General features: G+C 65.7%; 101 protein-coding genes, 1 other RNA gene and 6 pseudogenes (2 of these 108 cut by a window edge). 44 read left to right on the plus strand and 64 right to left on the minus strand.

The features are described from left to right. A protein-coding gene (locus tag HG421_RS20330; protein ID WP_169707924.1) for a putative peptide modification system cyclase crosses the window boundary here: on the plus strand, positions 1–493 show its end. Its footprint begins 2,033 nt before the window's first position; only the last 493 of its 2,526 coding nucleotides appear in the window; its start codon lies off the left edge, out of view; its stop codon occupies positions 491–493. A 252-nt stretch (positions 494–745) separates the two neighbouring features. Here the strand turns inward: HG421_RS20330 and HG421_RS20335 are convergent, their stop codons facing one another. Continuing rightward, on the minus strand, positions 746–1,051 hold the full coding sequence (locus HG421_RS20335; protein ID WP_169707925.1) for an NHLP-related RiPP peptide: 306 nt from the start codon (positions 1,049–1,051) through the stop codon (positions 746–748). A gap of 161 nt (positions 1,052–1,212) precedes the next feature. On the opposite strand from HG421_RS20335, the gene HG421_RS20340 reads away from it, so the two are divergent. Further along, entirely contained in the window at positions 1,213–2,394 is a 1,182-nt protein-coding gene (locus HG421_RS20340; RefSeq protein ID WP_169708287.1) for a putative peptide maturation dehydrogenase, read from the plus strand. A gap of 290 nt (positions 2,395–2,684) precedes the next feature. On the opposite strand, the gene HG421_RS20345 is transcribed toward HG421_RS20340, so the two are convergent. The 4 genes from HG421_RS20345 to HG421_RS20360 all read right to left on the minus strand — a co-directional run bounded on the left by HG421_RS20345 (position 2,685) and on the right by HG421_RS20360 (position 9,913). Further along, on the minus strand, positions 2,685–4,769 hold the full coding sequence (locus tag HG421_RS20345) for a S9 family peptidase (protein ID WP_169707926.1): 2,085 nt from the start codon (positions 4,767–4,769) through the stop codon (positions 2,685–2,687). 99 nt (positions 4,770–4,868) lie between these two features. Beyond that, the gene (locus HG421_RS20350) at positions 4,869–6,896 is read right to left on the minus strand and encodes an acetyl/propionyl/methylcrotonyl-CoA carboxylase subunit alpha (RefSeq protein ID WP_169707927.1); all 2,028 of its coding nucleotides are present in this window, start codon (positions 6,894–6,896) and stop codon (positions 4,869–4,871) included. Between the two features lie 232 nt (positions 6,897–7,128). Then, positions 7,129–8,739 (minus strand): carboxyl transferase domain-containing protein, encoded by a 1,611-nt coding sequence (locus tag HG421_RS20355; protein WP_169707928.1) that lies wholly within the window; start codon positions 8,737–8,739, stop codon positions 7,129–7,131. 10 nt (positions 8,740–8,749) lie between these two features. Further along, the gene (locus HG421_RS20360) at positions 8,750–9,913 is read right to left on the minus strand and encodes an isovaleryl-CoA dehydrogenase (RefSeq protein ID WP_169707929.1); all 1,164 of its coding nucleotides are present in this window, start codon (positions 9,911–9,913) and stop codon (positions 8,750–8,752) included. A 128-nt stretch (positions 9,914–10,041) separates the two neighbouring features. Here HG421_RS20360 and HG421_RS20365 point away from each other — a divergent pair, with 128 nt between their 5' ends. From HG421_RS20365 to HG421_RS20375, 3 genes are all read left to right on the plus strand, one after another. Next, positions 10,042–10,659: a TetR/AcrR family transcriptional regulator gene (locus HG421_RS20365; protein WP_169707930.1), complete on the plus strand. Its 618-nt coding sequence runs from the start codon at positions 10,042–10,044 to the stop codon at positions 10,657–10,659. An 86-nt stretch (positions 10,660–10,745) separates the two neighbouring features. Then, entirely contained in the window at positions 10,746–11,120 is a 375-nt protein-coding gene (locus tag HG421_RS20370; RefSeq protein ID WP_055853635.1) for a hypothetical protein, read from the plus strand. Beyond that, on the plus strand, positions 11,117–11,644 hold the full coding sequence (locus tag HG421_RS20375) for an RES family NAD+ phosphorylase (RefSeq protein ID WP_169707931.1): 528 nt from the start codon (positions 11,117–11,119) through the stop codon (positions 11,642–11,644). Before HG421_RS20370 ends, HG421_RS20375 begins: the two co-directional genes overlap by 4 nt. Positions 11,645–11,847: 203 nt before the next feature. Here HG421_RS20375 and HG421_RS20380 read toward each other — a convergent pair whose 3' ends face one another. From HG421_RS20380 to HG421_RS20395, 4 genes are read right to left on the minus strand one after another with little or no spacing between them, the layout of a single operon-like run. After that, on the minus strand, positions 11,848–12,183 hold the full coding sequence (locus HG421_RS20380) for a DUF3325 domain-containing protein (RefSeq protein WP_169707932.1): 336 nt from the start codon (positions 12,181–12,183) through the stop codon (positions 11,848–11,850). Then, on the minus strand, positions 12,180–13,796 hold the full coding sequence (locus HG421_RS20385) for a PepSY-associated TM helix domain-containing protein (protein WP_169707933.1): 1,617 nt from the start codon (positions 13,794–13,796) through the stop codon (positions 12,180–12,182). Before HG421_RS20385 ends, HG421_RS20380 begins: the two co-directional genes overlap by 4 nt. Continuing rightward, positions 13,793–14,101, minus strand: coding sequence for a DUF3649 domain-containing protein (locus HG421_RS20390; protein ID WP_169707934.1), 309 nt, complete (start codon positions 14,099–14,101; stop codon positions 13,793–13,795). Before HG421_RS20390 ends, HG421_RS20385 begins: the two co-directional genes overlap by 4 nt. Positions 14,102–14,123: 22 nt before the next feature. Continuing rightward, complete coding sequence (locus HG421_RS20395; protein WP_169707935.1) at positions 14,124–14,768, minus strand: DUF4198 domain-containing protein; 645 nt, start codon at positions 14,766–14,768, stop codon at positions 14,124–14,126. Positions 14,769–15,050: 282 nt separating this feature from the next. Between HG421_RS20395 and HG421_RS20400 the strand changes: the two genes are divergently transcribed. Both HG421_RS20400 and HG421_RS20405 read left to right on the plus strand, forming a co-directional pair. Beyond that, positions 15,051–15,569, plus strand: a complete 519-nt coding sequence (locus HG421_RS20400; RefSeq protein WP_104543729.1) for a c-type cytochrome — start codon at positions 15,051–15,053, stop codon at positions 15,567–15,569. A gap of 285 nt (positions 15,570–15,854) precedes the next feature. Next, positions 15,855–17,573 (plus strand): ExeM/NucH family extracellular endonuclease, encoded by a 1,719-nt coding sequence (locus HG421_RS20405; RefSeq protein ID WP_169707936.1) that lies wholly within the window; start codon positions 15,855–15,857, stop codon positions 17,571–17,573. Positions 17,574–17,719: 146 nt separating this feature from the next. Here the strand turns inward: HG421_RS20405 and HG421_RS21400 are convergent, their stop codons facing one another. Both HG421_RS21400 and HG421_RS20415 read right to left on the minus strand, forming a co-directional pair. Continuing rightward, on the minus strand, positions 17,720–18,475 hold the full coding sequence (locus HG421_RS21400; RefSeq protein ID WP_248279435.1) for a hypothetical protein: 756 nt from the start codon (positions 18,473–18,475) through the stop codon (positions 17,720–17,722). A 497-nt stretch (positions 18,476–18,972) separates the two neighbouring features. Next, positions 18,973–19,359 (minus strand): MerC family mercury resistance protein, encoded by a 387-nt coding sequence (locus tag HG421_RS20415; protein ID WP_169707937.1) that lies wholly within the window; start codon positions 19,357–19,359, stop codon positions 18,973–18,975. 61 nt (positions 19,360–19,420) lie between these two features. Between HG421_RS20415 and HG421_RS20420 the strand changes: the two genes are divergently transcribed. Then, positions 19,421–20,746, plus strand: coding sequence for a GTP-binding protein (locus HG421_RS20420; RefSeq protein WP_169707938.1), 1,326 nt, complete (start codon positions 19,421–19,423; stop codon positions 20,744–20,746). A 174-nt stretch (positions 20,747–20,920) separates the two neighbouring features. Here the strand turns inward: HG421_RS20420 and xopR are convergent, their stop codons facing one another. Together xopR and HG421_RS20430 are read right to left on the minus strand one after the other, a co-directional pair. Next, the gene (gene xopR / locus HG421_RS21460) at positions 20,921–22,282 is read right to left on the minus strand and encodes a type III secretion system effector protein XopR (RefSeq protein WP_343204222.1); all 1,362 of its coding nucleotides are present in this window, start codon (positions 22,280–22,282) and stop codon (positions 20,921–20,923) included. Beyond that, complete coding sequence (locus tag HG421_RS20430) at positions 22,216–23,091, minus strand: EamA family transporter (protein ID WP_169707939.1); 876 nt, start codon at positions 23,089–23,091, stop codon at positions 22,216–22,218. The genes xopR and HG421_RS20430 overlap by 67 nt, the downstream gene beginning before the upstream one ends. Before the next feature lie 66 nt (positions 23,092–23,157). Between HG421_RS20430 and HG421_RS20435 the strand changes: the two genes are divergently transcribed. From HG421_RS20435 to HG421_RS20450, 4 genes are all read left to right on the plus strand, one after another. Then, on the plus strand, positions 23,158–23,820 hold the full coding sequence (locus HG421_RS20435) for an alpha/beta hydrolase (RefSeq protein ID WP_169707940.1): 663 nt from the start codon (positions 23,158–23,160) through the stop codon (positions 23,818–23,820). A gap of 78 nt (positions 23,821–23,898) precedes the next feature. Continuing rightward, positions 23,899–24,993, plus strand: coding sequence for a cell division protein ZapE (gene zapE, locus HG421_RS20440; RefSeq protein ID WP_169707941.1), 1,095 nt, complete (start codon positions 23,899–23,901; stop codon positions 24,991–24,993). Positions 24,994–25,375: 382 nt separating this feature from the next. Then, positions 25,376–25,837 carry a MarR family winged helix-turn-helix transcriptional regulator gene (locus HG421_RS20445; protein WP_169707942.1) on the plus strand — a complete coding sequence of 154 codons (462 nt, stop codon included), beginning with the start codon at positions 25,376–25,378 and terminating at the stop codon, positions 25,835–25,837. A 112-nt stretch (positions 25,838–25,949) separates the two neighbouring features. Next, positions 25,950–26,378, plus strand: coding sequence for an organic hydroperoxide resistance protein (locus tag HG421_RS20450; protein ID WP_055853607.1), 429 nt, complete (start codon positions 25,950–25,952; stop codon positions 26,376–26,378). 142 nt (positions 26,379–26,520) lie between these two features. Here the strand turns inward: HG421_RS20450 and HG421_RS20455 are convergent. Then, a pseudogene (locus tag HG421_RS20455) lies at positions 26,521–27,018 on the minus strand (DUF2884 family protein); the annotation flags it as partial. A 116-nt stretch (positions 27,019–27,134) separates the two neighbouring features. Here HG421_RS20455 and HG421_RS20460 point away from each other — a divergent pair. Next, positions 27,135–27,551, plus strand: a complete 417-nt coding sequence (locus tag HG421_RS20460; protein ID WP_169707943.1) for a hypothetical protein — start codon at positions 27,135–27,137, stop codon at positions 27,549–27,551. A gap of 380 nt (positions 27,552–27,931) precedes the next feature. Here HG421_RS20460 and dkgB read toward each other — a convergent pair whose 3' ends face one another. From dkgB to HG421_RS20475, 3 genes are all read right to left on the minus strand, one after another. Beyond that, positions 27,932–28,735 (minus strand): 2,5-didehydrogluconate reductase DkgB, encoded by an 804-nt coding sequence (gene dkgB, locus HG421_RS20465; protein ID WP_169707944.1) that lies wholly within the window; start codon positions 28,733–28,735, stop codon positions 27,932–27,934. Positions 28,736–28,824: 89 nt separating this feature from the next. Continuing rightward, positions 28,825–29,853, minus strand: coding sequence for an NADP-dependent oxidoreductase (locus tag HG421_RS20470; RefSeq protein WP_169707945.1), 1,029 nt, complete (start codon positions 29,851–29,853; stop codon positions 28,825–28,827). A gap of 91 nt (positions 29,854–29,944) precedes the next feature. Continuing rightward, entirely contained in the window at positions 29,945–30,913 is a 969-nt protein-coding gene (locus tag HG421_RS20475; RefSeq protein ID WP_169707946.1) for an aldo/keto reductase, read from the minus strand. Positions 30,914–31,145: 232 nt separating this feature from the next. Here HG421_RS20475 and HG421_RS20480 point away from each other — a divergent pair, with 232 nt between their 5' ends. Beyond that, positions 31,146–32,000, plus strand: a complete 855-nt coding sequence (locus tag HG421_RS20480; protein ID WP_169708290.1) for a class I SAM-dependent methyltransferase — start codon at positions 31,146–31,148, stop codon at positions 31,998–32,000. Between the two features lie 310 nt (positions 32,001–32,310). Next, complete coding sequence (locus HG421_RS20485; RefSeq protein WP_169707947.1) at positions 32,311–32,886, plus strand: pseudouridine synthase; 576 nt, start codon at positions 32,311–32,313, stop codon at positions 32,884–32,886. Between the two features lie 214 nt (positions 32,887–33,100). Here the strand turns inward: HG421_RS20485 and HG421_RS20490 are convergent, their stop codons facing one another. From HG421_RS20490 to HG421_RS20585, 20 genes and pseudogenes are all read right to left on the minus strand, one after another. After that, positions 33,101–33,532: a hypothetical protein gene (locus tag HG421_RS20490; protein WP_169707948.1), complete on the minus strand. Its 432-nt coding sequence runs from the start codon at positions 33,530–33,532 to the stop codon at positions 33,101–33,103. 350 nt (positions 33,533–33,882) lie between these two features. Beyond that, entirely contained in the window at positions 33,883–36,384 is a 2,502-nt protein-coding gene (gene hrpB / locus HG421_RS20495) for an ATP-dependent helicase HrpB (protein ID WP_169707949.1), read from the minus strand. Positions 36,385–36,457: 73 nt separating this feature from the next. After that, the gene (locus HG421_RS20500; RefSeq protein WP_104543123.1) at positions 36,458–36,931 is read right to left on the minus strand and encodes a DUF1456 family protein; all 474 of its coding nucleotides are present in this window, start codon (positions 36,929–36,931) and stop codon (positions 36,458–36,460) included. A gap of 115 nt (positions 36,932–37,046) precedes the next feature. Next, positions 37,047–37,406: a hydroxyisourate hydrolase gene (uraH, locus tag HG421_RS20505; protein ID WP_248279436.1), complete on the minus strand. Its 360-nt coding sequence runs from the start codon at positions 37,404–37,406 to the stop codon at positions 37,047–37,049. Beyond that, positions 37,376–38,797, minus strand: coding sequence for an FAD-dependent urate hydroxylase HpyO (hpyO, locus tag HG421_RS20510; protein WP_169707951.1), 1,422 nt, complete (start codon positions 38,795–38,797; stop codon positions 37,376–37,378). Before hpyO ends, uraH begins: the two co-directional genes overlap by 31 nt. Next, entirely contained in the window at positions 38,794–39,285 is a 492-nt protein-coding gene (gene uraD / locus HG421_RS20515; RefSeq protein ID WP_169707952.1) for a 2-oxo-4-hydroxy-4-carboxy-5-ureidoimidazoline decarboxylase, read from the minus strand. Before uraD ends, hpyO begins: the two co-directional genes overlap by 4 nt. Continuing rightward, the gene (hpxZ, locus tag HG421_RS20520) at positions 39,282–39,677 is read right to left on the minus strand and encodes an oxalurate catabolism protein HpxZ (protein ID WP_169707953.1); all 396 of its coding nucleotides are present in this window, start codon (positions 39,675–39,677) and stop codon (positions 39,282–39,284) included. Before hpxZ ends, uraD begins: the two co-directional genes overlap by 4 nt. Next, a complete protein-coding gene (gene puuE / locus HG421_RS20525; protein ID WP_169707954.1) occupies positions 39,674–40,564 on the minus strand; it encodes an allantoinase PuuE in 891 nt (296 codons plus the stop codon). Before puuE ends, hpxZ begins: the two co-directional genes overlap by 4 nt. Continuing rightward, entirely contained in the window at positions 40,561–41,817 is a 1,257-nt protein-coding gene (locus tag HG421_RS20530) for a pyridoxal-phosphate-dependent aminotransferase family protein (protein WP_169707955.1), read from the minus strand. Before HG421_RS20530 ends, puuE begins: the two co-directional genes overlap by 4 nt. Then, positions 41,807–43,027: an allantoate amidohydrolase gene (locus tag HG421_RS20535; RefSeq protein ID WP_211161874.1), complete on the minus strand. Its 1,221-nt coding sequence runs from the start codon at positions 43,025–43,027 to the stop codon at positions 41,807–41,809. The genes HG421_RS20530 and HG421_RS20535 overlap by 11 nt, the downstream gene beginning before the upstream one ends. Positions 43,028–43,398: 371 nt before the next feature. Continuing rightward, a pseudogene (locus HG421_RS20540) lies at positions 43,399–43,503 on the minus strand (LysR family transcriptional regulator); the annotation flags it as partial. A 260-nt stretch (positions 43,504–43,763) separates the two neighbouring features. Then, positions 43,764–44,222 (minus strand): gas vesicle accessory protein GvpU, encoded by a 459-nt coding sequence (gene gvpU, locus HG421_RS20545; RefSeq protein ID WP_169707957.1) that lies wholly within the window; start codon positions 44,220–44,222, stop codon positions 43,764–43,766. 227 nt (positions 44,223–44,449) lie between these two features. Continuing rightward, entirely contained in the window at positions 44,450–46,030 is a 1,581-nt protein-coding gene (locus tag HG421_RS20550) for a gamma-glutamyltransferase family protein (RefSeq protein WP_169707958.1), read from the minus strand. Beyond that, positions 46,030–47,490: an AtzE family amidohydrolase gene (locus tag HG421_RS20555; protein ID WP_169707959.1), complete on the minus strand. Its 1,461-nt coding sequence runs from the start codon at positions 47,488–47,490 to the stop codon at positions 46,030–46,032. The genes HG421_RS20550 and HG421_RS20555 overlap by 1 nt, the downstream gene beginning before the upstream one ends. Positions 47,491–47,605: 115 nt before the next feature. Then, complete coding sequence (locus HG421_RS20560) at positions 47,606–48,790, minus strand: nucleoside hydrolase (protein WP_169707960.1); 1,185 nt, start codon at positions 48,788–48,790, stop codon at positions 47,606–47,608. A 151-nt stretch (positions 48,791–48,941) separates the two neighbouring features. Beyond that, positions 48,942–50,486, minus strand: coding sequence for an adenosine deaminase family protein (locus HG421_RS20565; RefSeq protein ID WP_169707961.1), 1,545 nt, complete (start codon positions 50,484–50,486; stop codon positions 48,942–48,944). Between the two features lie 118 nt (positions 50,487–50,604). Next, a complete protein-coding gene (locus HG421_RS20570; RefSeq protein ID WP_169707962.1) occupies positions 50,605–51,918 on the minus strand; it encodes an NCS2 family permease in 1,314 nt (437 codons plus the stop codon). A gap of 12 nt (positions 51,919–51,930) precedes the next feature. After that, positions 51,931–52,095, minus strand: a complete 165-nt coding sequence (locus HG421_RS20575) for a hypothetical protein (RefSeq protein ID WP_169707963.1) — start codon at positions 52,093–52,095, stop codon at positions 51,931–51,933. Between the two features lie 81 nt (positions 52,096–52,176). Continuing rightward, positions 52,177–53,136: a PDR/VanB family oxidoreductase gene (locus tag HG421_RS20580; RefSeq protein WP_169707964.1), complete on the minus strand. Its 960-nt coding sequence runs from the start codon at positions 53,134–53,136 to the stop codon at positions 52,177–52,179. Between the two features lie 17 nt (positions 53,137–53,153). Continuing rightward, the gene (locus tag HG421_RS20585) at positions 53,154–54,206 is read right to left on the minus strand and encodes an aromatic ring-hydroxylating oxygenase subunit alpha (protein ID WP_169707965.1); all 1,053 of its coding nucleotides are present in this window, start codon (positions 54,204–54,206) and stop codon (positions 53,154–53,156) included. A gap of 127 nt (positions 54,207–54,333) precedes the next feature. Here HG421_RS20585 and HG421_RS20590 point away from each other — a divergent pair, with 127 nt between their 5' ends. From HG421_RS20590 to HG421_RS20605, 4 genes and pseudogenes are all read left to right on the plus strand, one after another. Then, the gene (locus tag HG421_RS20590) at positions 54,334–55,251 is read left to right on the plus strand and encodes a LysR family transcriptional regulator (protein WP_169707966.1); all 918 of its coding nucleotides are present in this window, start codon (positions 54,334–54,336) and stop codon (positions 55,249–55,251) included. 88 nt (positions 55,252–55,339) lie between these two features. Beyond that, positions 55,340–55,438: pseudogene (locus HG421_RS20595) on the plus strand (LysR family transcriptional regulator); the annotation flags it as partial. Positions 55,439–55,516: 78 nt separating this feature from the next. Continuing rightward, positions 55,517–55,633: pseudogene (locus tag HG421_RS20600) on the plus strand (LysR family transcriptional regulator); the annotation flags it as partial. A 243-nt stretch (positions 55,634–55,876) separates the two neighbouring features. Then, positions 55,877–56,683, plus strand: a complete 807-nt coding sequence (locus HG421_RS20605; RefSeq protein WP_169707967.1) for a TatD family hydrolase — start codon at positions 55,877–55,879, stop codon at positions 56,681–56,683. Positions 56,684–56,716: 33 nt separating this feature from the next. On the opposite strand, the pseudogene HG421_RS21580 reads toward HG421_RS20605, so the two are convergent. Beyond that, positions 56,717–56,909: pseudogene (locus HG421_RS21580) on the minus strand (hypothetical protein); the annotation flags it as partial. Positions 56,910–57,138: 229 nt separating this feature from the next. On the opposite strand from HG421_RS21580, the gene HG421_RS20615 reads away from it, so the two are divergent. Further along, a complete protein-coding gene (locus HG421_RS20615; RefSeq protein ID WP_169707969.1) occupies positions 57,139–58,041 on the plus strand; it encodes a hypothetical protein in 903 nt (300 codons plus the stop codon). Between the two features lie 277 nt (positions 58,042–58,318). Here HG421_RS20615 and HG421_RS20620 read toward each other — a convergent pair whose 3' ends face one another. Continuing rightward, complete coding sequence (locus HG421_RS20620) at positions 58,319–59,212, minus strand: LysR family transcriptional regulator (protein ID WP_169707970.1); 894 nt, start codon at positions 59,210–59,212, stop codon at positions 58,319–58,321. 97 nt (positions 59,213–59,309) lie between these two features. Between HG421_RS20620 and HG421_RS20625 the strand changes: the two genes are divergently transcribed. The 8 genes from HG421_RS20625 (at position 59,310) to HG421_RS20660 (ending at position 68,610) form a co-directional block, all read left to right on the plus strand. Next, the gene (locus tag HG421_RS20625) at positions 59,310–60,575 is read left to right on the plus strand and encodes an MFS transporter (RefSeq protein WP_429001902.1); all 1,266 of its coding nucleotides are present in this window, start codon (positions 59,310–59,312) and stop codon (positions 60,573–60,575) included. A 604-nt stretch (positions 60,576–61,179) separates the two neighbouring features. Next, on the plus strand, positions 61,180–62,061 hold the full coding sequence (locus HG421_RS20630; RefSeq protein ID WP_169707972.1) for an NAD-dependent protein deacetylase: 882 nt from the start codon (positions 61,180–61,182) through the stop codon (positions 62,059–62,061). A 48-nt stretch (positions 62,062–62,109) separates the two neighbouring features. Beyond that, positions 62,110–63,240 carry an NADH:flavin oxidoreductase/NADH oxidase gene (locus tag HG421_RS20635; RefSeq protein WP_169707973.1) on the plus strand — a complete coding sequence of 377 codons (1,131 nt, stop codon included), beginning with the start codon at positions 62,110–62,112 and terminating at the stop codon, positions 63,238–63,240. Then, the gene (locus HG421_RS20640; protein ID WP_248279438.1) at positions 63,215–64,153 is read left to right on the plus strand and encodes an NAD(P)-dependent oxidoreductase; all 939 of its coding nucleotides are present in this window, start codon (positions 63,215–63,217) and stop codon (positions 64,151–64,153) included. Before HG421_RS20635 ends, HG421_RS20640 begins: the two co-directional genes overlap by 26 nt. 307 nt (positions 64,154–64,460) lie before the next feature. After that, positions 64,461–64,853 carry an XVIPCD domain-containing protein gene (locus tag HG421_RS20645; protein WP_169707975.1) on the plus strand — a complete coding sequence of 131 codons (393 nt, stop codon included), beginning with the start codon at positions 64,461–64,463 and terminating at the stop codon, positions 64,851–64,853. Between the two features lie 213 nt (positions 64,854–65,066). Next, on the plus strand, positions 65,067–65,918 hold the full coding sequence (gene purU, locus HG421_RS20650) for a formyltetrahydrofolate deformylase (RefSeq protein WP_169707976.1): 852 nt from the start codon (positions 65,067–65,069) through the stop codon (positions 65,916–65,918). Positions 65,919–66,108: 190 nt separating this feature from the next. After that, positions 66,109–66,184, plus strand: a non-coding RNA gene (locus HG421_RS20655) — sX9 sRNA. Positions 66,185–66,570: 386 nt separating this feature from the next. After that, positions 66,571–68,610, plus strand: coding sequence for a glycoside hydrolase family 3 protein (locus HG421_RS20660; protein ID WP_211161760.1), 2,040 nt, complete (start codon positions 66,571–66,573; stop codon positions 68,608–68,610). 232 nt (positions 68,611–68,842) lie between these two features. Here the strand turns inward: HG421_RS20660 and HG421_RS20665 are convergent, their stop codons facing one another. From HG421_RS20665 to HG421_RS20675, 3 genes are all read right to left on the minus strand, one after another. Further along, entirely contained in the window at positions 68,843–70,792 is a 1,950-nt protein-coding gene (locus HG421_RS20665) for a choice-of-anchor X domain-containing protein (RefSeq protein WP_169707977.1), read from the minus strand. 315 nt (positions 70,793–71,107) lie between these two features. Next, on the minus strand, positions 71,108–71,989 hold the full coding sequence (locus tag HG421_RS20670; RefSeq protein ID WP_169708292.1) for a methylenetetrahydrofolate reductase: 882 nt from the start codon (positions 71,987–71,989) through the stop codon (positions 71,108–71,110). Positions 71,990–72,154: 165 nt separating this feature from the next. After that, a complete protein-coding gene (locus tag HG421_RS20675) occupies positions 72,155–73,069 on the minus strand; it encodes a LysR family transcriptional regulator (RefSeq protein WP_169707978.1) in 915 nt (304 codons plus the stop codon). Between the two features lie 181 nt (positions 73,070–73,250). Between HG421_RS20675 and msuE the strand changes: the two genes are divergently transcribed. The 3 genes from msuE to HG421_RS20690 all read left to right on the plus strand — a co-directional run bounded on the left by msuE (position 73,251) and on the right by HG421_RS20690 (position 76,048). Continuing rightward, a complete protein-coding gene (gene msuE, locus HG421_RS20680; protein WP_169707979.1) occupies positions 73,251–73,844 on the plus strand; it encodes an FMN reductase in 594 nt (197 codons plus the stop codon). A gap of 163 nt (positions 73,845–74,007) precedes the next feature. Then, positions 74,008–74,991, plus strand: a complete 984-nt coding sequence (locus HG421_RS20685) for a DUF1852 domain-containing protein (protein ID WP_169708293.1) — start codon at positions 74,008–74,010, stop codon at positions 74,989–74,991. Positions 74,992–75,019: 28 nt separating this feature from the next. Continuing rightward, entirely contained in the window at positions 75,020–76,048 is a 1,029-nt protein-coding gene (locus tag HG421_RS20690) for a methionine synthase (protein ID WP_169707980.1), read from the plus strand. Positions 76,049–76,116: 68 nt separating this feature from the next. Here HG421_RS20690 and HG421_RS20695 read toward each other — a convergent pair whose 3' ends face one another. Together HG421_RS20695 and HG421_RS20700 are read right to left on the minus strand one after the other, a co-directional pair. Beyond that, positions 76,117–77,574 (minus strand): OprO/OprP family phosphate-selective porin, encoded by a 1,458-nt coding sequence (locus HG421_RS20695; RefSeq protein WP_169707981.1) that lies wholly within the window; start codon positions 77,572–77,574, stop codon positions 76,117–76,119. A 624-nt stretch (positions 77,575–78,198) separates the two neighbouring features. Next, positions 78,199–79,077 (minus strand): SDR family oxidoreductase, encoded by an 879-nt coding sequence (locus HG421_RS20700; RefSeq protein WP_169707982.1) that lies wholly within the window; start codon positions 79,075–79,077, stop codon positions 78,199–78,201. Between the two features lie 134 nt (positions 79,078–79,211). On the opposite strand from HG421_RS20700, the gene HG421_RS20705 reads away from it, so the two are divergent. Beyond that, positions 79,212–79,643, plus strand: coding sequence for a winged helix-turn-helix transcriptional regulator (locus HG421_RS20705; protein ID WP_169707983.1), 432 nt, complete (start codon positions 79,212–79,214; stop codon positions 79,641–79,643). 278 nt (positions 79,644–79,921) lie between these two features. Here the strand turns inward: HG421_RS20705 and HG421_RS20710 are convergent, their stop codons facing one another. From HG421_RS20710 to HG421_RS20750, 9 genes and pseudogenes are all read right to left on the minus strand, one after another. Next, positions 79,922–80,194 (minus strand): hypothetical protein, encoded by a 273-nt coding sequence (locus HG421_RS20710; RefSeq protein ID WP_169707984.1) that lies wholly within the window; start codon positions 80,192–80,194, stop codon positions 79,922–79,924. Between the two features lie 255 nt (positions 80,195–80,449). After that, on the minus strand, positions 80,450–80,953 hold the full coding sequence (locus HG421_RS21465) for a DUF5655 domain-containing protein (RefSeq protein ID WP_323134497.1): 504 nt from the start codon (positions 80,951–80,953) through the stop codon (positions 80,450–80,452). After that, positions 80,934–81,278: a VOC family protein gene (locus HG421_RS20720; protein WP_169708294.1), complete on the minus strand. Its 345-nt coding sequence runs from the start codon at positions 81,276–81,278 to the stop codon at positions 80,934–80,936. The genes HG421_RS21465 and HG421_RS20720 overlap by 20 nt, the downstream gene beginning before the upstream one ends. Positions 81,279–81,541: 263 nt before the next feature. Then, on the minus strand, positions 81,542–81,913 hold the full coding sequence (locus HG421_RS21405; protein WP_228330424.1) for a DUF3224 domain-containing protein: 372 nt from the start codon (positions 81,911–81,913) through the stop codon (positions 81,542–81,544). 670 nt (positions 81,914–82,583) lie between these two features. Beyond that, positions 82,584–82,904 (minus strand): annotated as a pseudogene (locus HG421_RS20730) (hypothetical protein). 386 nt (positions 82,905–83,290) lie between these two features. Beyond that, complete coding sequence (locus HG421_RS20735) at positions 83,291–84,001, minus strand: hypothetical protein (protein ID WP_169707987.1); 711 nt, start codon at positions 83,999–84,001, stop codon at positions 83,291–83,293. Between the two features lie 77 nt (positions 84,002–84,078). Next, positions 84,079–84,813 (minus strand): hypothetical protein, encoded by a 735-nt coding sequence (locus HG421_RS20740; protein WP_169707988.1) that lies wholly within the window; start codon positions 84,811–84,813, stop codon positions 84,079–84,081. A gap of 93 nt (positions 84,814–84,906) precedes the next feature. Continuing rightward, positions 84,907–85,266, minus strand: a complete 360-nt coding sequence (locus tag HG421_RS20745) for a hypothetical protein (RefSeq protein ID WP_169707989.1) — start codon at positions 85,264–85,266, stop codon at positions 84,907–84,909. A 472-nt stretch (positions 85,267–85,738) separates the two neighbouring features. Next, positions 85,739–86,140, minus strand: coding sequence for a hypothetical protein (locus tag HG421_RS20750; RefSeq protein ID WP_169707990.1), 402 nt, complete (start codon positions 86,138–86,140; stop codon positions 85,739–85,741). 1,324 nt (positions 86,141–87,464) lie between these two features. On the opposite strand from HG421_RS20750, the gene HG421_RS20755 reads away from it, so the two are divergent. Further along, the gene (locus HG421_RS20755) at positions 87,465–88,319 is read left to right on the plus strand and encodes an integron integrase (protein ID WP_248279439.1); all 855 of its coding nucleotides are present in this window, start codon (positions 87,465–87,467) and stop codon (positions 88,317–88,319) included. 217 nt (positions 88,320–88,536) lie between these two features. Here the strand turns inward: HG421_RS20755 and ilvD are convergent, their stop codons facing one another. Continuing rightward, positions 88,537–90,375 (minus strand): dihydroxy-acid dehydratase, encoded by a 1,839-nt coding sequence (ilvD, locus tag HG421_RS20760; protein WP_169707991.1) that lies wholly within the window; start codon positions 90,373–90,375, stop codon positions 88,537–88,539. A gap of 264 nt (positions 90,376–90,639) precedes the next feature. Here ilvD and HG421_RS20765 point away from each other — a divergent pair, with 264 nt between their 5' ends. After that, complete coding sequence (locus HG421_RS20765) at positions 90,640–90,906, plus strand: YkgJ family cysteine cluster protein (protein ID WP_169707992.1); 267 nt, start codon at positions 90,640–90,642, stop codon at positions 90,904–90,906. A 269-nt stretch (positions 90,907–91,175) separates the two neighbouring features. On the opposite strand, the gene HG421_RS20770 is transcribed toward HG421_RS20765, so the two are convergent. Beyond that, positions 91,176–92,072: a DUF2167 domain-containing protein gene (locus tag HG421_RS20770; protein ID WP_169707993.1), complete on the minus strand. Its 897-nt coding sequence runs from the start codon at positions 92,070–92,072 to the stop codon at positions 91,176–91,178. 80 nt (positions 92,073–92,152) lie between these two features. Next, a complete protein-coding gene (locus HG421_RS20775; RefSeq protein ID WP_169707994.1) occupies positions 92,153–92,698 on the minus strand; it encodes a gamma carbonic anhydrase family protein in 546 nt (181 codons plus the stop codon). Positions 92,699–93,364: 666 nt separating this feature from the next. Between HG421_RS20775 and HG421_RS20780 the strand changes: the two genes are divergently transcribed. From HG421_RS20780 to HG421_RS20805, 6 genes are all read left to right on the plus strand, one after another. Further along, complete coding sequence (locus HG421_RS20780) at positions 93,365–94,669, plus strand: MFS transporter (RefSeq protein ID WP_169707995.1); 1,305 nt, start codon at positions 93,365–93,367, stop codon at positions 94,667–94,669. 149 nt (positions 94,670–94,818) lie between these two features. Beyond that, the gene (locus tag HG421_RS20785) at positions 94,819–96,054 is read left to right on the plus strand and encodes an HD-GYP domain-containing protein (RefSeq protein WP_169708295.1); all 1,236 of its coding nucleotides are present in this window, start codon (positions 94,819–94,821) and stop codon (positions 96,052–96,054) included. Positions 96,055–96,595: 541 nt separating this feature from the next. Next, positions 96,596–97,072, plus strand: coding sequence for a MarR family winged helix-turn-helix transcriptional regulator (locus tag HG421_RS20790; RefSeq protein ID WP_169707996.1), 477 nt, complete (start codon positions 96,596–96,598; stop codon positions 97,070–97,072). 163 nt (positions 97,073–97,235) lie between these two features. Beyond that, a complete protein-coding gene (locus HG421_RS20795; protein WP_169708296.1) occupies positions 97,236–98,231 on the plus strand; it encodes a SphA family protein in 996 nt (331 codons plus the stop codon). A gap of 33 nt (positions 98,232–98,264) precedes the next feature. Continuing rightward, on the plus strand, positions 98,265–99,032 hold the full coding sequence (locus tag HG421_RS20800; RefSeq protein ID WP_169707997.1) for a coniferyl-alcohol dehydrogenase: 768 nt from the start codon (positions 98,265–98,267) through the stop codon (positions 99,030–99,032). 48 nt (positions 99,033–99,080) lie between these two features. Next, positions 99,081–100,562: a benzaldehyde dehydrogenase gene (locus tag HG421_RS20805; RefSeq protein WP_169707998.1), complete on the plus strand. Its 1,482-nt coding sequence runs from the start codon at positions 99,081–99,083 to the stop codon at positions 100,560–100,562. A gap of 127 nt (positions 100,563–100,689) precedes the next feature. On the opposite strand, the gene HG421_RS20810 is transcribed toward HG421_RS20805, so the two are convergent. Next, positions 100,690–101,586, minus strand: coding sequence for a helix-turn-helix domain-containing protein (locus HG421_RS20810; RefSeq protein WP_169707999.1), 897 nt, complete (start codon positions 101,584–101,586; stop codon positions 100,690–100,692). Positions 101,587–101,682: 96 nt separating this feature from the next. On the opposite strand from HG421_RS20810, the gene pobA reads away from it, so the two are divergent. After that, positions 101,683–102,870: a 4-hydroxybenzoate 3-monooxygenase gene (gene pobA / locus HG421_RS20815; RefSeq protein ID WP_169708000.1), complete on the plus strand. Its 1,188-nt coding sequence runs from the start codon at positions 101,683–101,685 to the stop codon at positions 102,868–102,870. 213 nt (positions 102,871–103,083) lie between these two features. Then, positions 103,084–103,599 carry a nuclear transport factor 2 family protein gene (locus tag HG421_RS20820; protein ID WP_169708001.1) on the plus strand — a complete coding sequence of 172 codons (516 nt, stop codon included), beginning with the start codon at positions 103,084–103,086 and terminating at the stop codon, positions 103,597–103,599. A 109-nt stretch (positions 103,600–103,708) separates the two neighbouring features. On the opposite strand, the gene glpK is transcribed toward HG421_RS20820, so the two are convergent. The 7 genes from glpK to HG421_RS20855 form a co-directional block, all read right to left on the minus strand. Further along, a complete protein-coding gene (gene glpK, locus HG421_RS20825; RefSeq protein ID WP_169708002.1) occupies positions 103,709–105,208 on the minus strand; it encodes a glycerol kinase GlpK in 1,500 nt (499 codons plus the stop codon). 132 nt (positions 105,209–105,340) lie between these two features. Continuing rightward, on the minus strand, positions 105,341–106,162 hold the full coding sequence (locus HG421_RS20830) for an MIP/aquaporin family protein (RefSeq protein ID WP_169708003.1): 822 nt from the start codon (positions 106,160–106,162) through the stop codon (positions 105,341–105,343). A 178-nt stretch (positions 106,163–106,340) separates the two neighbouring features. Then, positions 106,341–107,855, minus strand: a complete 1,515-nt coding sequence (gene glpD, locus HG421_RS20835; RefSeq protein WP_169708004.1) for a glycerol-3-phosphate dehydrogenase — start codon at positions 107,853–107,855, stop codon at positions 106,341–106,343. 274 nt (positions 107,856–108,129) lie between these two features. Next, a complete protein-coding gene (locus tag HG421_RS20840; RefSeq protein ID WP_169708005.1) occupies positions 108,130–108,957 on the minus strand; it encodes a DeoR/GlpR family DNA-binding transcription regulator in 828 nt (275 codons plus the stop codon). A gap of 144 nt (positions 108,958–109,101) precedes the next feature. Continuing rightward, positions 109,102–110,085: a PDR/VanB family oxidoreductase gene (locus HG421_RS20845; RefSeq protein ID WP_169708006.1), complete on the minus strand. Its 984-nt coding sequence runs from the start codon at positions 110,083–110,085 to the stop codon at positions 109,102–109,104. Further along, entirely contained in the window at positions 110,078–110,881 is an 804-nt protein-coding gene (locus HG421_RS20850; protein WP_169708007.1) for a GntR family transcriptional regulator, read from the minus strand. The genes HG421_RS20845 and HG421_RS20850 overlap by 8 nt, the downstream gene beginning before the upstream one ends. A gap of 22 nt (positions 110,882–110,903) precedes the next feature. Then, the gene (locus HG421_RS20855) at positions 110,904–111,980 is read right to left on the minus strand and encodes an aromatic ring-hydroxylating dioxygenase subunit alpha (protein ID WP_169708008.1); all 1,077 of its coding nucleotides are present in this window, start codon (positions 111,978–111,980) and stop codon (positions 110,904–110,906) included. A 257-nt stretch (positions 111,981–112,237) separates the two neighbouring features. Here HG421_RS20855 and HG421_RS20860 point away from each other — a divergent pair, with 257 nt between their 5' ends. Together HG421_RS20860 and HG421_RS20865 are read left to right on the plus strand one after the other, a co-directional pair. Continuing rightward, positions 112,238–113,101, plus strand: coding sequence for a CoA transferase subunit A (locus HG421_RS20860; RefSeq protein WP_169708009.1), 864 nt, complete (start codon positions 112,238–112,240; stop codon positions 113,099–113,101). Further along, on the plus strand, positions 113,098–113,850 hold the 5' portion of the coding sequence (locus HG421_RS20865; protein ID WP_169708010.1) for a CoA-transferase subunit beta. It continues 36 nt past the right edge of the window; 753 of the gene's 789 nt are visible here — the first part of the coding sequence; its start codon is at positions 113,098–113,100; its stop codon lies beyond the right edge, outside the window. Before HG421_RS20860 ends, HG421_RS20865 begins: the two co-directional genes overlap by 4 nt.

The following is a 113,850-nucleotide window of genomic DNA, read 5'->3' on the forward strand; positions in this document are numbered from 1 at the left end:
CCAAGGCGCGCTGGCTGCCCTGGCCGCTTTGAAGCAGGAAAGTGGTGCCGATGCGATGGACGACATGGAAATCGCACTTGCCGCCGCTCTGGTTGCACAACGAGCAGGAGATCAAACTGTTGCGACATCGACGCTCAAGAGTCTGGCCGCAGCGAGCGGGCCTAGGAACAATCGTGTCGCCGATGAGTTGGAAGCGGTTGTGAAGGCGGAATTACAGCGAGCTGCTGGAAAGCCGCGTGAGGCTTTGATGCTGCTTGGTCCATTTCTCAATGCACAGTCGCGAATCCAGACGCGGGCAGCCGCCATGCGTGCGGCACTCGACGCCGGGGATTCTCAAGGTGCACACGCGCAAGCGCTGTGGCTAGTTGCGCGTCGCGGGATGGCATACGCCGAAGCGGAGTGTGGATACTGTCTGCAGCCTCTAAATGTCATTGCTGTGAATGCTGCTGCAAGACAGATCGTTGAGTTGCAGTCAATGATCGCGCCTGAGTGACTGATTACGCGTAGAGGTAACGTGCCTCCGATCTACTGTAAAGCGAGTTGGCAGCGGTAATGTCCGTTAGCATTTGGGCGCAGCGCCAGTCAGTAATACTCTCAGGCCGCAGGCAGATGCGTGCGACATCCGAATCAGCGAGCTTACGATGGACAACGCGGTGCCCATCCAGGCGCACCACGCCCTCCCAGGTTCTCTTGTGGCGACGCACAAATCAGTGCCGATCAAGAAGACATCGGAGTAAGTTGTTGATTACTTCAGTGTCCTGGATCCGCCAAAACCTGCTTCCAGCATGGGGACGGTTTGGCTGGTTCCGCTGGTCAGCATTGCATTGATCTCATCACGTGCTGCTGCAATGGTTTGCTTGTCAGCCAGCTCAATGGAAGTGCAGCACTCATCAATGAACTGCTTTAGTTCATCGCTGTTTTCAGCTATATGTCCAGCCTGCGCCAATGCGGTCACTGGATCGTTCACGAACAAATCTCTAAAGGCATCGTCGTGCGATAGTAGCTGCACCAAGTTGTTGGCGACGACAGGTTCCAATTTCAGTGTTGGCATGATCCGTGAAGATCCTAGCTGGGGATGAGGATCGGCTATCGGCAAATTCTCGCTTGGCTTTAGCGCATGTACGCTCCGTCCACTCAAGTTTTCCCAAACAAGGGCGATAGAGCCCTGCATACAATGATGCAGGCCATGTAGATGTGGGAATGGAGTATCAGATGCAAGTGAGGCGGTGTAGCGTTGTCTTGCTGGAGCCGCGTGAAGTCGTCGAATTCGAGCTGAGTGCCTTGCTTGCTGGAGGTAACGGATTACGACGCCAAATGGCATGGTTCGCTCTGGCGCCACACTTGGACGCAGAGCTGCAGCTCGAAAGGCCTGAATACGAACTGCTAGGCACACTGAGTCCGACTGATTGGATAGATATGACTCTGCTCGATGCCGAGCCCTCAGTGATTCAAGCCCTGATGGACGCTGGGTTAGTGCTAGTACGCGGGGACGATGCAAATCCTCATTCAGTATGCGATGCACGCCTGCGTGCCGCACACTGGCATCCATTGGGCGCGGTCCTACATGCCTTTACCAGGTGGGACGGGGTTGATGCGGTAAAAAATATGCGTGACTCGGGCACGGAGACCGCCGTGCAGATGCGCGAGGTGCTTGGGGCACCTCCCCCGGAGATCACTCCGCTAAGCGCAGGAACGTCTCTTGTCGAGCTACCGCGCGCAGATGCCTCGGACTTCGATCTGCTGCTAAGTCGTCGAGTTACCTGCCGAAATTTTGACTCCACCCAGCCTCTGACCCTAGCAAAATTTTCCCAGGTCATGCAGCGCGTTTTTGCGTCACAGGCGCAGATGCGCGTTGGAGGAGATCTGGTTTTTCTAAAGAAAAGCGTCCCCTCAGGTGGTGGGCTCCATCCAATTGATGCCTATCTAATCATTCAGCATGTCGAAGGCATTGCGGCGGGGCTTTATCACTACCGATCAGACACCCATTCACTGGCGCCGATTGATGATGCCGTGGAGGTGAACCATCAGTTTGTAATGGAATCTGTTGGTCAGCAGCATTGGTTCGCCGATGCGCACGTCCTTATCGCCTTGGTGCCGCGGTTTGATCGAACGTTTTGGAAATACCGTCAGCATGCGAAGGGATATCGCGTTGTTGCAATGGAGGCCGGACATCTATCCCAGACGCTTTATCTTGCGGCCACGGAGCAAGGGCTTGGTGCATTCATCACCGGAGCAATCAATGAAAAGCACTTGGAACGGTCCTTTGCGCTAGATCCGGCGGTTCAGGGCGTCATGGCGATTTGTGGATTCGGCCTGCGTGCAGATCGGATGGAAACGGCCGAGCTAGATCCCGCCGGCATAATCTGGCGGCTTCCCGACAGCGAAGCTGGATAGTCCCGGTTGGTGTCAGGTATTGCGCTCTACCTGATGAGGCAGATGACGATTTAGTAATAAAGTCCTGCAGATGCGCCACTGAGAGGCGTTGCTTCGGTTTTGCTGGATGCGATTCACAGATGTGGTGCGCATTGCAGCTATCAATAATTAGCGCCTGGGACTGTCGGGCGCAGATCTTCGGTTTCGCTTCTGTCTTGCTGGCTGGCGACAGAGCCGGCGGAATGACTCGCCGGCTCCCGCGAATTTCTAGTAAAAAATAGCTCGAAGTGTCACCTGATCACTTGTGGGACCTACTGCCGAATCGCCTGCGTATGCGTCTTCAACGCATCGCTCAGGCCGGTGATCTTGTCGGCGCCTTCCGGGACGGTGATGCTGGAGCCTTCGAGGTCTGTGCCGATCGGTTGCACGCGGCCGCCCAGGCACTGGCTCAGGAATTGTTCGGTCACCGCGTTGAAGGCCTTGCTGTTTTCCGGGCGGCGGAAGCCGTGGCCTTCGTCGGGGAACAGCACATAAGTCACCGGGATGTTCTTGGCCTTCATCGCAGTGACGATCTGGTCGCTCTCGGCCTGCTTGACGCGCGGGTCGTTGGCGCCCTGGCCGATCAGCAATGGCTTGCTGATCTTGTCGACGTGCGAAAGCGGCGAGCGTTCGGTCAGCCAACGCTTGCCTGCTTCGGTGGCGGGGTCGCCCATGCGGCGGGTCAGCTGCTTGTAGAAGCTGGCCCAGTACGGCGGTACGGTGCCGAGCAAGGTGTTGAGATTGGCCGGGCCGACGATATCCACGCCGCATTTGAAGGCGTCCGGGGTAAAGGTCATGCCGACCAGCGTGGCGTAGCCGCCGTAGCTGCCGCCCATGATGGCGACATCCTCGGGCTTGGTGACGCCTTGCTTGACCGCCCACTGCACCGCGTCGAGCAGGTCGTCGTGCATCTTGCCCGCCCACTCGCCGTTGCCGGCGTTGGTGAAGGCCTTGCCGAAGCCGGTGGAACCCCGGAAGTTGACCGACAGCACCGCATAGCCGCGGTTGGCCAGCCATTGTTCATGCGGGCCATAGCCGTAGCTGTCGCGTGCCCACGGGCCGCCGTGCACGAACAACACCAGCGGTACCGGCTTGTCGGCCTTGCCATCGTGATTGGTGTCGGCCTCGGCGGGCAGGGTGAGGTAGCTGACCAGCTTGAGGCCGTCGCGTGCGGTCAGTTCCTGCGGCCACATCGGAACCAGCGGCTTGCCATCCAGCGCCGGACGTGCGGAGAACAGCTTGGTCAGCTTGCCGCCATCGGCGCGATCGTAGCGGTAGTAAGTGAGCGGCGTTTCTGCTGCCGAATAGCCAACGATCCAGATACGGTCGTCGAGTGTACGTGCGGCAACGCTGGCATCGCCGTCGCCCAGTGATTTCAACTTCTGCAGGTCTGCTGCAATCGTGTTGTCCAGCGGCTTCCATTCTTCACGCAAATACTCGCTTGATACCGCCTGTACCGCGCCGGTCTTCGGGTCGTTCAAGGTGGCACCGACGTCGGCGCGCGGGTTTTCGAACAGCAGCGTGCGCGCATTGCTGGCAGTGTCGATGGCAAACAATGCAGCGGTATCGCGATTGCGCGAGTCCTGCATGTACAGCGTCTTTCCGTCGTCGGTCAGGCCATTGGGCGAGGTCGTGAGGGCATCCTCGAACGGGATGCGGTCCACGCTCTTCCAGTGCTTGCCATGGGGAACCAGCAGTTCCCGGCCAGCGTCGTCGGTGGAGCGGGTGGCGTAGCGCAGCTGGTAGCCGCCATCTAGCAGATAGGAGTCCAGGCTGTCGGTGTTCTTCTGTACCAGCGTGCGCGTGCCGGAGGCCAGGTCCACGCGATACACATCGTGCCACTTGGCATCGCGGTCGTTCATGCCGACCATGATCGATTCGGGGTGCTGCGCGCTGACCCGATACACCTCGGCATTGGTCTTCTTGAACGGGGTGAGGTCCTTGCTGCTGCCATCGGCCAGATTGACCGAGTACAGGTGGAAGTCCTCGTCGCCACCGTTGTCGCGCAGGTACAGCAGCGTGTTGGCCTGATAGGTCCAGAAATAACTGCGGATGCCGCGTGCGGTGTCCTTGGTGATGGCGCGCGCCTGGTCCGGCGCATCCACTGGCGCCACCCAGACATTGAGCACGCCGTCCAGCGGTGCCACCCAGCTGAGGTATTTGCCGTCCGGGCTGATGCTGACGTTGGCCCGCTCTGGGTTGCCGAACAACGCGTCGCGGGTGATCAGCTCAGGCGGCGTCGCCGGCGCTGCTGCCGCCGGTGCGGGGGTGGCCGCTTTTTCGGGCGTGGGTGCGGGTTTGTCGCTGCAGGCAGACAGCGCGAGCAGCATGCTGGACACAAGAAGCAGGCGTTGCATGAGGTCTCCGATGGCACTGCGGCCGAACTGGCCGATGGTTCACGCTAGCGGCAGGGCGCGCGCACGCGAACGTGCCGTTGGTCACGCTGGCATGCGCCGCTACGCAGACGCGGACACAAATTCCACCAGCGCGACACCATCGGCCACCAGTTCGCCTTCGGCCACCAGATAGCGTTTGACCGTGCCGTCGCTGGGGGCGTGCAGAGTGTGCTCCATCTTCATCGCTTCCAGCACCACCAGCGCCTGTCCGCGGCTGACCGGCTGGTCCACTGCGGCCACCAGCGAGACGATGCGGCCGGGCATCGGTGCGGTCAGCCCGCCGGCATCGTGCGCGGGCTGATCGGCTTCGATCAGCGCGTCGTGGTGATGGAAGGCTGCCCGTTGCGTGGTACCGATCAAGCTCAGCGTGGCGCCATCGCGTAGCGCCTGCACCTGCCATTGCCGGCCATCCACTTCCACGCGGATGTATTGGTCCTGCGCGTGGTAGCGCAGCGTGTGGGTATGGCCTGCCTGCGTCACCTGCCAGGCGTCGCCGTCCCGGCGGACGCCAAGGTCGCGGCGCTCGCCGGCGGCTTCCAGCTGCACGCGATGCGCCGCATGCGCACCGATCCGCCAGCCATCGCCGGCCTGCCAGGGCGAAAACGGATCGGCCGGATCGGCCGCCGGTTTGGGTAGCGCAGCGGCGATCAGGACGGCGGCCAGAAACCACCAGGCCTGATCCGGCGCCACCGTAGCCGGGAACAGCGCCGCCTGCTCGCGTTCGATCAAGCCGGTATCCAGGTCGGCGGATGCGAACGATGCGGTGTCGATCAGCCGCGCAAGAAAGGCGCTGTTGGTGGTGACACCAACGGCGTGTACCTGCGCCAGCGCAGTGCGCATGCGGGCCAGCGCGGCGGGGCGATCGACATCCCAGACGATCAGCTTGGCAATCATCGGGTCGTAGTACGGGCTGATGGTGTCGCCCTGCTCGACGCCGGCATCCAGGCGTACATGCGCATCGGTGGCCGGCAGCTGCAGCTGGCGCAAGGTGCCGGTGGAGGGCAGGAAACCGCGCTCGGCATCTTCGGCATACAGCCGCGCTTCCAGTGCATGCCCGCTGATTTCAAGCTCGTGCTGGCGGCGCGGCAGCGGCTCGCCGGCGGCCACGCGCAGCTGCCACTCCACCAGATCGGTGCCGGTGATCAACTCGGTCACCGGGTGCTCCACCTGCAGGCGAGTATTCATTTCCATGAAATAGAAATCGCCATCCGGGCCGGCGATGAACTCCACCGTGCCAGCGCCGACATAGCCCACCGCGCGTGCCGCATCCACCGCCGCCTTGCCCATCGCGGCGCGGCGTTCCTGCGTCATGCCGGGTGCGGGCGCTTCTTCCAATACTTTTTGATGACGGCGCTGCACCGAGCAGTCGCGTTCGAACAGGTACACCACCTCGCCCTGCGTATCGCCAAACACCTGGATCTCGATGTGGCGCGGACGCTCGACATATTTTTCCACCAGCACATGCGCATTGCCGAACGCCGCTTGCGCTTCGCGCTGGCAGCTGGCCAATGCCGGCGCGAAGTCGGCGCTGGCATCCACCCGGCGCATGCCCTTGCCACCGCCACCGGCGCTGGCCTTGACCAGCACCGGATAGCCGATGGCATCGGCCTGGGCGCGCAGGAAATCCGGCGCCTGTTCGTCGCCGTGGTAGCCGGGCGTCAACGGCACGCCGGCGCGCTGCATCAGCGCCTTGGCCGCGCTCTTGTCGCCCATCGCGCGGATCGCGGTTGCCGGCGGGCCGATGAAGACGATGCCTGCCTGGGCACAGGCCTCGGCAAAGCCGGCGTTTTCCGAAAGAAACCCATAGCCGGGATGGATCGCCTGCGCACCGCTGGCGCGTGCAGCCTCCAGGATCGCCTCGCTGCGCAGGTAACTCTGCTGCGCCGGCGCGGCGCCGATATGGATGGCCTCATCGGCCAGGCGCACATGCCGCGCGTTGCGGTCGGCATCGGAGTACACCGCCACGGTGGCAATGCCGAGCCGGCGGCAGGTGGCGATGACACGGCAGGCGATCTCGCCGCGATTGGCGATCAGGATCGTGTCGAAGGGGCGCTGGCGCGGGGTGGCGATGGAAGTCTGCTGGGTCATCGGTTCGGTCTCTGCACAGCGCCGGCGTGGCGGATGGTCGTGCACTCAGGTGATGCGATGGAAAGCGGGTGGGTGTGCGTAAGGCGCCGGATGTTGCTGCGGGATGCCTCCAGCGCGATCGAATGTGCTGGCAGTGGCTCGGGACAGCTGCGCACCTGCGGCAGAGGGCAGGAAACGACGCAGGTCGGATCATTCGCTTGCGTACGTCGTGCCCGGCTGCGCTGCGCCGCGCTCACATCCGGAACACGCCAAACCGCGTGGGCTCGATCGGCGCATTCAACGCAGCCGACAGGCCCAGCCCCAACACGCGGCGGGTATCGGCCGGGTCGATGATGCCGTCGTCCCACAACCGTGCACTGGCGTAGTACGGATGTCCCTGCTGCTCGAACTGCGCGCGGATCGGCGCCTTGAAGGCGTCTTCTTCCTCGCCCGACCAGGCACCGCCCTTGGCTTGGATACCGTCGCGGCGCACCGTGGCCAACACGCTGGCGGCCTGTTCGCCGCCCATCACGCCGATGCGGGCGTTCGGCCACATCCACAGGAAATTGGGCGAATACGCGCGGCCGCACATGCCGTAGTTGCCCGCGCCGAACGAGCCGCCGATCACCACGGTGAACTTGGGCACCCTGGCGCAGGCCACCGCCATCACCAGTTTGGCGCCGTCCTTGGCGATGCCGCCATGTTCGTACTTGCGGCCCACCATGAAGCCGGTGATGTTCTGCAGGAAGACCAGCGGAATCCCCCGCTGCGTGCACAGCTCGATGAAGTGCGCGCCCTTGAGCGCGGACTCGGAAAACAGGATGCCGTTGTTGGCGATGATGCCCACCGGGTAGCCGTGCAGATGCGCAAAGCCGGTGACCAGGGTGCTGCCGTAGCGTGGCTTGAACTCGTCCAGGCGCGAGTCGTCGACGATGCGGGCGATCACCTCGCGCACGTCGAAGGGTTTGCGCGTGTCGGCGGGGATCACGCCATACAATTCGTCAGCCGCGTATCGCGGCGGCAACGGCGCCTGCAGCGCCAGCGTGGCAGCCGGCTTGCGCCAGTTGAGCTGGGCGATGATCGCACGCACCCGGGCCAGCGCCTGCAGATCGTTGTCGGCGAAGTGATCGGCGACTCCGGAGATGCGTGTGTGCACATCGGCGCCGCCCAGCTCCTCGGCGCTGACGTCCTCGCCGGTGGCCGCTTTGACCAGCGGCGGGCCACCGAGAAAGATGGTGCCCTGCTCGCGCACGATCACCGTTTCATCGCTCATCGCCGGCACATAGGCGCCACCGGCGGTGCACGAGCCCATCACGCAGGCGATCTGCGGGATGCCTTGCGCCGACAGGTTGGCCTGGTTGTAGAAGATGCGCCCGAAGTGATCCCGGTCGGGGAAGACTTCATCCTGCAACGGCAGGAATGCGCCTCCGGAATCGACCAGATAGATGCACGGCAACCGGTTCTGTTGCGCGATCTCCTGCGCACGCAGGTGTTTTTTTACCGTCATCGGGTAATAGGTGCCGCCCTTGACGGTGGCATCGTTGGCCACGATCACGCATTCGACGCCGGACACGCGGCCGATGCCGGCCACCACGCCGGCGCAGGGCACCTGGTCGTCGTACATGCCGTGCGCGGCCAGCGGCGCGATTTCCAGCAAGGCGCTGCCCGGATCCAGCAGCGCATCGATACGCTCGCGCGCCAGCAACTTGCCGCGCGCCGTGTGCTTTGCGCGTGCGGCGTCGCTGCCGCCGCGCGCGGTGCGCGTCAGCGTGCGGCGCAGATCCTCCACCACCGCGCGCATGGCCGCGGCATTGGCCTGGAAGCTGTCGCTGCTGACCTGCAGCTGGCTGTTGATCACGCTCATGGTGGCTCCGTCAGGCAGTGCGTTCGAACAGCTCACGGCCGATCAGCATGCGGCGGATCTCCGAGGTGCCCGCGCCGATCTCGTACAACTTGGCATCGCGCCACAAGCGCCCGGTGGGGTACTCGTTGATGTAGCCGTTGCCGCCCAGCACCTGGATCGCCTGGCCGGTCAGCCAGGTGGCTTTTTCGGCGGCGTACAGGATCGCGCCAGCCGCATCCTGGCGCGTGGTGCGCCCGGCATCGCAGGCGCGCGCCACCGCATACACATACGCGCGGCAGGCATTGAGGCCCACGTACATGTCGGCCAGCTTGGCCTGCATCAGCTGGAAGCTGCCGATCGGTTCGCCGAACTGCCTGCGCTCGTGCACGTAGGGCAGCACCACGTCCATTGCCGCAGCCATCAGCCCCAGCGGGCCACCGGCCAGTACCACCCGTTCGAAGTCCAGCCCGGACATCAACACGCGCACGCCACCGTTGAGCGTACCCAGCACGTTCTCGGCCGGCACTTCGCAATCGGTGAACACCAGCTCGCAGGTGTTGGAGCCGCGCATGCCCAGCTTGTCCAGCTTTTGCGCGGTGGAGAAGCCCGGCATGCCCTTCTCGACGATGAAGGCGGTGATGCCGCGCGCGCCGGCGTCCGGGTCGGTCTTGGCGTACACCACCAGTACGTCGGCGTCGGGGCCGTTGGTGATCCACATCTTGCTGCCGTTGAGCACGAAGCGGTCGCCACGCGCATCGGCGCGCAGCTTCATCGACACCACGTCCGAGCCGGAGCCGGCCTCGCTCATCGCCAGCGCGCCCACGTGTTCGCCGGTGCACAGCTTGGGCAGGTAGCGCTGCTTCTGCTCGTGGCTGGCATTCTTGCGCAACTGGTTGAGGCATAGATTGGAATGCGCGCCATACGACAGCCCGATCGCGCCACCGGCGCGCGAGATTTCTTCCATCGCCACCACATGCGCCAGGTAGCCCATGCCGCTGCCGCCGTAGTCTTCTTCCACGGTCAAGCCGAGCAGGCCCTGCTCACCGAACAGCCGCCACAGCTGCGCGGGGAAGACGTTGTCGTGATCGGCCGCGGCGGCGAGCGGGGCGATATGGTGGCTGGCGAAGGCGGCTACGCTTTCGCGCAGCAGGTCGATCTCCTCGCCAAGCTCGAAATTCAAGGACGGCACATGCATGCAACAACTCCACAGGGATCGGGACGTGCCGGGTGGGAGCGGGCGGGCCGCGCGGCGGATGCGGCCAGACTAGCGGTCTGCGACAAAAAAGTGAACTAAAATTCAACTATTGAACCCAGAATCAGACCATGGCTTATCGACGCTCCGCCCTGATGGAAGAACGCCTGGCCGGCAACCGCGAACGCATCCTGCACGCGGCCCGCGTCCTGATCGCCGGAGGCGGCTACCGCAACGCTCCGATCACCGCGGTGGCTGCTGCCGCCGGTGTCTCCACCGGGCAGATTTATCGGCATTTTCCGTCCAAAGCCGAGCTGTTCGTAGAAGTTCTGAACGAGGCCGTCCAGCGCGAGATGACCATCCTGCGCGCCATTGCCAGCACCCAGGCCCCGGCGAGCGAGCGCCTGCGCGGCGCCATCGCCATCTTCGTCCGGCGCGCGCTGGCCGGGCCGGCGCTGGCCTATGCCTTCATCGCCGAGCCGGTGGAAAGCGAGGTGGACGCCGAGCGTATCCGGGGCCGCCGCCTGTTCGGCGAGGTGTTTCGGCAATTGCTGGCCGAAGGCGTGGCCGCCGGAGAATTTCCCGAACAGTCCCTGGATGCGGCGGCGGCCTGCATCGTCGGTGCCTTTACCGAGGCCCTGGTCGGGCCGATCGCGCCCAGTCGCGGCGACCCGCAGCAGGGAGAACAGCTGGTGGAAGCGATCTGCGGCTTCTGCCTGCGTGCAGTGGGGGCAAGTCAGCCGATCTGACACTGCACTGACCGGGCGCCGCACTGTGCTGGATTGATGCGCATGACTGTGCATATACTGTGCACGTTCCCGGTCCGAGCACACCCATGGTCGCCGTCCTCAATCCCCTGTCCCTGACCGAGCGGTTGCGCGCGCCCGACCGCACGATCCTGTCGCCTTCGGCCATGGCCGGCCTGCTGGAGCTGTCGCAGCAGGAGCTGGCCGAGCTGGCCGGCGTACACCGCAACAGCCTGCGCGTGCATCCGGAAAGCCCGCGCGTGCAGGATCTGTTGCGCAACCTGTCGCGGTTGCTGGTGGCCATGGCGCAAATCCAGCCGGACGAGCGCCAGCTGGTCTTCCATCTGAAGAACACCCCGATCCCCGCATTCGAATTCGCCACCTTGCTCGAAGTGGTCAAGCAGGGCCGCACCGATGATGCGCTGACCTACCTGCGCACCGTGGCCGCCGGAGCGGCTGGTTGAAGCTGAGCGCCCCGGCGCACTGCACGCTGTATCGCGCCTTCACCCCGCGCTGGGCCGCCGAGCCACTGAGTGGTGCCGGCGCCGCGCGCTCGGGCGGGCGCTTCAATCGCTTCGGCCAGCCGGCGCTGTACCTGTCGCTGCAGCTGGACACCGCAGCGGCCGAATATGCGCAGGCTGCGCCGTTCCTGCCGCCGTTGACGCTGGTCAGTTATGCCGCGCAGCTTCCGGCGCTGGCCGACCTGCGCCTGCTCGATGCCAGCTGGGATGCGCTGTGGGCCGACTGGACAGACGATTGGCGCAAGGCGCTGGTCAACAAGGTCGAACCGGTGAGCTGGGTGCTCGGCGACCTGCTGCGCGAGGCGCAGATTCCCGGGGTGATCTTCCCCAGCATGGCATTGCCCGATGGCGTCAACGTGGCGCTGTTTCTGGACATGCTGCGGCCCGAAGAGGTGCTGCGCGTGCTCGATGACGGCCGCCTGCCACGCGATGGGCGCAGCTGGGGCGACCCGCCGACGGCGGTGTAGCCGTTACGCGCCGCATGCACCGGCAGCTACAGGTGCGTGCCGACGATCGCGTGTGGCATCTGCAGCTGCGCTGCGGCGAGTGCGCCGCACTCCAAGCTTTGGCGATTGCCTGGCGTGTCCGTCCGCACAGCGAGGGCAAGCATGCACAGGCATCGAGCATCCCGGCACAACCCCACCAAGGCCGCGATGCCATCGCCACGGGCTCAACCTGGCAGCAGCTGCGCCATGCCCGCCAGCACCGGCGCGATGAGTGCCGCCGGCAGGATCAGGCCACGCCGATACGGCAGCAGCCACAGTGCCAGCACGGCCGCGGCCGCGGTCAGGCTGCCCAGCCACAGCACCGGTCCGATACCCCAGCCCTGCGCGTGCACGGCCAGGCCAAAGGTGAGCAGCAACAGCAGCCAGCCCACCACCCGCAACTGACGCGTGCGCGCCGTGCCCAGGCCGCGGCCACGCACCTCGTGCTGATGCTTTTCCATCGCCAGGCACAACGCGGCAAAGCCGGAAAAATTCAGCGCCAGCACCAGCACGACGTTCATGCGCCTTCCTGCACCGGCACGTCGCTCTGCGCGGCAGGTGCCACGGCCGCGCGCTGGCGGCGTGCGGCGGCCGACTGCGGCGCGGTCCAGTGCTGCAGGCGCCAGCCGGCAATGCCCAGGCACACGCCCAGGCCCAGGCAGACCAGGTCGACCCCGGCCAGCGCCCATTGCCCGGCCGGCACGGTCACGCCCAGGTGGACATCGGTGGTCACGGCATTGAGAAGCGGGATCAGCGCCAGGAGCGCTGCGCCCACATACAGCTGCCAGCTCCACATCGCCCGTCGCGGCCACACGAAGGCCGCCAGCAACGCCGTTGCCCAGGCGGCGAAGAACACATGCGCCTCCATCGCCGCGCGCCCGTCCAGCGCCATCGGCAGCAGCCGGTTGGCCCAGAAGAAACTGGCGAAGGCAATCGGCAGGCCGGCCACGGTGCCGATATTGAGCGCATCCACCAACCGCAAGCCGGCTCCGATCCGCCCGGCCTTCAGATGCCTGGGGCGTTCCTTCACCGCCCACATCACCACGCCGCTGGCCACCATCAGGCAGCCCAGCAGGCCCGAGCCGAAGAACAACGCGCGCAGCCATGGGCCGGCGAAGTGGGCGATATGCAGGCCCACCATCACCCCGCGCGTCTCGCTCGCACCACCGGGCGCGCCGCTACGTTGCAGGCGTTGGCCGCTGATGCCGTCGTACAGGATGGAGGGCGCGTCGTTGGAGAGCCTGGCGGCCACCTGGCCGACGCCGACCGCGGCATGCGCATCGTTGGGAAGCGACACCGCCACGTTGCCGATCTGCGCGCCGCGCAGGTCGCGGCGCGCGCGCTCTGCGAACTGCTCCAGCGGCAGCATGCGCGCCGGCGTGCCGGCCGCCTGGCGCGTATCGGCCACGCGGTTGGCCGACTCGTCGTAGAAGCGCATTTCATCGCCGCCGTAGCGTGCCTTGATGCCCCACGGCAGGTACATGAACATCAAGGTCACGATGCCGGTATAGGTGATCATCGCGTGGTACGGCAACGCGGTCACCGCGCTGACGTTATGGAAATCCAGCCACGAGCGCAGGCCCTTGCCCGGGCGAAAGGTGAAGAAGTCCTTGAAGATCTTCTTGTGGGTGATCACCCCGCTGATGATGGCCACCAGCATGAACATCGCGCAGAACCCGACGATGTAGCGCGCCCACAGCACCGGCACGTAATGCAGGTCGAAATGCAGCCGGTAGAAGAACTCGCCGCCCAGCGTGTCGCGCGCGGCGATCTCCGTGCCGGTGGCCGGGTCGATGATGGCGGTGCCGTACGGCTGCCGGCGCCCGGCCGGTGTGCCGTCGGTGGGCGCAGGATTTTGCCAGTACATGCTCACCACTGGCGTGCGTGCATCCGGCAAGGTGATGTTCCAGCTCAGCGCGTCGGCTGCATGGGTCTGCAGGTAGTGCTCGGCACTGCGCAGTGCGGTGGCGGGGCTCACCGTGGTGGTGGGCAGCTCCGGGCGCATCCAGCGGCTGATTTCGTCGCGGTAATAGCTGGCGGTGCCGCCCATGAAGATCAACAGCAGCACCCAACCGACCAGCAGGCCGGTCCAGGTGTGCAGCCAGGCCATCGACTGGCGGAACCCCTGTTTCATGCCGCGCCCCGTTGCAGCCACGCGGCCAGCGCAAACAGCAGCGCGGCCGGCACCACGATGCCGGCCCAGGCGCGCCAGAGGCTGGCGGTGGCAAATGCCCACAGCGGCGCGCACGCGCACACCACGATGCCGAGCAGCATGCTGGTCAACACCGCCTCGCTGCGCGGCATCGGCAGCACCAGCGCCAGCACCAGATTGGTGGCGCTGGCCAGCGCATACCCGCCGAAGATGGCGGCCAGGGTACGCGACAGCACGCCCAGCCAGGGGCGTTTGAACCAGGCCAGTGGCTGGGCGGCGGTCGACATGCGGGGGACTGCGTGGCTGCCGTTAGTCGGCCTGGAAGGTCAAGGTGCTGATGTGGTGCACCAGGGTGACCTGCTTGCCGGCAATCTCGCGCTTCACCGGTTCCTTGGTGGTGACCACCAGGATGTGACGGCCGGCGCGCAGCGTGGGCAGCGTGACCTGGCCCTTGGCATCGGAGGTCAGCGTCTTCTGCCACTTCTGCGGGTCGATCACGGTGACGTCGGCCTTGGGCAACGGCTTGTTGCGATAGAGCACGGTGAGCGTGTTGCCGTTGGCCGTGGTGGGAACCAGTTCCAGATCCAGCTTGGCCGAGGTGGTGGCGCGCCCGGCGCGGGCGTAGTAGCTCACGGTCTCGAAGCCGCCGGCTTCGCCCTTCCACGGTTCGAACACGCTGTCGTCGCTGAGCCAGGCATCGCCGCTGCCGGACAGCGGCGCGGTCAGGTACTCGCTGCCGCGCTGCAGGGCACCGGCCTTGCCGGCAGTGCCGAACACGCTCGGCTTGACCACGCGCTTGATCTCGTCCTGGCCGTGGTCGAGGGTTTCCTGCGCCGGCTCACCGAAGTAGATGCGTACCGGGCCGCTGCCATCGCGCTCGATCCAGATTTCGTGGGCCTGGGCGGACAGACTGATGCTGGCCAAGGCCAGGCAGGACAGCAGGAAGGACTTCATCGCGGCGACTCCTCAAGGGCGGGACCGGCGAGGCGAGAACCGCGCCACCGTGTGTTGTTGGGAATGATACGCAATTCCCACAATGGAGACCAACGCGCCTATGCGGCGTTGCGGCAATTCTCCGGCGGGCGCGAGCGTGGCTGCCGACAGGAGCGCCGGCCCACCGGGGGTGTAGCGCGCATCGCAGGCGAAACTGTCATGCACGCTGGTCAGACTGGCCTGAACTGTGCTCTATACTCCGGCGCTAGCAGAGGTCTTCGACCAACAGCCAGGGGTGAGCGCGTGCGGAATTACGACCTCGAGTTCCTGAAAAAATTCTCGATGGTGATCGGTTTACTGGTAGTGATCACCCTGGGGCTGATCGCCCTGGCAGCTTATTTGCAACGTGCCATCCCCGACGAAGTCTCGCCCACTGCCGCCAAACGCGTGCAGCAACGCATCGCGCCGGCCGGCGCCGTCTACGCGGGCACCACCGGTGCGGCCGCCCAGGCCGCGGCCCAGGCTGCAGCGCTGGCCAAGGCAGCCTCGCAATCCGCCTACGGCGGCACCACCGATGGCAAGACCATCTACGACAACCTCTGCACCGCCTGTCACACCACCGGGGTCGGCAAGGCGCCGACACTGGATCATGCGCACTGGGATGCGCGCATCGCCCAGGGCAAGGACACCTTGTACAAGCACGCGATCGAGGGCTACACCGGCCCGGATGGCGGCATCATGCCGCCCAAGGGCGGCAACCCGGCGCTGACCGAAGAGCAGGTGCGTGCCACCGTCGACTGGATGCTGGGCAATCTGAAATAAGACCGCGGCGGGCGCGGCGCTCGGGGAGCAGGGGCCGCGGTTGTGACGGGTTCCTGGTTGGATGAGCGTCTTTGCTGTCCTTCGCCGCCCTGGACGCGGTGCCCGCAGCCAGCGGAGCAGCACGAACAGCCAGGCGCAGTGCCGTGCAGGGGGTGCACCGTGCTCGCGTAGAGATCCCGCCTGGCGTTGCTTCATCGCGGTTTGTTAGCCTGTTTCCGCGCTTTCGTTGTCACGCGCCGCCTTCCGGGCGGCGTTTGCATTTGGTCCACCTTTTGGAGTCGTTCGATGTCGCCTCGCCCGCTGGTTGTGCTCGGTCTGGTCGGTCTGCTGGCTCCGCTGCTGTGCAGCGCCGCCGAGGGCACCGCGCAGCGGCTCTCGATTGCCGATGTGCAGGGCGAGGACAGCCGCAGCCCGTACGACGGCCGCGTGGTGGACGTGGAGGGCATCGTCACCGCCGATACGCGCGTCGGGCTGGCCGGCCTGTTCGTGCAGCAGCCCGGCTTCGAGCCGCGGCGCTCGCATGGGCTGTTCGTCACCGGCGCCGGAGATGCGCAGGTGGCGGTGGGCGATCGCGTGCGCATCGTCGGGACAGTGCGCGAAGTGTCGGCCGGTGGCCAGGCCAGCCTGACCAGCGTGGACGCCAGCAGCATCGAGCGGCTCGCCAGCGGCCAGCCGGTGCCGGTGCGCATGCTCAGCGGGCCGCCCGCCAACTGGGAGGCGCTGGAAGGCGAGCATGTCCGCATCGCGGCACTGACGCTCAACGGCAGCGACCGGCTGGACACCTACGGTGAGCTGATTGCCGGCTTCGGCGGGCGGTTGTGGCAGCCGGCCGAGGTGGCTGCAGCCGGCACGCCGGCGTTCGCGCAGGTGGAGGCGGACAACGCGCGTCGCCGGGTGTTGCTGGACGACGGGCGCAACGGACGCAACCCCAAGGCGGTGTCCTACCTGCCCGCCGATGCGGTGCTGCGTAGTGGCAGCCTGCTCAAATCGGTCGATGGCATCGTCGACCAGCGCTACGACGGGCAGTACCGCATCCAGGTGCTGGCGCCGCTGAACCTGCCGGCCCTGCCGACCGCCGTGGCGCCGCAGGTGGGCGGGGACCTGCGCATCGCCTCGTTCAACCTGGAGAACTTCTTCAACGGCAATGGCCGCGGCGGCGGTTTTCCGACCAAGCGCGGCGCCCGCACGGCTGAGCAGTTCCAGGCGCAGCTGACCAAGCTGGTTGCCACTATCGTGCCGTTGCGTGCCGATGTGGCGGCGTTGATGGAGCTGGAAAACGACGGCAACGACGGCGACGCCGCGGTGGCGCAACTGGTGGCCGCGCTCAACGCCGCCGGCACCGACAAGGATTGGCGGTTCGTCGATACCGGCACTGGCCCCGGCGACGATGCGATCCGGGTCGGCATCCTCTACCGCAGCAGCCAGGTCACCCCGGTTGGCAAGCCGGCCACGCTGACCGGCGGGCCGTTCGACAGCCATAGCCGGGTGCCGCTGGCGCAAGCGTTTCGCAGCACCCGCGGGGCGACCTTCGTGGTGGTCGCCAATCACTTCAAATCCAAGGGCTGCGGCAACGCCAGTGGCGCCGATGCCGACCAGCACGACGGCCAGGCCTGCTGGAACGCGACCCGCACCGAATCGGCCAAGCGCCTGCACCAATGGCTGCAAACCGACCCCACCGGCGCGCAGACCCGGCTGGCGGTGCTATTGGGCGACTTCAATGCGTATGCGATGGAAACGCCGATGCGCAGCCTGCGCGCCAGCGGCTGGCAGGACGCGTTTGCAGTGGCCGGGGTGAAGCAGCCCTACAGCTACGTCTTCGATGGCATGAGCGGGCGGCTGGACCATGCCTTGCTCAGCCCGGCAATGGCCAAGCAGCTGCGTGGCGCGGTCGAATGGCATATCAACGCCGACGCGATGGACGACGCCGGTTATGCCAAACGCAATCTGCCTGGTCCGTGGCGCAGCTCCGATCACGATCCGGTGCTGCTGGGGTTTTCGCTGTAGCACGCGTGCGATGTGCAGTTCTTAGTTGAAGAGGCGCGGCGAGGCCTTGTCCGAGCAGGGCGGCTGGACCGACTGCTTCTGCCCAAGCGCATTCGCGCGTCAGTCCGGCCGCTCGCGCTGCGCAGTGGCATTGTCGAGCCGCCGCTCTAAGCCAACAGCGTCCGGTAGTCGTGCAGGAGGCAGTGCAGTTGCTGGATCAGCGCACAGGGCGCGGCGCTGTCTTGCAGTGTTTCCAGCAGGTCCACCGCGTCCTGATACGCCTGAGCCAAGTGGTTTGGCCGGTCGCCTGGGTCGCCTGCCGGTGCCTGTGCGTCATCGTGCAGCATCCGGTCCTGCGAGTCGGTCCGTAACGCGGTGTCGCGCTGCGCCGCTTGCTTGCCAATACGCTGCAGCGGCGCGAGCGCAGCGAGCAGGGCATGCAGCTGCGGATCGCGCAGCTGGTTGCGTTGCGCCAACAGCGCATCGCGCTGATCGAGCGCGCGCTGTTCCTGCGGCATCGCGTCGCGATCTTCCAGGAACAGCCGGGTGGTGATGGCGTGATACTGCGGGTTCACTTCGAGTAGACGGCGATTCATTGCCTGCAGCAGCAAGGCCGCCTGCGCAGGCGTCTGCGATGTGTCTGGCGGCTCTGGCGTCGACGCGATGACGAGCGCGCATGCAGGCAGCTCCGCACGCCGTTGCGGTACCCGCTGTTGCGCGTCTTGCCCGCACGATGACGCGCGCATGCGCACAGTCTTCTGCTGCGCTGGTGCGACAGTGCAGGACGGGTTTGCGGGTGGCACTGGCACCGGGTGCGTCGGCGGCGGGGACGGCCACCCCCTTGTTTCGCCACTGGATGCACTGACTACAACCACCAGACCAGGCATTCGTTGAATGCGCTTGGACAGCGAGTTCAGGCGCATCACCCGCTCCAGCCGGGCACCAAGCCCTGCTCATGCAGCTACGCTAACGGCCTTGTTTGACCGAACGCCGTGCGCCGCGAACGCAGGGCGCGTGAACCGAACACGCGATCTCTCACGCGTGGGACGTCTTGATGGGTGATGACGCAGATCGCTGCTAGCGCCAGGAACAGGATGCGCGCAATGCAGGCCTTGCATCACGCACATCAGTTGCCAGGCGTGGCGAAGCGATGTGGACATCGGCCACCAGGTGCATGACTGCATGGCGCCAATCAGAGACATTCCTACGCAGCGGAAGACAGCGACCGCCGTCGAACTACCTCCTGGATGGATCCGGATCGTGCACGATGACATGGCCTGGGTCGCTGGCATCGTGTGCTTCGCGCGCCTGACGGCGGCGACATCGCGTGCAGATTCTGGCCTGGCGCGTTGGCGCGTTGGCGCGTCGGTGCAGACAGCCGACACGCCGGCAGCCCGGTCGGCGGGCGCGGCGCACGTGCCTAGCCGGCACAGTTCCCATGGCGACGGCGCAGCCGCAGGTTGAGCAGGTGCGCGCTGGCCAGCAGCAGGCTGGCGGCCACCGTGATCGGTGTTTCCAGGTGTTCGCCAGTCAGACCACTGGCGCCCAGCACCAAGCCGGCCAGTCCGCAGCCGGCCAAGGCCCACACCGCGGTTGGCAGCGCATGGCGCCGATGCGTGCTCCACAACGCGTAGCCGCTCAGGGGCACGGCTGCCGTCGCAAACACCCCGTGCACCCATTCGGCCTGGTTCCAGGCTCCCAGCAGCGGCAGGGCAGCTGCCAGCAGGGGCAGCGCAAGGCAGTGCAGCAGGCACAGGCTGGACAGCGCGATGGCCGAGCTGTCGAAGAAGGAACTGGGGGCCCGCATGGCATCGGTCTCGTCGATCAAGTGTTATATAGTAACACTTCATTTCCTCGAGGTTGTCCGGATGTCCCCGTCTTCCGTCCGCGATTCGCGTCTTCCCGTTACCGTGCTGTCCGGCTTTCTGGGTGCCGGCAAGACCACCTTGCTCAACCGCATCCTGCACAACCGCCACGGGTTGCGGGTGGCGGTGATCGTCAACGACATGAGCGAGATCAATATCGATGCGCAGCTGGTGCGCGACGGTGGCGCGGCGCTGCGCCGCACTGAAGAGACGCTGGTGGAATTCAGCAATGGCTGCATCTGCTGCACGCTGCGCGACGATCTGCTGCAAGAGGTGCGACGCCTGGCCGAGCACGGCCGCTACGACTACCTGCTGATCGAATCGACCGGCATCGCCGAGCCGATGCCGGTGGCAGCCACCTTTGCGGTGCGCGATGCCGATGGCTTCAGCCTGTCGGACATTGCCCGTCTCGACACCATGGTGACCGTGGTCGATGGCAGCGGTTTCCTGCGCGATTTCGGGTCGGCGTCCACACTGGCCGAGCTGGGCCAGCAAGCCGGCCCGGACGACACGCGCGGGCTGGTGCAACTGCTGGGCGAGCAGGTGGAGTTTGCCGACGTGCTGGTGATCAGCAAGTGCGATCGCATCGATGCGGCGCAGCGCCAGCGCCTGCGCGCGGTGCTGCGTGCGCTCAACCGCCAGGCGCAGATCGTGGAAGCGACCCACGGCGACGTGCCGCTGCACCACCTGCTCGATACCGGCAGGTTCGACTTCACCCGTGCGCAGCTGGCGCCGGGATGGATGCAGGAACTGCGCGGCCAGCACACGCCGGAAACAGAGGAATACGGCATCAGCAGCTTCGTGTACCGCGCACGCCGCCCGTTTCATCCCCAGCGCTTCGCGCGCATGGTGCACAGCGGTCTGCCGCAGGTGATTCGCAGCAAGGGCTTTTTCTGGCTGGCCAGCCGCATGGACTGGGTCGGCGAGCTGTCCAGCGTGGGCGGCGCCACCCAGACCAATGCGGCCGGGTTCTGGTTTGCTGCGCGCCACCGCGTGGATGCGCAGCTGCAAGGTCAGCCCGTGGCGATCGGCATGACGCCGCTGCCGTATACCGATATCGGCTGGCAGCGGCAGCAGATCCAGTGCTGGACCGCACCGCTGCCACAGCCGCATGAAGTCGGCGATGCCGGCGAGTACGCCGCCATGCAGCGGCTGTGGCATCCCCTGTGGGGAGATCGCCGCCAGGAGCTGGCGGTGATCGGTGTGGAGATGGATGCGCCACGCACACGCGCGGCGCTGGATGCCTGCCTGCTCAACGACCAGGAACTGCGCCAGGGCCCGGCGCACTGGCAATCGCTGGACGACCCGTTTCCGCAGTGGCAGCGCTGATGGCGACCTGGATCATGCCGTGAACACCCCGTTGGCTTCTGTTCCCGGGTGCAATCTGCCGCAGGCCTGCATCTGCAGCGCGGGCTGCGCATGCATCGCTACGAGGGAGCGCGCTGCATCACTGGACTGCGGTCGCCATGCAACCCGCCCCTGCACCTGGGGCCATGCGGATCTTCAGAGGTAACCGTTGTCGAGTTGCTCTTGGTGGCGATTTCTTTCCTCTTCCAGTCGCTTTTGACGCTGGTCGGCAGTGGTGGGGATGCTGGACATCAGCCGCGGCTTTCCCTGGCTTTCCAACTGATCGTCGGTGCTTTTGACGATCTGCTCCAGCGCAAGCATGTTCCGGTAGCCCTGCATCATGCGTTGCAGGCGTCGTACCTTGTCTTTGGGTGCGCCGTTTTTCTGCAGGATTTCCAGGCGCCGTTCCGCGCGTGCGTAGTTCTTGGCCATGGCGGCTCTGTCGAAGGACTTGTTCCGTACCTTGAACGCTTCGCGCCGGTTGTACTGCATGACGTCCTGCTGGACGATGGCCAGATGGCTGGTTGTGGTCTGCGGTGGGTAGACGTCTTCCATGGGCGCTAGTGCGACCAGCAGTGCGTCCAGCTGACTATCGCGGACCTCGTTGCGCCGGGCGATCAGGGCAGCACGGGCCTCGAGTATTTGCTGCTCCTCGGGAGTTGCCTCGCGGTCCTCCATGAACAGCCGCTTTTGAATAACGCTGCACTGCCTGTTCAACTCGTCCAGCTGCCGATTCAGGTGGGTCAACGAGTGACTCCGCCCGGGCTGTACACCTGGAGATGACAGCGACGATTGTGAGGGCCGGGGCGTGGTCGGCACCGAATGCGATGGCTGGCCCTCATCCCGGCGCATTCTTGGAGGGATAGGCGGCTGCATTCCATGATCGACGGGGCGTTGTGACCCGCGCGGTTGCTGCGCACGCGCGGGATGGAGCGGACCCCGCCCAACCTGTCGTGCGGACGGCGCCTGCTGCGGTTGCGGTCGCTGCACATGCTCTGTTCTGTCCGGCTGGCGATGCTCATCGACGCGGGCTTGCCGCCCGTGCATCTGCTGCGTGCGAGAGGGCTTCACGGCTGGCATGTGCGCAGCTGGGCTCTCCACTGCTGCAAGGGTCGCAGAGCCCATGCGCGTCAACGGCAGCTGCTTGCGCAACGATGCCAGCGATCGACGCGCCGAGGCGACCATGCCGCGATGGGATGTCGACGCTCCCTGGGCTGCCGTGGACTTGGGGGCGTGAGACAGCGGGTGCTGCGGTGAGGCGTCTGGAGTCGAAAGCGTCGTATCTGTCGAGTTGGGGCTGTGCGGTTCCGGCGCAACGCGATGGCGGCCGCTAAATAACTGACTTAGGCGCATCACACACTCCCTCGGCTCATTTGCCTGCATGGTAGCCAGCGCTACCGTGCCCTCAACGGCGAGTTGCGAACCGTAGTCGCGCCAGCCGAATGCCTTCGTCAGCCCAAACGCATCCCCCAGGCGATCGCCGCAATTGCCGGCGCCGCCAGCAACAGTCCTACCCATCCACCGCGGCCGATGCGCTCGCCGAACCCCAGCTTGCCGACCAGCGCTCCCACGATGACCACACCCAGGTTCATGCTGGCGAACACGGTGGCCGGGCTGTGCGGCAGCAGCTGATGGGCGCGCACATAACACAGGATGTTGCCGAAGTTGAGCGCGCCAAGGAGCACGCCGGCGAGCAGGTTGCGAAAGCTCAGGCGCGCGACACCGCCCCGGCGAACGACTTGCAGGCCAAGCATCAGCACACCTGCCAGGGCAAAGCACAGCGTCAATGACGTCAACGACGGCGTACCGGCCTGCGCGATGTGCTTGAGCAGCAGATCGATCAGGGCAAAGCCCATCCACACGCCTGCCAGCCATGGCCAGCCGAGCGAGGCCGGCGCTGAATCGGCACCGGCGCGGTGACGCGGCCGGTGCAGGATGCAGACGATGGACAGCAGGCCCAGGCCCAGCCCCGCCAGCTTCCAGGCATTGACCGGTTCGCCGAAGACCGTGAAGGCTGCCGCCAGCGAGAGCAGGAGCGACAGCCGTTGTGCAAGATCGGTACGTACGATGCCGGCGGTGGCGACCGCGCGTGCCAGCAGCAGGAAGACCGAAGGCAATGCCACCGCCAACGCGAACAGTGCCAGCCAGGGCGTGGTCGGCGCGCGCAGCGCGTCCAGTGACGGATGCAGGGTCAGCCACGCCAGCAGCGCGGCGGTGGCGTAGTTCCAGGTGATCGCCTGCGCCGCGTCCAGGCGATAGCGCGGCAGCAGCTTGAGAACCACCGACACCAGGACACTGCAAACGACGGCAAACAGCAGCAAATGCATGGGCAACGCAACGAAGTGTGCAGGCAGGGCGATGAACGCGGCCGGCGGGGCGGCTATTATGACGGCATGTCCAATCCCCCATTCCCCACCGAATCGGCTGCATTGACGCTGGACGGGCCTGTCGGCCCGCTCGATGTCGCCGTCGATCTGCCCGAGCGCGAGGTCACCGGGCAACCGGTCACTGCCATCGTCTGCCATCCGCTCTCCACCGAGGGCGGCAGCATGCACAACAAGGTCGTCACCATGGCTGCGCGCGCGCTGCGCGAACTCGGCATCACCGTGGTGCGCTTCAATTTCCGCAGCGTCGGCAATTCGGCCGGCGCGTTCGACCATGGCGACGGCGAGCAGGACGATCTGCGCGCGGTCGCCGAGTGGGTGCGTGCGCAGCGGCCCGGCGACACATTGTGGCTGGCGGGTTTCAGCTTCGGTGCGTATGTGTCGCTGCGCGCGGCCGGTGCGTTGGCGCCGCAGGCGTTGATCTCGATCGCACCGCCGGCCGGGCGTTGGGACTTCAGCGACATGCAGCCGCCGGCGCAGTGGCTGGTGATCCAGGGCGATGCCGATGAGATCGTCGATCCGCAGGCGGTATACGACTGGCTGCAGACGCTGGAGCAACAGCCCGAGCTGGTGCGGATGCCCGACACCAGCCACTTCTTCCACCGCAAATTGATCGACCTGCGCGGTGCGATCCAGCATGGTGTCCGGCGCTGGTTGCCGGCCGCTGTCTGACCGCGGCACGGCCCATGCGCATCGCCTGCCGATGCGCCGTTGAGCGGGCATGGCAGCGGCCGCCCGCGGAGAACCGTCATGAGTGAGATGACCCCGTCGCAGCGTTACGCCGCCGGCGTACAACGTGGCGACTGGCGCGCCGACCCCGCCCAGCAGGCGGCGTTGGCGGAACTGGACCGTATCCATGAGGCGCTGCTGGAGAGCGCGCAGGACGGCTGGCTGGACCGGCTGTCGGCGTTCTGGAAAAAGCCCGAGCCGGTGCGTGGCCTGTATTTCTGGGGTGGGGTGGGGCGCGGCAAGACCTTCCTGGTGGATCTGTTCTACGACGGCCTGCCGATCAAGCAGAAATACCGCACGCATTTCCACCGTTTCATGCGCGGCGTGCACGAGCAGTTGCGCGAGCACGCCGGGCAGAGCGATCCGCTGGCCCGGATTGCCCAGCAATGGCGCGAGAACCTGCGCGTGCTGGTGCTGGACGAATTCTTCGTCACCGATATCGGCGATGCGATGTTGCTGGCACGGTTGCTGGAGCGCCTGTTCGCCGAAGGCGTGACGCTGGTGACCACCTCCAACACTGCACCGGAAAATCTCTACGCCAACGGCCTGCAGCGCGACAGCTTCCTGCCGGCGATCGGCTTGTTGCAGAAATTCTGCGTGGAGCTCTACGCCGAGGGCACCGAGGATTACCGCATGCGCGCGCTGACGCGCTCGCCGGTGTACCGCGCGCCGCTGGATGCGCAGGCCGATGGCTGGCTGCTGCAACGCTGGAGCGAACTGAGCGGCAATGCCGAACCACGCGCGGGCAATATCGAGATCGAGGCGCGCAAGATTCCGGTGCGCGCACGCGGCAAGAGCATCGCCTGGTTCGACTTTGCCGCGCTGTGCGAGGGCCCGCGCGGACCCAGCGACTACATCGAGATCGCGCGCGAATTCACCACCGTGTTGCTTGGCGGCATCCCGCACTTCGACCGCATGAATGAAGACGCCGCGCGCCGCTTCGTCAACCTGATCGACGAGCTGTACGACCGCCACGTCAACCTGGTCTGCACCGCGCAGGACGCCCCGCCGGGCCTGTACAGCGGCCAGCGCCTGGCCGGTGCCTTCGAACGCACTGCCTCGCGCCTGATCGAAATGCAGAGCGCGGAGTATCTGGCCACCGCGCACCGGGCGTAAGCGGCGTTCGACCCGGCAGCTGCGGTCCAGTGGCGGCACTGCCTGGTTTGCGGCGCTCGGTGCATTGGTCGAGGCCGGGCGCTGTCCGGTCGGCCGCGACATGGAGCAGGGCTGGCCGGCTCCGGGAGCGACGACGCACCTGCGTGGTCGCGTTGCCCCAGCAGCAAGCGGGTCGCTGCGACAGACATGCGGCCGCAACCTGGGCATTTCACCATCGGTAACTGCATCGCCCGATGCGGCCAAAGGCGACCGATGTGAGTCTCCTGAAACCCGCCAAAACTAACGACTGTGGCCCAAGGATGGCGAATGCCGCGCGCCTGCTGCTCAGGCGCCAGGCAAAAAGTCGCTTGCTATTAAATAGCGCGCAATGTAAATTGCAGCCATGGACACCGCACCTGCCGACCGAGCCCGCACGGACGCACTGCTGCAGCTGGACAACCAGCTGTGCTTTGCGCTGTATTCGGCCAACCTGGCGATGCACAAGCTCTACCGCGGGCTGCTCAAGGCACTGGATCTGACCTATCCGCAGTACCTGGTGATGCTGGTGCTGTGGGAAACCGACGGCCGCAGCGTGTCGGAGATCGGCGAGCGGCTGTATCTGGATTCGGCCACGCTGACGCCCTTGCTCAAGCGGCTGCAGGTCGCCGGCCTGGTGACGCGTACTCGCGCGGCCAGTGACGAACGCCAGGTCATCATCGAGCTGACCGACGCAGGCCGTGCGCTGCGCAGCAAGGCCGGCGGCGTGCCCGAGCAGGTGTTCTGCGCCTCGGCCTGCTCGCTGGACGAACTGCGTCAACTCAAGCACGACCTGGAAAAACTCCGTACCGGCCTGGGCACGGCCTAGCCGGTCATCGGCAGCACCGGACATCCACCCTGGATCGCAGACGCTCACGCACCTGCAGTCATCCCCTTTCATCGCCTTCAACGCGCACTGCGCTCACCCCTGGAGAACCACCATGGCCTCACCCGAAAAGATCCTCTACACCGCCCACGCCACTGCCACCGGCGGCCGCGAAGGCCGTGCCGTGTCCTCGGACAACGCACTGGATGCCAAGCTGTCCACCCCGCGCGAACTCGGCGGCGCCGGCGGCGATGGCACCAACCCCGAGCAGCTGTTCGCGGCCGGTTACGCGGCCTGCTTCATCGGTGCGATGAAGGCCGTGGCGGCGCAGGACAAGCTCAAGCTGCCGGGCGAAGTCAGCATCGACAGCAGCGTCGGCATCGGCCAGATTCCGGGCGGTTTCGGTATCGCGGTCGAACTGCGTGTCGCGGTGCCGGGCATGGACAAGGCCGAGCTGCAGGCGCTGGTCGACAAGGCGCACCAGGTCTGCCCGTACTCCAACGCGACCCGCGGCAACATCGACGTCACCCTGACCCTGGCCTGATTCGGCCCTTGCCGTGCGCCACGCGCACGGCGATGTCGGCACACGGCCCGGCGCATGCGTCGGGCCGTGTGCGTTGACGCCTTGCGCACACCGTCACTGTGCATGGCCATCGAGACACGTCCATCAACGCACTGGCTGCTGCTCACCGCGTGGCCACGGCCACGATGCTGCCCGGGGCTGGTGCGTCTTCGCTGTGCGCAGGCGGGGTGAGCTCCAGCATCTGTAGTGGTTCGCCGCCGAAGCGATAGTCCAGCGACTGCTGGAGGACGTACAGCGCCTGCGCCTGCACGCACACCGCGCGTGCCTGTGCCTCCAGCGCCTGGCTGCGCTGCTGCATCTGCTGTTCCAGCCGCACGTCCAGTTGGGCGCCACGTTGCTACAGTTGCGCGGCACGGCCAGTCATCACCGTCCACATCACGCTGCGGGTCAGGCTGCCGGCCAGGTCTTCGGCGGCGCGCTCGACGCTGGCTTCGAAACGCGCATCGAACAGCGCCTGCTCCCAGCGGCCGCGTCCCAGGCTGGCATCGACCTGCGCCAGCGCGCCGGTCCGCAGCCGCTCGACCTCGCGCTGCTGGCGCGCGCTGCCGGACAGCACATGCACCACCCCGCCCAGCGCATCGAAGCTGATGTCCACCACCGAATGAAGCGTGAACCGGGTCGAGCATCTGCACGCCGACATCTTTCAAACGGCTGGCTCACTTGATTCTCACAGCCGATGGTGTGAATTATGTTGCACAGCAGCATCGGAGCTCAGCAATGCTCGACTCACGTATCGAAAAGGTGGACCTGGCGCTGACCGAAATTGCCCAGGACCCGTCGGAAAAGGTGGCGCTGTGGCAATGGGCGTGCCGCGAGATGCTGCACGAAACGCTGATCGGCATGCACCAGTTGTCGCATCTGGCCGGCATCGCCCGCCACGTCGCCAACGACTGGCGCGCGCCGGTGGATGTGATTGCGCCCGAAAAGCCGTACCTGGCTGCCTCGGCCCTGGCGGACCGCCGCCTGCCGCAGGTCCTGGACGGGCTGGGCAGCACCCAGGACGACAACGACCGCGCCACGCTGTGGCGGCTGCGCTACGCGAGCCTGATCGCCTCCACGCTGCAGGGCATGCAGGCCCTGGCGGAAAAGCACCGCATCGATCGGCAGGCAGTGGCGCTGGGGCAGTTGAACTAAGCACGCCGATCAGAACCACTGCGCAGCCGCCTGGCGGGCGCGGCTGGCGTCGGTAACGCTCGTCTGCCTTGGAACTCCCTTGTGCTGGTGTGCCGCCACCCACACATGATCGCTGCAGGCGCTCCACGCAGCGCCGCCGCCTAGACGTCACCGCCAGCGGCCTCAATGCAGCACGCTGGCCTCTTCCATATGCCGCCAGGCCTGTCGCACGATCCAGCGCGCCTGATTCCACGGCACCGACAGCACCGCCCCCGTCTGATCGCGTAGCCGTCAGGCAGGCTCGGCAGGCGCCTGGACGCGCGTACATGGGGCGAATCGGCCGTTCATTGCGCTGTGCGCTGCCGAACGACTCACACCATGTGGCGCGGCCTCGCGCCTTGTCAGTCCCAATCGGGCGCAATGGCCTTGGGGTTGGCCAGGCGCTGCCCGCGATCGAGCGCAGCGATCTCGGCCATGTCCTGCTCGCTCAACTGCAGCGCTTGCGCCTTGAGATTGCTTTCCAGGTTTGCCCGCTTGGTCGAAGACGGGATCACCGAATAGCCCTGCTGCAGCGCCCAGGCCAGCGTGACCTGTGCCGGCGTGGCCGCGTGGCGCGCGGCAATGGCCAGGATCACCGGATCCTTCAAGACCTCGCCCACGGCCAGCGTCATGTAGGAGGTGACGTGGATTCCCTGCTCACGCAGGAACGCGATCAGGGTGCGGTTCTGCAGATACGGATGCACCTCGATCTGGTTGGTGGCGATCGCCTCGGCGCCCAGGATGTCGATGGCCTGCCTGATCAACGCAATGGTGAAATTGGACACGCCGATGGCGCGCGTGAGGCCTTGTGCCTTCGCATCGGCCAAGGCTTCCAGGTACTCGCGCATCGGCACCTGATCCTTTGGCGAAGGCCAATGGATCAGGGTGAGGTCGACATGGTCGGTGCCCAGCTTGCGCAGGCTTTCCTGCAGGCTGGGGATCACGGCGTCACGGGCGAACCTGTCGACCCAGATCTTGGTGGTCAGGTACAGCTGATCGCGCGGCACGCCGGATGCGGTGATGGCCTGGCCCACCTGCGCCTCGTTGTCGTAGATCTGTGCGGTATCGATGGCGCGGTAGCCCAGTTCCAGTGCATTGCGCACCGAGTCGATGACGACCTGGTCCTTGAGACGGAAGGTGCCGAGGCCGAATGCGGGGACAGTCATTGTGTTCCTTTGTTGATGGGGAATCGGGAATCGGGAATCGGGAATCGGGAATTGGAAGAGCGAAAGGCGTGCACGGCGCCACGGAATTTTTAGTCGAGGACGACCACGGCTTTTCCGAAGTTCTTGCCGCGCAAGACCTCGATCAGGCCTTGCGGAGCGCTGTCCAGGCCGTGCAGCACATGCTCGCGGTACTGGATCTTGCCCTCGCGCAGCCACTGGCCCATCTCGCGCAGGAAGGCCGGCATCAGGCGGATGAAATCGTGCTGGAGGAAGCCGCGCACGGTCAGGCGCTTGCGCAGGATCAGGCCCATGAACTCCGGCAGGCGATCCGGGCCCGGCAGCACCTGCCCACGGCTGTTGTAGGTGGCAATCACGCCGCAGATCGGCAGGCGGGCGAACTCGTTGAGTTGCGGCAGCACCGCATCGAACACCTTGCCGCCGACATTCTCGAAATAGATGTCGATGCCGTCAGGCGTGGCCGCGCGCAGCTGTTCGGCGAAATCGTCTGCGCGGTGATCCAGCGCCACGTCCACCTTCAGCGCGTCGCGCAGATAACGCACCTTGTCCTGGCCACCGGCAATGGCCACCACGCGCAGGCCCTGCAGCCGTGCCAGCTGTGCCACCGTCGCGCCGACCGGCCCGCTGGCGGCAGCCACCACCAGCGTTTCGCCGGCCTGTGGCTTGCCGATCTCGTGCAGGCCGGCATACGCGGTGAAGCCGGGCATGCCGTACACGCCGAGCGCAGTGCTCAACGGAAGGCTGTCGTCCTTGGGCAGCTTGCGCAGCGGTGTGGTGGGGGTAAGCAGGGTGTGGGTCTGCCAGCCGCCGGGCAGTACCAGCAGATCGCCGGGCTGATAATCGGCGTGATGCGATTCGATGACTTCGCCAATGGTGCCGCCTTCCATCACCGCATCGATGGCCACCGGTGCAGCGTAGGACGGGCCATCATCCATGCGCCCGCGCATGTACGGATCCAGCGACAGGAAGCGGTTGCGGACCAGGACCTGGTCATGCCCGGTGGGCGGCAGGCTGGTCTCTTCGATGCGGAAGTTGTCTGCACTGGGTTCGCCCTGCGGGCGCGAGGCCAGCACGACGCGGCGATTGGTGATCGATGACATGGGAATTCCTCGCAAAGAGGCCACGCGCGCGCGGCCATGGGAGCACAGCCGCGGGGCGGCTGCGCGCGGGCGTGGGGGATGACGCGGTGCGTTATGCCGCCGCCGGTTCCGGCGCGCTGGCGCTGTCCAGCTGTGCGATCTGCTCGGTGCTGAGCGACAGCTGCGCGGCCGCCAGCACGTCGTGCAACTGGTCCACGCTGGTGGCGCTGACGATCGGTGCAGTCAGCCCCGGGCGTGCGATCAGCCAGGCCAGCGCGATCTGCGCCGGTGTTGCGCGGTGGCTGGCCGCCAGGTCGTCCAGTGCCTGCAGGATGCGCAGGCCGCGTGGGTTGACGTATTGCTTGACCACCGACGCACCGCGCGCACTGCTCTTGCCGGCGTCGTCGGCGCTGCGGTACTTGCCGGTCAGGAAGCCGCTGGCCAGCGAGTAGTAACTGATCACGCCCAACTCGCGTTCGCGTACCAGCGGTTCCAGCTCCGCTTCGTAGCCGGCGCGGTCGTAGAGGTTGTATTCCGGCTGCAGGCTTTCGTAGCGCGGCAGCGTGTATTGCTCGGAGATGTCCAGTGCGTCGCGCAGGCGTGCGGCACTGTAGTTGGATGCGCCGATCGCGCGCACCTTGCCCTGTTCGATCAGGCGTCCGAATGCGGCCAGCGTGGCTTCCAGCGGAATCGATTCGTCGTCTTCATGGGCCTGGTACAGATCGATCACGTCGGTCTGCAGGCGCTTGAGCGAATCCTCCACGGCGGCGGCGATGTTGTCCGGCGACAGCCCGGGGTGTTCGCTCCATTTGGCGACCTTGGTGGCGATCAGCACCTTGTCGCGTTTGCCGCTGCGTGCCAGCCAGCGCCCGATGATGGTTTCCGACTCGCCACCGCGGTTGCCGGGCACCCAGCCGGAGTAGGCATCGGCAGTGTCGATCAGATTGAAGCCGGCATCGACAAAGGCGTCCAGCAACGCGAACGAGGTCGCCTCGTCGGCGCTCCAGCCGAACACATTGCCGCCAAAGACGATGGGCTGGACCTGCAGGCCGGAGCGGCCCAGTGCGCGGGGGTGAGTCATCACGGATGCTCCTGATTCGAACTGCCGACAGGATAGTCACGCGTACCGATGATGCGTGTGACATCGATGTGGATTCAGCGTTCCGCCGATCGCACCGGCCGGCTCACAGGATTTGAACAAACCGGCGAGCGCGCCGGTACGCAGAGATGTAGAGCGCAGCGATTGGGGCATATGGCAGGCCGTGGGCCGCATGCTAGGCTCGCGCTACTTTTACCCGGAAGAGGGCGCTGCGATGATCCGCAACAAGCTGGCCTGTGCGTGTGTGATGAGTGTCATGGTGGCAATGAGTGCACCAGTGGCGATGGCGGTGAAGCCGGCCGACAGCGCCAGCCTGCCGGCGCCGGATGCCGCGCTGCAGGCCGCCATCGATGGCAACTGGCGCGACCGTGTGTACGTGCAGCGCGACCAGTATCGCCACCCCGGTCAGACCCTGGCGTTCTTCGGTATCAAGCCCACCCAGACCGTCATCGAGATCACCCCGGGCGGTGGCTGGTATTCGGAAATCCTGGCGCCTTACTTGCGCGAGAAGGGCAAGTACGTGGCGGCGGTGGTCGATCCGGCGTCCGCTGCCGAAGGCCGCGCGCGCGACTATGCCCAACGCGCCCGCGACGAGCTGGAAAAGAAGTTCCAGGCCAAGCCGGACATCTATGGCAAGCCGTCGTTCGTGTCGTATGTGCCCAAGTCGCCATCGTTCGGCGTGGACAACTCGGCCGACCTGGTGCTGACCTTCCGCAACGTGCACAACTGGCGCATGGCCGGCACTGCCGAGGCGATGTTTGCCGGCTTCTACAAGGTGCTCAAGCCCGGCGGCGTGCTGGGCGTGGTCGAGCATCGCGCCAAGGCCGATGTGCCGGCAGACGACAAGAGCGGTTACGTGGGCCAGGCGCAGCTGATTGCGATGGCCGAAGCGGCCGGCTTCAAATTGGCCGGCAAGAGCGAGCTCAATGCCAATCCGCGCGACACCAAGGATTATCCCAATGGCGTGTGGACGCTGCCGCCGAGCAATAACCACGATGCCGCCGACGCTGCCAAGTACAAGGCGATCGGCGAAAGCGACCGCATGACGTTGAAGTTCGTCAAGCAGTAGCGCGTGTCTGCATGCCGGCGCCAGGGTGCGGCCGGCATGCAGCTTTGGCCGCGCGTGTCGCTGTGACGGGGCTGGCGTTTCGGTATGCATGCCGCCTTCCCGATGCAGGCGGTGCACCTGACTCGAGCGTTCGATACGGACTGCGACAGGTAGCGAATCGACGCCGCCGGCCATCGCATATGCGGCGCGCCCGTTGTTTCATTCGCCGCAGTCCAGCGATGCCGCTGATGTCTGCGCCCGGCCTGCTCAGGCACCACGCCCACGCCCGGCGACGGTCGCGTGCAGCGGTCTTTTCGCAACAGGTCCGTGCATGTTGGTGCTGTTGAACAAACCCTATGGCGTGCTGTCGCAGTTCAGCGACCGCTCGCAGCCGCCCAAGCGCACCCTGGCCGAATTCGGCCTGCCGGCCGACATCTACGCGGCGGGCCGTCTGGATCACGACAGTGAGGGGCTGTTGTTGCTCACCGACGATGGCGCGCTGGCGCATCGGCTGACCGACCCGCGCCACAAGCAGCCCAAGACCTATTGGGTACAGGTGGAAGGCGACCCGCAGCAGGCGCAGTTGCAGGCATTGCGCGATGGCGTGGTCCTCAACGATGGCCCGACCCGCCCGGCCAAGGTGCGCCTGCTCGATCCCGCGCCAGTGCTCTGGCCGCGTGATCCGCCCGTGCGGGCGCGCAAGACCGTGCCGGATGCGTGGCTGGAAGTGCAGATCAGCGAAGGTCGCAATCGCCAGGTCCGGCGGATGACCGCGTCGGTGGGCTTGCCCACGCTGCGCCTGGTGCGGGTGGGGATCGGCGACTGGACGCTGGGCACGCTCGCCCCCGGCCAATGGACAACGGACCCAACACCGCATCCGCGGCCGTCTCGCCCACGCCAACGTTAGCGCAGGCGCGTTGCTTCGCGAGACGGATGCTGTGCGATCCACATCGCCACAATGCACGGCGTCGGCCCTCTTGCCAGAAGTGACAACACCCAGCGCCTGGCGCGCCAGCCGGAAGCGACCAACCGCATCGCCAGCCACAAACGACAACGCCACGGCGCGTGGCCGTGGCGTTGGGCGCCAACTCGCTCTGCGTCGATCCAACGCAGGCGAGGGCTTACTCGATGCCGTCGCTCGGCGTGACCGCAGCACGGCGCTGGTAAGCCGCACGACGGGCACTGGCGTTGCTGGCGTGCTCGCGGTCCAGACGGTGCACGTTGCCACCGAGGGTCTGCTGGTCGCGCTGACGCTTGCGATAGACCGCGTAGCCGATCAGGCCCAGGCCTGCGACCGCGGCAGCCACGGTGACCGCCGGGTTGCGCTTGACCAGCTTGCTGGCGACCTTGCCGCCAGTACGCACCGCGCCCAGGGCCGCGCCGGTCTTCAGCCATTCGCTGGCACCGGGGCCGAAGTGACGCAGGCTGCTGCCCGCATGGCGGGCCTGGTCGCCCGCGGTGGAGGCGGCATGACGCAGGTGGTCGCCAGCGTTGCCCGCCAGTTCCAGGGCGCGCTCCAGGGCGCGTTCGGTGATCACAGTCAGCTTGCTCATTGGGGGCGTTTCCTTTCTGAGTACGTGAGGCGCAGTCTGTGGGCTGGTGCGTATAGACGGTGTTAGCGGTGCCAGGCTTGTTTGGGTTTCGGTTAAGTAATGATGCGGGGTGACGCTGTGATCGGTGTTTACATGGATTCGGTATTTGCCTGGGTGCGGCAGAAGTCGGACCTGGGTGGGGTCGACGCCGAGTCCCTTCTCCCGCCGGGACATTGTCCTGCTTTATGGGGGAGAAGGTGCCCAGCAGGGGCGGATGAGGGCACGGCCTAAGCCATGTGCGCTTGAGCAGCGCGAAGGCTTCGCCCCGTACCCTCACCCCAACCCCTCTCCCAAGGGGAGAGGGGCTCATATCAGGTGCCGCGGGGTTTTGCCCTGTGGGTGGCAGCCGCTGTCCACGGATCGTCCGGCCACGGATGCCTCGGATACCGCCCCTTCATTTCCTTCCTGACATCCGGATACGTGGTGGCCCAGAAGCTCTTCAGGTCCTGGGTCACCTGCAGCGGGCGCCCGCCGGGCGAGAGCAGGTGCAGCGTCAGCGGGATGCGGCCGTCGGCGATACGCGGGGTTTCGGCCAGGCCGAACAGTTCCTGCAACTTGACCGCCAGCACCGGTGGCAGCGGGTGCTGCGCATGGTCGAGCGCGTAGTGGATCTGCCGCTCCATGCCCGACGGCACCGGGATGCGGGTGGGGGCATGGCGGTCGATGGCCTGGCGGCGCTCCCAGGGCAGCGCCCCCTTGAGCGCTTCGCCCAGGCTGGCTTCGTCCAGCGCGTCGAGCCGGGTCTTGCCGGCGAAGGCCGGGCGCAGCCAGCCGTCGAGCGTGGCCAGCAGCGCCGCATCGGAGAGATCGGGTAGCTCCAGCTCGGGCATCCATGCCCGCAGCGACAGCACGCGCGCGCGCCATTGCTGCAGGTTGTCGGTCCAGGGCAGGGCATCCAGGCCGAGTTGGCGCACCGCCTCGGTCAGTGCGCCGGCGGCCTGTGCCGGGTCGACGCGGCCGGCGGGGCGGCTGTCGAGCACGATGCGGTCGAAGCTGGATTGCCGGCGCGCGACGAGGGCGCGCTTGTCGGCGTCCCACTGCACCACGTCCTGCTGCACGAAGCGCTCGGGCAGGCTGCGGCGCAGGTAGTCCTCGTCCACCGGGGCGGCCCGCAGCAGCAATGCGTCCTTGGCTTCGTAACGCAGTTCGCTGGCCACAAGCCAGGGTTCGCCGCGCAGGTCGCTGTGGTCGAACAGGCGCGCGCTGCGGCCGTTGGCCAGCAGGTAGCGCAGCGGGTCGGCCGGGTGGCGTGCGGCGATGCGGTCGGGGAAGGCATGTGAGAGCAGGTCGCCCAGCGCATGCGCTTCCACGCTGGTCGGCGGGGCGGTGTCGCAGCGCAGCCGGCGTCGCCATTGTGTGGCGGCGCTGTCGATGGCGGCCAGGCCACCGCGGTTGGCGTCGGGCGCGCTGCGGCCCTGGCGGAACGCGGCCAGTGCACGCCAGCGCGCGGCCAGGCCATCGCCGCCCTGGCGCAGCGGATCGCGTGCTTCCAGCAGGGCGGCCAGATCGCAGGCCAGGGCCAGACGCGGCGGTTCGCCGGCCTGCGCGAGCATCGCCGCCAGACGCGGATGCGTGCCCAGCGCCAGCATGCGGCGGCCCAGCGCGGTGATGCCGCCGCTGTCGCCGAGCGCGCCCAGCCGTTGCAGCAATTCGCGTGCGGCGGCCAGCGCGCCGGCAGGCGGCGCATCGACAAAGCGCAGCGCATCGCTGCCCCAGGCGGCCAGTTCCAGCGCCAGCCCGGCCAGCTCCACCTGGGTGATCTCGGCGCGCCGCTGCGGTTCCAGCCGCTGCGATTGCGGCCACAGCCGGTAGGCCCAGCCGCTGGCCACGCGGCCGGCACGGCCGGCGCGCTGGTCGGCCGAGGCCTGCGCGATGGTGGTCACATCCAGCCGCGAGAACCCGCTGTTGGGATCGTAGTGCGGCTCGCGTGCCTGGCCGCTGTCGATCACCACGCGCACGCCTGGCAGCGTCACCGACGACTCGGCCACATTGGTGGCCAGCACCACGCGGCGACGGCCCTGCGGGTCCGGCTGCAGCACCTGGCTTTGCGCCTCCACCGAGAGCTCGCCGTGCAGGGGCAGCACCTGGATGGCCGGGTCCAGGGCATCGTCCAGCGCGGCCTGCACCCGCGCGATCTCGCGCTGGCCGGGCAGGAACACCAGCACATCGCCGGGATGGGTGGCCACCGCATGTTCCACCGCGCGGCGCGTCTGCGGCTCCATGGCTTCGTCGCGGCGCGCCGGGAAATGCGCGATCTCCACCGGAAAACTGCGTCCGGCGCTGCTGAGCCGTGGCGCATCCAGGAAGCCGGCCAGGCGCTCGCCATCCAGCGTGGCCGACATCGCCACGATGCGCAGGTCATCGCGCACCTGCGCCTGCACATCCAGCGCCAGCGCCAGGCCCAGGTCGCCAGCCAGATGGCGTTCGTGGAATTCGTCGAACAGCAGCGCCCCCACGCGCTCCAGCATGGGGTCGTCCTGGATCATCCGGGTCAGGATGCCTTCGGTGACGACCTCTATTCGGGTGCGCGCGGAGGTCTTGTTCTCGAAGCGGATGCGGTAGCCCACCGTCTCGCCGACCGGCTCGCCCAGCTGGCGCGCCATGAACGTTGCAGCGCTGCGCGCGGCCACACGGCGCGGTTCCAGCATCACGATGCTGCGCCCGGCCAGCCACGGCGCCTGCAGCAGCGCCAGCGGCACCTGGGTGGTCTTGCCGGCGCCGGGCGGGGCTTCGAGCACCAGCCGCGGATGCGTGGCAAGGCTGTCGCAGAGCTGCGGCAGCAGCCCGGAGATGGGAAATAGCGGGGACGTCATCTGCCAAGGATACGAGCAGGCGGCAGGTTCCTGCCCGAGCCAGCATACAGCGGCGTCGTGCAGGTGCGAGCCTTCAGCCCGCTTCGCGCATCCGCGCGGTCAGGCCCTTGAGGAAGGCGCGCAGCAGCTGGTCGCCGCAGGGGCGGAAGTTCTTGTGGCCGGGCTGGCGGAACAGCGCCGACAGTTCCGGCTTGGACAGCGGGAAGCCGGCGCTGGCGAAGATGGCGTGCATGTCCACGTCCTTCAGCTCGAAGGCCACGCGCAGCTTCTTCAGCACCAGGTTGTTGCCGACGCGGGTTTCCAGCGGGCGTGGCGGCTGGCTCTCGTCGCGGCCGCGGAAACGCAGCACCAGGCCGTCGAGGAAGCGCGCCAGCATCGCATCGGTGCAGGGGGCGAAACCGGGCTCGTCTTCCTTCTTCAGCCAGGCCTGTACCTGCGGCTTGTCGAGCGCGAACCCGGGGTCGGCCAGATGCGTGATCTCCACCACCTTGTCGTCGCTGAGGTCGAGCATGTAGCGGATGCTGCGCAGTACATCGTTGTGGATCATGACCATTCCGGAGCCCCGGCCTGTGGCCGGAAAGCGCATAGTCTACGGGGCCGGAGTGAAACAAGCCTTACACGCCGGCGCGGGTGCAGCACCCGGCCGGCGGCGCGGCGCGCGCTCAACTGCCGCGATAGGTGGAGTAGCCGTACGGCGAAAGCAACAACGGCACGTGGTAATGGCCGTCATCGGCGATGCCGAAGGCGATCGGTACCTGCTCCAGGAACGGCGGGTCGGCCAGCGGGGTGGCGAGGCTGCGCCAATAGGCGGCCACATCGAATTCGAGCCGATAGCGGCCCGGTGACAACGCCAGTGCCGCCAGCGCCGGGCAGCGTCCATCGGGATCGGTGACTGCCTCCAGCCGCAGCGTGTCGCCGGCGAACAGGCGCAGCGGCACGCCGGCGGCGGGACGGCCCAGGGCGGTATCCAGGACATGGGTGGACAGCGTGCTCATGCCACCGCCTGGGTGGGTTGCGGCCACTGGCCGACGAATTCCGGCTGGTCGTAGGCCAGGTAGGCGTCGACGATGGCCTGGCGGTCGTCCAGGAACAGCTGGTCGGCCACCGCGCGCGCCAGCCGCGGCAGTGCCACCTTCAGCCCGGACAGCGCCGCGGCCGAGGGGCCGTGGTTGATCAGCGCCGAATAGTTGAAGGCGAACAGCCCGTGCAGCAGCGCGGCATCCTCCGGCGTGCGCGGCAGCAGCTCGAACCCCGGCCCCAGGTAGGGATGGGCATCGAGCACCGGATTGGCCTGGCCCGGCGGCGGCTGGTAACGGTCGGCCCAGCAGGCGATGCGCCCGGACAGCGCGGCCAGCTCCGGGCGCAGCTGCGGGTCGGTGACCAGGCCGGTGGCGATGGCGAGGAAATCGAAGCGGTGTTCGCCCTGCGGAGTGCGTACCACCACCGCGCCATCGCGCTCGGCCACCTCCAGCCACGGCGCGCCCAGATGCAGCGCAAAGCCGGTGTGCGCGCAGGCGCGCTGGAAGGTGTCGTTGGTAGGCGGCTGGTTGTGCGCGAAGAAGCTGGACATCATGCGGTACTTGTCCGCATCGGGCAGCGTCAGGAACCGCGGAATGATGCCGGCCTGCTCCATGTGGCGGAACGGATTGATGCGCGGAAGCTCAGTGCGGCGCACGAACACCTCGGCACTGGCGACGCCTTGGTCCAGCGCGAAACAGGCATTGTCGAATGCGGAGGCGCCGCCGCCGAGGATGCCCACGCGCTTGCCGGCCAATGCGGCGAAGTCGATGTGGCCGGAGGTATGCGCGTAGCGATGCGCGGGCAGCGCGCGGCCGATCCAGTCGGGCACCACCCACTGTCCGCCGCCCTGGATGCCGGTGGCCAGGATCAGCTTGCGGGCCAGCAGCGGTGCCCCCATCGCCAGGTGCAGGCGATGGATGCCGGGTGCGATGTCCGGCTCCACCCGCACCAGCCGGGTGGCATTGCGCACCGGCAACCGCAGCACCGCGCGGTACCAGCGCAGATAGTCCATCCAACGGGCGCGTGGAATCTTGTCCAACGCGCCCCATGCGCCGCCGCCGTACTGCGCCTCCCACCAGGCGCGAAAGGTCAGCGATGGCACGCCCAGATCGATCGAGGTGATCTGCTTGGGCGTGCGCAGCGTCTGCATGCGCGCGTAGGTCACCCAGGGGCCTTCCTGGCCGGTGGGGTTCTCGTCGATGACCAGCACGTTGTGCACGCGCTCGCGCTGCAACGCGAAGGCCGCGCCCAGGCCGCTCTGGCCGGCGCCGACGATGATGGCGTCATAGACATGCCCGGCCGGATGCACGCGCGGTTGCACCCAGGCATCGCCGCCGTGGGCCAGACGTTGCAGGTCGCGGGCGAGGTCGCGTTCGAGGTGGGCCAGGCTCATGGCAATGCCTCCAGGCGCAGGTGCACGATCTTGCCGATTTCGGCGAGGGCAGTGGCGATCTCGTCGCGGCGCGTCGCATCCAGGCGGCGTTCCAGCTCGGCCAGGATGCCGGCCTTGTCGTGCAGCCGCACGCAGATCACGAACGGAAATCCGAACCGGTGCCGATAGGCCTGGTTGAGCGCGTGGAAGCGCTTGAATTCGGCTTCGCTGAGTCGGTCCAACCCGACCGAGGCCTGCTCGGCGGCCGAGGCGGCAGTGAGCGTGCGGTCGAGCGCCGCCTTGCCGGCCAGCTCCGGATGCGCGCGGATCAGCGCGACCTGCTCGTCCTGCGATGCGTCATGCACCACCTGCATCAAGCCGCGATACACATCATCGAACGGGCGACGCCGCGCGGCGCGCTCCACCACCCACGGCGAATGCTCGAACAGCTCGCGGTAGCGCGCCACGAAGGCGGCGTCGTCCAGTACGGGATCGTCGCTCACGCTCATGCGTGATTCCCCTGCAGCGAGACATGCGCGGCCACCACCTTCCAGCCATCGGCAAAGCGCACCCAGCTCTGGCTCTGGCGGCCGCGCGCGCTGCTGCCTTCGCGCAGGAATTCGGCATGCGTGGTGGCCAGATCCTGGCCGAAGCTATGTACTTCGATATGCGTAAGCCTGCGCTGCGGCGAGCCGCCACGGCCGATGCGAAACGCGCGGATCGCCTCGATGCCGTACAGCACCTCGCCCACGCCATAACGCACGGTGCTTGGTGCGGCATGAAACAGCGCATCCATCGCGGCGATGTCGTCGCGCATCAAGGCGTCCTCGTAGGCGTGGAAGGCGGCGCTCACCTGTGCGATGACCTCGGGCAGATCGATCTGCGCTGTATCGATGCTCATGCCGGATGCACCTGCAGCCAATGGCGCGCGATATCGATGCGTCGCGCCACCCACGCATCGCCGCTGGCCAGCACGTGATCGACGAAGCGCGCCAGCGCCGCGGCACGCGCCGGCTTGCCGGCGATGCGCCCGTGCAGGCCGATCGAGAGCATGCGCCCGCCTTCGCTGCGCAGCTGCTCGAAGCCATCGCGCAGATAGCGGAAGAACGGCTCGCCATCGGCAAACCCGTTATAGGCGACGAATTTCATGTCGTTGGCATCCAGCGTGTACGGCACGATCAACTGCGCGCGGCCGTGGCGGTGGTCGTAATACGGCACGTCGTCGGCATAGCTGTCGGCGTCGTAGACAAAGCCACCTTCCTCGGCGATCAGGCGCGCGGTATTGGGGCTGGTGCGTCCCTGGTACCAGCCCAGCGGGCGACTGCCGGTGACGCGGGTGTGCACCGCGATGGCGCGGGCGATATGCGCGCGTTCGGTGGCTTCATCGACACGCTGGTAGTCGATCCAGCGCAGGCCGTGACTGGCGATCTCCCAGTCGGCGGCCTGCATGGCGGCAACGGCGTCGGGATTGCTAGCCAGCGCGTTCGCAACGCCGAACACGGTCACCGGCACGCCGCGCGCGGCGAACAACCGGTGCAACCGCCAGAACCCGGCGCGGCTGCCGTATTCGTACAGGCTTTCCATCGCCATGGCACGGGCGCCGGGCTGCGCTTGCGCGCCGACCATTTCCGACAGGAACGCCTCCGAGCCGGCATCGCCATTGAGCACGCAGTTCTCGGCGCCCTCTTCGTAGTTGATGACGAACTGCACGGCAATCCGCGCGCCACCGGGCCAATGCGCCGCAGGCGGCGTGGCACCGTAGCCGACCAGGTCGCGCGCGGTGCTCATGCCACAGGCTCCGCGTGCCAGGCCGCCAGCGCGGACTCCACGGCCAGGCCCGGGGTGCAGGTGTAGCCTTCGGCACGCAGCACGGCTTCCAGCGCGGCAAGGGTGATCAGCACCTTGTGCTTCATCGCGTTGTAGCCCATCGCGCCGATGCGCCAGATACGCCCCTGCAGCGGGCCGAACGCGGTGCCGATCTCGATCTCGAAATCCTCGCGCATGCGCCGACGCACCGCGTCGTTGTCGATGCCCGGCGGAATCACCACGCCGGTGACGTTGGTCATGCGGTGCGCATCGCTGCCGAACACCTCCAGCCCCATCGCGCGCACGCCGGCGCTCACCGCGCGGCCGGCGGCGGCGTGGCGGGCGAAGCGCGCGGGCAGGCCTTCCTGCAACGCGACGCGTGCGCATTCGCGCGCGCCGTACAGCATGGTGGTGGCTTCAGTGTGGTGGTTGAGGCGCTTGTCCGACCAGTAATCCATGATCATCGCCAGGTCGAAATAATTGGAGGCGATGCGCGGACCGCTGCCATTGGCGATGTCGGCGCGCGCGATGCCGCGCTCGACATGGCGGCGCGCAAAGATCGCCTCGGCCGCGCGTTCGGACACGGTGATCGGCGCCGAGCCGGAGGGGCCGCCCAGGCATTTCTGCAAGCCGCCGGTGACCACGTCCACGCCCCAGCGGTCGCTGGCGATCTCCATGCCGCCGAGGGTGGCGGTGGCATCCACGTAACTCAGCGCCCCGGCCGCGCGGCACAGCGCACCCAGGCCGTCGAGCGGCTGCGCCATGGTGGTGGAGGTGTCGCCGTGCACGGTGGCCACCAGCGTGGGTGCCACGCGTTCGATCGCCTCGGCAATGGCCGCCAGCGGCACCACCTCGCCCCAGGGCGCATCCACGCTGTGTACCTGCGCGCCAAGGCGCTGCAGGATTTCGGTGAGCAACAGGCCGAAGCGGCCGAAGTTGATCACCAGCACGCGGTCGCCGGGTTGCACCAGCGACACCAGCGCCGCTTCGATGCCGGCGCGCGCGGTGCCGTCGACCAGGAACGTCCAGCGATTGTCCGTGCCGAACAACGGCCGGTACAACGCCATCACCTCGTTCATGTAGCTGGTCATCTCCGGGTCGAACTGCCCCAGCAGGTCGGCCGCCATCGCGCGCAGCACCCGCGGATGCGCATTGACCGGGCCGGGGCCCATCAGCAGCCGCTGCGGCGGGTCGAGTTCGGCGAAGGTGTGCAGGTGACGCAGGTCAGGTGACAAGGGGCGCTCCCAGGTGATCGATGAAGTGGCGCATGACCGCCAGCGCGACCTCGGCGTCGGCCGGGTCGACGTGTTCGTCCGGATGATGGCTGACGCCGCCGGCGCAGCGCACGAACAGCATGGCCGTCGGGCAGAGCGCGGCCATCGTCATCGCATCGTGGCCGGCGCCGGAGACCAACCGCCGTGGGGCGATGCCTTGCGCGGCGACGGCGTGTTCGAGCCGGGTCATCAGCGCTGGTGCGCAGGGGCTGGCGGCCAGGGTTTGCAGTGGGTCGATGGCGATCGCAATGCCGCGTTCGCTGCCGATGCGCGCCAGTGCGTGCTCGATCGCGCGCACCGCGGCATCGCGGGTGGCGTCGTCGCCGGCGCGCACGTCCAGCGTGCAGTCCACGCGGCCGGGCACCACGTTGACCGCGCCGGGGGCGAGCTGCAGTCTGCCGACGGTGGCCACCAGACCGTTGCTGCCATCGCGGGCGATGCGTTCGATCGCCAGCACTGCGTCGGCCGCGGCGCCTAAGGCATCGCGACGCAGCGCCATCGTGGTGGTACCGGCATGCCCGGCGCGGCCGTCGAAGCGCAGCGCAAAACGCCGTTGTGCGGCGATCGCAGTGACGATACCCACCGGCAGGCCTTCGGCTTCGAGCACCGGGCCTTGTTCGATATGCGTTTCCAGATACGCCAGCACGCTGCCGGGCGCGCGTGCAGCGTGGTGGATCTGCGCGATGTCCAGGTCCCATTGTGCCAACGCGCTGGCGACATCGATGCCGGCCGCGTCGCTCAGCGCCAGTGCGGCCGGGTCGAGCGTGCCGGCCACCGCGCGGCTGCAGACCATGGAGGCGGGAAAGCGCGAGCCTTCCTCGTCGCCGAAGGCGATCACGTCGATGGCGAATGGCAGCCGCCGCCCCTGCGCATGCAGCGCAGCGACGCATTCGATACCGAGCAAGATGCCCAGCGGACCGTCGTAGCGGCCGGCATCGCGCACGCTGTCCAGGTGGCTGCCGATCAGCAGCGCTGGCGCGTCGGCGTGCGTGCCTTCGTACCGCCCGATCAGGTTGGCGGCCGCATCCAGCCGCACTTGCATGCCGGCCTGGCGCATCCACTCGCCTACCTGCGCCACCGCAGCGCGATGGGCCGGGCTGAGCCAGGCACGGAACAGACCACCGGGCGTGTCGCTGAAAGGAGCCACGCCCAGCTGGTCGCAACGCGCCACTGCACGCGCGCCGCCGGGGCGGTCAAGGTCAGCGGCGGACGAGGCAAGCGGACTAGCGAGCATGGAGGGGACCGGCAGGGGCTGCAAGGGCGACGGAGGAGGCTGGCAGCAGGCAGAAGAAGGATGTTTCGACTATAGGGAGCCGGTCCTGTCGCCATCAAAGAGTTTTTTCGCTGGCTCCGGTTGCAAAAAATGCAACGCAGCTGGATGAGCGCCACTGCGTGACGCGCCGGATGTGACCTCGGTGAGAAAGAGGCCTGCGTCGGGGGGGGGGGGGACGCGCTGGCCACACCATGTCGGCCTGGGGCGGCCGGCATGCCGATGCCGATGCAGCGTTACGTCCCTTGGGCTGGAGGCGCCTCGCCGAGGTTCTAAGGCAATGCGTCGACGCCCGCGTCGACGAAGCCGCGCACCTTGGAGCAGCCGCGACGTCCTTCCACATGCACCACATGCACCGGTTCCGGCGCGATTTGGAAGTCTTCGCGCTGGAAACCCATGCGGCCGAGATTGCGCAGATCATCGGCGCGTTCCTGCCGCGCGCGCTGCAGACGGCGACCTGAGTCGCCGGCATCGGGTCGGGGGATGCATTCACGAGGCGGGCCGCCGTCATGCTGGCCGTGCGTGGAAGGCAATGACAAGCGGCTCCAGCCAGGCCACCGGTGGCCGTAGCGCCCGCCGGCCGATCCTGCAAACGGCCGGGCTGCGCGATCAGCGGCGACCCGCGCGCCTGCCAGACCTAATCGGCAGACAGCGAGCCCAGCGTGAAGCCGGACACCGCGTTGACCTTGCCGCGCCACAGCACGCCACGGTTGCTTGGCAGCGGCTGGCCGCCGGGTGAGAAGCAACGCGATTCGATCAGGTGGATGAACTGCGGCGGCGTGCTGCCTTGCTGCGCATCGTCTTCGGTGTCGTAGATGCTGGCATGGCTGGCGAATGCAAGACGCACGTCTTCCTTCTCTTCGTCGCTACCGGGAAACGCCGCAGAAAATTCCTGTGCAAAGGCTTCGAAGTACTGCTTGCCGCTCACCAGCTGGCCCGAGACGATCACGCCTTCCACGAACAGGGTAATGCCGAACTGCGTATTCGAAGTGTTGGCAATGCCGACCAGCTTCTGCAGATACCAATCCACGCTCTGGCCGTCGAATGCCAGCTTGACGTCTTCCAGCGACGGTTGATGTTGTTCCTGGTCTGTCATGGTGCTCTCCTCTAAGTGGATTCGGCGACGCGTCATGCGCATGGCGGATCTGGATCACTGACCATGCGTGCGCAAGCATGGCACACGTCCTCGCGCAGTGACTGCGGCCGGGTTCGCTCCGGCCGTGGCCAAAGCACCGTGTTGTGATGCATGAACACCTGTGCCGTCTGCACGCGGCCCCGCGTTGGCGTGGCACGGCCGCGGTGGTCGCCCGCCGCCTGCGGTGCTCACCAGCCTGCAACCACGCCGTCCGAGCGCGGGTCGCTGGCGCCGCTGATCACGCCATCGGCCTGCCGCACCAGTGCACCGGCGTGCCCCATCACCGCCGTGTAGGCAGGCAGCAGTTCCACCGCATGCCCGGCCTCGCGCAGGGCCTGCACCAGCGCTGGATCGAAGCGGTCTTCCAGCTTCAGCGTGGTGCTGTCCTGGCCCCAGGTACGGCCGAGCAGCCAGCGCGGCGCCGTGATCGCCTGCTGCAGCGGCATGCCGAAGCGGGCGTAACGCGAAAACAGCGCGGCCTGGGTCTGTGGCTGGCCTTCGCCGCCCATGGTGCCGTAGGCCATGACGCGGCCATCGTCGAAGGTGGCCAGTGCCGGGTTGAGGGTGTGGAAGGGTTTGCGCCCCGGGGCGAGCGCGTTCCAGCCGTCTGCCGCCAGGCGGAAGCTGCAGCCGCGGTTCTGCCAGGTGATGCCGGTGCGCGGCAGCACCAGGCCGCAGCCGAACTCGAAATAGGTGGACTGGATGCAGCTGACCGCACGCCCAGCGGCGTCGATGGCGCCGAACCAGACGGTGTCGCCTGCCTGCGAGGGTTGCGGCCAGGGCAGGGCGCGGCTCATGTCGATGCGTGCGGCCAGGGCGTCGAGCGCGGCGCTGTCGTCCAGCAATGCCTGTGCATCCAGCGTCATCCACGCCGGGTCGCCGATATGCGCATCGCGGATCAGGAAGGCCTGCTTGGTGGCTTCGATCAAGCCGTGCACATGCGCAAGGCTGTCGGCCTGGGTCACCTGCAGGCGGTCGAACAACGCCAGGATCAGCAGCGAGGCCAGGCCCTGGGTGGGTGGGGCGTGGTTGTAGACGCGTGCACCGGCAATGCCCACCGACAACGGCACGCTGCGATCGGCGCGGTGCGCGGCCAGGTCGTCGGCATGCAGTGGGCTGCCGAGCGCATGCAGGTCGGCGGCGATGTCGGCGGCCAGTGCACCGCGATAGAAGCTGTCCAGGCCGGCGTCGGCCAGCCGCTGCAGGGTGTGTGCCAGCTGCGGTTGCTGCAGCAGCGCGCCCTCGCGCAGGGGCACGCCGTGGGGTTCGAAGATGCGTGCGTAGGCGCCGGGCTGGCAGCGCAGCTCGGCGCCCTTGCTGGCCGCGATCTGCGCGCCGCCGGCAGTGACCGGCACACCGGCGCCGGCGTGATGGATGGCATCGGCGAGCAGGCGCTGCAGCGGCAGCCGGCCATCGGCCCGTTGCAGCGCCAATGCCCAGCCGGAGACGGTTCCGGCCACGGTATTGGCCGCACCCGGGCCGCGCCACGGGATGCCGGCCCGGCCGGCGTAGAAGCCCAGGGTCGCTGCGCGCGCGGCGCGGCCGCAGGCATCGATGGCGTGGACGTGGCCATCCGGCTCGCGGATCAGCCAGAAGCCGTCGCCGCCGATGCCGGTCATGTGCGGGTACACCACGGCCAGGCAGGCGGCGGTGGCAACGGCCGCTTCGATGGCGGTGCCGCCGTCGCGCAACACATCGCGGCCGGCCTGTGCGGCCAGGTGATGCGGGGCCACCACCATGCCGCGGCAGGCGCGCAAGGTCTGCAGCATCACTGGCCCTCCGCAGGGGGGCTGAAGGCCAGGTGTCCATCGCGTTCGAGCTGCGCGGCGAGGGCGAACAGGCGGTCTTCGCGGCCGGGCGCGGCGATCAGCTGCACGCCCAACGGCAGGCGCCCCGGCCGCGGCAGCGGCGCGGCCAGCACCGGGCACCCGGCCAGGCCGAGCGGCTGGGTGAAGATGCCCAGGTTGGCGCGTGCCGAGACAGGCAGGCCATCGATCTGGATGGTGTCCTGATCGATGCGCGGCGCCACGCACGGCGTGGCAGGGGCGATCAGCACGTCCACCTCGTCCCACAGCGCCCGCATCGCGGTGGCGAACCAGCGCGCGAACGCCTGCGCATCGGCCACTGCGCTGGCCGGCAGCTGCAACCCGGCCAGCAGGCGGTCGCGCGTGGCCGGGTCGAACTGCTCGGCCTGCGTCCCCAGGGCGGCGCGATGGCGGTGGCCACCTTCGGCGGCGGTCAGCACGAAGGCCGCCGCGCGGGCACGCTCGGCTTCCGGCAACTGGATCGCCGCGGTGCTGTTGCAGGCCTGCATCAGCGCGCCCAGGCCGGCCTCCAGCTCGGGATCGAGATTGTGCTGGAACCAGCCGCCAAGCCGGGCGATGCGCAGCGTGTCGGCAGTGCAGGCTGCAACTGGCTGCCCGAGCATCACTTCGTGCACGCGGCGCAGATCGGCCACGCAGGTCGCGAATGGCCCCACCACGTCCAGCGCATCGACGAAGGGAAACACGCCCTCCAGCGGAATTGCGCCATGCGTCGGGCGCAGGCCATACACGCCGCATAGCGCGGCGGGCACGCGGATCGAGCCGTTGGTGTCCGAGCCCAGCGCGAACGGCACCAGCCCCGCCGCCACCGCCGCCGCCGAGCCACCCGACGAGCCGCCGGCCAGATGCTGGGGGTCGTGCGGGTTGGCGGTGGTGCCGTAGTGCGCGTTGACGGTGGCAAACCCGTAGGCGAATTCGTCCATGTTGGCGGTGCCGACCAGTACCGCACCGGCATCGCTCAGGCGTTGCACCACCGCCGCATCGCGATGGGCCGGCGCGCAGTGCGCGCGTACCGCCGCGCCGGCGGTGGTGACCTGGCCGGCGACATCGAACAGGTCCTTGACCACGAACGGCACGCCCGCCAGCGCACCGCCATCGCTGCCACCGGTCAGCGCCGCCTGCACGCGCGCGGCATCGGCGGCGGCGCGCGCCGGCAGCAGGCGGGTGATCGCACACAGGCGGTCGTTGGCCTGGTGGATGCGCGCCAGGGTCTGGGTGGCCAGGCGCGCGGCTTGCGCGTGCTGGCTGCGCGTTTTGGCGACGATGGCCGCGATCTGGCCCCGCGGGCCAGCCGTGTCATGGGTGGCGGCGCGCGGTGGGGTGAAGCTGGCCAACACGTGCGCATGGCCGCGCAGGATGTCGGTATTGCGATCGATGCCGGCTTGCCACTGCGCTGGGAGTTGCATGGGTCACCTTGGGGTTGCTGGTGCTGGTGCGGGTGCGGGTGCGGGTCGGGCCCCTCTCCCGCCGGGAGAGGGGTTGGGGTGAGGGTGCCCCGGGAGCTGGAGGTGTGTCAGCGGCTCATGTCGCTGGCTCGTTGGCGTACTCAGCGGGCACCGCATTTTTATCGGCTGGCGTCCCCTCATCCGCCCTTCGGGCACCTTCTCCCGGCGGGAGAAGGGGGAGCGGCAACCCGACTGCTGGCGGCTGCGGCGCAGTGAGGCGGTCGATCAACATCTGCTCGAATGCCTGCACATCCACCGCATGCACCACGCGTTGCGCCTGCTCGCCCAGCCCCGGCTGATAGCCCGGTGCCCATGACAGGATGTCGCCATAGCCCGCGTCGAAGGCAGTGTTGGTGTCCACATACAGCGTCTCCACCTGCGTGGCCAACTCCGGCCGCAGCCACACCGCCGTGGCCAGCTCATCCCACATCGGAAAGCCCGGCTCGCGTCGGCGCAGTGCATGCCCGATCGCCGTGTCGGCGGCGCTCATGCGCGCGAGCAGGTGCGGGGTGAGTTCGGTGGCGGTGGAAGGGTCCACCGGCACCATGGTGATCTTGCGCCACGGGGCATGCATGACGATGCGGGCGGCTTCCGGATCCCAGCGGATATTGAATTCGCGGCGCGGCGAATTGACGAACTCGCGCGCGAATTGCCGTGCGCTCACGCTGTTGCGCTGCTGCCGCGGATTGAGGCTGCCGCCCATGTAGACCAGTTCGCGCGCGAGTGTGGCGAACGCCGGGTCCAGCGATTGCGCCAGCGCCAGATTGGTCAGCGGGCCGGTGGCGATGATGCTCACCTCGCCCGGGTACTGGCGCACCATGCGCAGCATGAACAACGCGGCCGGCTCGTCGGCCGGGCGCACCACGCTGGGATTGCCCAGCGCCAGGTCGGGCACCACGTCGTGCGCGTGGTAGCGCGGCGCGCTCTGCACGGTGTCGCCATCCACCCACTGCCGCGTCCACGCACCCTTCCACACCAGCTTGCCGTACAGCGCTTCCCAGCGCTCGGTGGCGGCCTCGCTGTTGAGCAGCGGATGCACCGGGCCCGGCAGCACCGGAATCTGCGGATGGCCGGCCAGTTCCAGCAGGCGGCAGGTATGCGCCAGCACTTCGTCGCGCCAGATATTGCCGCTCACCGCGCTGATGCCCAGCACCTCGACCTCGGGCGATTGCAGTAATAGCAGCTGCGCGGGCGTGAAGCCATCGATATCGTCTTCGAGGATGACGCGGCGTCTGGATGCGGTGGCGTTCGGGTCGGTCATTGCGTTTCGGTCGTGGAGGTGGAATGGAGTGCAGCGGAGATGGAGCGGACGTTGCATGAGCAGGCGCGTGCCTGCGCGCGGCGTAGCGTTGGCGGTGAAGCCTGTTCGCGCATGGGCGCGCTCCCGAGTGACGGGGGTGATGCCGCAGGCATTAACTGCGCTGCGCCAGCAGCGAGCGCTCGTACTGCGCCAGGTCGGTTTCCAGCTGCCATTGCAGCCGCGCCTTCTCGCTGGCCTGGCGAAAGGCACGGCAGTCGGCATCGTCTGCCTCGCGTTGCAATGCGTCGTGGCAGGACTGGACGCCGCTGCCATCGGCAGTCCACAGGCTGGCACCTGGCAGGAAACCATACGTCAGCCCGTTGCGCGCCAGTTGCTTGAGCGTGGGGTAATCGATGCCCTGTTCCTGCATGGCGCGTTGGTATTCGTGGGTCATGTCGGCACGCGACACGCCGGCATCGTCGGTGGACAGCACCACCGGCACGCCTGCGCGCAGGTACATCGCAAGCGGATGGTGCGCGCCCTTGACGCCCAGAATCACGTCGTTGCTGGTCAGGTTGATTTCCACCGCCACATGGTGCTCGCGCATGCGCGCCAGCAGCCCGCTGGCATCGTCCTCGTAGGGCAGGTCCACGCCGTGGCCGATACGGCGTGCGCCGGCATCCACGGCCTGGCGGATATGCGAACGCAGCTGCGCCGGCGGTACCAGGCCCAGGGTCAGTTCGCCTGCATGCAGCGACAGCGCAACGCCTGGATAGCGCGTGGCGAAGAAGCGGAACATCGCCATATGCCGCGTGTAGTCGGCCAGCGCCACCGGGTTGTCTTCGGGCGCGACGATATTCACCGCCACCGCACGGCTGCCGCCGGCGGCCACCAGCGCATGGGCCAGCGCCATCTGCCCGAACACCGCCGGGGGCGGCAGCACGCGCAGCACATACGGCACATAGCGATAGGTGACCCGGCAGCCGGGGCGCGCATCGGCCTGGTCGCAGCGCAGCACGCGGCGAACCTGCGCATCGATATCGGCCAGCGCCGCCTGTGCGGCCTGCACCAGCGGCGGCAACGCCTGCTGCAGGGCGGCCAGGTTGGCACTGTCGTCATCGCCTCGCCAGGGCAGCGCCTGCATGCGCTGCGCGGCCTGATCCATCTGCGGCGGATTGGCGATGATTTCCACGTAAGGCACGCGGTCGCGCGCGGCCTGGTCGAGCACCGCGGCCACCGTATCGGCCACGCGTGTGCGCACCACCGCATCGAACTTGCCGAAGCTGCCGAAGAACTGGCCGTGCCCGGTGGGCTGCGCGGCAGTGGGCAGGAACCTGCGCATCGACAAGGCATCCACCACCCGCCCGTACAACGCTGCATTGCGTGCGGCCAGGCCGCTGGCCGGCTCCTGCCCCTTGCCGCATGGCGGCGCGCGCAGGCTCAGGTCATCCAGTTGCACGCAGGCGCCGTCTTCGCTGGCCCACTGCAGATAGTCCTCGGCATACACCGAACCGGACAGGTGGTTGTGCAGGTCGCCGCCCTTGGGCATGGCCTGCAGCCAAGCGCGCAGCTGTGCAGGTTGCGCGGCGGCAGCGTGGAACAGCTGCGCCACCTGTTGCTCGCGCTGCTGCGCTGGCGCTTGCGCAGGACGTGCAAGCGCCACGCTCGGCAACACCGCGCACAAAGACAGGATCAGGTAGCGATGAAGACGTGGCATGCGGTGAGCTCTGAGCAAAAAGTAGTGGCGTCATGGAGCTGCAGTGCGTGATGCAGCGTGCCGTGCAGTGTCGCGCGCGGCCGGGAATTAGCGCGATGCAAGCGGCCGGGTGCGTTCCTCATTCCAGCGCATGGCGCAGCACGAACAAGCCGGCGATCGCCCAGGTGGCCGGGTGCACGCCGCGCCAGCGGCCGCTGCCGAGCTTGAGCGCCGCGTAGGTGATGAAGCCCAGTGCCAGACCGGTGGCGATGGAGTAGGTGAGCGGCATGGCGAGCATGCAGATCGCCGCCGGTAACGCTTCGCTGACATCGTCCCATTGGATCTGGATGCACTCGCGCAGCATCACCGAGGCCAGATAGATCAGTGCCGGCGCGGTTGCGTATGCCGGCACCATGGCCGCCAATGGCGAGAACAGCAGCGCCAGCAGGAACAAGGCGGCGACCACCAGCGCGGTCAGGCCGGTGCGCCCACCCACCTGCACGCCGGCTGCGCTTTCCACGTAGGCGGTGGTACTGGAGGTGCCGAGCAACGAACCGGCCAGGATGGCGGTGCTGTCGGCCAGCAGGGCGCGGTCGAACTGCTGGCGCTGCGCCTGCGTGCGCAGCAGGCCGGCGCGTTGTGCCACGCCCATCAAGGTGCCGGTGGCATCGAACATCTCCACCAGCACGAACACCAGCACCACATGCAGCACCGCCGCAAGCGCACCGCTGCCGCCGTGGCCATGCAGCGCGCCGGCAATATCCAGCTGCAGCAGCGTTGGCGCCAGGCTTGGCGGCAGCGACAGCACGCCCTGGTAGCGCACCAGGCCCAGCGCCAGCGCCGCGCTGGTGACGGCCAGGATGCCGAGCAACATCGCCCCCCGCACGCGGCGCAGGTCCAGCACGCCGATCAACAGCAGGCCAGCCAATGCCAGCAGCGGTTCGGGCCGATGCAGGTCGCCCAGGGTCAGCAGCGTTTGCGGATGCGCCACCACCAGCCCGGCCTTTTGCAGGCCGATCAGGGCCAGAAACAGGCCGATGCCGGCCGCGATCGCGCTGCGCAACGTGCCCGGAATGCCGTCCACCAGCCAGCGCCGCGCGCCGGTGACGGTCAGCAGCAGGAACAGGCAGCCGGAGACGAACACCAGCCCCAGCGTCTGTTGCCAGCTGTAACCCAGCGTGCCCACCACGGTGAAGGCGAAGAACGCATTCAGGCCCATGCCCGGCGCCATGCCGATCGGGTAGTTGGCCAGCACCCCCATCAGCAGCGAGCCCAGCGCCGCGGCCAGGCAGGTCGCCACGAACACCGCGCCATGGTCCATGCCGGTGGTGGCCAGGATGTCGGGGTTGACGAAGAGGATGTACGCCATCGTCAGGAAGGTGGTGGCACCAGCCAGCAGTTCGGTGCGCGGCGTGCTGCCGTTGGCGGCCAGCGCGAATCCGGGCCAGCGCATCAGCGTGCGGCCTCACGACGGAACAGGGGAATCACACGGCAGGCAGGCATCGGCAAGGCTCTCTTCAACACAGGGCATCCAGCGCGCGGCCCGTGGATGCGGGCTGCCCATCTTGCCTGGTGCGTGCGGATTTGCCAGCGCCGTGATCCATTGCAGCACGTGATCGCCGTCGTGCATCGGGATGGCCGGTGCCGGGAATCGCTGCGTGGCCTGCCGGGATCCGTGCAGCGCCTGCGCTGCGCGCACGATGCTGCAGGCTCAAAGATCCAGCACCAGGCGCGGCGAGCGGCTGCGCGAGCAGCACAGGGTGATCTGCGCATTGCTGGCGCGCTCGGCATCGCTGAGCACGCTGTCGCGGTGATCGGGGACACCGGCGATCACACCGGTCAGGCAGGCCCCGCACATGCCCTGCTCGCACGAGAGCGGCACCTCGATCCCGGCATCCAGCAGGGCGCTGGCAATGCTGCAATCGGCCGGCACCTGCAGCACGCGGCCGCTGGCGGCCAGCTCCACTTCGAAGGCGTGATCGGCATCGTGTGCAAGCCCCGGGTCGGCGGCGGCAAAGTGCTCGCGGTGCACCTGCGCCGCGCGCCAGCCATGGGTCTTGGCAAGCTGCGTGAAGTGGTCCATGAACGCCGCCGGCCCGCACAGATACAGTTGGTCGTGCGCGCGCGCCTGTCCGAGTTCCTCGGGCACATGCACGCGCGGGCTCTGCCCGCCATCGCTCAGGTGCAGGTGCACCTGGCCGTGCAGAAAGCCTTGCTGCAGCCGCTGCCCGAAGGCCACATCGGTATGCCGGCGCACGTAGTAATGCAGCACGAACGGCTCGCCGCGCGCTTCCAGCGCCTCGGCCATCGACAGCAGCGGGGTGATGCCGATGCCGGCCGCCAGCAGCACATGCCGTTCGCCCGGATGCAGTGGGAACAGGTTGCGCGGGCTGGAGATCCGCAGGCGGTCGCCGGGGCTGAGCTGTTCGCACAGGTGCCGCGAGCCGCCGCGCGAGGCATCGGCCAATTTGACGCACAGCACATAGTGATCGCGCACATGCGGCGCGCTGGCGATCGAATACTGGCGGATCAAGCCATCGGGCAAGTGCAGGTCCACATGCGCGCCTGCCTCGAAGGCAGGCAATTCCGTGCCGACCGGTTCCAGCCGGATCGCGCGTTGGCGATGGCCTTGATCGACGACGTCGGCAACACGCACTTCATGCAGGCTCATGGCGCGCTCCTTGGCGATCAACGCAGGAAGAAATCGCTATAGCCCTGGCTGCGCAGGCCACGGCGATAGGCGATCGAACTGCGGTCGGCCGGGATATGCACCTCCAGCAGCGGGTCCAGCGGCAGGTATTCGGGGCGCTGCGCTTCCACCATGGCGCGGTCTTCCTCGAACACGCGCAGGTTGAAGGCATGCACGTCCTCCACCGGCAGATGGGTGTCGAAGTTGCGCGCGATCGGCACCAGCAGCCGGGTCTTGTGCTTGGACACCGGGCTTGCGGCATTCATGATCACCAATCGCTTGCCCGGCACCGGAAAATGGATGGTGAGCGTGGCGGTGAACGGCAGATGCACCTCGAAATGACGCAGCCACTGGAAGCTGGGGTCCACGTCCGGCAGCGGCATGTCCACCGAATAATTGGCCACGCTGCTGAGGTAATCGGCATTGAAACCGGTGGGCGTTTCGGTGGTGGTGTAGGCCGGCACTTCGCGCTTGTCCGGCTGGGCGAACGTGGCGGTGTGCACGAAGGCGAAATGCGCCACGTCGATGAAGCCTTCCAGCTGCCGTGCGGCGCTGCCGGCGATGTCGAAGGCCGGGCACACGATCTGCTGAAAGCCATCCTCGTCCCAACCCGGCATCGGCGGAATCTGCACCTCGGCCTCGTTCACCCCGGCGGGTTTGGCCAGGCACACCCAGATCAGGCCGTAGCGCTCGGCCACCGCATAGGTGTGCAGGCGCATCTTGGCCGGGATGTTCTGCGTGGGGCTGGCCGGAATGTGATTGCAACGCCCGCCCGCGCCGAAGCGCAGGCCGTGGTAGGCGCACACCACGCCGCCGCCATCGGCCGTGCCCATGCTCAGCGGCACGCCGCGGTGCGGGCAGACATCGCGCGCGGCCACCAGTTCCTCGCCCAGCCGGTACAGCACCAGCGGCTCGTCCAGCAGGGTGGCCTTGAACGGCGCCTGCCCCACCTCGCTGCTCAGCGCCACCGCGTGCCAGTGCTGGGCCAGGCGCTGCCAATCGGCGGCCTCGAAGGTGCAGTGCAGCGGCAGGGCGGGGACGGCGACATCCATGGGGCGGTCTCTGGCGTAGGGCGGGGAGCGGTGCCGGATTGACTCTAGGAAGCCGGGGGTGTGTGATCAAACATCGTTTTTCCGCCAAGCCATTGCAAAAAATGCAACGGCAACCGAGCTAAGCCCCATGCTGACCTTCTCCCGCTTCACCCGCTACTTCATCGAAGTGGCCCGCTGCGGCAGCATCCGCAAGGCCTCCGAGGTGCTGCACGTATCGGCCTCGGCGATCGACCGGCAGATCCTCAAAGCCGAGGAGGAGCTGGGCGCGCAGCTGTTCGAGCGCCTGCCCGGCCGGCTGCGGCTCACGGCTGCCGGCGAGCTGTTGCTGGTGGACGTGCGCGGCTGGGAGAAGGCCTACGCCCGTACCCTGGAGCGCTTCGACGAGCTCAAGGGGCTGCGCCGCGGGCACGTGGAGATCGCCATGATCGATGCGCTCAGCGAGGGCGTGGTGCCGGCGGCAGTGGCCGCGCTGGTGCAGGAGTATCCCGGCATCACCTTCAACCTGTCCACCGCGCGCAACCAGCGGGTGATGGAGATGGTGACCTCGGCGGACGTGGACATCGGCCTGCTGCTGGACCCGGTGAGCAGCGTGGACCTGGAGGTGCGCGCGTTTGCGGATATCCCGCTTGGCATTGCGATGCCGGTCGGCCACCCGCTCAGCACCCGCACCGAGCTACAGCTCAGCGAGACGCTGGAACACCGCCTGCTGCTGCCGGCCGCGCCGCTGATCGTGGGCGAGCATGCCAAGGTGCTGTACCAGCGCCAGCACATCGACGTGAAGCGGCTCACCCACTGCAACGACGTGCGCACCCTGCGCGGACTGGTGCGCGCCGGTGCCGGCGTGGGGCTGATGTCGTGGCTGGACGCTGCGCCGGACGTGGCCGACGGGCGGCTGGCCTTCGTGCCGTTCCGCCAGCACCTGACCAAGCCGATGACGCTGGCGCTGTGCGTGGCCCCGCAACGGCAACTCTCGCGCTCGGCGCAGCTGGCGATCCAGGCACTGGCGGCAAAGATCGATGCGATGACGGTGCCGGTGGTGGGGTGAGTGTGGTGCGCAGGCGGCCCTCACCCCTGCCCCTCTCCCGTAGGCGGGAGAGGGGAAAGGCAACGCACTCGCTGCACGCCGATGACAGTGCGTGGCCCCGCAACGGCAACTCTCGCGCTCGGCGCAGCTGGCGATCCAGGCACTGGCGGCGAAGATCGATGCGATGGCGGCGCCGGCGGTGGGGTGAGCGTGGTGCGCAAGCGGCCCTCACCCCTGCCCCTCTCCCGCAGGCGGGAGAGGGGAAAGGCAACGCACTCGCTGCACGCCGATGACGCTGGCGCTGTGCGTGGCCCCGCAACGGCAGCTCTCGCGCTCGGCGCAGCTGGCGATCCAGGCGCCGGCGGCAAAGATCGATGCGATGACGGTGCCTGTGGTGGGGTGAGTATGGTGCGCAGGCGGCCCTCACCCCTGCCCCTCTCCCGCAGGCGGGAGAGGGGAAAGGCCGTGCGCTCGTGCAGGCCGATGGCATGCAGGTACCACTGACCGCATGCCGACCCCGTTGCTGATCTCCCTTCTCCCGCCTGCGGGAGAAGGTGCCCGCAGGGCGGATGAGGGCAACGTGCACCCAGTGAGGGCAACGTCCACCCAGTACAATCACACCTGCTCTTTCAAGCCACACCGCACCATGCAGTTGATCGATATCGGCGCCAACCTGACCCACGACTCTTTCGACCGCGATCGCGATGCGGTGCTGCAACGCGCCCGCGACGCAGGGGTGTCACAGCTGGTGATCACCGGCGCCAGCCGCGAGCATTCGCCGCTGGCCCTGCAACTGGCGCAACAACACCCCGGATTCCTCTACGCCACCGCCGGCGTGCACCCGCATCACGCAGTGGAATTCACCGCCGAATGCGAAGCGCAAATGCGTGCCTTGCAGGCACATCCGCAAGTGGTGGCAGTGGGCGAATGCGGGCTGGATTACTTTCGCGATTTCGCACCACGCCCTGCCCAGCACAAGGCCTTCGAGCGTCAACTGCAACTGGCCGCCGACAACGGCAAGCCGTTGTTCCTGCACCAGCGCGATGCGCACGAGGACTTCCTGTCCATCATGCGCAGTTTCGATGGCAAGCTGGGTGCGGCCGTGGTGCATTGCTTCACCGGCACGCGCGAAGAACTGTTCGCCTACCTGGACCGCGATTACTACATCGGCATTACCGGCTGGCTGTGCGACGAGCGCCGCGGCGCGCACCTGCGCGAGCTGGTGCGCAACATCCCCGCCAACCGGCTGATGATCGAAACCGACGCGCCCTACCTGCTGCCACGCACGCTCAAGCCCCTGCCCAAGGACCGTCGCAACGAGCCGATGTTCCTGTCGCATATCGTCCAGGAGCTGGCACGCGACCGTGGCGAAGCGGTGGCCTTGACGGCGGCCAACAGCACGGCGACCGCGCGGGCATTTTTTCGTTTGCCAGCGCCTGCCGCTGCGGCATGACGTGCGCAGCGTGGGCGATCACGTCGTCGGCAACTACCAGCCCTGCGCATCGCGCAGGCGCAACTTCGGTTGTGGTGCATCCACGCTGACCGTCGCCCAACGCGGTAAAGCTCTCGACCGCCAGCGCAAATGGCCGCGCGCCATCCGGTCGAAACGGCAGGCCGCCGTGCGGATCGGCAAGCAGGCTGTTGCGTGCGCCGACCCACTGCGCAGCGTCGTCAAAGCGCAGCCCGCCACGATGCGGCCTTGAGCGTGTCCATGAGCCTCTTGAATAGCACGGACTCTTGTCTGCAATCACTGGCATCGATCATCAGTGTTCACCGTCACTTGTCAGCCGTCCGACAGTTCGCTTCATGGCAGGTCGGAACTTCGCATACGCAGGCGATCCTTCCGTCAGCGTGGACGCGGCATGCAGGAAATTGCTTACCGTCAGAGAAAAAAAGAGGAGATGTAAGATGGGAAACTGCTTACGCCCACCTTCTTCAAACACGGCCACCGACGTGTGGGGGCATGGCACCGCCCAAGCGTCCACCAGCAACCCCAGTTCGCAGGCAGCAAACACGATTCCCGGCTCGCAAGAGCAGGGGGCCGTTGAGAGTGTTGCCGGAAGCCGGATTGCCGATATGTGGCTGTCATCTCTGGAGCGACCGGGTGGCAGATCTTCCAGGCGTAGTATCCGATCCACGGCCCAGGCGCCCGTCCAATCGAATCTGGATGAGAGACGCCAATCGATGCTAGAACGCGCCGTAACGCTGGTTGATCATTGGCAGGCGTTCCAGGAGCGCTGCGCGGGAACAGGTGTCGGCGACCCGCAGGCGCGCCATCTCAATATTCTCAAGAGAATCATCGAACGAAACAAACAGGCGTTGGAAAACATCGGCGGTGATGGTGGCCATATCAATGAGCGCCACCTCGACCAAATTGAACGCCAATTGCGAAGATTCGAGATAAATATCAGTAATCAAAAAAAACTCGAATCACATCTTGCAAGAGCGACCGACCTCCTGGGTCGGCTGAGGCTGCTGCAAAACCAACTCGCGACCCGAGGCTACACCAACGAAATTTTGGATGGTGTCGACTCAAAAATAAAAGAATTGGAAGGCATCTTGAATGAACTGGCCAGGGTTGATGCCGATGGCACCGGCATCGACTACGACGGTTCCCACGGGGATGCCATCGCTTCCTTCGATAGTTTAACGCTATCATTTGAAGTGACACTTGCATCTCAAGAGCCCGGCTATGAAGATTACATGAAACCCGCATTGACTGCTTTCTTGAAGGATGGTTACTCATCGAGCAGGCGGATGGCGGGCGGCGATCCTGGGATGCACGGTGGCGGCAGCCACGGCATTTCTTGAGGAGCGAGCCCGCACAGTCTCAATGGTCACCATGGAACGGCGATCGGTGTTTCGAAGCGTGGCAACGTAAGTGTTGTCTCTGTCTCTGTCTGCGCTACCGCGCAAGACAACCCGGAACTACCCCAATACTTCGAAGGCCTGGAAATGATGGGTTCCTGGTCAGGCGATGTCTGCACTGAGCACCGGTCGCTCGCGGTGAGTGCAGCAATCGGCAGGTCCAGATCAACATCGTTCCAACAACATCAAACAAGAACGGCGTGGTGACGCGGTTGCGCTGTCAGCGCTGGATCAGCGTTGCCAGTGCCCATAGATGCCGTACCAATGGCGCGGTGTCCAAGGCGCCAGGCGACACCGCCAAGGCAAGCCGCGCCAACGGCATGCGCCCGTCGATATCCAGGTAACGCACACCCGGGCGCTGCAGTTGTGCGGTGGAGGCGGGAACCACCGACACGCCGAGTTCGGCAGCAACCAGATTGATGATCGACGACATCTGCGGTGCTTCCTGGGTGATGCGCAAGGTCACGCCGGATTCGCGGCAGGCAGCCAGGATTTCGTCGTACAGGCTGGAACCGAAGCTGCGCGGAAACAGGATGAAGGGTTCGCCGGCCAGCGCGGCCAGCGGTGCGCTGGCGCGCGCGGCCAGCGGGTGCGCGGCGGGCACCGCGATCTTCATCGGCTCATCGGCAAAGCGCAGCAGGTGCAGATCCGGCGGGGTGCTCAGCCCGTAGCGCACGAAGGCCGCATCCAGGCGGCCGTCGGCCAGACCCATCAGCAGGCTGGCGGTGTTGGTCTCTTCCAGCAGAAGGTCCACCTGCGGCCACTGCCGGCGGAAATCGCGGATCAGTCGCGGCCCCACCGGGCTGAAGGCCGCCGAGGCGGTAAAGCCCATGCGCAACCGGCCCGATTCCCCGCGCGCCACGCGGCGGGCCGTTTCGGCGGCGCGTTCCACATCGGCCAGGACCCGGCGCACTTCGCCCAGGAATGCCTCACCGGCGGGGGTCAGCTCGGCGCCACTGTGGGTGCGGCGGAACAGCGGTGTGCCCAGTTCACGCTCCAGGGTCTGGATCTGCTGGCTCAGTGGCGGCTGGCCGATGCCGACCCGCGTGGCGGCGCGGGTGAAGTTGCCTTCTTCGGCAACCGCCAGGAAATAGCGCAGGTGACGCAGCTCCAAGGTATCTGTTTCGCATATGGCAACTGCGGGCATCATATATTGGACAGGGGGTGGTGACAGGCGAATACTCGCCGTCCCACGGCTGCACCGAGTCTGCGTGTCTTCTTCTGATCCCCGCCCATTGCCGAGCGCTGCCGCGCGTGTCGATGCCACGCCGGCCACCGGCCGCATCCGGCTGGCCCTGTTCCTGGCCGGCTTTTCCACCTTCTCGCTGCTGTACAGCGTGCAGCCTGTACTGCCGGAATTTGCACGCAGTTTCGGCGTGGATGCGGCGGTGGCGTCGCTGCCGTTATCGCTGGCCACCGGCGGCCTGGCGCTGGCGATCTTCTGCGCGGGTGCGCTGTCGGAAAACCTGGGCCGGCGCGGGCTGATGTTCGCCTCGATCGCATTGGCCGCGGTACTCAACCTGGTGGCGGCCTTCCTGCCGGACTGGCATGCGCTGGTGGTGGTGCGCACCTTGTCCGGCATCGCGCTGGGTGGGGTGCCGGCGGTGGCCATGGTGTATCTGGGCGAAGAACTGCCCGCCAGCAAGCTGGGGGCGGCCACCGGCCTGTATGTGGCCGGCAATGCCTTCGGTGGCATGACCGGGCGCATCACGATGAGTGTGCTGACCGACCATACCGACTGGCGCACCGCGCTGGCGCTGCTGAGCGGGTTCGACCTGCTGTGCGCGTTCGCCTTCCTGTGGCTGCTGCCGCCTTCGCGACATTTCGTGCGCCGGCATGGGGTCAACCTGCAGTTTCATCTGCGCGCCTGGGCCGGGCATCTGCGCGACCGCAACCTGCCATGGCTGTTCGCGTTGCCGTTCCTGCTGATGGGCGTGTTCGTGTGTCTCTACAACTACGCGGGCTTTCGCCTGGGCGGGCCGGAATTCGGCCTGAGCCAGAGCCAGATCGGCCTGATCTTCAGTGGGTATGTGTTCGGTATCGTCAGCTCGTCGGTGGCCGGTGCGGCGTCGGACCGCTTCGGTCGCGGGCCGGTGGTCAGCGCCGGCATCGTGCTGTGCGTGCTGGGCGTGGCGCTGACCCTGGCGCATGTCCTGGCGCTGGTGGTGGCCGGCATCGTATTGCTGACGATCGGCTTTTTCATCGCGCATTCGGCGGCCAGCGCGTGGGTGAGCCGGCTCGGTGGCGCGCATCGCAGCCATGCCGCGTCGTTGTATCTGCTGGCCTATTACGCCGGCTCCAGTGTGATCGGGGCGTTGGGCGGCTGGTTCTGGCAGCACGGCGGGTGGGCCGGGCTGGTCGGCATGTGCCTGACGCTGCTGGCGCTGGCGTTTGCTGCGGCGCACGTGTTGCGCCAACGCGCGGACGATGCACGCCCCTATGGCCGGTTCGCGCCGCATCCAGCGCGTGGCGAATGAGCCGGGCTGACTGGGTAGTGACGCGATCGCAGCAGTGGCACAAGACGCCTACGGTACGCCTTGGCGGCGTGCACTGGCCGGACGAGGTGACGCGCTTGCCGCGCGCAAGCTGCACATGTTTGCTGCGCCGGGGGCGGCAGACGCGCGCGCAGGCGCTGTATTCGCAGGCAGGCCATGCCCGTTTCAGGAGGAAAGCGCATGCTTCAATCGCAGTGTGCAGCGGCGGGATTGCGTGGTGAGGAGTGCGCGTGTGCACTGACAGGCAATGATGCGTCGCGCTCGTACAACCGGCGTGTCGGTCCCGCAAGGTCGCTGGCCTTCTGCTGCAATCCCGTGTAATGGCCTCTTCCGTGACGGCGCCACGCTCCAGGCGGTCGCTTGGAATCGACCATCCCGGCCCAATGTGATGAACTCGCTCACGGCAGTACGCATAGGCATTTCGGCTGCATCCAGCGCCTTCGGCAGCGCGTACTAGATGCTGAGCCGTGCCGATGGCGCTGTGCACTGCACTCCACACGGCTCGCTGCATCATCTATGCACGCGTGCGCTGCAGTCGCTCCGGTAGAGCTTGCAAGGTGATCCCCATGGCACTTGGAGGTGTTCGATGACCGCTGTCCTAGCCCAGGCCGACGACGCGTTGCAGGCGTTCATCGAGCGCCACCAACGCCTGTTCGTGCTCAGTGGTGCTGGCTGCAGTACCGATTCGGGCATTCCCGACTACCGCGACCTGCAGGGCGGCTGGAAGCGCCCGCAACCGGTGACGTTCCAGGCCTTCATGGGCGAGGTGTCCACGCGCCAGCGCTATTGGGCACGCAGCTTGGTGGGCTGGCCGCGGTTCGGGCTGGCCAAGCCCAATGCCACCCATCACGCGCTCGCCGCACTGGAAGCACGTGGCCAACTGGAATTGCTGCTCACCCAGAACGTGGACCGCCTGCACCAGGCTGCCGGCAGCCAGGCGGTGATCGACCTGCATGGCCGGCTGGATGTGGTGCGCTGCATGGGCTGCGAACAGCGCATGCCGCGCACCGAGTTCCAGCGGCTGCTCGAGCAGGCCAATCCCGGCTGGGCCGACCTGGAGGCGGCCCAGGCGCCCGATGGCGATGCGGATCTGGACGCTGTGGCGTTCGATAGCTTCGTGGTGCCGCCATGTCCGGCATGCGGCGCCGTGCTCAAGCCAGACGTGGTGTTCTTCGGCGAGAACGTGCCGCGCGAGCGGGTGGAGCGCGCGTTTGCGCATCTGCAGGCCGCCGACGCGGTGCTGGTGGTGGGGTCGTCGCTGATGGTCTATTCGGGCTTTCGCTTCGTGCAGGCCGCGGCACGCAATGGTGTGCCGATCGCGGCGTTGAATTTCGGGCGCACGCGCGCCGATGCGCTGTTGAGCCTGAAGGTGGAACGTTCGTGCGCCGATGCGCTGGCCTTTTTGCAGCCACCGCGTGATTCGCGGCACCCCACAGCGGCCAGGTACGACAGTGCGCGCTCTGCATGACGCAGTGATCCATTGCCGCGGTTGTGCGGCGGCGCGGCACGCAGTGCAATGGGCATCCCCCCGTTGCGCCTGGATGTTGCCTTGAGCCAGTTGTTCACTCCCATCGCGTTCGGCCCGCTTGCGCTCGCCAACCGCATTGTCATCGCCCCGATGTGCCAGTATTCGGCACAGGATGGGTGCGCCACCGATTGGCACCGCATCCATCTGGGCACGCTGTCGCAATCGGGTGCGGGCCTGTTGATCCTGGAAGCGGCCGCGGTGCTGCCGGAAGGGCGCATCAGCTACGCCGATCTCGGGCTGTACGACGATGCCAGCGAGCGCGCGCTGGCCGATGTGCTGCAATCGGTGCGCCGCTGGTCGCCGATGCCGATCGGCATCCAGCTGGCACATGCCGGGCGCAAGGCCTCCACCGACCTGCCGTGGAACGGCGGCGAGGCGATCGCGCCCGACCATGCCAATGGTTGGCAGACCGTGTCCGCCTCGGCGCTGCCGTTCCGCGACGGCCAGCCTGCGCCGCAGGCGCTGGATGAGGCCGGCATCGACGCGGTGGTGGCCGCATTCGTCGCATCGGCCATCCGTGCAGAACGCCTGGGCCTGCAGCTGATCGAGCTGCACGCCGCGCATGGCTATCTGATGCATCAGTTTCTCTCGCCGCTGAGCAACCAGCGCAGCGATGCCTATGGCGGCTCGCTGGAGAACCGCATGCGGCTGACGCTGCGCATCTTCGATGCGGTGCGTGCGGCGGTGTCGGAACCGATGGCGGTGGGCGTCCGCATCTCGGCCACCGACTGGGTGGACGGCGGCTGGGATCTGGAGCAGAGCATCGCCCTGTCCAAGGCACTGGACGCACGTGGTGCGCACTATATCCATGTCTCCAGCGGCGGGCTGGATCCGCGCCAGCAGATCGCGCTGCAGGACGGCTACCAGATTCCGTTTGCGCAGGCGATCCGCGCGCAGGTGGGCACGCCGGTGATCGGCGTCGGCCTGATCACCGAGCCGGCGCATGCCGAGGCAATCTTGCAGGATGGCCAGGCCGACGCCATCGCCCTGGCGCGCGGCATCCTGTACGACCCCCGCTGGCCCTGGCACGCCGCTGCCGCACTGGGTGCCAGCGTCACGCCGGCACCGCAATATCTGCGCTGCGAACCGCGCGATGCGCGCGGCGTGTTCGCCACTTGATGCTGACTCCCGACGTCATACCGAACAAGGACACCGCATGCCGATAGGATTTCTGGGGCTGGGCACGATGGGCCTGCCAATGGCGCATAACCTGCTGCGCGCCGGCTTCGAGCTGAGCGTGTGGAACCGCTCGCCGGAGCGCGCGCAGCCATTGCGCGATGCAGGTGCCACGGTGGTGGAGGCCGCGCAGGCCGCAGCGCATGGCCCGTTGCTGTTTTCGATGCTCGCCGACGACAACGCGGTGCGCCAGACCGTAGTGGACGGCGGTGTGCTGGATGCGCTGCCGGCCGGCAGCGTGCACGTCAACATGGCTACCGTCTCGGTGGCGCTGGCGCATGAATTGACCGCCCTGCATGCCGAGCGCGGTATCGCCTACGTGGCGGCACCGGTGCTCGGTCGTGTCGATGTGGCCGAAGCGGGCAAGCTCAACATCCTGGCCGCCGGCGATGATGCCGCACTGGCACGCGTGCAGCCGATGTTCGATGCGCTGGGGCAGAAGACCTGGCACATCGGTCGCGTGCCCGAGCAGGCCAATGCGGTGAAGCTGGCGGCCAACTTCTGCCTGGCCAGCGCCATCGGTGCCATGGCCGAAGCCAGCGCATTGGCCCGCGGACATGGCGTGGACACCACCCAGTTCCTGGGCATGCTCACCAGCACCTTGTTCGCTGCGCCGGCGTACCAGGGCTACGGCAAGCTGATCATGCAGCGCCAGTACAGCCCCGCCGGCTTCACCGCCACCCTGGGCCGCAAGGATGTGGATCTGGCGATCCAGGCCGGCGCCGAGAAGCAGGTGCCCATGCCGTTGGGTGAACTGCTGCGCGCCAGCCTGGACGAGGCGATCGCCTACGGCGACGGCAATGCCGACTGGGCGGTACTGGCCGAGGTGGCGGCGCGCCGGGCAGGGCAGGCGTAGCGCAAATGAGCCGCGATGGTGGAATAAAACCCCTCTCCGCGCGGGAGAGGGGCTGGGGTGAGGGTACGTCAATTGACACAATCGAAGCGCTGCCCAGCACACAGCCACGCGCACGTGGCTGGCTTGAGGCAATCTCCGCAAGCGGCTAAGGTGCCTGCTCGATTCGGTCCGGTAACGATCTGCGCGATGCGCACGGCGTTGCAGCCACCACCAGCGCCTTCAGGGAGAATGCGATGCGACACCTGCACATCAGGCCCGGTTCCTCCGCGCGCCCATCGCGCGGAGCGGCCGATGCCGGTGACGCGTCATGACCACGCCGCCAGTCATCGACAAAGGCCAGGTCGGCCCGGATCATCCCGAGCATCCGGACCATTATCTGTTCGCGCAGATCCGCGAGGCGGTGAGCGTGCTCGACGCCGAATTGAACAAGCCCACCGACGAGGCCAGCGAACGCATGGCCGCACGCCTGCTGCCGCTGGCCAAGCAGCATGGCTTCGATCGGGTGGACCATGTGGTGCTCAGCCGGCATGTCGGCGAAGTCGGCGAGAACGTGTTTCTGGTGCGTGGCGAGCTGTCCGATCCGGCGCACCTGCGTGCGCACATCACCACCCAGGATGCGATGGAGACCTCCGTGGAAGATTCGCTGGCGCAGCTGGATGAAATCAACCGTCGCCTGATGCTGCGCTTGCCGCCGCGCTGACGCATCCGAGCGACGAGTGACCCTGTCGCAACGCGCTGCGCATGCGGTTTGCAGGGCGCCAAGCGCTGTGATCGGGATTGACCACAACACCGCAGGCCGCGACCGTGTCCTTTGTGCATCTCGGCTCCACGTCACCCCGAGTACCTGCGTGCCGCAAAAGTTACCGACGCAAGCACTGCGCCGTTAGTCGCATGCATTGGCTATCATCGCCCGATGCGCTCCGACTACATCCTCACGCTCTCCTGCCCTGACCGCACCGGTATCGTCTATCGCGTGACCGGCCTGTTGTTCGATCTGGCCTGCAACATCCTCGACGCACAGCAATTCGGCGACGACGAAAGTGGCCGTTTTTTCCTGCGCGTGCATTTCGACAAGCCGCCCGGCACCGGAATCGCCAGCCTCGAGCAGCGGTTCGCTCTGCTCGCCAATGAGTTCCAGATGGCCTGGCAATTGCACGATGCGCGCCGCCGCGCGCGGCTGCTGGTGTTGGTGAGCAAGCAGGGGCATTGTCTCAACGACCTGTTGTTTCGCATGCACAGCCGGCAACTGCCGGTGGACATCGTGGCCGTGGTCTCCAACCATGCGGACTTCGCGCCGCTGGCCGCGTCCTACGGGATCGACTTCCACCACCTGCCGGTCAGTGCACACACGCGTGCCGCGCAGGAAGCCCAGCTGCTTGCGCTGGTCCAGGAGCTGCACATCGACCTGGTGGTGCTGGCGCGCTATATGCAGATTCTCTCGCCTGCGCTGTGCCGCGCATTGGCCGGGCGCGCGATCAACATCCATCACAGCTTCCTGCCCAGCTTCAAGGGCGCCCAGCCGTATCACCAGGCGCACGCGCGCGGGGTCAAGATCATCGGCGCCACCGCCCATTATGTGACCGAGGACCTGGACGAAGGTCCGATCATCGAGCAGGACGTCGCCCGCGTGGACCACGCCATGACCCCGCGCGATCTGGTACGCGTGGGCAGCGACACCGAATCGCTGGTACTCGCCCGTGCTGTGCGCCGCCACGTCGAGCATCGCATCGTGCTCAACGGACATCGCACGGTGGTGTTTCGTTGACGCTTGCGTGGCGGTAGCGCATGTGGGCTGCCGACTGTCCAGGCGTTGGGTTCGGTCCATACCGTTGCAGAGCCGTTCGATCCTGACGAGGATCAAGGCGATTTGAACGGTCGCCGGTGGCGGCTGCAACACGCACCAAGACCTTGGTTTGCGCTTCAGATCGGCCGCCGAAAGCGGCGCTCGGCGCTGCATGTACGCCTCATACACTCCGGTCCCTTCGCTCCGTCCGCATCCGCCCCAGGACTGCTCGCTACGTGCTGTTGGCCGCTCTGAGAAGCTCGCATGCAGATCACCACACTGGCGCTCGAGCAGGTATCCAGCAACCGATGAAATCGATGCTTACTGCCAACAACTGGAACCAGTCAGAAGAAATCAACTGAATCTCGAAATCCTTCGTTATTGGTGGCGAACTTTCGCCAAAGGAAGGGTGGTGGCAGTGGAAAATGCCGCACATTCGCTGGCGACACACGCGTTATCGCAAGGCATATCCGTCATAGGAATTATGGATACCAGCCGTTTCTGCGGCGGGATGCTGATAATTGTTCGTAGCGCAGCATAGTGGCCTGCCGACTCGTACCGTGTCGCTTGTCTTTCGCAGGCCGTCGTCGTGCGCATCGGGCTTTACCTCTCGACACCATCATGCAGGTGAAAAATGAATTTTCCGGGAAAAGCTCGGCCCCATCAGCGATTGACAAAAGCTGTCTTGCTGGCGACGTGCGCACTCATGAGTGGGATGGGTGTCTGCGCGGAGACAACCTTCGCCACATCGGCTGTCGGTCATGCCACTGAACATGAGGCGACGTATGCGCATCTGTCTGGCGCAAACAGTTCCGCAGGATCCGGCCGAGGCGGCGGCGGACAGGGCGCTGCGGTAATCCCCATGAACATAAGAAAAAAAGTAGAGGCAATGACGCTCGAGGAAAAGATCGGGCAAAAGATAATGCTCGATTTCCGCTACTGGGATCCGGTCGGTAACCAAAGGCTGGACATGACCGCTCCTGATGATGTGATAGGGCGGATCATCGAGAGCAACCACGTTGGTGGCGTCATTCTCTTTTCAAATAATTTGAAGGAGCAGTCGCAGATCAAGACGCTTGCCGATTGGTACGCCGGCATGGAGACCAGCGGAGGGGTGCGTTTACTGATTGCGACCGACAATGAGGGCGGGAATGTATTTCGACTCCCCCGTAACGCCTATGCGTCCTTCTCTGGAAATATGGCCCTTGCAGCGGCGATCCAGGGAGGCGCAAGCGAGCAGCTTGCGTATGAACAAGGCAGGTTGCTGGCGCAGGATCTGCTCGGATTGAAGATCAATACCAATTTCGCACCGGTGGTCGATGTCAACACCAATCCCTTCAATCCGGTCATCAACGTTCGCGCATTCAGTGACGACGCAAGCCTGGTATCACGCTTGGCCGGAAGAATTTCCGCCGGGATGGAGCATCAAGGGCTGATCACGACCTATAAGCACTTTCCGGGCCACGGTAGCACTTCAACCGACTCGCACACGGGCCTGCCGCGCGTGGATCTTTCACTGGAGCAAGCCGTCGCTATCGACCTTGCGCCTTATCAACAGGCCATCGCTGCAAACGCCGCCCCGGATATGGTCATGACGGCGCATATCCAGTACCCGGCACTGGATCAAAGCCTGGTCACCAATCGCAACGGGCAAAGGATTGTCGTTCCTGCCACCATGTCACGGCAGATACAGACGCATATCCTGCGCGAAGAACTGGGCTACGCCGGCGTGTCCATTTCCGATGCGCTAGACATGGGGGCGATCACCGACAACTTCACGCAGGAAGATTCTGTCGAGAAGGTCTTTGCTGCGGGAGTGGATATCGCACTGATGCCGGTCAGCATCTCCACCCCCTCTCAGGCCGACCTGCTGCCCAGGCTTGTCAGCGTGGTTGCGCAATCGGTCAGAGAGGGACGCATCAGGCAGGACGATATAGATGCCTCGGTGGAGCGAATTCTGGCACTCAAGGCCCGGCATGGCCTGCTGGGAAACAACCTGCTGGCAAGGCACCAACGCACTTCCAGCGGAGCGTCCTCCTTGGCCCCACAACAAGTCCAGAAGGCGATTGCGGATCAATCGATCACTGTGGTGATCAATCGTCAATCTCTGTTGCCGTTGAAAGACAAAGCGCTACGCTATTTCATCCTGACGCCTCAAGCTCAGCAGGCCACAGGTATTGCGACCGCGATGGGGCAGCAGGGATATCGCAGCGTCGTTGCCGCAGACGAGTCAACACTCACCGATGCGCAAATAAAAGAAAATATCGCCAAGTGCGATGTTTTCCTGCTGGGAACCCTGCCGACCAACTTCACGGCGGCCGAGCGGGATGTTGTTCCTGCCTTGCAGACGACCGTCGTGCCAGACGACAACAGGTACCTCGACTGGCTAAGGTATGCTGCTGGCTTGGGGAAAAAACGCGTCCACCTCGCTCTGCGCGCGCCGTACGACATCGTGAATTATTCCGAGAACACCGATGCCGCCGTCGCCACTTATTCCTATTTCGGTTACAACAACGGTGTGTGGCTCGGACCTTCCATGTTGTCGCTAGCGGAAGTGCTCACTGGCAAGGTGGCGCCTCGCGGGAAATTGCCGGTAAATCTTTGGAGCAACTACGACGCGGAGAAGAACACGGGGACAGTGGCCTACCCGCGAGGATTCGGGCTGAGCTGGTGATGACGATGGCAAGGTGTAGATCGATCTGGATCATGGTTGCGAACGCCCTTGGTGTCGTAGCGGAGAGCCCAACACCCAGGAAGTGCTTGCGGCAGCTGGAAAAGCTCCGGCACATAGCGAACCGTCAGCGGCCCAATCTCGTAGATATAGCGGCTGAAGCGCGCGGAAAATCGTGAGAGAAAGCGGTCGGTGCACGGGCGCCGACCGTTACACCGCGCGCTTCAGCCCGCAGCTATCTGGCCGCGTTGGCGTTCATCACCGCATTGCGGTTGGCATCCAGATACTGCGCCGGGTCGCGCATGCCGGTGGTGTGGCACTGGCCGGTGGTGTGGCCGCGATTGACGCCGCCGGGCAGCTGCGCATTGACCTGCTCCACGGTGCCGTCTTCCGGGTCGTTCAACACCAGGTCCGAGGCGGCGTTGCAGTAGTCATTGGTGTACCAGTTGGTCTTGGCGAACGAGGTGGCGTAGTAGTCGACCTTGGCGCGCGCCTCGGCGGGAATGCCAGCCAGCCAGGCCTTGGCGCCGTCGTAGGTCATGTCCGCATTGGTGCCGCAGCCCACCCCGAACCACGACCCCACCGCGGCCAGTACGCCGGACAGATTGGTGCCCTGGTAGGGCGTGCCCACCGATTGCATCACGCGCCCACCGCTGGCGTTATCCAGGCCGCTCCAGTAGTAGGTGTACAGGTGCAGCGCGGCCATGCCGCCCTGGCTGTGCGCCACCGTGGAAAACGACGACCACTGGCTGGCGAACTGCGCGATGCGCTGTGCAAACTGGTCGTTGCTGCGGTTCTGCTTGGCGTCCAGGAATGTGGAAGCGTTGGTGAACTGCGCCTGCGGCCATACGCCGTTGGAGCAATAACCGTGCACCAGCACCAGCTGCGATCCGGCCGCCTGCGGTTGTGCCATGGCGGTGGCCAGCGTCGACGGGCGTGGCCCCATGCGCATGCTCTCGTCGATGCCCCCGGTGGCACGCGCGATGCTGGCGCGCCGCAACTCCGGCATCTGCAGCGGCAAGCTGTCAGCCTGTACCAACGGGATGTAGTAATCGGGGTCTTCGATGCGCAGCCCACGCAGCGAGAACGGTGCACGTGCGCCGGCACGCGCAATCCAGCGCTCGTCCAGGCTCAGCGGCAGCTGTCCCTGCTGCGGCGCCAGCATGCCGCCGATCCATGCCACCGGCACATCGCGGCCCTTGGCATCGGTACCCCACACCTGCCCGAACACACGATAGTGCGACGGTGCCTTGCCGCGCGCAGCCACCGGCAAGGCAAGCGCGAGCCGGGTACCTTCGGCTGCGCGTGCACTGAGCGCATTGCCCATCAGGCGCAGGGACGTATCCAGCACGGGCATTACATGTTCGCTCGTCCGCACGAAGGGCTGCCCGGCCTGGTCGTGGCCGTGCACGATGACCTGCGCAATCCAGGTACCGGCGCGGCCTGGCTGGAAGTTGCCGCCATACACGCCGTCGCCGGCCGCGCCATCATCGTGGGCGCCGTCGTCGGCCATCGGCAGGACGCGCACGGCGCCTTGCGGATCGATCACCCGCAGGCTGGCGGTATCGATCTGCCCGGCCTGACTGGCGAGCAAGGTCGCACCACGCGCATCGCTGCCGCTGAGCATCGCGTTGAGCGTCAGCGACTTGCCCACCAGGTGCTGGCGATCGCGCGGATACGCGGCCAGTTGCGTACGGGCATCGCCCTCCATCAGCACATAGCCGCGCTGTGCCAGCGGCGAGGCCGATTGCAGGGTCAACGACCAGTTGCCGTTCTGCGCGGCGTCCACCGCGTAGCGCATGCCGGTGGTGCCGTTGTCCGCCGTGCCCAGCACGGTGCGTTGTGCCTGCAGCTGTGGCGCGTCGACGGCGCGTGCGCCAGCACCACGTGGTGCCGCCACTGCGGCGTCCCATGCCTGGTCGCCGGCCAGCACCATGAAGCGCAGGTGGCCATTTTCCACCGGCAACGTGCCTTGCCAGCGCGCGGCGTTACCGGCCGGCGTCAGCTCCACCGGCAACAAGGCGCTCTTGGACAGGATCGCCGACTCGGCCGGATCGGGGGTGCGCATCTGCGCGAACTCCTCGGGAGGGCCGGCCAGTTGTTTGGGCTGCAGGTCGGCCGCCGCCAGCGGCATCGACATCAGCGACAGGGTGCACATCACGGACAACAACGAGGGCTTGCGCATGGCGACATCTCTCCTTGGACGTTGCGGATGCAATGCCACCGCACGCAGCGACGGCACTGGATGCAGCGCCCCCTCGCCGCGATTCGCAAAAGGTTATACATCGCATGTATGACAAGCCTGCTGTGCGCTGCAACACCTCACGCGTGCAGCGTCGAAAACGTCAGGACTAAAGAGTACAGACTGTGACGCGGGTCGCGGACATGCCGAAAATTGGGCGCTCTTGCGTATCGAAATCCTGTTCGAGATCGACGTTCGGCGCATCACCTTGCGTGCATTCGGCGGCTCGGTCGAGCGCGCGCCATCTGTCTGACGCGTCTACAGGTTGACCGGATGCGTGAGCCTGCTCCGGGAGCGGTAATGCTCAACCCACGCGACCGAGCGCGCGATCCCGCCGAACGGAAACAGGTGCAGGCGGACATCGCCGTGCGCGTTGGTCAGGCCGGCGGTTAGGCGATCGACAAAGCGGTCCGGCCCAGCCGTTCCAAGCAGCTTACCGATGGAGATGCCGTAGTTGGACAGCATCGCCGCGCTGGCGCTCACACCGCACCTTGCGGCATAGCGGGCGAGCACCGCAACGCCGGCAGGACCTGGCACACCCACGCGCACCGGAGCATCAATGCCACGCGCGCGCAGCGTTTCCAGCCACCGCAGCACAAGGTCCGCATCGAACGCGAACTGCGTGACGATCAATGGCGCCATGCCACGCTCGGCGATGCTGCGACACTTGCGCTCCAGCACCTCCCAATGAGCGCCTGCGTGCATGGCCGGATGGCCTTCCGGATGTCCCGCCACGGCGATGCTCTGGATTCCAGCGCGCTCGAAGACGCCGGTCGCGATCAGCGACACGCTATCTGGAAACGGCCCGATCGGAGACGACGGATCACCCGCGATCACCAGGCAGTGCTCAACGCCGGCCTCATCGACGGCGCGCCTGAGGAACGCCTGCAGGTCGTCGAGCGAGGCGATGCGGCGCGCCACCAGGTGCGGCATGGGCGTAAAGCCAAGCGCGCGCACTGCGCATGCGGCGGCCAGTCGCGTCGCGGTGTCCTGGCCGGGCAGGGACGGGATGGCAATGCGGGAGCCGGGCATGATCCGCGGCGCCACTGCAGACAATGCGTCGACGTCGTTCGCGCCCACCTCCAGCGAGTAGGCGTCGATGAAGGTGCTGGCGGGCCTGGGCGTGTCTTGATGCATCAATGGGTGTTCATTGGTTGGTCCCGGCACGCTTGCGTCGATCGAGCGCTGCTGGACAGCGGCATGGCTCTTATCAGCGCACCAGAGCGCGGCGCGCAGCGGCCATGCAACAGGTGCGGTTGTTGCGGTGAGGCAGCGCACGTGGCGCGCGGCGGGCGATAGCGCCCATCAGTTGGCTGCGGGTGGATGGGCGGTGGCATTGGCAGGCTGGCGCGCCAGTTCGATGAAGGCACGCAGGTAGTCGATGGCGATATCGGCCTCGCGCGCGCCCAGGAAGATCTGCTTGGGGATGCCGCGCGCACCCAGCCGGACCGGCACCACGTCCATCCTTGCCGCATATTCCTCGACCAGCCAGCGTGGCATGGCGGCCACGCCGCGGCCGCTGGCCACCATCTGCATCATGATGTCGGTGGTTTCGATGGCCTTGTGGCGGCGCGGCGTGACACCGGCCGGCAGCAGGAACTGGCTGTAGATATCCAGGCGCTCCAGGTCCACGGGGTAGCTGATGAGCACCTCGCGGGTCAGCTGTTGCGGCTTGACGTAGGCGGCCGACGCCAGCGCATGGCCCTTGGCCACGACCAGCACCTGCTCGTAATCGAACACCGGCTCGAACCTCAGCCCGGGCTTGAACAGCGGGTCGGGCGTGACCAGCAGATCGATCTCATAGCCAAACAACGCGCCAATGCCGCCGAACTGGAACTTCTGCTTCACGTCCACATCCACATCCGGCCACGTGGCCAGATAAGGCGACACCAGCTTGAGCAGCCACTGGTAGCAGGGATGGCATTCCATGCCGATGCGCAGCGCGCCGCGTTCGCCCTGCGCAAACTGCCCCAGGCGCTCCTCGGCCAGCGCCAGCTGCGGCAGCACCCGGTTCGCCACCGCGAGCAGGTATTGCCCGGCCTGGGTCAGCCGCAGGCTGCGTCCCTCGCGCAGCCAGACGTCGGTGCCCAGCTGCTGCTCCAGCTTCTTCATGCTGTGGCTCAGCGCGGACTGGGTCAGGTTCAACACGCCTGCAGCGGCCGTCAGCGAGCCTTGCTGCTCGACCTGCTGGACGATGGTGAGATGGATGCGCTCAAGCATTCAGATGATCCGAATTCATGGATTGTTGAAATAACACCATTTTACTTCATCAAATGCGAACCCTAGCATCGGGTTCCTCGTCGTTCGCCCGCGTCTGGACCTACCCACATCAGGATCACCCGAGGTCGGGCCTGCCTGTCCTGGCCGCGAACACGCTTCCCCACTGCTCAGGTCCATCCGCATGACTGCAACCCTGCCACCTCCACTGCGCGTTGTCGCCGTCTCTGGCGGGCTGCAGCGTCCTTCCAAGGCCGCCGCGCTGGCACACCACCTGATGGCCCTGATCGGCGACGACGTGCCATGCGAGCCGCATCTGGTCGAACTGGGAGCGTTGGCACCGCACTTTGCCGGCGCGCTGTGGCGCTCGCAGCTGCATGAAACGGTGGAGCAGGAACTTGCCGCCGTCGAGCAGGCAGACGTGCTGGTGGTGGCAACGCCGGTCTATCGCGGCTCGTTCACCGGGCTGTTCAAGCACTTCTTCGATTTCATTCATCAGGACGCCCTCATCGACACCCCGGTATTGCTGGCGGCGACCGGTGGCAGCGACCGCCATGCACTGGTGATCGAGCATCAATTACGGCCGCTTTTCAGCTTCTTCCAGGCACGCACGTTGCCGCTGGGCGTCTACGCGACCGACCGGGATTTCCTGGACTACCGCGTGCACAACGAGGCCCTGGCCGAACGGGCCAGCTTGGCGGTGCAACGGGCACTGCCACTGATCGCATTGACGCGGCAGGCACCGGCCAGCGCCGCAACTGCGGTGGCCGCGGCCTGAATGCTACCCGCCTTATGGCTGCACGGCGGGCCACCTGCGCCCGCCGCGACAGGAGTGTCTGGTGCGTGCCGGCTGCTCCAGATGCCGGGCGCGCATCCAGCCGGCACCCACCGCTGCGCCGCAGGGCGCGCGTCCCTTTCGAAGAAACGAGGCGTCAGCTGCAATGACTCAGCCATTCACCTTCACCATCAAGAGCCTGCGGTTCGACGAGGACTACCAACCCTCGGCCACGACGCGCAACACCACCAACTTTGCGAACCTGGCCAGAGGGCAGCGTCGTCGGGAGAATCTGCGTAACACGCTGGCGATGATCAACAACCGCTTCAACGATCTGGCCCATTGGGATAACCCCACGCGTGATCGCTACGCTGTCGAGCTCGACATCATCTCTGCCGAGATGCACATCGGTGGGCGTGACGCGGGCGATGCCTTTCCGTTGATCGAGATATTGAAGCCTTCCATCGTCGATCACCACACCGGTGCCCGCATCGATGGCATTGCCGGGAATAATTTTTCCTCCTACGTGCGCGACTACGATTTCAGCGTGCTGCTGCCAGCGCACAACCAGGACAGCGCCGGTTTCAACATCCCCGAGGATTTCGGCCACCTGCACGGCACCCTGTTCAAGCACTTCGTACACTCGGACGCCTACACCGCGCGCTTCGACAAGCCGCCGGTCATCTGCATCAGCGTCTCCACCAGCAGAACCTATCACCGCACCGGAAACCGGCACCCCATCCTGGGTATCGAATACAGGCAGGATGCGTTTTCGCTGACCGATCAGTATTTCGAGAAGATGGGCCTGAAGGTGCGCTACTTCATGCCGCCCAACAGTGTTGCCCCGTTGGCGTTTTACTTCTTCGGTGATTTGCTCGGTGACTACACCAACCTGGAGCTGATCGGCACCATCAGCACGATGGAAACCTTCCAGAAGATTTACCGGCCAGAAATCTACAACGCCAATTCCGCAGCAGGCGCGATCTACCAGCCGAGCCTGAATCATCAGGATTATTCGTCCACCCAGATCGTCTACGACCGGGAAGAGCGCAGCCAGCTCGCGGTGACGCAGGGCAAATTCACCGAAGAACACTTCATCCGGCCCTACGGCAACCTGCTCGAGCAATGGGCATCCCGCCACGCTTCCTGATCACCCTCAAGCCAAGACATCACGCATCATGAAAAAGCTGCTCCCCACCTCAACCGCCGGCAGCCTGCCCAAGCCGTCCTGGCTGGCACAGCCGGAAACACTCTGGTCGCCCTGGAAACTGCAGGGCGCCGCACTGATCGAAGGCAAGCAGGACGCGTTGCGCCTGTCGCTGCAGGAACAGCAGCACGCCGGCATCGATATCGTCAGCGACGGCGAACAGACCCGCCAGCATTTCGTCACCACCTTCGTCGAACACCTCAGCGGTGTCGATTTCGAAAAGCGCGAGACGGTCAGGATCCGCGATCGCTACGATGCCAGCGTGCCGACCGTCGTTGGTCCGGTGAGTCGCCCCACATCCGTGTTCGTGGACGATGCCAGATTCCTGCGCCAGCAGACCGACCAGCCCATCAAGTGGGCGCTGCCCGGTCCCATGACCATGATCGATACGCTCTTCGATGCGCACTACAAGAGCCGCGAAAAACTGGCCTGGGAATTTGCCAAGATCCTCAATCAGGAAGCCAGGGAACTCGAAGCCGCCGGCGTGGACATCATCCAGTTCGACGAGCCGGCCTTCAATGTCTTCTTCGACGAGGTCAACGACTGGGGTGTTGCGACCCTGGAGCGCGCGGTCGAAGGGCTCACCTGCGAAACCGCCGTCCATATCTGCTATGGCTACGGCATCAAGGCCAATACCGACTGGAAGCAGACCCTGGGCTCGGAGTGGCGCCAGTACGAAGAGTCTTTCCCCAAGCTGCAGACCTCCTCACTGGACATCATCTCGCTGGAGTGCCACAACTCGCACGTACCGATCGATCTGATCGATCTGGTGCGCGGCAAGAAGGTGATGGTCGGCGCCATCGACGTGGCAAGCACGACAATCGAAACACCGCAGGAAGTGGCCGAGACACTGCGCAAGGCGCTGCGCTTCGTCGATGCCGACAAGCTCTATCCCTCCACCAACTGCGGCATGGCGCCACTTGCCCGACATGTCGCGCGCGGCAAGCTCAGTGCGCTCAGTGCAGGCGCAGACATCGTGCGCACAGAGCTGTTGGCCTAGACGCTCGCGGCGCCATAGAAGCGCCCCCGCAAGCGGGGGCTTTCCCGTTTTCCATCAGGTTGCAGCGATCAGTAATTGACCTGCAACTGCACTCGCAGCAGATCGCCTTCCACCACCGGATACGGCGCGGTGGTGACGTCGGTGCGCTTCATCTTCGAATAGGCAAACACCAGTTCCAACGCGTCCATCGGCTGCCATTCGACACCGGCTTCCACTTCGTCCAGGCGCATGCGCGGCGCGTTGGTGTCGAACTTGGAGCCACCGCGGTAGGTCTGCCATTTCAGGTACGGCAGCAGCGTGCCGTAGGTGAAGTCGTGCTTGAACATCGCCTGCACGTAGCCGCCGCTCAGCGAACGGGTGCGGATGCGGCGCTGTGCGACATCCAGCTCCGGCCCACGGCCCACCGTCCACTCCGCCTGCAGGCCGAACGGCTGCGGGTAGTAAATGACGTGCGCGGCCACGCGCTGGTCGGTATAGCCGTTGGGGTCGGTGATGGCCGGGGTGAAGCTGCGGCCACCGATGTTCACTGCCGCGGCGGTTGGGACGAAGCGCCCGCTGTAGGCATCGGCGCCCACTTCCAGGTACTGGCCATTGGCGAACTTGAACGGGTAGGTGGCATGCACCACCGCGTGCATGCTGTCGTTGCGCTCGGCGCGGTTGGCGCCCTGGCCGTTGTACACGCCCGCGCCCAGTACGCCGTAGTCGCCCGAGCCCTTCAGGCCGGACTTGACCAGGTCCTGGAAGCGGCCCTTGGCCACGGTGGGGCTGTAATAGAACACCGCACCGATATCGCGTTCGTCGCGCAGGCCGGAGTTGAGCGCATCGGCACGGTCCAGGGTGAGGCGGTTCTGGCTGGACTGCAGGTTTTCCCAGCCGTACGGCATTTTCGACTGGCCCACGCGCACGCGGTACTCGCGCTTCTTGTCGAAGAAGATATCGGCGTAGGCATCGCGCAGCTGCGCGAAATTGGTGGTGTTGGTGCCTGCCGGCGTGCTCGCAAAGTCCGGCTGGAAATACAGCGACACATGCTCGTTGAGGTCGCCGCTCAGCACCAGGCGCGCGCGCCGGATACCCAGGCTCTGGTCGTTGCCGATGAAGCGGTCGCCCGGCGCACGCAGGTCCTGCGCATCGCCGCCGATGCCCTGGTTGTAGCGGATCTGGGTGTAGCCGCGCAGGCTGAGCTTGTCGTACCACTTCTTGCCGGCGTCGGCCGACCTGGCCGGTGCAGGCGCAGCTGCCGCAGCGGGGGCGGGTGCGGCCTGGGCGATGGCGGTATCGGCCGGCGCCGTGGCACCCGGCGCCGGTGGCAGCGGTTGAGCCGGTGCGGCGGGCATTGCCGACGCCGGCAGCTTGCCGTTTTCGTCCACCTGCACGAATTTACCCAGCTTGTCGCGGCCCGGTGCGGGCTCGGCGAAGATCTGCTTGGTCTTGCGGTCGACGTACAGCTCCAGCTCGGCGGCCAGCGTGCTGCCGCTGGCGGTCGCGCTGAGGGCGCACAGGACGGTGGCGAGATTGCGTTTTTTCATGGATCCGGCTCGTACAAGGAAATCGGGGTCGATGGAGCGATCGGACCGGTGCGCCAGCGGGCTGCAGACACGGCAATGGACCGTCCATCAAGATGCCCGGTCGTCCCTGACGGCGCGGCAATGGCAGCAGTTATATTTAGATTTGATGTCAGTTTGGTGACACTGGCAGCGCGCTCTTTGCGCTGCTTGTGTCAGCAGCGTGTCCGCGCGGTGTCAGTTATGCGACCGGCGCAAGACGCGCCCCGTGCAAGCCGGCGCATCGTTGCAAGGCAGCATTGCCGCCATCAGGGCGGGCAGGTCGCGGTCTGTGGGCGAGCATGCTGGTGCAGTGCCCGGATCGCGGTGCGGCAGTTAGGGGGGCGGTCGCAAGGCTCCCGGACACTCGCACGCCTTCCCTGCGCGCCGACCCGTTGCACAGGGCTACGGAGCTTCACCTGGCGGTCATTGACCTGAGCCACGTCGATCAATGGGGCGCCGCTGTCGTCATTACGCCGAGTGAGGCCCCTCCGGCAGCAGGTCGGAGCCTGCTTCCGGTCACGGGTCACGGGCGATCGCGTAGCGCAGCGCTCACCCGGGGGGCGACGGCCGACTTTGTCGGCCGCCGACGTGATGCCTGACGCCTGCTCAGTGCGCTGCCAGCGCCGCCGCCACCGCCTCGCGCAATGGCGTGGTCGGGCGCCCGATCAGCCGGCTCAGCGTGTGGCTGTCATCGAACAGGCTGCCACCGCGCGATGATGCCGAGCACTGCGCCAGCACCTGCGCAAACCCGGCCGGCACGCCCACCTGCACCAGCGCCGCGGCGTAGTCGGCCTCGGGAAGGTCGTGATAGGCCACCGGCTTGCCCGACTGCCGCGACACTTCTGCCGCGTACTCGTCCATGGTGAAGGCGGTATCGCCTGCCAGTTCATAGACCTGCCCGGCCTGCGGCGCGTCCGACGCCAGCACTGCCGCCGCTGCCGCCGCGTAGTCCGCGCGCGTGGCCGCACTGATCTTGCCCTCGCCCGAGCTGCCCATTGCCCCACCGTGCTCCACCTCGGCCGCAATCGCGCCGGTGTAGTTCTCGGTGTACCAGCCGTTGCGCAGCAGCACATGCGGCACGCCGCTGTCGCGCAGCAGGGCCTCGGTGGCCACATGCTCTTCGGCCAGCGACAGCGTGCTGGTGTCGGCATGCAGGATGCTGGTGTAGGCGAGCAGTTCGACCCCGGCACGCTTGGCGGCTTCGATCACATTGCGATGCTGCGGTACGCGTGCGCCAACGGCATTGGACGACACCAGCAGCACCCGGCCGACCCCGGCAAACGCCTGGTCCAGGCTGTGCGGGTCGGCGTAGTCGGCCTGACGCACCGTGATGTCGCGTTTTGCGAACCCGGCGAGTGACGCAGCATCACGGGCCGTTGCTACGATGCGGCTGGCAGGCACGTGCGCAAGCAATGCGTCGACGACCAACGCGCCCAGTTGCCCGCTGGCACCGGTGACAAGAATCAGGGGGGAAGCATGTGCCATGGTGCGCTCCAATAGGTTTAGAGAAGAGGTTTGGTCTAGTATTTAGACCTCGTGGTCCGCGCGCCTATTGTCGGGACCGTCCGGTCCTGCGCAAGGAGGCAGTTTTACTCCCCCTGGTTACCGTGAGATACCCCGTGAATGCGATTGCCTTGTTTCCGCCGCCGCCTTCCCTCGAAGGCCCCTTCGACGCCACCAAGTGCCCCGTGCGCGATGTGCTGGACCAGATCGGCGACAAGTGGACCTTGCTGATCCTGTTGACGCTGATTCCCGGCCCGTCCCGCTTCAGCGCCATCCAGCGCGCGGTGCCGGACATCTCCAAGCGGATGCTGACCCAGACCCTGCGCAACCTCGAGCGCAACGGCATGATCACCCGCAAGGTCTACGCCACCAAGCCGCCCAGCGTGGAGTACGCGCTCTCCAAGCTCGGTATCGCGCTGCTGGGCCCGGTGTCGCAACTGCTGAACTGGGCAGGCGAACACCACGCCAGCATCCGCGCCGCCCGCGAGCGGTTCGATCGCGCCCAGCAACCGGCAACCGCACTGGACGCCGACGACGCCCTGGCCTGACGGCTGAGCCTGGCCGTTGCGCACCGCCCCGCAGCCAGGTGTCGCGCTTTGACTCCACCTGCCACGCGCGTGCTCGGTTGGGGCATTGCGCCCGTCGAGCAGGCAACGCTATTCCTGCGGCAGGGTAGGACGGCTGGTTTCAAACCAGCGCAGTGCGCAGGGTAGCCAACGGTGTCGCACGGGTGCGATACCGTTGTACCTGCGCCGGGCACTTCTCCCCGCGCTCTGGCAGAGGTGGATGCGATGGTGGCGATGACCACTGCTAGCCAGCGGCCACGTTATCGCAGGTCCGGATTGCGCCAGTGAATCCAGCACCAACCGATCCCTGAAGCGACCAAGGAACATACCAGTGCGCCCCGCATCCAGTATGCGCCGACGGCATGCGCGCCAAACGCCCCCACCACGAATCCAGCCAGCGATAGACCGGCAACCTTGCGTTGCTCAACCAGCCACCTGGCCTGTTTGACACGTTTGAGGCGTCGCGCTTCCTGCTCCGCAGCATCCTGCCGCATGACCGCACGGGCAACCTCTTCAGCGTTAGAACGATCCATCGTCTACTCTCTCCAGGAAATATCGCGCACGCAACGAGCTCGGTGATGGGAGTTGCTGCGACCTGCAGCCGCAGGCACGCACTGCATGGCGTATTCAAGCACGACATCTTGAATCAGAAAAGATGATGCGCTGCCACCGCCTCACAAGCGTGGTGCGTAGCCGCCAACACCAAGTTGCCAACGCGCAATGTCCATGCGGCGTCCTGGTGAATCATCCATGCGGCCGTTGGCCGCTGGATAAAGAGCTACACGAGGTCAGGCCAGCGATTGCTCATACGCCTCCACCAAGAATGGCCTCATGGCTTCAAGCTCATCCACCGACCGCAGCTTCGCAACCACGGTGAAGCGAGTTCCATCCGACACATGCTTGATGAAGAGCGCGGGGTTCGCAGCGCGATGCAGGTGAATCGCCAGCCGCACGGCATCGCGCATCACGATCACATCCGCAAACACGCGGTGGCTGCGCAGCAGCACATAGCGCGCTCGGGCCACACACTCGACCGGCCCAAGGGTTGCCACAAAGGTCAAGTGCAGCGTAGAGCGACAAGCCCTTCTGGTCGATCGCGTAAAACACCCTCTGCGTCGCCGGTGCCACAGGCGTGCCGCTGCCCCTTCCGCGTGAACTTTCGATTGCATGCCGGGCACATCCACGTGCTTGTCATGATCTAGCCCTGCAAAGGAGCCGAAGCGGCAACGTCCCCCGGTCTTGCGTCGCTGGCGCTCAGACCACCGACCTTCCCTAAAGTTGCCACAACCCATGATCGTTGCCGGCGTGCAGATAGATGGCAAATTTTCCACGTCCGGGAATTTCCATCGGCGGCACGCCAACCTTGCCGCCAGCCTGGACGATAGCGGCAAAAGCAGCCTCGATGTCCTTCACTAGCCAGTAGGGCCGTACCACTGGATCTTCAGTGCCGCGCAATGGTGCGCGAACACCAATCAAGCCACCGTTGGCCAATGTAGCCGTACGTGCGTTGCCAAGTTCTGCGACAGGCTCTCCAAATTGCACTCCATCCGCTGAGCAGTAAGCCGCGCATACCGCGTCCACGTCTGTTGTCACGATCTCGAGATAGTGAAGCTGCATCATCTTCTCCGCAGATGGTCGGAAGTTGATCCCCTCGATACTCAGTTGCTGGATCGAAGACCAATGAGTTACGCGTCTACCTTGCGAAACACCCGCGACCATGGCCGCGCAGGCGATGCCACACCCAGACGCGTCTTTCTGGACGATGTTAGGCATGTTGCAATCTGCAAAAGCGTCTTGACGTTTAAGCAAGCGGCCGTGGCGGGCCGTTTGAGCGAGGGAACAGGCAGCGCTGCGCGCTACGGAAGCGTGTACTCGAATGCTTAGCTGTGTTTGCCAGCTGCAATGTGGATGTTGAAGTCACCGGCCAGACCAACAAGCTCACCAGTGCCGGAATCGGGAACCATGGTGACCGATAGGCTTGGGCTTCCTTGGTTCATTATTCCGGTATGTTGAAGGACGAAGGTTCCTTTCTTGCCTTTCAAGGAGCCTTCGACGGTCTCGATGGCAACGTACCCGGCTGAGCCCTGGACTAACGTCATCGCGCTCAGCATCTGGCCTTTGCTCGTCGCGACCAGGTCGCCGGATATCGTCTTGTCGATGGACATTCGACCGAGCTTTGAACCTTCGGCTTGACCTTCGAAGGCAAGCGGTAGCAGCTTGACTACAAATTCACCCCTGGCGACTTCATTCACGACGGATGGCCTCGTTGCGTGCTGATTTGATTGTGCCTGCGCCGCCGAAGCAAGCGATGCGAGCAGGACAGCGAAGAGGAACGGGCGCTTTGACGATTCGCTACTGACGCTTGAAGTAAGCCGAGTTTCCAAGCGGCATCGGCTTGAAGGAGTTGTTAGGCAGGAAGTGGCCGCAAAGCGTGAGTGTTGCAACCATGCTAGCCAACACTGCCGCATAAGCCGAGTGTGCCACAGGTTGTGGGATAGAGCTTACCCAATAACTTCGAGACGCATGATGCAAGCGAAGTCAAGCGCAAGGAGTGTTGCACGGCAACGACGTGCGAGAGCGACGCACAAGACCTATCGACACGAGCAACGATCATGACTGCTATCCGGAGCCGACCGCATGCGTATCCGCAAGGTTACCGAAGCCGGATCCACCAACCGACTTGCTGCACCACCGCCTAACACCTGAGTCGAGCTACGCCGCGAAGCGGCGTCGGCTTGGACGAGTTGTTAGCCCTCGCGGGGGTCGAACACCAGCTGCATGCTCTGGTGGAAGGGCACGAGATTCCAGTGTTCTAGCAGCTGAAGCGCTCGCTGGTAAGGGAGTGCCGGATCGATATCGCCGAAATCGAACGCAGGTTGATTCCGGGATGCTGACGCCAGCTGCGCGGCTTGAAAGAAAGAATCACGGTCGAGGGCGCCACCCCAGAGCTGGGTCTGGAGAGCCTCCACGATCGCCTCCGCCTGGACGGCTTCGGTTTCCACGGATCGGTTGCTCGGATCGTGGACCGCCTGCATGACGAAACCCGCATCCGAACCGGCGGCTACCTGGCTGAGGAAGCCATGCCGGAGCGGCAATGCGGACTCCACGATGTAGTGGATCAAATCGTGGGGCAATGTACCTTGGCGTGGCATGGCGCACTGGGTTTCGCTGCCGTCGGCCCGGACAAACCGAAGTCGATCAACTTTGTCGCTTTTCCCGAGCTTTTTCCGCGATGAGCTTCATGAGAGGGCTAACGCCTAAATTAAGCCGACCGGCGAAGCGGTGTCGGCTTGAACGAATTGTTAGGCAGCGAGTGACCGCAAAGGTTGGATGGTGCAACCATGCTCCCCAGCACTGCCGCCTGGACCGAGTGTGCCGCAGCTTGTGGGATGGAGCTTGCCCAGCGATGCCGTGGCGCGGTGCCACCGAAGCCAAGTGCAATGAGCGCAGCGCGCCCACAACGTGCGAAGCCGAAGCGCCGGACTCACCGCAACCCATAACAGCGGTGACTGCCGCCCGGGGCTGACCGCATGTGTGCCAGCCCACTCACCGAAGCTCGCCCGCCGACGTGCTTGCTCCACCACGGTCTAACGACAAGCTAAGCGGCGCAGCTATGCTGCGTCCTTGCTTCAGCGCATTGTTAGCTTTGGTAGAAACTTAACTTCACCCTTGAGAAAAGTATTATAGAACTGAGTTAGTACGTGGTACTTTTGCCCAAAGATAGAGCCATATCTAATATCTACAACCGTAGACCTGCCCGAGGTACTGAAAGTACAAGGAGGTATATCACCATTGATTACTCCACAGGCAAGTGCTTCTAACTCAAATGGTCGTTCAGATTGAATTTCTGTTGAAACCCTTAGAAGGGGTGCGCCTGAGTCATCAGGGTTAAAGAAGTTTTCGTAGTCGCTTAGTAACGCTACTTTGTACTTACGAGTTTCTCCAGCGCGAATATCTACTCCACTACCATTATAGCCGTTAGCAAATTCATCACCATATGGGGATTTATTAGAGTCATAATTATAAAATTCTACTCTGACATTTTTTGCGGTCACATTAGATGTGTTTTTTATAGTAAAAGTTACTAATTCATCGTTGGAGCTGTTTCTTTCTTTTTCTACCCTCGTTATTTCTAATTTAGTCGGATTCTGATCAATGGTGAGGAGGTCTTGAGCACTCAGCTTCGATGGAGCGGGTTCCAGCCATTGGTAAACACTAATAGTCCAGATAATCAGCTGGACTGAGCCTACAAATATTCCAATTGCAGCTCCAACATAGCCAATTCTATTTGGCATAGTCCAACTTTTGAACTGCTTGGACGAAGGTATTAAAAGTTTCAAGTTATCTCCGTTCACTTAGTGAAAGCTGACGCCTGAGTTAAGCCGTGGCGCGAAGCGGCATCGGCTTGAACGAACTGTTAGCTAGCACTCTCTTCATTTGGACCCAAGCCAATGACGTTCAAAAGCATTCTTCCAAGTGGAGTTGTGCTGGGCGAGTGGTACGAGAAATTTTTAGTGAATGCGTCGATCTCGGGCTGCTTATTGCGATCTAGCCTAAGATCTCGTTGAAGCAATCCAAGGCTTTCCAGGTGTGATTTGTAGCTCTCTTGGAGAGTGTGCCGGTCTTGTTCGACTTGGGGTGCGCCCATGTAGGCCCTAGCCGGCTGCAAGACTGATTCGTGGGTCTTCCAGAACTCATCTGGAGCGCCGATATATGACCCAATGAATGAACGAAGCCAGATTATTTCAACGTCGTTAATCTCACCGAGAATTCGAAGAAGATGACGAGAGTCGTTTTGGCTTTCTTCCTCTTCCGTAAGGCTGTGTGCAACTAGAGAGGCTAGGTACTCTCTTCGCTCATCGCTTGTCGAGCGTGCCGCCTGTCGCATTGCTTCTTCTGTGAGTTCTACAAATTTTTCGTCAAAGAAACGACGATGAATAAAATTCTCTTCCAACTGGTTGATTCGCCTATCCAACGCGGCGGCAAATTTTGAGATTCTTTCAATTCTTTGATTAGGAATGATTGTGCTGGCGAGTTCAACCAGCAGCGATCCAGCAAATGGGACTGCGCCAAGAATCGACTTTGCGCCAGCTGCTACGTAGTCGATTGCTTTGTTCTTGATTTCGGAAGGACTGGAAGAGTCGTCTGTCATGTTCTGGCTAACGCCTGAATTAAGCCGACACGCTAAGCGTGTTCGGCTTGAATGAACTGTTATACATCAATCCGTATGGCCTACTTGGCTATCCTATTCCTGACTAGTGAGGGCGATATCGATAATATCGATGTTGATACGCGCGCGAATTTCAGAGCTTGTGATGTCGTGAGATGTAGGTACTACGATTATTCGTGCCTCAATTTCTATGTCCCAGTCGCTGTCATGGTCCTCGCCGTCCGAGTCAGTGTGCTGCACAACGCACGTGCCTTTGATCCGAACCACAATACTCTCCGGTGGTTCTTCACAGGAGTACTCGGGCTCTTCGCGGTCGACACTTATAATGCTCCCCTCGTAATTTCCTCGGTCGCCATCGTCAACTTGGTGGCCATGACCGATAACACGCTTAATGATCTCATCTGAAAAGATTTCTTCGACTGATTTTGCAAACATCTGTGCAACTCCTTTTGAGGTATAACGCCTGAATTAAGCCGACCCGCGAAGCGGGTTCGGCTTGAATGAATTGTTAGGCAGCATCTCTCTCGCCCCTTTTCGCTCGAGTTCCACGAGCTCATCAGCAGGCTTGGCCTGTAAGGGAGGCGGGACTCCCGAGAAGCAATGACAGCCTTCTTAGTACGAACGACAAATGACCGAAGCATCTCCTGAGCCTTATTGATCATATGAGTACCCTCCTTTTGGATGAGATGTGAAAGAACGGAACAAGCTTCTGAAACAAGGAATCCAGCGACAAAGCTAACTGGTCCAGCTGCAACATAGAACAGGCCCGTCATCATCAGTCTCAGGAGGCCGCCTCTGAGAGACACAGAAGTGTTTCGACGATTTGTCTATGCTGTCTAACGCTTGAATTAAGCCGACCCGCAAAGTGGGTTCGGCTTGAATGAATTGTTAGTGCTCAATCTTGCGCCTAGCCATTGAGAGACAACCACGCGGCAACTTGCTTGTTGAGCGTATGCAATTGCATGTCATAGTCATCTGGCCACTCCGCGAATGCCCTGGTGCGAATGCCATCAAGCACGTCTTTAGGCACGCGAGCATTCTCATACTGGAAAAACTCTCGAGCGGCATTAAACTGCTTTTTGACCGTGTGTAGTTGCATGTCGTAGTCACCGTCCCATTCCGTGAAAGCTGAAGAGAAGATGCCGTTGACGAAATCACTCGGGTCAAGGCTTGAGTAAAATTGATTGAGCTCGAGATAGGCGTCAATCTGTTTTTCTAGCGTGTGTTTCTGCATGTCAAAGTCATCGGGCCATTCTTCCCGCGCTTTGGCAAGGATGCGTGCGTGAACATCTGCTGGAACACTCGCCATAATGTCTCGTTGAGCGCTAACGCTTGAATTAAGCCGAGTTGCGAAGCAACTTCGGCTTGAATGAGTTGTTAGGCAGTGAGTGGCCGCAAAGGTTGGATGGTGCAACCATGCTCCCCAGCACTGCCGCCTGGACCAAGTGTGCCACAGCTTGCGGGATGGAGCTTGCCCAGCGATGCAGCGGCGCGTGATGCTACCGAAGCCAAGTGCACCGAGCGCAGCGCGGGAACGACGTGCCAAGGCGAAGCACCGAACTTGCCGCAACCCGTAACGGCGATGACTGCTGTCCGGAGCCAACCGCATGCACGCCTGCGAACTCACCGAAGCTGCCCCCGCCAACGCATTTGCTCCACCACCGCCTAACGCCTGAGTTAAGCCGAGCCGCGACGCGGCTTCGGCTTGAATGAATGGTTAGATGGCAGTTTCATGATCTCACCGCCCAAAGGACAGAGAGCAACGCAGTGAAAAGCGACAAGTTGGCGACGAAGCGCAAGGCTACGCGATAAGTAAATGGTGCTCTCCAAGTCCGACAGAGACCATACACGCTAGCCAAGCCAGCGAGGATGCTTACCAGGAAGAGGGGCCAGCTGAAGCCAACACGCAGCAATAGGAACAACGCAGCAAGCGTCCCAGCGACAGATACTGCTGTAACGAGAATGCCTTGGGAGGTATTGTACGGGCGTGGTGCCATTACCATCTAACACCTGAGTTAAGCCGCGCCGAGAAGCGGCGTCGGCTTGAATGAATAGTTAGCCACCACCTGGCCGCATCACAGGGCAAGCCCCCACTAGCGCGTTCGACACGAGAACATTCATGGGGTCGCCCCAGACATCTTTGTTGGCTAGCAGATACTTATCGACAACGTCTCGTAATACTTCGCTGCTCATTTCAGAAGTACATGCATGAACCTTCCCCACCTCTTCCTTAGATGCTCCGTAGAACCCAGAGCTCAACAGCCCGTCTACAACGCCCATTACATAGGCTGATCGAGTGGAAGGTGACTGCGCAACATACGCCTCACCTTTCAAGTACCCATCATAGACATGCACCGACTGCGCAGAACTGGCCGAGGCAGCTAACAACAGACCAGCGAATAATCCGAATCGCATAACCAAGTCTCCTGCGGGCTAACTACTATTGGACCGCCGAAATGCGGCGTTGCATGGAGTATCTTCGATCGTTGGGGCCTTGTGAATGGGGGAAATCCTAGCCGGGATCACGGGCTGCACGATGGCAAGCGGGCGCGACCATGCTGTCCAGGCGTATGAAATACACCAAAAAAACGTACGGCGTAACCGCATCCCCAGGGCCCCGGTTACTCGACCAGGTGCGTGAACGCCTGCGCGTTCGGCACTACAGCCTGCGCACCGAGCAGGCGTACCTCAGCTGGATACGGCGGTTCATCCTGGCCAGCGGCAAGCGCCATCCGGCGCAGATGGGGCAGGCGGAGGTCGAGGCGTTTCTTACCCGCCTGGCGACCGATGCTCAGGTGTCTGCGGGGACGCAGAACCAGGCCCTGGCTGCGTTGCTGTTTCTCTACCGCGAGGTCCTGCGTATCGAGCTGCCGCGGATGGAACATCTGGTGCGTGCCAAGCGGCCCAGGCGCATCCCGGTGGTGCTGGCGCGGGAGGAAGTTGCACGCCTGCTGGCGGGGATGGAGGGTACGTGTTGGCTGATGGCCAGCCTGCTCTACGGCAGCGGGATGCGGTTGATGGAATGCCTGCGGCTGCGCATCAAGGATGTGGACGACGCACGCGGGGAAATCGTGGTGCGCGATGGCAAAGGCGGCAAGGACCGCCGGGTGCCGCTACCGCTCAGCCTTCGAGATGCGCTCCTGCGTCAGCGCGAACGCGCGCTGGCGGTGCATGCCGCCGATCTTGCGGCCGGTACCGGGCGGGTGTTCCTGCCGCATGCCCTGGCACGGAAATATCCCAATGCGGATGCGGAGCCGGGGTGGCAATACCTGTTTCCGTCTGCGCGCCAATCGCGCGATCCGCGCAGTGGCAGGTGGGGTCGGCATCACGTGTCCGAAGAAATTCTGCAGCGTGCGGTGCAGGTGGCGCGGCGCCGCGCCGGCATCGCCAAGCCGGCCACCTGCCACACCTTGGCGACATTCGTTCGCCACGCATCTGCTGGAGCCGGCCACGATATCCGCACCGTGCAGGAGCTGTTGGGTCACTAGGATGTGGCCACTACCCAGATCTATACGCATGCACTGGGCCGCGGTGCGTCTGCGGTGCGCAATCCGCTGGATGGGCCCGGCCTCACGGGCGGCGATGGGTGAGGCGGACTTGCCGGCGGTGGTGCCTTCGCTCTTGGGTCGCAGGTGCTGCTCCGCTGCCGATGTGCTGCATGCAGACGGAAATATCAGCCGACGCTAGTGCAGTCGGCCGAATGCCTCAACCGTCCAACAACGCCTTATCCCGCACCGCGCCCTTGTCCGCGCTGGTCGCCAGCAACGCATACGCCTTCAGCGCGGTGGTGACCTTGCGTGGGCGCAGCTCCACCGGCTTCCAGCCCTTGGCATCCTGCTCTGCACGACGAAGGGCGAGTTCCGCGTCCGAGATCAGCAGATTGATCGAGCGGTTGGGGATGTCGATCAGGATCTTGTCGCCATCACGCACCAGGCCGATGGCGCCGCCTGCGGCTGCTTCCGGTGAGGCGTGGCCGATCGACAGGCCCGAGGTGCCGCCGGAGAAGCGGCCGTCGGTGAGCAGGGCGCATTGCTTGCCCAGGCCCTTGGATTTCAGGTAGCTGGTGGGGTACAGCATCTCCTGCATGCCGGGGCCGCCCTTGGGACCTTCGTAGCGGATCACGACGATGTCGCCGGCGACCACCTCGTCGGCCAGGATGCCTTTGACCGCTGCGTCCTGGCTCTCGTACACACGTGCATTGCCTTCGAACACGTGGATGGATTCATCCACGCCGGCGGTTTTCACCACGCAGCCGTCGCGGGCGATATTGCCGTACAGCACGGCCAGGCCACCTTCCTGCGAGAACGCATGCGCCACGTCGCGGATACAGCCGTCGCTGCGGTCGGCATCCAGGGAGTCCCAGCGCGTGGCCTGGCTGAAGGCAATCTGGGTGGGAATGCCGGCCGGGCCGGCCTTGTAGAACGTGTGCACCTTGTCATCGTCGGTCTGGGTGATGTCCCATTGCGCGATGGCATCGGCCAGGGTGCGCGCATGCACGGTGGCTGCATCGGTGTGCAGCAAGCCGCCGCGTGCCAGCTCGCCAAGAATGGCCATGATGCCGCCGGCGCGATGCACGTCTTCGATATGGTATTTCGGTGTATTCGGCGCCACCTTGCATAGCTGCGGTACGCGCTTGGACAAGCGGTCGATATCGCGCATGTCGAACGGCACTTCGGCCTCCTGCGCGGCGGCGAGCAGGTGCAGGATGGTGTTGGTCGAGCCACCCATGGCGATATCCAGCGTCATCGCATTTTCGAAGGCGTCGAAGGTGGCGATGCCGCGCGGCAATGCGGTGGGATCTTCGCCGCCATACCAGCGGTGGCACAGTTCTACTGCGGCGCGTCCGGCACGCAGGAACAGTTGTTCGCGGTCGGCGTGCGTTGCCACCACGGTGCCGTTGCCCGGCAGCGACAGCCCCAGCGCTTCGGTCAGGCAGTTCATCGAGTTGGCGGTGAACATGCCCGAGCACGAGCCGCAGGTGGGGCAGGCGCTGCGTTCGAATTCGGCGACCTTTTCGTCGGAGGCGCTGTCGTCGGCGGCGATCACCATCGCATCGATCAGGTCGAGCTTGTGCTCGGCCAGCTTGGTCTTGCCGGCTTCCATCGGGCCGCCGGAGACGAACACGGTGGGAATGTTGAGCCGCAGCGCAGCCATCAACATGCCGGGGGTGATCTTGTCGCAGTTGGAAATGCACACCAGCGCATCGGCGCAGTGCGCGTTGACCATGTATTCGACCGAATCGGCGATGATTTCGCGGCTGGGCAGCGAATACAGCATGCCGTCGTGGCCCATCGCGATGCCGTCGTCCACGGCGATGGTGTCGAACTCCTTGGCCACCCCGCCGACGCGCTCGATCTCGCGCGCCACCAACTGCCCGAGATCCTTCAGGTGCACATGCCCCGGCACGAACTGGGTGAACGAGTTGGCGATGGCGATGATGGGCTTGTGGAAGTCGCCGTCCTTCATGCCGGTGGCGCGCCACAACGCGCGCGCGCCGGCCATGTTGCGGCCGTGGGTGGAGGTCTTGGAGCGGTATTCGGGCATGGCGGATTCAACGACAAAGGCGAGCGGTGGCTGGCAATTAGACCGCGCCAGGACTGTTGCTGCTGCAACCGTCAAGGCGCGCTCGGATGATCCCGCACGGTAGCACGCAGCTGTCGCGCCCACGCGTCGCTGAAATGTAGCGAACGCACGGGCGATACCGTCGAGCAACCGGCCAATAATCCTGCGCGGAACGGTTCACCCCTGTGCGTAACATCGGCGATGCATTGCCACTGCCCGCGAGCGTGGGCGGTTTAGACTGTGCGCATGAGCGCCCTTGTGTCCTGCCGCGCGGGCTGTGCCGCCTGCTGCATCGCCCCCTCCATCAGTTCGCCGATTCCGGGCATGCCGCAGGGCAAGCCGGCCGGGGTGCCCTGCGTGCAACTGGATGCGCAGTTGGGCTGCCGCCTGTTCGGGCAGCCGAGCCGGCCGGCGGTCTGCGCGAGCCTGCGTCCGTCAGTGGAGATGTGCGGCAACTCGCGCACGCAGGCATTGGCGATGCTGGCTGCCCTGGAGCGTGCGACGCAGCCTTGAACGTTGGGGCGCTGCGCCTCTGCCTGCGGCCAAGGCTGGCGTAGTTCAAGGTGGCCGAAGGATCGCGCCGTGGTTCGAGTGCGTTGCCTGGTGCTTGCAGGCGACTCAAGACAACGGTGGAGAAGGGAATCGGGCAGGGCGCTACGCCGACGACCTAGCCCACCGAAGCAGCGCAGGCCTTGCGCTCATCGCCCCCAAGCGCTGCGATCTGCCCGGTCTTGCCGGGCAAGGTGCCGATGTGGATCGGCATCGGCAGCGTCGACGCGCGCTCACCCGTTGGCGTTGGCCTTGCGCCCGGCAAAGACGCGCTTGATGCCGGCGCCCAGCGCCAGCACGCCGAACAGCACCAGCTTCCAGCCCTTGGCCAGCAGCAGGCCCAGCTTGGCGAACAGCCCGGCCTTGGCCGCCAGGCCACCACCGATCAGACCGGCCAGGCCATAGCTGGCGATCTTGTCGGTGGACGGGTTGTGGTCGGCATAGCGTGCGCCCTGGTCGAACTCGGTCATCGGCAGCAGCTGCTGCATGCCCTGACGCACCTGCTCGAGCTGGCCCATGCCGGCGACGGCGTTGAGGCTGAGATAGCCGCTGCGCCCCAACACGCGGATGTCGTAGTTGAGGGTGTGCTGCTGGGCGCCATCGAAGCGCAGTTCCTTTGCCCAGTAGAGCTTCTTGCTGCCGGCGTCGTAGCGCGGCGGCACGGCCCAGCCGAGCAGGTCGACCGTGCCGTACCCCTGTTCGCGCCGTGCGGCGTTGTCCTCGGCGGTACCCTTCTGCATCTGTTCCAGCAATTCGCTGTAATCGATCCTGGCGGCGTCCTCGTCGGACACATAGCCCTCATCGCTATAGGTCACCACCACCGCCCAGCTGTCCGGTGCATCCAGCGCAGGCGTGCGCGGCACGATCATGCCCAGCACGCTGTCGTCGGGCGGGTTGCCCCACAGCTGCTCGAGCACGCGGCGCGTATCGGCCTTGTCGAGGTAACGGAAGGCCGGGTCCAGATCGAAGTGCGCCTTGGCCTGCGGCACGGCGATATGGCCGTCGTGATACTGCAGCGCAGAGAGCACTTGCGCCTGGTCCGCGGCCTCGGCCGGTACGGCGAGCAGCAGCGGGCTTGCGACAAGCAGGCAGGCGGCCAGCAGGCCGCGCATGACAACGGACGTGTGCATCAGGTCGAATCCATTCGATGGCAGCGTCCCCACGCCGCAGGGCGCAGATTCTGCCATGCGTTCACACGGCAGACAACGGGTCAGCGCGCGCTGGCGATGCCCAGGTACTGATCCTTGAGCCGCACATAATGCTGGGCCGAGTAATGCAGGCTTTCGATTTCCTTGTCGCTGAGCGTGCGCGCCAGGCGGGCGGGGTTGCCCAGCCACAACTCTGCCTCGCCGACCACCTTGCCCGGGCCGACCACTGCACCTGCACCGACAAATCCGTAGCGTTTGACGGTGGCTCCATCCAGCACGCAGGCGCCCATGCCGATCAGGCACAGGTCTTCGATGCTGCAGGCATGCAGGATGGTGCCGTGGCCCACGGTGACGTCGGCGCCGATCACGGTCGGGTAGCCGGCCTTGTTGAACGGGCTGTGGTGGCTGACGTGGATGATGGTGCCATCCTGCACGTTGGTACGCGCGCCGATCTGCACATGGTTGACGTCGCCGCGGATCACCGTGCCCGGCCACACCGACACATCGTCGCCCAGGCTCACCTTGCCGATGATGGTGCAGGCCGGGTCGATGTAGACGCGCTCGCCCAGTTGCGGGGTGTGGTCCAGAAACGGGCGAATCGGGGTCACGGTAGTCTCCGGCAAGTCAGCGTGCCGCCAGGTGCGGACACGGTGTGGATGATACCCGGGCCGTGGTGGTGGCTGCGGAAGGGCCCAGGTCTTACGCCAGAGGTGCATCTGCGCGCGCGGCGCTATGCTGCCGGCAGCGGCCTGTACGCCGGCAGGATCATGAAGCGGTGGGCGCGTGCCGCTGTTGTGCAAGGCTGCGATCGCAGACCGCAGTGACTGCATTGTTGCGTAGTAGGAACCGCACGCGTATCGCGGTGTTGTTGGCTGGCAGCCGCAGTGTGTCGCGGTCAGGCAACGCAATGGCGTCGCGACCGTCTTGGTGTCCCTTTGCGGCAGCGTCGCGACTGGCTATCGACTTCACGCATCGCAGCGATGGACGTCGCTGCGATGCGTGAAATCGATAGCGCGCCCCGAACGCGTGCTCGCCCAAGCGAAGCCCGATCCCGTCACGTCCGATAAGCGCACAGCACTGCGGTGATCCGGCTTGAACCGTGCCTGCGATCGGCCTAGCGTGCGTGCAGTTGCGATGCGGCGGCGAGTGCCGGAGCGACGCGAACATCGTGTTCTCCCGCTCGCCGTCATCGCAGCGCCGCGCAAGTCGCTGGCGATGCACGACCACCCGTATCACGCCCCGCAAGACCACTCCCTTCTCCACAGGACACCCCGATGCTCCAAAGCACCTCGACGCCTGCGCCCTTCGTGCTGGAGCGCATGACGCCCTTTCAGTGGCGGGCAGTGGCGATCTGCGTGCTGCTGACAATGCTCGACGGTTTCGACGTGATGGCGATGGCGTTCACCGCGCCGCATGTGTCGGCGGATTGGCAACTGTCGGGAAAGTGGCTGGGGGTGTTGTTCAGTGCCGGACTGGTGGGCATGGCCGTGGGGTCGTTGGTGCTGGCGCCGCTGGCCGACCGTATCGGCCGCCGCGCCCTGACGCTGATCTGCCTGACAATCCTCACCGTGGGCATGGGCGCCTCGGCGCTGGCCGGCAACGCCTGGCAACTGGGGGCGCTGCGGGCGTTCACCGGGATCGGCATCGGCGGCATGCTGGCCTGCGTGGCGGTGACGGCTGCGGAGTATTCCACCGCGCGCTGGCGCAGCACGGCCACGGTGCTGCAGGCCACCGGTTACCCGGTGGGCGCCACGGTGGGCGGGGCGATCGCGGCGCTGCTGTTGCAGCACTGGTCGTGGCCGTCGGTGTTCGTGCTCGGCGCGCTGGGCTCGTTGGTGTGTGTGCCGCTGGTGCTTGCCTTTCTGCCGGAGTCGCTGGAGTTCCTGATGGCTCGCCGGCCGCCGAACGCGCACACCCGCTTCAACGCAGTGCTGGCGCGGATGGGGATGCCGGCAGCGCCGCAACTGCCGCTGCCACCGGTACAGGCGGCCAGGCAGGGTTATGCCGCGCTGTTCGTCGGGGTGGTGCGGCGGCAGTCGCTGCTGATCGCGGGGGCGTTCTTCCTGTTGATGTTCTCGTTCTACTTCGTGCTCAGCTGGACGCCCAAGCTGCTGGCAACGGCGGGGCTGTCCGCCGCCCAGGGCGTGACCGGCGGGGTGCTGTTGAATCTGGGCGGTATCGCGGGCGGCTTGCTGTTCAGTTGGCTGGCGCTGCGCGCGCGGCTGTCGCGGCTCACTGCGGGTGCGCTGATCCTGGTGGCGCTGGCGATGCTCGCGTTCGGGGTGAGCAGCGCGGTGCTGAGCTGGGCGTTCGTGACGGCCCTGCTCACCGGTGCGGCACTGACCGCCGCCATGGGAGGGCTGTATGCAGTGGCGCCGGTGGTGTTCCCGGCGGCCGTACGCTCCACCGGCATGGGCTGGGCGATCGGCGTGGGCCGCTTGGGCGCGATCCTGTCGCCTCTGTGTGCGGGCGTATTGCTGGACGCCGGGTGGACACCGGCCCGGTTGTACCTGGCCTGCGCCGTGCCGCTGCTGTTCGCCGCCGCCGCCGTGGTGGCGATGCGCTTGCCGGATCGCTGAACTGCTCAGCCCGCTGCGCGCGACTGCGTGATTGCGCCTGTCCAGGACGCATCGGCGGACCAAAGAAATCGTGCCGGCTGCCGATATTTCCGAAGACCGCCATGCCCATGGCGGACTCTTCCGCGAACATCGTGCACACCAGCGCCGGCATGCTCAGAACCATCGACTCCGACCAACTTCGCCCCGGCATGTATGTCTACAAGCTGCTGGGCGCGTGGGTGCACCATCCGTTCTGGAAAACCTCGTTCCTGGTCGATTCGGACGACGTGGACAAGATCCACGGCAGCCGGATCGAGCAACTGGTGATCGACACCGCGCGTGGGCTGGATGTGGACGCGGGGACGCCGGAAACGGAAGCGGCCGATGCCACGCCACCGGAACCGGAGCCGGAGCCGCCGGAGCCGGCATCCAGCACGCGCGCGCTGCGCACCAGCAGCGTCACTGCGCAGGTCGGCATCGAGGCCGAAGTGGTGCGCGCGCGGCGCATTTTCGAAGATGGGCGCGACACCGTGGAGGAGATGTTTCGCGACGTGCGGCTCGGCCGTACCGTCGACACCGAGGCGGCCATGCCGCTGGTGGAAGCCATCAACGATTCGGTGCTGCGTCACCCGCAGGCGCTGATCAGCGTGGCGCGGCTCAAGACCGCCGACGACTACACCTATCTGCACTCGATGGCCGTGGCCGGGCTGATGAGCGGGCTCGCCCGCCAGCTCGGCCTGCCCGATGCGCAGGTGGTGGAAGCGGCGATGGGTGGCCTGCTGCACGACATGGGCAAGGCGGTGACGCCGCTGGACATCCTCAACAAGCCGGGCCGGCTCACCAACGAAGAAATGGAGGTCATGCGCCAGCATCCGCTGGATGGCCATCGCCTGCTGGTGGCCGGCGGCGTGCAGAACGCGGTGGTGCTGGAAATCGCCCTGCATCATCACGAAAAGATGGATGGCAGCGGTTATCCCAGCCGGCTGGTCGGCGAAGAGATCTCGCTGATGTCGCGGATGGGCGCGGTCTGCGATGTCTACGACGCCATCAGTTCCGACCGCCCCTATAAACGCGGCTGGGATCCGGCCGAATCGCTCAAGCAGATGGCCTCGTGGAAAGGCCACTTCGACCCGGTGATCTTCCAGGCGTTCGTGCGCCGGCTGGGGATCTATCCGGTTGGTTCGCTGGTGCGGCTGGAATCGCAGAAGCTGGCCGTGGTGATCGAACAGACCCCGGACGCCCTGCTCAAACCGAAGGTGCGGGTGTTCTACTCGGCCAAGCTGCGCAGCCATGTGCTGTTGCAGGACATCGACCTGTCGCGTCCGGACTGCCAGGACCGGATCGAAAAGATGGAAACCCCGAGCGACTGGGGCTTTCGCGATCTCGAGAAACTCTGGCTGCCCTGATCTGGCCGTGCCCCGCTGCGGGTGGTGCTGCATGCCCGTCCGGTGTGCGGCGCGTGCCCGCCTGCGCATCCTTGCCGATCGGCAGGCCACCGACGGCTGACCCCGGCCACGCCCCGCGCCCGATCGCACTGCACCGCCCGGCCCACCATGCAGCCTGCCGATCGCTGTCCCGGCCCATACCCGGCACCGTCTCGCCTAGCGGGCGCGACCATGCTGCACTGCAGCTTGGCAATGTAGTTATGTTCAATAACTATCCCGGAACGCAATCACTTGCCGACCGGAACCATGTCCACTTCGTGCCTGGATCACCGCCGTCCCTCGCATGCTGCAGCGCCGCTACGCCGCTGCCGGGCCTGCGCGTGGACGCGGGGGCTGGCGCAGCGTTGGCACGGCGCGCGACTCCGGCAGGCAACGGCGGCCTGCACGTCCACATCGGCGGGCCTGGCCGCGTCTACAATGCGGTGCACGCCGGGGATCGGCGTTGCGGACCGGGTGCCCCGCGCGTGCCGGTCCGCCTGCTGCCTTTGTCGCGAGAACCGTCATGCCCGCTACCGCCGCTGTTGCACCGTTGCCCGATCCCGTCACCGAGGTGGACCAGGCGCGCCTGCTGCGGCTGCTGGGGTATCGCATCACCCGCACCGAGTTGTTGGTGCGGCGAATGTTCCAGGAGTGCGTGGCGGCCTTCGATCTGAAGCCGGTCGATTTCTCCTTGCTGATGCTGGTGGACGGCAACCCGGGAATCAATCAACGCCAGATCGGCGATGTGTTGCACGTATCGCCGCCGAACCTGGCCATCGTGGTGGCACGGCTGGTCAAGCGCCGGCTGTTGCGGCAGGTGCGCGGGCAGCAGGACCGGCGCATGCAGCATCTGTCGCTGACGCCGGCCGGCATCACCCTGCTGACCGAAGCCGAAGCCGAGGTGCTGCGCATGGAGCGGCAGCTCAGCGCAGTGCTCGGCACCAGCGAGGCGCCGCTGCTGCGCGCGCTCGATCGTCTGGATCGGCTGGACACGCCGTAGGCCGCGCCTGCCGGCCACGTAGCCGGCGGCCTTTGTCCACTTCTATTGCAACTGCACGTGCTGTGCGTAGCGCGGGGATTGCCCCTGCCTGACACCTGCCCTGTGGCAGGCCCGCTGTTCCCTCCCAACGCTGGAGATGTCCGCAGTGAGTCGATCCTTGGAGATGCGCTGGGCAGGTGGTGCAAGAGCGTCGTGGCAGGTCCGCGCAACGCTTGGGGCGGCGGCATTGCTTGCCACTGGTGCAGCGCTCGCACAGGGCGTGCCGCAGAGTGCGGCGCTCACCAACGGGCTCAATACCGGCGGGACAAGTTTTCTGGATGGTTTCACCCGCACCACGCCCGGCTGGGCCGTGGTGACCTATCTGCGCCAGACCTCGCTGGATGCGATCAAGGACGCGCGTGGCAACGATGTCCCGGTGTTCGAGAACCCGCGGATCGATTCCACCCTGCTGCTGACCCAGGTCGCCTACGTCACGCCGTACACGCTGTTCGGTGGGGCACTGGGCATCAATACGCTGGTGCCGTTGATCAATCTGGACGCGTCCTTCGGGCGCAACAGCATCGTCACCCTGCGCGACAACGGCGCCGGCGTCGGCGACCTGACCTTCGGCCCGTACCTGCAGATGCTGCCGGTGATGCGCAATGGGCGGCCAGTGTTTTCGCAGCGTTTCGAGATCGATGCCGTGGCACCGGTCGGCAAGTTCGACCGCGACCGCGATCTCAACCAGGGCGCCGGCTACTGGTCGCTGGTGCCGAACTACGCCTTCACCGTGCTGCCCACGCCCAAGTGGGAAATCAGCGCACGCCTCAACTACGTCTACAACTTCCGCAGCGAGCGCCGGCCGAATCTGCCCGACGGATTCGACTTCCGTAACGGGCAGGCCGGCGATGCGGGCTGGATCAACTTCGCCACTTCCTGGGAAGTGGCGCCGGATGTGCGGCTGGGCGTCAACGCCTATTACCTCACCCAATTCCGCGACAACCGCACCAATGGCCAGCGCGTGCCCGACAGCCGGCAACGCATCTTCTACGCCGGTCCGGGCGGCGCGTGGCGGCTGGATGCCAGCAACATGCTGTTTGCCAATCTTTACCTGCCGGTAGAGGTCAGGAATGCGGCCTCCGGCAACAACGTCAACCTGCAGTACGTCCATGTGTTCTAGCGCCGGTACATCCGGCTCCTTCGGAGGGTGGCAATGAATTTGCAGAACAAGACGATCGTGGTGACCGGTGTGGCCTCGGGCATCGGCGCAGAGGTCGCACGGCTGGCGCGGTTTCATGGCGCCACGGTGATCGGGGTGGATCGCACGCCGGTGCAGATGACGCTGCACGGCTTTCATCAGGCCGACCTGGGCGACCCGGCGTCGATCGATGCGCTGGTCAGCGCCTTGCCGGAACGTATCGATGCGCTGGCCAATGTGGCAGGTGTGCCCGGCACCGCGCCGCTGGATGCGGTGGCACGCGTCAATTACCTGGGCTTGCGTCATCTCAGCCACGCGTTGCTGCCGCGCATCGTCCCGGGCGGTGCCATCATCAACGTCGCCTCGATCCTTGGCGCGGAGTGGCCGCAGCGACTGGAGCTGCACAAGCAGCTGGCCGCCGCCGACAGTTTCCAGGCCGGCGCTGCCTGGCTGGCCGCGCATCCGGTGGCCCACGACACCTGCTACCAGTATTTCAAGGAAGCCTTGATCGTGTGGACCTTGCTGCAATCGCGCCCCTGGTTTGCCGAGCGCGGCATCCGCGTCAACAACGTGTCTCCCGGGCCGGTGTTCACCCCGATCCTGGGCGACTTCGCCGCGATGCTGGGCGAGGAGCGCGTCAAGGAAGATGCCAAGCGCATGACCCGCCCGGCGTATGCCGACGAGGTGGCCGAGGCCATCGTGTTCCTGGCATCGGATGCCGCGCGCTGGATCAATGGCATCACCCTGCCGGTCGATGGCGGGCTGGCATCCACCACGCTGTAGTTCTCCCACCCGTCCTTTCCCCCAATGCTTGTAGCAGGAGGCTAGACCATGAATGCTCTTCCCAGCGCAGCGGTCGCTGCGATCGATACGCCCGCTTGGCACGGCTGCATTTTCAATGGCGAGTGGGTGCCCGGCCACGGCGGCAGCCTGCCGATCCATGAGCCGGCCACCGGTGGCTTGCTGCACGAGGTCAGCAAGGCCGATCTGGACGACGTGGCGGCTGCCGTGGCGCAGGCCAAGCAGGCACAGCGCGCCTGGGCTGCCACCTCGCCGCGCGAGCGCGCCGCGATCTTTCATCGCGCCGCCCAGGTGATGCAGGCGCGCAGTGCCGAAGCTGCGCTGCTGATCGCACGCGAAACCGGTGGCATCCTGCCCAAGGCCCAGCGCGAAGTGGATGAAGCCGTGGTGTTCTACCAACAGGCCGCCGGGTTGCCGCTGCAGGCGGTGGGCCAGGTGCTGCCAACCGCTTCAGGCCAACTCAGCCTTGCCCGGCATCTGCCGCTGGGCGTGGTGGCGGTGATCTCGCCGTTCAATTTTCCGCTGATCCTGTCGCTGCGCTCGGTGGCGCCGGCGCTGGCCATGGGCAACGCGGTGATCCTCAAGCCCGACCCGCGCACCCCTTACACCGGCGGAGTGATCATCGCGCAGGTGCTGGAAGAAGCCGGCCTGCCCAAGGGCTTGCTGCACGTGCTCAATGGCGATGCGCAGATCGGCCAGGCACTGGTGGAGTCGCCGGATATCCCGATGATCGCCTTCACCGGCTCCACTGCGGCTGGCCGCCGCATCGGCGAAATTGCCGGGCGACACCTGAAAAAAGTGGCCTTGGAACTGGGCGGCAACAACGCGGTGATCGTGCTCGACGATGCCGATCTGGATCGCGCCGCCTCGGCCATCGCCTTCGGTGCCTATCTGCACCAGGGACAGATCTGCATGGCCACCGGCCGGGTCTTGGTTCAACGCAGTGTGGCCGATGCGCTGACCCAGCGGTTGGCGGAAAAAGCACGGCATATGCCGGTGGGCGACCCGGTCAGCGGCACCGTGGCCCTGGGCCCCATCATCGACCAGCGCCAGCTGCAACGGGTGATCGACATCGTCGCCGACAGTGTGGCCGCCGGCGCGGTGGTGGAAGCCGGCGGAACCAACGAAGGGCTGTTCTATGCGGCCACCGTGCTGTCGAACGTGCGCCCGGGCATGCGCGTGTTCGATGAAGAGGTGTTCGGGCCAGTGATCAATATCACCGTGTTCGATACCGATGAAGAAGCTGCGCAGATGGCCAACCACGGTGAGTACGGCCTGGCCGCCGGGATCATGTCGGCCTCGGTGTCGCGCGCGATGGCCCTGGGCGAGCGCCTGCATCCGGGCCTGCTGCACATCAACGACCAGACCGTGGTGGATGAGGTGATCAACCCGTTTGGGGGTACCGGTGCGTCGGGCAACGGCACCAGCGTTGGTGGCCCGGCCGACTGGGAGCAGTACACGCACTGGCAGTGGCTGACGATCAAGAACGAGGTGCCGCAGTACCCGTTCTGAGCGCCTGCGCCTGCACCGAGGTGCCTGGTGTCGATGCAAGCCGGGGCAGCGACATGGCTGCTGGCTTTCGCTGCAGCGGCCATGACGGGGTGCGACGCACGTGCCCGTCCGGTGTTGCTGCGCGCGTCTACGCGTCCGCGCGGAACTGCGTTGGCGAGCAGCCTGCGTGCCGCGCGAAATAGCGGCTGAAATAGGCAGCGTCGAAAAATCCAAGCGTGGCAGCGATCTGCTGCACGCTCAGGCTGGTGTAGCGCAGGCTGCGGCGGGCCTCGAGCATGATCCGGCGTTGCAGCAGTTCCAGCGCCGACGCATTGGCCAGGCGACGGCATAGTGCGTTGAGATGGCCCGGGGTCAGGCCCAAGTGGTCGGCATAGCGGGAGATCGGCCAGTGCGCACGATAGTGCTGGTCGATCAATGCCTGGTAGGCACGCAGGTGGCGCAGGGCAGGGTCTGCCTGTGGGCTGGCGTCCGCTGCGTCGTGCAGGCCTTGCAAGGCCGTGCGAGCAGTCCAGATCACCAATTGCGTTGCGGCGGCCTGCAGTGCGGCGGCGTGTCCCACACGCCGATGCATGTGATCATTGGCAATGCTGTCGAACAGCAGGTCGAGCAATGTCCGCGAGGCGTTGGCCTGCAGCACCGCCGGCCGTGCCAGGCCTGGCTGCAGCACGGGTGCCGCGTCCAGCGCGCTGCGCACCAGCGGCATGCACAAGGTGATGATGTGGCCGCGCACGCGCGGGTCGAATGCGAACCCGTGCACACACAGCGGCGGCAGCCACACCAGCGTGGCGCCACGCAGGCGCTGGGTGCGCCCATCCAGTTGCAGCGTTGCCGGCCCGCGCTGCACATACAGCAGTTGCGCCAGGTCTTCATGCCGATGCGGGTCGATGTGCCAGTCGTGCAGACGGCTGCGCGCGGCGATCGACTCCCAATGCAGCAGCTCCGGTGCATCGGCGTGCTGCTCGCCGTATAGGCCGAACGCCGGAACGGCACTGGTTGCAGTGAGTTGGCGCGCGCGTGTGGGCATCGTCGAAAAGTCCAAGCACTGCGCGCAATCATCCCTTCAATGGCGCCCGTTGGCTACCGACACTGCAGGTCTGGTCATTGAAGGCAGGAGCGCGCCATGCGGACGCAAATTGCAATCGTCGGTGCCGGGCCATCCGGCCTGCTGCTGGGAGAGCTGTTGCTGCGTGCCGGCATCGACACCCTCATCGTCGAGCGGCAGACGCCAGAACACGTACTGGGGCGCATCCGCGCCGGAGTGCTGGAGCAGGGCAGTGTGGAGTTGCTGCAACGCGCCGGTGTGGGCGAACGTCTGCAGCGTGAAGGTCTGCCGCATCATGGCTTCGAACTGTCGCTCGATGGCCGGCGCGAGCGCATCGATCTGCTACGCAGTTGCGGTCGCGGGGTCACGGTGTATGGCCAGACCGAGGTCACTGCCGATCTGATGCAGGCGCGGCAGCGCAGCGATGCGCCGACCTACTACGGCGCACGCGAGGTCACGCTGCACGCGCTGGACAGCGCCACGCCCAGCGTGGAGTTCATCCATGAGGGCAGCCGTGTGCGCGTTGCCTGTGACTACATCGTCGGCTGCGACGGCTTCCATGGCGTCAGCCGTGCCAGCATTCCTGCCGACCGTCTGCGCCTGTACGAGCGGGTGTACCCGTTCGGCTGGCTCGGCGTACTTGCCGACACGCCACCGGTGCACGACGAGCTGATCTATGCACGCCACCGCCTGGGATTTGCGCTGTGTTCGATGCGCTCGCCCACGCGCAGCCGCTACTACGTGCAGGTACCGGCCGACGCGCGCGTGGAGGCATGGAGCGATGCGGCATTCTGGGATGCATTGCGCGCCCGCTTGCCGGCAACGTTGGCAGAGCAACTGGTCACCGGCCCGTCGATCGAGAAGAGCATTGCGCCATTGCGCAGCTTCGTGGCCGAGCCGATGCAGTACGGGCGCCTGTTCCTGGCCGGAGATGCCGCGCATATCGTGCCGCCCACCGGTGCCAAGGGGCTGAATCTTGCGCTGGCCGATGTCGGGCTGCTTGCACAGCTATTCGCGCGCTGGAAGGTCTCTGGCAATGCCGACGGCTTGCAGCAGTATTCGGCGCTGGCGCTGCAGCGGGTGTGGAAGGCGGAGCGGTTTTCGTGGTGGATGACCACGCTGCTGCACAGCTTCGACAACGAAGATGGCTTTACCGCGCGCGTCCGCACCGCCGAGCTGGACTACCTGCTCGGCAGCGAGGCCGGGCGCACGACCATTGCAGAAAACTACGCAGGGCTGCCGTTGGTCGCGTTGGCGAAGGCCTGAGGTGGCCGCATTGAAGGTAATTCTTTGATTACCAGAGCGTGTGAAAGTGTCCTGGTGCACTTTCGGGTGGCTAGCGCGGCAACGAACGTGATCGGTAGGGTGGTCCAGACGCGTGGCGGTCGCTGTCTGAGCAAGGACGCGTCAATCCCCAACCATGAGCCGTGTGCCGATTCCCCCGCGGGCGCAAGGCCCCTTCCACCCGAGGAGATTCCCATGAACAAGAACCTGTTTTCTCGTGCTTTGTTGCTGATCATGCTGGCCGCACCGATGGCGGCGTTTGCGCAGACTGCGGTGACCGCCAACCCCAACCACGAAAAGATGCTGATCGGCTCCAACTGGTACGAGACTGCCAACAAGCGCCTGGTCTACGACTTCTGGCGCATCGTGTTCGAGGCAGGCCAGGTGCAGTACGCACCGATGTACATGGACAAGAACTACATCCAGCACAACCCGAATGTGGCCAACGGACGCGATGCCTTCATCGCCTTCCTGACCGCCTTCGTGCCGCCGACGCCGGTACAGGCACGCGTGCAGTTGCCGTTGGTGGCGATCACCGCCGACCATGACCTGGTCACGCTGGTGTCGGTGCGCACGCTGCCGGACCCGCGTAACCCCGGGCAGACCTACACCACCACCTGGTTCGACATGTTCCGCATCGAGAAGGGCCTGATCAAGGAACACTGGGATCCGGACACCATCGCCGGCCGCGCCAATACCGGCGGCCAATAAGTCTGTGACTGATCGCCGGCCTGCAGGCTGCAGGCCGGCAATCTGCGTTTCAAAGATGCATGACCTGCGCGTCGGCTAAATGCAGGCAGCGTCTGCGCGGTTGAATCACTCAGCTGATTCGGAAACCCATCGTCGCTTCCACCGCCTGCTGCCAACCGCCATACAGCTGCTCGCGCTTGTCCTCGGCCATGGCCGGCTCGAAACGACGATCCACCGCCCACTGCTTGGCGATTTCCTCGCGGCTGCTCCAGAACCCGGTCGCAAGCCCCGCCAGATAGGCCGCTCCCAGTGCCGTGGTTTCGGCCACTTCCGGGCGCAGCACCGGCACATCGAGGATGTCGCTCTGGAACTGCGCCATGAAGTCGTTGGCGATGGCGCCACCGTCGGCGCGCAGTTCCTTCAACTCGATGCCCGAATCGCTCTGCATCGCGGTGAGCACGTCGCGGGTCTGATACGCCATCGACTCCACCGCCGCGCGGACGAAGTGTTCCTTGCTGGTGCCGCGGGTCAGGCCGAACACCGCGCCGCGGATATCGCTGCGCCAGTAAGGCGCGCCCAGGCCGACGAAGGCCGGCACCAGATACACGCCATCGTTGTCGCCGGCACGCTCGGCATAGGCCTGCGAGTCGCTGGCCTTGCCGAGCATGCGCAGGCCATCGCGCAACCACTGCACCACCGAACCGGCGACGAAGATCGCCCCTTCCAGTGCATATTCCACCTTGCCGTCGATGCCCCAGGCGATGGTGGTCAGCAGCCCGGCCTTGGAGGCCACCGCCTTGTCGCCGGTATTCATCAGCATGAAACAACCGGTGCCATAGGTGTTTTTCGCCATGCCCGGTTCGAAACAGGCCTGGCCGAACAATGCGGCCTGCTGGTCCCCGGCAATGCCGGCGATCGGCACCTGCTCGCCATAGAAATACTGGGTCTGGGTCATGCCGTAGACCTCGCTGGAGGAGCGTACCTGCGGCAGCATCTGCGCCGGCACGTCCAGCATCTCCAGCAGTTCGGCATCCCACTCCAAAGTGTGGATGTTGAACATCATGGTGCGCGAGGCATTGGTGTAGTCGGTGACGTGCACCTTGCCGCCGGTGAGGTTCCAGATCAGCCAGCTGTCGATGGTGCCGAAGGCCAGCTCGCCGTTGCGTGCGCGCTCGCGCGCACCTTCGACATGGTCGAGGATCCACTTGACCTTGGTGCCGGAAAAATACGCATCGATCAGCAGCCCGGTCTTGTCGCGCACCATCTGCTCGTGTCCGGCCTCTTTCAGCTGGGTGCAGATGTCCTTGGTCTGCCGCGATTGCCAGACGATGGCGTTGTAGATCGGTTGGCCGGTGGCCTTGTCCCACACCACCGCGGTTTCGCGCTGGTTGGTGATGCCGATGCCGGAGATCGCGCGCGCATCGATCTGCGCGTTGTTGAGCAGCTCGGTAATGGTGGTGTAGACACTGGTCATGATCTCGCGCGGGTTGTGCTCCACCCAGCCCGGCTGCGGAAAGATCTGCCCGAATTCGCGCTGCGCCACGCCGGCCACCTTGCCTTGGCGATCGAACAACATCGCGCGCGAGCTGGTGGTGCCTTGATCGATCGCCAGGACGTATTGCTTTTCCATCGAAGAGTCCTCAAACAATGCCGGCGTTGGCGCACGGCGAGAGTGGTCGGTGCAACTGGGTGACGCTGCACGAATGGCACGCCGGCGGCGGCGATTGGTGCAAGCGGTCAGGCGTGCTGAAAGGTACGGCGATCAGCGCGGATCCAGCGGCGGCGTGTCGCCCTGCAGGTGCCGCACACGTGCCGGCAGGAACGGCAGGATCAGCCACTGATATGCCAGCGCGCCGATCGGCCCGCCGATCAACGGCCCGACGATCGGCACCCACCAGTAGTTGTCCTTTGCCGGCAGGGCGGCTTCGCCCCAGCCTGCGAAGTAGGCGAACAGACGGGGGCCGAAATCGCGTGCCGGATTCATCGCCCAGGCTTCCAGATACCCCATCGAGGCACCCAGCGTGGCGACCAGCAGGCCGATCATCAACGCGCCGGAATTGGCTCCCGGTGCGGCTTCATTGAAGCGCTCGGTGATGGCGAAGATGCCGAAGATCAGGAACGCGGTCATGATGATCTGGTCGACCAAGGCGTGCATCGGCGTGACCGCCAGACCCGGAGCGGTGAAGAACACCCCGGCGGCACCACCGGCTTGGCGGGTGAGCTGCTGCACCTGGTTGAAGTGATCGATCACCGGCCCGTAGAGCTGGTAGACGATGGCCGCGCCCAGGAATGCACCGATCACCTGCGCGATCCAGTACGGCACCACCTTCTTCCAGGAAAAATCACGGAACAGCGCCAGCGCCAGGGTCACCGCGGGATTGGCGTGGGTGCCGGAGACCGCGCCGGTGACGTAGATGGCCAGCGTGACCGCCAGGCCCCAGGCGATGCACACTCCCCAATACGCATTCTGGTACGGGCTGGGGTCGTACAGCACGTACATCGCCGCCACCGAATCGCCCAGCGCGATGATGATGAACATCGCCACCGCTTCGGAAATCAACTCACCGACGAGTTGACGGCTCATGCGGGCAGGCCCGCGTTGCAGTCACGGCTGCGCGCAAGTTGGCGCGATACACGCATCGGCGCGCAGGGAGATTGGTTCGTGCTCATGGGTGTGCCCTCCACAGGGATCGTCATGATGCCGGCAATACGCCAGGATTGGTTGCCGGACGACCCGTCCTCGCCGGCAACGCGGTGTGTGTTCAAGCCGCGGCGGTGGCGGTGGCCGGCACTGGCTGCGCCTGCAGATACGCCTCCAGGCGCTGACGCCCGTCTGCATCGATGCGCAGGCCGAGCTTGCTGCGACGCCACAGGATATCGTCGGCGCTCTGCGCCCATTCGTACTGCCGCAGGTACTCCACCTCGGCCTGGTACAGGTCCGCACCGAAGTGCGTGCCCAGCCCGGCCATGTCCGTTGCATCGCCCAGCAGTTGCTCGGCGCAGGTGCCGTAGTTGCGCACCAGGCGCTGCGCGGTGGCAGCGGGCAACCATGGACGCGCAGTGCGCACCCGCTCGAGCAGGCTGGCGATGTCGCGCTGCTCGCCGCCGGGCAGCGCGGCGCCGCGCGCAGTCCACGCCGGCTTGCGCGTTCCCAGGGCTTGTGTAATCCGGTCTACCGCTTCTTCGGCCAGCTTGCGGTAGGTGGTCAGCTTGCCGCCGAACACGTTGAGCAACGGCGCGCCGTCGTTGACCACTTCCAGTTGATAGTCGCGTGTGACCTCGGCGGCATTGTCTTGCGCATCGTCCAGCAACGGACGCACGCCGCTGTAGCTCCACACCACGTCCTGCGGGCTGATCTGCTGCTGGAAATACAGGTTTGCCGCCTCGCACAGGTATTGCACTTCGGCCGCATCGATCCTGGGCGCGGCGGGGTCGGTCTCGAAGTCGACATCGGTGGTGCCGATCAAGGTGAAGTCATGCTCATAGGGAATGGCGAACACGATGCGCCGGTCCGGTTGCTGGAAGATGTAGGCGTGGTCGTGATCGAACAGCTTGGGCACCACGATGTGGCTGCCCTTGACCAGGCGCAATGCGTGCTGGTGCGGCACCGCTGCGACCTTGTCCAGGAACGCCACTGCCCACGGACCAGCCGCGTTGGCCAGCGCGCGCGCCTGCACGGTGCGGCGGCGGCCCTGGCTGTCTTCGAGTTCGGCGTACCAGAATCCGGCATCGCGCCAGGCGCCGACGCAGCGGGTACGGGTGTGGATCTGCGCGCCACGCCTGGCTGCATCCATCGCGTTGAGTACCACCAGGCGCGCGTCCTGCACCCAGGCATCGGAGTACACGAACCCGGTGCGCAACGATTCCTGCAGTGGCGCGCCCACCGGATGGGTGCGCAGCGACAGCCGCCGCGAGCGCGGCAGGCTGCGCTTGCTGCCGCCCAGGTGGTCGTACAGGAACAGGCCGGCGCGGATCATCCACGCCGGGCGCAGATGCGGCTGGTGCGGTAACAGGAAGCGCAGCGGCCAGATGATGTGCGGTGCCAGCCGCAGCAGCACTTCGCGCTCGGCCAGCGCCTTGCCGACCAAGGCGAATTCATACTGTTCCAGATACCGCAGGCCGCCGTGGATGAGCTTGGTGCTGGCACTGCTGGTATGCGAGGCCAGGTCGTCCTGTTCGCACAGGCACACCGACAGGCCGCGCCCTGCCGCGTCGCGGGCGATGCCGACCCCATTGATGCCGCCGCCTACCACCAGAAGATCGTACGTCTCGCTCATCGGCGTCTCCGTCCAGATTCGCACTAGCGAACCTAAGTTGTCATGTCCGAACATATTCGAACATGGCGCCTTGCCGGGGCGTGAAGATGGAGTTGCCTAACGATGACGGCCACAACGGGGAGATAGGCACTAGGACGATTGGTTCACGCCATTGATACGCATGGAATCCCAACGTCTTTATGCCAAAAAACACAAAAACGAACATGGCATTACGCTTCAGCCGCTGGCAACCCGCGCGGATCGACAGCGCCACGCCGGGGCGATGCCTGTCTCGCTAGACGGCGCCGTTCGTCCCCGCCACATGCACCCGCGTGCCGGCGTCTTCCAGCACCCCGGCCAACTCCTGCGGCGGGGCGCGGTCGGTGAACCAGTCGTGCACCTGTGCGAGTGCACCCAGCCGCACCATGGCGTTGCGTCCGAACTTGCTGTGGTCGGCCGCCAGCAGTACCTGGCGCGAGTGCTCGATGATGGCCTGGGCCACGCGCACTTCCTGGTAATCGAAATCCAGCAAGGTGCCGTCCAGATCGATGCCGGAAATGCCGATCACCCCGAAATCCACCTTGAACTGGCGGATCAGTTCCACCGTGGCCTCGCCGGTCACGCCCTGGTCGCGGCCACGCACCACGCCACCGGCCACGATCACCTCGAAGCTGGGATTGGCGCTGAGCATCACCGCCACGTTGAGGTTATTGGTGATCACGCGCAGGCCGCGATGCTGCAGCAGGGCGCGCGCCACTTCTTCGTTGGTGGTGCCCAGGTTGATGAACAGCGAGGCATCGTCGGGAATGAAGCGCGCCACCTGCGCGGCGATGTGCTGCTTCTCGTTGGCCTGCAGCGCCTTGCGCGCGGTATAGGCCAGGTTTTCCACGCTCGAGGGCATGCTGACGCCGCCGTGATACCGGCGCAGCACGCCGGCATCGCAGAGCAGGGTCAGGTCGCGCCGGATGGTCTGCGGGGTGACCTCGAAGCGCGTTGCCAGGCCTTCCACCTCGGCAAAGCCCTGCTGTCGCACCAATGCCACCAATTGTTCCTGGCGCGGGTTCAAGGCCGGCGCCGGGGCAGTCCTGTAGTGAGTCGACTCCATGCGCAGATGATCGCGCATGCGCGTGAGGATGCAAACACGGCGATCGACCAAGCACGGAACCAGCGGACTGATCGGTGCGCCAAGGCGCGCTGGTAGCGCATGCGGTCCCGGCCAGCGCGTGCGCCAGTCCATTGCCCGGCGCATGCGCTGGCCGCCGCTGTGTCAGCCCAGCTCGCTGCGATAGCCGGTATCGATGCTGATGCTGCCGCCCACCGCGCGCGACACGCAGGCGCACAGCTTGCGGTTCTCGCGGCGTTGTTCGTCGCTGAAGAACACGTCGCGGTGATCGATGTCGGCTGCGGTATCCAGCACCTCCACCGCACACAGGCCGCATTCGCCCCGGCGACATTCGGCAATCAGCTCCACGCCGGCATCGGCCAGTGCATCGAGCATGGATTCGTTTTCCGCCACCGGCACCTCCAGGCCAAGCCCGGGCAGCTTGACGACAAATGCCTGCGCCGGCACCCGGCCGCTGTTGCCGAAGGTTTCGAAATGCAGCCGCGCGCGCGGTCGCCCGGCCGCATGCCAGTGCTGCCGGACCGCTTCCAGCATGCCCAGCGGCCCACACACATATACCTCGGCGTTGGGCGAGAGCAGGGCCAGTGCGGCGGCCAGGTCGACCGGCCCGCCGCTGTCGTCGCAGTGCAGCTGCAGGCGCTCGCCGAGCAGGACTTCCAGCTCATCCACGTAGGCCATCGCGCTGCGCGTGCGGCCGACGTAGAGCAGGCGGAAGGCGGGGTGACGCTGCGCCAGCCGCTGTGCCATGCCCAGGATGGGCGTGATGCCGATCCCGCCGGCGATCAGCAGGATCTCCTCGCCGCTTTCGTCCAGCGCGAAGTTGTTGCTGGGCGGCGACATCTCCACCACGTCGCCGGGCTGCAACGACCACATATGCAGCGAGCCGCCACGGCTGTCGGGCATCTGCCGTACCGCGATGCGGTAATGCCCGTCCTTGCGTGGCTCGCCCACCAGCGAGTACGAGCGCACATCGTCGCGGCCATGCAGCCGGACGCGGAAATCCAGATGGCTGCCCACCTCGAAGCTGCGCGCCGCCGGGCCCGGATCGAGCACGATTTCGCGCACGCCTTGGCAGGGGTCTGCAATGCTGACGACATGGGCGCGGTGCCAGTGGGTGTCTTTACGCATGAGGGGCTCCAGGCAGAAGGGCATGCCGGTCGGTGCCGGCGTTGGACGCATGGGCACGGCCGATCAGGGCGCCGCCGCGCACCTGGCCGACCGCTGCAGGGGTTTGCAACAGGTGGCGGAGATTGCGATGGGCCAGGCGTGCGTGTTCGCGCATCAGCGCTTCGGCGCGGCTGCCCTGGCGCTGTTCGATGGCGGCGATCACTTCGCGATGCTGTTCCTGCGCCAGGGTCAGGATGACCCGCGCATCGGCATCGCTGGTCTGGGCCATGACCAGGCCATTGGGAGAGGCGAACGGCAGCTGCACCACGCGCGTCAGCGCACGCTCGAGCACATCGCTGCCGGCCATCGCCATCAGCAGGGAATGGAAGCGCGCGTTGGCCTGCACATAGGCGGAAAAGTCCACGCCCTGGCGTGGCGCGCTGACGATGGTGTCGATTTCGGTCAGCAGCGCACGTGCCTGTGCCAGCTGCGCGGCTGGCACGCCGCGCTCGGCGGCGATGCGTGCGGCCAGGCCTTCGAGCGTGCCGCGCAGTTCGATCGCATCGTGCACATCGCGTTCGCTGAAAGCCTGCACCGCATACCCGCCGCCCGGCAAGGCGCTGGCCAGGCCTTCTTCGCACAGCCGCTGCAACGCCGCGCGCACCGGCGTGCGCGACATGCCCAGGCGCTGCACCACGGCCAGCTCGGACAGCCGCGTTCCGGCGGGCAGGGTGCCGTCGAGGATCAGTTCGCGCAGTGTGAGCAGCGCGCGGGTGGTCTGCCCGGCGCTGCTGTGGAACGGAGTGGTCGGGGGCATGCTGGTCTCCTGTGCAATGCGCTCAGCCCACCATGCGCAGCGACAGGTCCTGTGCGCGCAGCTCGTGCGCGATCATGCGGTCGATCACCCGCCGCGCCCACATGCCGCCTGCATCGACGTTGAGGTTGTAGAAGGTGTGGTCCGGATGCGCGTCGATGGCGCGCTGCTGCGCTTCCAGCACCGCCTCGTCCTCGCCGAACACACCGGTGACGCCGGCACGCGTGAGCGTGGTCAACGACTGGTCGTGCAGCGCGTAGTTGCGCATGAACGCCCAGAAGTAATGGCAGGTGGTATCGGTCTCGGGGGTGATGGTGTTGAGCACGTAGCCGTTGACGCCCTGGCTGCGGTCGCCTTCCGGTGCGCCGGTGCCGGCGATGGCCACGCCGACATCGATGGCGATGGTGCCGGGCGCTTCGAAGCGGATGATCTGCCAGCGATCCACCTTGCCGTGGTAGTCCAGATGACGGGCGATCTGGCTGGCCCAGAACGGCGGCGGGTCGATATTGTGCATCCAGCGCGACACCACCACCGAGCGGTCGCCGTGCACCACGTCGAACGGCGCTTCGGCGATTTCGTCCTGGCCGATACTGGAGCCGTGCACGAAGGTCTCGTGGGTCAGGTCCATCAGGTTGTCCAGCACCAGCCGATAGTCGCACTTGGCGTGGATGGTGCGGCCATCGCCGGCCCAGGCCGGGTCGTGCGCCCAGTGCAGATCCGGGATCAGTGCGGTGTCGGCCTTGGCCGGGTCGCCCGGCCAGATCCACACGTAGCGGTGCTTCTCGGCCACCGGAAAACTGCGCACGCAGGCCGAGGGATTGATGGTTTCCTGCGAGGGCATGTGCACGCAGCGGCCCTGGGTGTTGTAGACCAGCCCGTGGTACCCGCAGACCACGTCGTCGCCGCGCAGCTTGCCCATCGACAGCGGCACCAGGCGGTGCCAGCAGGCGTCCTCCAGCGCCACCACCGCGCCGGCCGTGCTGCGGTAGAGCACCACGTCCAGATTGCAGACCTTGCGCGGGCTCAGTGCGTGCTTGATTTCGTGGTCCCAGGCGACGGCGTACCACGCGTTGAGGGGAAACAGCGGCTTGGACTGGGACATGACCGTGACTCCTGGGGTTTTGTATACAACCTGGGGTACGAATCGGCGCCGATGCGCCGGCTGGCAACCAGTGGACGCGTATTTCAACGCTGGCGTCTGCTTGCAAGCGAAGTTATGTATACACCGGAGACAATTCCGGGACATCACCATGGCTACGAAATTGTGCGTTTATCGAATTCAACCGCCGATAATCGGATTGACCGCACGGTCCGGCCGGCTCTACCGTGATGGCTCGTTCGCAACCCAGGCGTGCTGCCATGGCCGAAATCGTTTCCCTGAGAGAGGCGGTGTCCCACCTGATCGTCGATGGCGACTGCGTGGCGATGGAGGGCTTCACCCACCTGATTCCGCATGCGGCCGGGCACGAGGTGATCCGCCAGCACAAGCGCAACCTGCGCCTGGTGCGCATGACCCCGGACCTGATCTACGACCAGCTGATCGGCGCCGGCTGCGCGGCGGCGCTGCGGTTTTCGTGGGGTGGCAATCCGGGCGTGGGGTCGCTGCACCGCCTGCGCGATGCGGTCGAACATGCCTGGCCGCAGCCGTTGCAGCTGCGCGAGCACAGCCACGCCGACATGGCCAACGCCTATGTCGCCGGCGCCTCGGGGCTGCCGTTTGCGGTGTTACGCGGCTATGTCGGCTCGGACCTGCCGCGCGTCAACGACAGCATCAAGTTCCTGCAGTGCCCATTCACCGGCGAAACGCTGGCCGCCACGCCGGCCGTCAACCCCGATGTCACCGTGATCCACGCGCAACAGGCCGACCGTCGCGGCAATGTGCTGCTGTGGGGCATCCTGGGCGTGCAGAAGGAAGCCGCGTTGGCCGCGCGCAAGGTGATCGTGACGGTGGAAGAGATCGTGGATACGCTCGATGCACCGCCCAATGCCTGCATCCTGCCGCGCTGGGTGGTCGATGCGGTCTGCCACGTCCCGGGCGGCGCTGCACCGTCCTACGCGCACGGCTACTACGCGCGCGACAACCGCTTCTATCTGGGCTGGGATGCGATTGCACGCGACCGTGCGCGGTTCCAGCAGTGGATTCAGACGCATGTCCTCGATACGCAGGATTTCGCCGACTTCCAGCGCGTGTACGCGCACGCGCAGCAGCAGGTGGCCGCATGAGCGAGGTCAGTACCAACGAGATGATGACCGTGGCCGCGGCGCGGCGCCTGCCTGACGGCGCGGTGTGTTTCGTCGGTATCGGCCTGCCGTCCACCGCTGCCAACCTGGCCCGGCTGACGCATGCGCCGGATGTCACCCTGATCTACGAATCCGGCCCGATCGGCGCCCGCCCGTACGTGCTGCCGCTGTCGATCGGCGACGGCGAACTGGCCGAGACCGCCGACACCGTGGTCTCCACGCCGGAAATCTTTCGCTACTGGCTGCAGGGCGGCCGCGTGGACGTGGGGTTTCTGGGCGCAGCGCAGATCGATCGCCATGCCAATCTCAACACCACCGTGATCGGCGACTACGCGGCGCCGACCACGCGCCTGCCCGGGGCCGGCGGCGCGCCGGAAATCGCAGCCAGCGCAAAGCAGGTGTTCATCATCATGCGCCAGTCCAGACGCAGCTTCGTGCCGGCACTGGACTTCATCACCACCGTCGGGCATCTGGAGGGCGGCGATGCGCGCGCGCGCGCCGGCCTGCCCGGCGCCGGTCCCACGGTGGTGGTCACCGACCTGTGCGTGATGGAGCCCGATCCGGTGACCCGCGAACTCACGGTCACCGCGCTGCATCCGGGCATCACCCGCGAGCAAGTGAGTGCGGCCACCGGTTGGCCGATCCGCTTTGCCGACGCACTTGCCCAGACCCCTGTGCCCACCGCGACCGAGCTGCAGGCACTGCGCGCGCTGCAGGCACGCACCGATGCC

Source organism: Xanthomonas campestris pv. badrii (genome assembly GCF_012848175.1).
Taxonomy (GTDB): Bacteria; Pseudomonadota; Gammaproteobacteria; order Xanthomonadales; family Xanthomonadaceae; genus Xanthomonas; species Xanthomonas campestris_C.

Bases quoted from the DNA above. Each gene is read 5' to 3' on its own strand.
- HG421_RS20335 (WP_169707925.1), bottom strand. From the start codon at position 1,051: ATGCCAACACTGAAATTGGAACCTGTCGTCGCCAACAACTTGGTGCAG.
- HG421_RS20340 (WP_169708287.1), top strand. From the start codon at position 1,213: ATGCAAGTGAGGCGGTGTAGCGTTGTCTTGCTGGAGCCGCGTGAAGTC.
- HG421_RS20345 (WP_169707926.1), bottom strand. From the start codon at position 4,769: ATGCAACGCCTGCTTCTTGTGTCCAGCATGCTGCTCGCGCTGTCTGCC.
- HG421_RS20350 (WP_169707927.1), bottom strand. From the start codon at position 6,896: ATGACCCAGCAGACTTCCATCGCCACCCCGCGCCAGCGCCCCTTCGAC.
- HG421_RS20355 (WP_169707928.1), bottom strand. From the start codon at position 8,739: ATGAGCGTGATCAACAGCCAGCTGCAGGTCAGCAGCGACAGCTTCCAG.
- HG421_RS20360 (WP_169707929.1), bottom strand. From the start codon at position 9,913: ATGCATGTGCCGTCCTTGAATTTCGAGCTTGGCGAGGAGATCGACCTG.
- HG421_RS20365 (WP_169707930.1), top strand. From the start codon at position 10,042: ATGGCTTATCGACGCTCCGCCCTGATGGAAGAACGCCTGGCCGGCAAC.
- HG421_RS20370 (WP_055853635.1), top strand. From the start codon at position 10,746: ATGGTCGCCGTCCTCAATCCCCTGTCCCTGACCGAGCGGTTGCGCGCG.
- HG421_RS20380 (WP_169707932.1), bottom strand. From the start codon at position 12,183: ATGAACGTCGTGCTGGTGCTGGCGCTGAATTTTTCCGGCTTTGCCGCG.
- HG421_RS20385 (WP_169707933.1), bottom strand. From the start codon at position 13,796: ATGAAACAGGGGTTCCGCCAGTCGATGGCCTGGCTGCACACCTGGACC.
- HG421_RS20390 (WP_169707934.1), bottom strand. From the start codon at position 14,101: ATGTCGACCGCCGCCCAGCCACTGGCCTGGTTCAAACGCCCCTGGCTG.
- HG421_RS20395 (WP_169707935.1), bottom strand. From the start codon at position 14,768: ATGAAGTCCTTCCTGCTGTCCTGCCTGGCCTTGGCCAGCATCAGTCTG.
- HG421_RS20405 (WP_169707936.1), top strand. From the start codon at position 15,855: ATGTCGCCTCGCCCGCTGGTTGTGCTCGGTCTGGTCGGTCTGCTGGCT.
- HG421_RS21400 (WP_248279435.1), bottom strand. From the start codon at position 18,475: ATGCGCCTGAACTCGCTGTCCAAGCGCATTCAACGAATGCCTGGTCTG.
- HG421_RS20415 (WP_169707937.1), bottom strand. From the start codon at position 19,359: ATGCGGGCCCCCAGTTCCTTCTTCGACAGCTCGGCCATCGCGCTGTCC.
- HG421_RS20420 (WP_169707938.1), top strand. From the start codon at position 19,421: ATGTCCCCGTCTTCCGTCCGCGATTCGCGTCTTCCCGTTACCGTGCTG.
- xopR (WP_343204222.1), bottom strand. From the start codon at position 22,282: ATGGGTAGGACTGTTGCTGGCGGCGCCGGCAATTGCGGCGATCGCCTG.
- HG421_RS20430 (WP_169707939.1), bottom strand. From the start codon at position 23,091: ATGCATTTGCTGCTGTTTGCCGTCGTTTGCAGTGTCCTGGTGTCGGTG.
- HG421_RS20435 (WP_169707940.1), top strand. From the start codon at position 23,158: ATGTCCAATCCCCCATTCCCCACCGAATCGGCTGCATTGACGCTGGAC.
- zapE (WP_169707941.1), top strand. From the start codon at position 23,899: ATGAGTGAGATGACCCCGTCGCAGCGTTACGCCGCCGGCGTACAACGT.
- HG421_RS20445 (WP_169707942.1), top strand. From the start codon at position 25,376: ATGGACACCGCACCTGCCGACCGAGCCCGCACGGACGCACTGCTGCAG.
- HG421_RS20450 (WP_055853607.1), top strand. From the start codon at position 25,950: ATGGCCTCACCCGAAAAGATCCTCTACACCGCCCACGCCACTGCCACC.
- HG421_RS20460 (WP_169707943.1), top strand. From the start codon at position 27,135: ATGCTCGACTCACGTATCGAAAAGGTGGACCTGGCGCTGACCGAAATT.
- dkgB (WP_169707944.1), bottom strand. From the start codon at position 28,735: ATGACTGTCCCCGCATTCGGCCTCGGCACCTTCCGTCTCAAGGACCAG.
- HG421_RS20470 (WP_169707945.1), bottom strand. From the start codon at position 29,853: ATGTCATCGATCACCAATCGCCGCGTCGTGCTGGCCTCGCGCCCGCAG.
- HG421_RS20475 (WP_169707946.1), bottom strand. From the start codon at position 30,913: ATGACTCACCCCCGCGCACTGGGCCGCTCCGGCCTGCAGGTCCAGCCC.
- HG421_RS20480 (WP_169708290.1), top strand. From the start codon at position 31,146: ATGATCCGCAACAAGCTGGCCTGTGCGTGTGTGATGAGTGTCATGGTG.
- HG421_RS20485 (WP_169707947.1), top strand. From the start codon at position 32,311: ATGTTGGTGCTGTTGAACAAACCCTATGGCGTGCTGTCGCAGTTCAGC.
- HG421_RS20490 (WP_169707948.1), bottom strand. From the start codon at position 33,532: ATGAGCAAGCTGACTGTGATCACCGAACGCGCCCTGGAGCGCGCCCTG.
- hrpB (WP_169707949.1), bottom strand. From the start codon at position 36,384: ATGACGTCCCCGCTATTTCCCATCTCCGGGCTGCTGCCGCAGCTCTGC.
- HG421_RS20500 (WP_104543123.1), bottom strand. From the start codon at position 36,931: ATGATCCACAACGATGTACTGCGCAGCATCCGCTACATGCTCGACCTC.
- hpyO (WP_169707951.1), bottom strand. From the start codon at position 38,797: ATGAGCCTGGCCCACCTCGAACGCGACCTCGCCCGCGACCTGCAACGT.
- uraD (WP_169707952.1), bottom strand. From the start codon at position 39,285: ATGAGCGTGAGCGACGATCCCGTACTGGACGACGCCGCCTTCGTGGCG.
- hpxZ (WP_169707953.1), bottom strand. From the start codon at position 39,677: ATGAGCATCGATACAGCGCAGATCGATCTGCCCGAGGTCATCGCACAG.
- puuE (WP_169707954.1), bottom strand. From the start codon at position 40,564: ATGAGCACCGCGCGCGACCTGGTCGGCTACGGTGCCACGCCGCCTGCG.
- gvpU (WP_169707957.1), bottom strand. From the start codon at position 44,222: ATGACAGACCAGGAACAACATCAACCGTCGCTGGAAGACGTCAAGCTG.
- HG421_RS20550 (WP_169707958.1), bottom strand. From the start codon at position 46,030: ATGCTGCAGACCTTGCGCGCCTGCCGCGGCATGGTGGTGGCCCCGCAT.
- HG421_RS20555 (WP_169707959.1), bottom strand. From the start codon at position 47,490: ATGCAACTCCCAGCGCAGTGGCAAGCCGGCATCGATCGCAATACCGAC.
- HG421_RS20560 (WP_169707960.1), bottom strand. From the start codon at position 48,790: ATGACCGACCCGAACGCCACCGCATCCAGACGCCGCGTCATCCTCGAA.
- HG421_RS20565 (WP_169707961.1), bottom strand. From the start codon at position 50,486: ATGCCACGTCTTCATCGCTACCTGATCCTGTCTTTGTGCGCGGTGTTG.
- HG421_RS20570 (WP_169707962.1), bottom strand. From the start codon at position 51,918: ATGCGCTGGCCCGGATTCGCGCTGGCCGCCAACGGCAGCACGCCGCGC.
- HG421_RS20575 (WP_169707963.1), bottom strand. From the start codon at position 52,095: ATGCACGACGGCGATCACGTGCTGCAATGGATCACGGCGCTGGCAAAT.
- HG421_RS20580 (WP_169707964.1), bottom strand. From the start codon at position 53,136: ATGAGCCTGCATGAAGTGCGTGTTGCCGACGTCGTCGATCAAGGCCAT.
- HG421_RS20585 (WP_169707965.1), bottom strand. From the start codon at position 54,206: ATGGATGTCGCCGTCCCCGCCCTGCCGCTGCACTGCACCTTCGAGGCC.
- HG421_RS20590 (WP_169707966.1), top strand. From the start codon at position 54,334: ATGCTGACCTTCTCCCGCTTCACCCGCTACTTCATCGAAGTGGCCCGC.
- HG421_RS20605 (WP_169707967.1), top strand. From the start codon at position 55,877: ATGCAGTTGATCGATATCGGCGCCAACCTGACCCACGACTCTTTCGAC.
- HG421_RS20615 (WP_169707969.1), top strand. From the start codon at position 57,139: ATGGGAAACTGCTTACGCCCACCTTCTTCAAACACGGCCACCGACGTG.
- HG421_RS20630 (WP_169707972.1), top strand. From the start codon at position 61,180: ATGACCGCTGTCCTAGCCCAGGCCGACGACGCGTTGCAGGCGTTCATC.
- HG421_RS20635 (WP_169707973.1), top strand. From the start codon at position 62,110: ATGGGCATCCCCCCGTTGCGCCTGGATGTTGCCTTGAGCCAGTTGTTC.
- HG421_RS20640 (WP_248279438.1), top strand. From the start codon at position 63,215: ATGCGCGCGGCGTGTTCGCCACTTGATGCTGACTCCCGACGTCATACC.
- HG421_RS20645 (WP_169707975.1), top strand. From the start codon at position 64,461: ATGACCACGCCGCCAGTCATCGACAAAGGCCAGGTCGGCCCGGATCAT.
- purU (WP_169707976.1), top strand. From the start codon at position 65,067: ATGCGCTCCGACTACATCCTCACGCTCTCCTGCCCTGACCGCACCGGT.
- HG421_RS20660 (WP_211161760.1), top strand. From the start codon at position 66,571: ATGAATTTTCCGGGAAAAGCTCGGCCCCATCAGCGATTGACAAAAGCT.
- HG421_RS20665 (WP_169707977.1), bottom strand. From the start codon at position 70,792: ATGCGCAAGCCCTCGTTGTTGTCCGTGATGTGCACCCTGTCGCTGATG.
- HG421_RS20675 (WP_169707978.1), bottom strand. From the start codon at position 73,069: ATGCTTGAGCGCATCCATCTCACCATCGTCCAGCAGGTCGAGCAGCAA.
- msuE (WP_169707979.1), top strand. From the start codon at position 73,251: ATGACTGCAACCCTGCCACCTCCACTGCGCGTTGTCGCCGTCTCTGGC.
- HG421_RS20685 (WP_169708293.1), top strand. From the start codon at position 74,008: ATGACTCAGCCATTCACCTTCACCATCAAGAGCCTGCGGTTCGACGAG.
- HG421_RS20690 (WP_169707980.1), top strand. From the start codon at position 75,020: ATGAAAAAGCTGCTCCCCACCTCAACCGCCGGCAGCCTGCCCAAGCCG.
- HG421_RS20695 (WP_169707981.1), bottom strand. From the start codon at position 77,574: ATGAAAAAACGCAATCTCGCCACCGTCCTGTGCGCCCTCAGCGCGACC.
- HG421_RS20700 (WP_169707982.1), bottom strand. From the start codon at position 79,077: ATGGCACATGCTTCCCCCCTGATTCTTGTCACCGGTGCCAGCGGGCAA.
- HG421_RS20710 (WP_169707984.1), bottom strand. From the start codon at position 80,194: ATGGATCGTTCTAACGCTGAAGAGGTTGCCCGTGCGGTCATGCGGCAG.
- HG421_RS21465 (WP_323134497.1), bottom strand. From the start codon at position 80,953: ATGGGTTGTGGCAACTTTAGGGAAGGTCGGTGGTCTGAGCGCCAGCGA.
- HG421_RS20720 (WP_169708294.1), bottom strand. From the start codon at position 81,278: ATGCAGCTTCACTATCTCGAGATCGTGACAACAGACGTGGACGCGGTA.
- HG421_RS20740 (WP_169707988.1), bottom strand. From the start codon at position 84,813: ATGACAGACGACTCTTCCAGTCCTTCCGAAATCAAGAACAAAGCAATC.
- HG421_RS20745 (WP_169707989.1), bottom strand. From the start codon at position 85,266: ATGTTTGCAAAATCAGTCGAAGAAATCTTTTCAGATGAGATCATTAAG.
- HG421_RS20750 (WP_169707990.1), bottom strand. From the start codon at position 86,140: ATGGCGAGTGTTCCAGCAGATGTTCACGCACGCATCCTTGCCAAAGCG.
- ilvD (WP_169707991.1), bottom strand. From the start codon at position 90,375: ATGCCCGAATACCGCTCCAAGACCTCCACCCACGGCCGCAACATGGCC.
- HG421_RS20765 (WP_169707992.1), top strand. From the start codon at position 90,640: ATGAGCGCCCTTGTGTCCTGCCGCGCGGGCTGTGCCGCCTGCTGCATC.
- HG421_RS20770 (WP_169707993.1), bottom strand. From the start codon at position 92,072: ATGCACACGTCCGTTGTCATGCGCGGCCTGCTGGCCGCCTGCCTGCTT.
- HG421_RS20780 (WP_169707995.1), top strand. From the start codon at position 93,365: ATGCTCCAAAGCACCTCGACGCCTGCGCCCTTCGTGCTGGAGCGCATG.
- HG421_RS20785 (WP_169708295.1), top strand. From the start codon at position 94,819: ATGCTCAGAACCATCGACTCCGACCAACTTCGCCCCGGCATGTATGTC.
- HG421_RS20790 (WP_169707996.1), top strand. From the start codon at position 96,596: ATGCCCGCTACCGCCGCTGTTGCACCGTTGCCCGATCCCGTCACCGAG.
- HG421_RS20795 (WP_169708296.1), top strand. From the start codon at position 97,236: ATGCGCTGGGCAGGTGGTGCAAGAGCGTCGTGGCAGGTCCGCGCAACG.
- HG421_RS20800 (WP_169707997.1), top strand. From the start codon at position 98,265: ATGAATTTGCAGAACAAGACGATCGTGGTGACCGGTGTGGCCTCGGGC.
- HG421_RS20805 (WP_169707998.1), top strand. From the start codon at position 99,081: ATGAATGCTCTTCCCAGCGCAGCGGTCGCTGCGATCGATACGCCCGCT.
- HG421_RS20810 (WP_169707999.1), bottom strand. From the start codon at position 101,586: ATGCCCACACGCGCGCGCCAACTCACTGCAACCAGTGCCGTTCCGGCG.
- pobA (WP_169708000.1), top strand. From the start codon at position 101,683: ATGCGGACGCAAATTGCAATCGTCGGTGCCGGGCCATCCGGCCTGCTG.
- HG421_RS20820 (WP_169708001.1), top strand. From the start codon at position 103,084: ATGAACAAGAACCTGTTTTCTCGTGCTTTGTTGCTGATCATGCTGGCC.
- glpK (WP_169708002.1), bottom strand. From the start codon at position 105,208: ATGGAAAAGCAATACGTCCTGGCGATCGATCAAGGCACCACCAGCTCG.
- HG421_RS20830 (WP_169708003.1), bottom strand. From the start codon at position 106,162: ATGAGCCGTCAACTCGTCGGTGAGTTGATTTCCGAAGCGGTGGCGATG.
- glpD (WP_169708004.1), bottom strand. From the start codon at position 107,855: ATGAGCGAGACGTACGATCTTCTGGTGGTAGGCGGCGGCATCAATGGG.
- HG421_RS20840 (WP_169708005.1), bottom strand. From the start codon at position 108,957: ATGCGCGATCATCTGCGCATGGAGTCGACTCACTACAGGACTGCCCCG.
- HG421_RS20845 (WP_169708006.1), bottom strand. From the start codon at position 110,085: ATGCGTAAAGACACCCACTGGCACCGCGCCCATGTCGTCAGCATTGCA.
- HG421_RS20850 (WP_169708007.1), bottom strand. From the start codon at position 110,881: ATGCCCCCGACCACTCCGTTCCACAGCAGCGCCGGGCAGACCACCCGC.
- HG421_RS20855 (WP_169708008.1), bottom strand. From the start codon at position 111,980: ATGTCCCAGTCCAAGCCGCTGTTTCCCCTCAACGCGTGGTACGCCGTC.
- HG421_RS20860 (WP_169708009.1), top strand. From the start codon at position 112,238: ATGGCCGAAATCGTTTCCCTGAGAGAGGCGGTGTCCCACCTGATCGTC.